This window comes from Stenotrophomonas sp. LARHCG68, from assembly GCF_052871705.1.
In genome coordinates, this window is sequence record NZ_JBIXJV010000001.1 from 1282479 (window position 1) to 1394502 (window position 112024).

At 67.6% G+C, this 112024-nt stretch carries 102 protein-coding genes, 5 tRNA genes and 1 other RNA gene (1 of these 108 running past the window's edge); 52 read left to right on the forward strand and 56 right to left on the reverse strand.

Annotated features, from left to right (window positions below; all coding sequences use genetic code 11):
• The 7 genes from der to ACIPR8_RS05630 all read left to right on the forward strand — a co-directional run.
• Positions 1-912: the 3' portion of a ribosome biogenesis GTPase Der gene (gene der, locus ACIPR8_RS05600; protein WP_132862839.1), read on the forward strand. 489 nt of this gene lie to the left of the window's left edge; the window shows 912 of its 1401 coding nt (coding positions 490-1401); its start codon lies beyond the left edge, outside the window; the stop codon is at positions 910-912.
• A 142-nt stretch (positions 913-1054) separates the two neighbouring features.
• Positions 1055-2194 carry a molybdopterin-synthase adenylyltransferase MoeB gene (moeB, locus tag ACIPR8_RS05605; protein ID WP_446540374.1) on the forward strand — a complete coding sequence of 380 codons (1140 nt, stop codon included), beginning with the start codon at positions 1055-1057 and terminating at the stop codon, positions 2192-2194.
• 90 nt (positions 2195-2284) lie between these two features.
• A complete protein-coding gene (locus tag ACIPR8_RS05610; protein WP_446540375.1) occupies positions 2285-4123 on the forward strand; it encodes a monovalent cation:proton antiporter-2 (CPA2) family protein in 1839 nt (612 codons plus the stop codon).
• Positions 4124-4204: 81 nt separating this feature from the next.
• Entirely contained in the window at positions 4205-5086 is an 882-nt protein-coding gene (folD, locus tag ACIPR8_RS05615; RefSeq protein WP_192288127.1) for a bifunctional methylenetetrahydrofolate dehydrogenase/methenyltetrahydrofolate cyclohydrolase FolD, read from the forward strand.
• Between the two features lie 271 nt (positions 5087-5357).
• Entirely contained in the window at positions 5358-6815 is a 1458-nt protein-coding gene (guaB, locus tag ACIPR8_RS05620; protein WP_132862843.1) for an IMP dehydrogenase, read from the forward strand.
• Between the two features lie 104 nt (positions 6816-6919).
• The gene (guaA, locus tag ACIPR8_RS05625) at positions 6920-8485 is read left to right on the forward strand and encodes a glutamine-hydrolyzing GMP synthase (protein ID WP_132862844.1); all 1566 of its coding nucleotides are present in this window, start codon (positions 6920-6922) and stop codon (positions 8483-8485) included.
• Between the two features lie 171 nt (positions 8486-8656).
• A complete protein-coding gene (locus tag ACIPR8_RS05630) occupies positions 8657-9385 on the forward strand; it encodes a hypothetical protein (RefSeq protein WP_446540376.1) in 729 nt (242 codons plus the stop codon).
• Positions 9386-9466: 81 nt separating this feature from the next.
• Here ACIPR8_RS05630 and ACIPR8_RS05635 read toward each other — a convergent pair whose 3' ends face one another.
• A complete protein-coding gene (locus tag ACIPR8_RS05635) occupies positions 9467-10360 on the reverse strand; it encodes a LysR family transcriptional regulator (protein WP_446540377.1) in 894 nt (297 codons plus the stop codon).
• Positions 10361-10490: 130 nt separating this feature from the next.
• Here ACIPR8_RS05635 and ACIPR8_RS05640 point away from each other — a divergent pair, with 130 nt between their 5' ends.
• Together ACIPR8_RS05640 and ACIPR8_RS05645 are read left to right on the forward strand one after the other, a co-directional pair.
• Positions 10491-11672, forward strand: coding sequence for a serine hydrolase domain-containing protein (locus ACIPR8_RS05640; protein ID WP_446540629.1), 1182 nt, complete (start codon positions 10491-10493; stop codon positions 11670-11672).
• Positions 11669-12838: an MFS transporter gene (locus ACIPR8_RS05645; RefSeq protein ID WP_446540378.1), complete on the forward strand. Its 1170-nt coding sequence runs from the start codon at positions 11669-11671 to the stop codon at positions 12836-12838. The genes ACIPR8_RS05640 and ACIPR8_RS05645 overlap by 4 nt, the downstream gene beginning before the upstream one ends.
• 71 nt (positions 12839-12909) lie before the next feature.
• Here the strand turns inward: ACIPR8_RS05645 and ACIPR8_RS05650 are convergent, their stop codons facing one another.
• Positions 12910-13803 (reverse strand): LysR substrate-binding domain-containing protein, encoded by an 894-nt coding sequence (locus tag ACIPR8_RS05650; protein ID WP_446540379.1) that lies wholly within the window; start codon positions 13801-13803, stop codon positions 12910-12912.
• A 70-nt stretch (positions 13804-13873) separates the two neighbouring features.
• Between ACIPR8_RS05650 and ACIPR8_RS05655 the strand changes: the two genes are divergently transcribed.
• On the forward strand, positions 13874-14293 hold the full coding sequence (locus tag ACIPR8_RS05655; RefSeq protein ID WP_446540380.1) for a CidA/LrgA family protein: 420 nt from the start codon (positions 13874-13876) through the stop codon (positions 14291-14293).
• Positions 14283-14996 (forward strand): LrgB family protein, encoded by a 714-nt coding sequence (locus ACIPR8_RS05660; RefSeq protein WP_446540381.1) that lies wholly within the window; start codon positions 14283-14285, stop codon positions 14994-14996. Before ACIPR8_RS05655 ends, ACIPR8_RS05660 begins: the two co-directional genes overlap by 11 nt.
• A gap of 3 nt (positions 14997-14999) precedes the next feature.
• Here ACIPR8_RS05660 and ACIPR8_RS05665 read toward each other — a convergent pair whose 3' ends face one another.
• The 14 genes from ACIPR8_RS05665 to ACIPR8_RS05730 all read right to left on the reverse strand — a co-directional run bounded on the left by ACIPR8_RS05665 (position 15000) and on the right by ACIPR8_RS05730 (position 29577).
• Positions 15000-15869, reverse strand: coding sequence for a DMT family transporter (locus ACIPR8_RS05665; RefSeq protein ID WP_446540630.1), 870 nt, complete (start codon positions 15867-15869; stop codon positions 15000-15002).
• Between the two features lie 53 nt (positions 15870-15922).
• The gene (gene murB / locus ACIPR8_RS05670; protein ID WP_446540382.1) at positions 15923-16969 is read right to left on the reverse strand and encodes a UDP-N-acetylmuramate dehydrogenase; all 1047 of its coding nucleotides are present in this window, start codon (positions 16967-16969) and stop codon (positions 15923-15925) included.
• A complete protein-coding gene (locus ACIPR8_RS05675; RefSeq protein WP_446540383.1) occupies positions 16966-18021 on the reverse strand; it encodes a quinone-dependent dihydroorotate dehydrogenase in 1056 nt (351 codons plus the stop codon). The genes murB and ACIPR8_RS05675 overlap by 4 nt, the downstream gene beginning before the upstream one ends.
• A gap of 4 nt (positions 18022-18025) precedes the next feature.
• A complete protein-coding gene (locus ACIPR8_RS05680) occupies positions 18026-18796 on the reverse strand; it encodes a class I SAM-dependent methyltransferase (protein WP_446540384.1) in 771 nt (256 codons plus the stop codon).
• Between the two features lie 7 nt (positions 18797-18803).
• Positions 18804-19091 (reverse strand): DUF4190 domain-containing protein, encoded by a 288-nt coding sequence (locus ACIPR8_RS05685; RefSeq protein WP_132862855.1) that lies wholly within the window; start codon positions 19089-19091, stop codon positions 18804-18806.
• A gap of 87 nt (positions 19092-19178) precedes the next feature.
• Positions 19179-20711 (reverse strand): L-piperidine-6-carboxylate dehydrogenase, encoded by a 1533-nt coding sequence (amaB, locus tag ACIPR8_RS05690; RefSeq protein ID WP_313251190.1) that lies wholly within the window; start codon positions 20709-20711, stop codon positions 19179-19181.
• A 144-nt stretch (positions 20712-20855) separates the two neighbouring features.
• Entirely contained in the window at positions 20856-21860 is a 1005-nt protein-coding gene (galE, locus tag ACIPR8_RS05695; RefSeq protein ID WP_446540385.1) for a UDP-glucose 4-epimerase GalE, read from the reverse strand.
• 70 nt (positions 21861-21930) lie between these two features.
• Complete coding sequence (locus ACIPR8_RS05700; protein ID WP_446540386.1) at positions 21931-23256, reverse strand: hypothetical protein; 1326 nt, start codon at positions 23254-23256, stop codon at positions 21931-21933.
• Entirely contained in the window at positions 23244-24362 is a 1119-nt protein-coding gene (locus tag ACIPR8_RS05705; RefSeq protein WP_446540387.1) for a glycosyltransferase, read from the reverse strand. The genes ACIPR8_RS05700 and ACIPR8_RS05705 overlap by 13 nt, the downstream gene beginning before the upstream one ends.
• Positions 24359-24892: a serine O-acetyltransferase gene (locus ACIPR8_RS05710; protein WP_446540388.1), complete on the reverse strand. Its 534-nt coding sequence runs from the start codon at positions 24890-24892 to the stop codon at positions 24359-24361. The genes ACIPR8_RS05705 and ACIPR8_RS05710 overlap by 4 nt, the downstream gene beginning before the upstream one ends.
• A complete protein-coding gene (locus ACIPR8_RS05715) occupies positions 24889-25710 on the reverse strand; it encodes a glycosyltransferase (RefSeq protein ID WP_446540389.1) in 822 nt (273 codons plus the stop codon). The genes ACIPR8_RS05710 and ACIPR8_RS05715 overlap by 4 nt, the downstream gene beginning before the upstream one ends.
• The gene (locus ACIPR8_RS05720; RefSeq protein ID WP_446540390.1) at positions 25707-26948 is read right to left on the reverse strand and encodes a lipopolysaccharide biosynthesis protein; all 1242 of its coding nucleotides are present in this window, start codon (positions 26946-26948) and stop codon (positions 25707-25709) included. The genes ACIPR8_RS05715 and ACIPR8_RS05720 overlap by 4 nt, the downstream gene beginning before the upstream one ends.
• Positions 26949-27015: 67 nt before the next feature.
• Entirely contained in the window at positions 27016-28182 is a 1167-nt protein-coding gene (locus ACIPR8_RS05725; RefSeq protein WP_446540631.1) for a nucleotide sugar dehydrogenase, read from the reverse strand.
• Between the two features lie 51 nt (positions 28183-28233).
• Positions 28234-29577, reverse strand: coding sequence for an undecaprenyl-phosphate glucose phosphotransferase (locus tag ACIPR8_RS05730; protein WP_446540391.1), 1344 nt, complete (start codon positions 29575-29577; stop codon positions 28234-28236).
• 265 nt (positions 29578-29842) lie between these two features.
• Between ACIPR8_RS05730 and ACIPR8_RS05735 the strand changes: the two genes are divergently transcribed.
• Entirely contained in the window at positions 29843-30289 is a 447-nt protein-coding gene (locus tag ACIPR8_RS05735; RefSeq protein ID WP_446540392.1) for a low molecular weight protein-tyrosine-phosphatase, read from the forward strand.
• Between the two features lie 22 nt (positions 30290-30311).
• On the forward strand, positions 30312-32534 hold the full coding sequence (locus ACIPR8_RS05740; RefSeq protein WP_446540393.1) for a polysaccharide biosynthesis tyrosine autokinase: 2223 nt from the start codon (positions 30312-30314) through the stop codon (positions 32532-32534).
• A gap of 77 nt (positions 32535-32611) precedes the next feature.
• Here the strand turns inward: ACIPR8_RS05740 and ACIPR8_RS05745 are convergent, their stop codons facing one another.
• The 5 genes from ACIPR8_RS05745 to ACIPR8_RS05765 all read right to left on the reverse strand — a co-directional run bounded on the left by ACIPR8_RS05745 (position 32612) and on the right by ACIPR8_RS05765 (position 37839).
• Positions 32612-34741 carry a YjbH domain-containing protein gene (locus ACIPR8_RS05745; protein WP_446540394.1) on the reverse strand — a complete coding sequence of 710 codons (2130 nt, stop codon included), beginning with the start codon at positions 34739-34741 and terminating at the stop codon, positions 32612-32614.
• Between the two features lies 1 nt (position 34742).
• Positions 34743-35516, reverse strand: coding sequence for a capsule biosynthesis GfcC family protein (locus ACIPR8_RS05750; RefSeq protein WP_446540395.1), 774 nt, complete (start codon positions 35514-35516; stop codon positions 34743-34745).
• On the reverse strand, positions 35513-36172 hold the full coding sequence (locus ACIPR8_RS05755) for a YjbF family lipoprotein (protein ID WP_446540396.1): 660 nt from the start codon (positions 36170-36172) through the stop codon (positions 35513-35515). Before ACIPR8_RS05755 ends, ACIPR8_RS05750 begins: the two co-directional genes overlap by 4 nt.
• A 42-nt stretch (positions 36173-36214) precedes the next feature.
• Positions 36215-37231 carry a polysaccharide biosynthesis/export family protein gene (locus tag ACIPR8_RS05760; protein WP_446540397.1) on the reverse strand — a complete coding sequence of 339 codons (1017 nt, stop codon included), beginning with the start codon at positions 37229-37231 and terminating at the stop codon, positions 36215-36217.
• Between the two features lie 161 nt (positions 37232-37392).
• Entirely contained in the window at positions 37393-37839 is a 447-nt protein-coding gene (locus ACIPR8_RS05765; protein ID WP_446540398.1) for a hypothetical protein, read from the reverse strand.
• Between the two features lie 256 nt (positions 37840-38095).
• Here ACIPR8_RS05765 and ACIPR8_RS05770 point away from each other — a divergent pair.
• The 6 genes from ACIPR8_RS05770 to thrC all read left to right on the forward strand — a co-directional run bounded on the left by ACIPR8_RS05770 (position 38096) and on the right by thrC (position 45327).
• Positions 38096-38172, forward strand: a tRNA-Arg gene (locus tag ACIPR8_RS05770).
• A gap of 160 nt (positions 38173-38332) precedes the next feature.
• Complete coding sequence (locus tag ACIPR8_RS05775; protein ID WP_446540399.1) at positions 38333-39058, forward strand: AraC family transcriptional regulator; 726 nt, start codon at positions 38333-38335, stop codon at positions 39056-39058.
• 44 nt (positions 39059-39102) lie between these two features.
• Positions 39103-40047, forward strand: a complete 945-nt coding sequence (locus tag ACIPR8_RS05780) for a DMT family transporter (RefSeq protein ID WP_313251186.1) — start codon at positions 39103-39105, stop codon at positions 40045-40047.
• Between the two features lie 491 nt (positions 40048-40538).
• On the forward strand, positions 40539-43043 hold the full coding sequence (gene thrA / locus ACIPR8_RS05785; protein ID WP_446540400.1) for a bifunctional aspartate kinase/homoserine dehydrogenase I: 2505 nt from the start codon (positions 40539-40541) through the stop codon (positions 43041-43043).
• Between the two features lie 5 nt (positions 43044-43048).
• A complete protein-coding gene (locus ACIPR8_RS05790; protein ID WP_446540401.1) occupies positions 43049-43984 on the forward strand; it encodes a homoserine kinase in 936 nt (311 codons plus the stop codon).
• A gap of 35 nt (positions 43985-44019) precedes the next feature.
• Positions 44020-45327 (forward strand): threonine synthase, encoded by a 1308-nt coding sequence (gene thrC, locus ACIPR8_RS05795; protein ID WP_446540402.1) that lies wholly within the window; start codon positions 44020-44022, stop codon positions 45325-45327.
• Positions 45328-45382: 55 nt separating this feature from the next.
• Here the strand turns inward: thrC and ACIPR8_RS05800 are convergent, their stop codons facing one another.
• Entirely contained in the window at positions 45383-46141 is a 759-nt protein-coding gene (locus ACIPR8_RS05800) for a Crp/Fnr family transcriptional regulator (protein WP_132862862.1), read from the reverse strand.
• Positions 46142-46250: 109 nt separating this feature from the next.
• On the opposite strand from ACIPR8_RS05800, the gene hisS reads away from it, so the two are divergent.
• The 12 genes from hisS (at position 46251) to ACIPR8_RS05860 (ending at position 57776) form a co-directional block, all read left to right on the forward strand.
• Complete coding sequence (hisS, locus tag ACIPR8_RS05805) at positions 46251-47657, forward strand: histidine--tRNA ligase (protein WP_313251177.1); 1407 nt, start codon at positions 46251-46253, stop codon at positions 47655-47657.
• A 138-nt stretch (positions 47658-47795) separates the two neighbouring features.
• On the forward strand, positions 47796-48122 hold the full coding sequence (locus tag ACIPR8_RS05810; RefSeq protein ID WP_132862864.1) for a YerC/YecD family TrpR-related protein: 327 nt from the start codon (positions 47796-47798) through the stop codon (positions 48120-48122).
• Between the two features lie 9 nt (positions 48123-48131).
• Positions 48132-49043: an ATP phosphoribosyltransferase gene (gene hisG, locus ACIPR8_RS05815; RefSeq protein ID WP_446540403.1), complete on the forward strand. Its 912-nt coding sequence runs from the start codon at positions 48132-48134 to the stop codon at positions 49041-49043.
• Complete coding sequence (hisD, locus tag ACIPR8_RS05820) at positions 49040-50335, forward strand: histidinol dehydrogenase (protein WP_446540404.1); 1296 nt, start codon at positions 49040-49042, stop codon at positions 50333-50335. Before hisG ends, hisD begins: the two co-directional genes overlap by 4 nt.
• Complete coding sequence (gene hisC, locus ACIPR8_RS05825) at positions 50332-51414, forward strand: histidinol-phosphate transaminase (RefSeq protein WP_446540405.1); 1083 nt, start codon at positions 50332-50334, stop codon at positions 51412-51414. The genes hisD and hisC overlap by 4 nt, the downstream gene beginning before the upstream one ends.
• Positions 51411-52484, forward strand: a complete 1074-nt coding sequence (hisB, locus tag ACIPR8_RS05830) for a bifunctional histidinol-phosphatase/imidazoleglycerol-phosphate dehydratase HisB (protein WP_446540406.1) — start codon at positions 51411-51413, stop codon at positions 52482-52484. Before hisC ends, hisB begins: the two co-directional genes overlap by 4 nt.
• A complete protein-coding gene (hisH, locus tag ACIPR8_RS05835; RefSeq protein WP_446540407.1) occupies positions 52481-53083 on the forward strand; it encodes an imidazole glycerol phosphate synthase subunit HisH in 603 nt (200 codons plus the stop codon). Before hisB ends, hisH begins: the two co-directional genes overlap by 4 nt.
• The gene (hisA, locus tag ACIPR8_RS05840) at positions 53080-53814 is read left to right on the forward strand and encodes a 1-(5-phosphoribosyl)-5-[(5-phosphoribosylamino)methylideneamino]imidazole-4-carboxamide isomerase (RefSeq protein ID WP_446540408.1); all 735 of its coding nucleotides are present in this window, start codon (positions 53080-53082) and stop codon (positions 53812-53814) included. The genes hisH and hisA overlap by 4 nt, the downstream gene beginning before the upstream one ends.
• On the forward strand, positions 53808-54584 hold the full coding sequence (hisF, locus tag ACIPR8_RS05845; protein WP_446540409.1) for an imidazole glycerol phosphate synthase subunit HisF: 777 nt from the start codon (positions 53808-53810) through the stop codon (positions 54582-54584). Before hisA ends, hisF begins: the two co-directional genes overlap by 7 nt.
• On the forward strand, positions 54574-55212 hold the full coding sequence (hisIE, locus tag ACIPR8_RS05850; protein ID WP_446540410.1) for a bifunctional phosphoribosyl-AMP cyclohydrolase/phosphoribosyl-ATP diphosphatase HisIE: 639 nt from the start codon (positions 54574-54576) through the stop codon (positions 55210-55212). Before hisF ends, hisIE begins: the two co-directional genes overlap by 11 nt.
• Positions 55213-55422: 210 nt before the next feature.
• Positions 55423-56943: a calcineurin-like phosphoesterase C-terminal domain-containing protein gene (locus ACIPR8_RS05855; protein ID WP_446540411.1), complete on the forward strand. Its 1521-nt coding sequence runs from the start codon at positions 55423-55425 to the stop codon at positions 56941-56943.
• A gap of 185 nt (positions 56944-57128) precedes the next feature.
• Positions 57129-57776 carry a hypothetical protein gene (locus tag ACIPR8_RS05860; RefSeq protein WP_446540412.1) on the forward strand — a complete coding sequence of 216 codons (648 nt, stop codon included), beginning with the start codon at positions 57129-57131 and terminating at the stop codon, positions 57774-57776.
• 107 nt (positions 57777-57883) lie between these two features.
• Here ACIPR8_RS05860 and ACIPR8_RS05865 read toward each other — a convergent pair whose 3' ends face one another.
• Positions 57884-58879 (reverse strand): C13 family peptidase, encoded by a 996-nt coding sequence (locus ACIPR8_RS05865; protein WP_446540413.1) that lies wholly within the window; start codon positions 58877-58879, stop codon positions 57884-57886.
• Between the two features lie 63 nt (positions 58880-58942).
• Positions 58943-59338 (reverse strand): hypothetical protein, encoded by a 396-nt coding sequence (locus ACIPR8_RS05870; RefSeq protein ID WP_446540414.1) that lies wholly within the window; start codon positions 59336-59338, stop codon positions 58943-58945.
• Positions 59339-59543: 205 nt separating this feature from the next.
• Between ACIPR8_RS05870 and ACIPR8_RS05875 the strand changes: the two genes are divergently transcribed.
• From ACIPR8_RS05875 to ACIPR8_RS05890, 4 genes are all read left to right on the forward strand, one after another.
• Positions 59544-59619: transfer RNA gene (locus ACIPR8_RS05875), tRNA-Ala, on the forward strand.
• Positions 59620-59673: 54 nt separating this feature from the next.
• Positions 59674-59749: transfer RNA gene (locus ACIPR8_RS05880), tRNA-Glu, on the forward strand.
• 138 nt (positions 59750-59887) lie between these two features.
• Positions 59888-59963: transfer RNA gene (locus ACIPR8_RS05885), tRNA-Ala, on the forward strand.
• 50 nt (positions 59964-60013) lie between these two features.
• A tRNA-Glu gene (locus ACIPR8_RS05890) sits at positions 60014-60089 on the forward strand.
• Positions 60090-60536: 447 nt separating this feature from the next.
• On the opposite strand, the gene ACIPR8_RS05895 is transcribed toward ACIPR8_RS05890, so the two are convergent.
• Both ACIPR8_RS05895 and ssrA read right to left on the reverse strand, forming a co-directional pair.
• Positions 60537-60827 carry a hypothetical protein gene (locus ACIPR8_RS05895; protein ID WP_446540415.1) on the reverse strand — a complete coding sequence of 97 codons (291 nt, stop codon included), beginning with the start codon at positions 60825-60827 and terminating at the stop codon, positions 60537-60539.
• A gap of 593 nt (positions 60828-61420) precedes the next feature.
• Positions 61421-61774: a transfer-messenger RNA gene (ssrA, locus tag ACIPR8_RS05900) on the reverse strand.
• Positions 61775-61974: 200 nt separating this feature from the next.
• Between ssrA and ACIPR8_RS05905 the strand changes: the two genes are divergently transcribed.
• Positions 61975-62580: a hypothetical protein gene (locus ACIPR8_RS05905; protein ID WP_192288162.1), complete on the forward strand. Its 606-nt coding sequence runs from the start codon at positions 61975-61977 to the stop codon at positions 62578-62580.
• On the opposite strand, the gene ACIPR8_RS05910 is transcribed toward ACIPR8_RS05905, so the two are convergent.
• Both ACIPR8_RS05910 and smpB read right to left on the reverse strand, forming a co-directional pair.
• On the reverse strand, positions 62553-62975 hold the full coding sequence (locus tag ACIPR8_RS05910; RefSeq protein ID WP_446540416.1) for a GNAT family N-acetyltransferase: 423 nt from the start codon (positions 62973-62975) through the stop codon (positions 62553-62555). The two genes, ACIPR8_RS05905 and ACIPR8_RS05910, sit on opposite strands and share 28 nt — an antisense overlap.
• Positions 62975-63478, reverse strand: coding sequence for an SsrA-binding protein SmpB (gene smpB, locus ACIPR8_RS05915; RefSeq protein ID WP_132864318.1), 504 nt, complete (start codon positions 63476-63478; stop codon positions 62975-62977). Before smpB ends, ACIPR8_RS05910 begins: the two co-directional genes overlap by 1 nt.
• Before the next feature lie 51 nt (positions 63479-63529).
• Here smpB and ACIPR8_RS05920 point away from each other — a divergent pair, with 51 nt between their 5' ends.
• Together ACIPR8_RS05920 and ACIPR8_RS05925 are read left to right on the forward strand one after the other, a co-directional pair.
• Positions 63530-63958 carry a type II toxin-antitoxin system RatA family toxin gene (locus ACIPR8_RS05920; RefSeq protein WP_313251122.1) on the forward strand — a complete coding sequence of 143 codons (429 nt, stop codon included), beginning with the start codon at positions 63530-63532 and terminating at the stop codon, positions 63956-63958.
• Positions 63959-63961: 3 nt separating this feature from the next.
• A complete protein-coding gene (locus ACIPR8_RS05925; protein ID WP_446540417.1) occupies positions 63962-64219 on the forward strand; it encodes an RnfH family protein in 258 nt (85 codons plus the stop codon).
• Positions 64220-64238: 19 nt separating this feature from the next.
• On the opposite strand, the gene ACIPR8_RS05930 is transcribed toward ACIPR8_RS05925, so the two are convergent.
• Positions 64239-64628 (reverse strand): outer membrane protein assembly factor BamE, encoded by a 390-nt coding sequence (locus ACIPR8_RS05930; protein ID WP_132864315.1) that lies wholly within the window; start codon positions 64626-64628, stop codon positions 64239-64241.
• Positions 64629-64732: 104 nt separating this feature from the next.
• Between ACIPR8_RS05930 and fur the strand changes: the two genes are divergently transcribed.
• Positions 64733-65140 (forward strand): ferric iron uptake transcriptional regulator, encoded by a 408-nt coding sequence (gene fur, locus ACIPR8_RS05935; RefSeq protein ID WP_165931239.1) that lies wholly within the window; start codon positions 64733-64735, stop codon positions 65138-65140.
• Positions 65141-65285: 145 nt separating this feature from the next.
• Here fur and recN read toward each other — a convergent pair whose 3' ends face one another.
• Complete coding sequence (gene recN / locus ACIPR8_RS05940; protein ID WP_446540418.1) at positions 65286-66953, reverse strand: DNA repair protein RecN; 1668 nt, start codon at positions 66951-66953, stop codon at positions 65286-65288.
• Between the two features lie 182 nt (positions 66954-67135).
• Here recN and grpE point away from each other — a divergent pair, with 182 nt between their 5' ends.
• The 5 genes from grpE to ACIPR8_RS05965 all read left to right on the forward strand — a co-directional run bounded on the left by grpE (position 67136) and on the right by ACIPR8_RS05965 (position 73204).
• Positions 67136-67645, forward strand: coding sequence for a nucleotide exchange factor GrpE (gene grpE / locus ACIPR8_RS05945; protein ID WP_132864312.1), 510 nt, complete (start codon positions 67136-67138; stop codon positions 67643-67645).
• Positions 67646-67784: 139 nt separating this feature from the next.
• Positions 67785-69707, forward strand: coding sequence for a molecular chaperone DnaK (gene dnaK, locus ACIPR8_RS05950; protein ID WP_192288167.1), 1923 nt, complete (start codon positions 67785-67787; stop codon positions 69705-69707).
• Positions 69708-69837: 130 nt separating this feature from the next.
• Entirely contained in the window at positions 69838-70962 is a 1125-nt protein-coding gene (gene dnaJ / locus ACIPR8_RS05955) for a molecular chaperone DnaJ (protein ID WP_132864310.1), read from the forward strand.
• Between the two features lie 209 nt (positions 70963-71171).
• Positions 71172-72080 (forward strand): pyridoxal kinase, encoded by a 909-nt coding sequence (gene pdxY / locus ACIPR8_RS05960; protein WP_446540419.1) that lies wholly within the window; start codon positions 71172-71174, stop codon positions 72078-72080.
• 17 nt (positions 72081-72097) lie between these two features.
• Complete coding sequence (locus ACIPR8_RS05965; RefSeq protein WP_446540632.1) at positions 72098-73204, forward strand: prephenate dehydrogenase; 1107 nt, start codon at positions 72098-72100, stop codon at positions 73202-73204.
• A 343-nt stretch (positions 73205-73547) separates the two neighbouring features.
• On the opposite strand, the gene ACIPR8_RS05970 is transcribed toward ACIPR8_RS05965, so the two are convergent.
• From ACIPR8_RS05970 to ACIPR8_RS05990, 5 genes are all read right to left on the reverse strand, one after another.
• Entirely contained in the window at positions 73548-73748 is a 201-nt protein-coding gene (locus ACIPR8_RS05970; RefSeq protein WP_132864308.1) for a hypothetical protein, read from the reverse strand.
• A 90-nt stretch (positions 73749-73838) separates the two neighbouring features.
• Complete coding sequence (locus ACIPR8_RS05975) at positions 73839-75611, reverse strand: ABC transporter transmembrane domain-containing protein (protein WP_446540420.1); 1773 nt, start codon at positions 75609-75611, stop codon at positions 73839-73841.
• Positions 75604-76200, reverse strand: a complete 597-nt coding sequence (locus ACIPR8_RS05980; protein WP_192288171.1) for an IMPACT family protein — start codon at positions 76198-76200, stop codon at positions 75604-75606. The genes ACIPR8_RS05975 and ACIPR8_RS05980 overlap by 8 nt, the downstream gene beginning before the upstream one ends.
• A 42-nt stretch (positions 76201-76242) precedes the next feature.
• The gene (locus ACIPR8_RS05985; RefSeq protein ID WP_446540421.1) at positions 76243-77208 is read right to left on the reverse strand and encodes a hypothetical protein; all 966 of its coding nucleotides are present in this window, start codon (positions 77206-77208) and stop codon (positions 76243-76245) included.
• On the reverse strand, positions 77205-77768 hold the full coding sequence (locus tag ACIPR8_RS05990; protein ID WP_446540422.1) for an RNA polymerase sigma factor: 564 nt from the start codon (positions 77766-77768) through the stop codon (positions 77205-77207). Before ACIPR8_RS05990 ends, ACIPR8_RS05985 begins: the two co-directional genes overlap by 4 nt.
• 169 nt (positions 77769-77937) lie before the next feature.
• Here ACIPR8_RS05990 and ACIPR8_RS05995 point away from each other — a divergent pair, with 169 nt between their 5' ends.
• The gene (locus ACIPR8_RS05995; protein WP_446540423.1) at positions 77938-80850 is read left to right on the forward strand and encodes a bifunctional diguanylate cyclase/phosphodiesterase; all 2913 of its coding nucleotides are present in this window, start codon (positions 77938-77940) and stop codon (positions 80848-80850) included.
• Positions 80851-80977: 127 nt separating this feature from the next.
• Here ACIPR8_RS05995 and ACIPR8_RS06000 read toward each other — a convergent pair whose 3' ends face one another.
• The 8 genes from ACIPR8_RS06000 to purB form a co-directional block, all read right to left on the reverse strand.
• Positions 80978-81571 (reverse strand): LOG family protein, encoded by a 594-nt coding sequence (locus ACIPR8_RS06000; protein WP_132864302.1) that lies wholly within the window; start codon positions 81569-81571, stop codon positions 80978-80980.
• A 123-nt stretch (positions 81572-81694) separates the two neighbouring features.
• A complete protein-coding gene (lpdA, locus tag ACIPR8_RS06005) occupies positions 81695-83119 on the reverse strand; it encodes a dihydrolipoyl dehydrogenase (protein WP_446540424.1) in 1425 nt (474 codons plus the stop codon).
• Positions 83120-83363: 244 nt separating this feature from the next.
• Entirely contained in the window at positions 83364-84512 is a 1149-nt protein-coding gene (gene sucB, locus ACIPR8_RS06010) for a dihydrolipoyllysine-residue succinyltransferase (RefSeq protein ID WP_446540425.1), read from the reverse strand.
• A gap of 42 nt (positions 84513-84554) precedes the next feature.
• Entirely contained in the window at positions 84555-87386 is a 2832-nt protein-coding gene (locus ACIPR8_RS06015) for a 2-oxoglutarate dehydrogenase E1 component (RefSeq protein WP_192288177.1), read from the reverse strand.
• 179 nt (positions 87387-87565) lie between these two features.
• The gene (locus ACIPR8_RS06020) at positions 87566-88471 is read right to left on the reverse strand and encodes a GNAT family N-acetyltransferase (RefSeq protein ID WP_446540426.1); all 906 of its coding nucleotides are present in this window, start codon (positions 88469-88471) and stop codon (positions 87566-87568) included.
• Entirely contained in the window at positions 88468-89931 is a 1464-nt protein-coding gene (locus tag ACIPR8_RS06025; RefSeq protein ID WP_446540427.1) for a ribosomal protein uL16 3-hydroxylase, read from the reverse strand. Before ACIPR8_RS06025 ends, ACIPR8_RS06020 begins: the two co-directional genes overlap by 4 nt.
• Before the next feature lie 207 nt (positions 89932-90138).
• Positions 90139-90669 (reverse strand): DUF3060 domain-containing protein, encoded by a 531-nt coding sequence (locus tag ACIPR8_RS06030; protein WP_446540428.1) that lies wholly within the window; start codon positions 90667-90669, stop codon positions 90139-90141.
• Between the two features lie 150 nt (positions 90670-90819).
• The gene (purB, locus tag ACIPR8_RS06035) at positions 90820-92202 is read right to left on the reverse strand and encodes an adenylosuccinate lyase (protein WP_446540429.1); all 1383 of its coding nucleotides are present in this window, start codon (positions 92200-92202) and stop codon (positions 90820-90822) included.
• 260 nt (positions 92203-92462) lie between these two features.
• Between purB and ACIPR8_RS06040 the strand changes: the two genes are divergently transcribed.
• Positions 92463-93860 (forward strand): class II fumarate hydratase, encoded by a 1398-nt coding sequence (locus ACIPR8_RS06040; protein WP_132864294.1) that lies wholly within the window; start codon positions 92463-92465, stop codon positions 93858-93860.
• Positions 93861-94010: 150 nt separating this feature from the next.
• On the opposite strand, the gene ACIPR8_RS06045 is transcribed toward ACIPR8_RS06040, so the two are convergent.
• From ACIPR8_RS06045 to ACIPR8_RS06070, 6 genes are all read right to left on the reverse strand, one after another.
• A complete protein-coding gene (locus ACIPR8_RS06045; RefSeq protein ID WP_132864293.1) occupies positions 94011-94445 on the reverse strand; it encodes a hypothetical protein in 435 nt (144 codons plus the stop codon).
• A gap of 109 nt (positions 94446-94554) precedes the next feature.
• On the reverse strand, positions 94555-95139 hold the full coding sequence (locus ACIPR8_RS06050) for a DUF2884 family protein (protein WP_192288184.1): 585 nt from the start codon (positions 95137-95139) through the stop codon (positions 94555-94557).
• 31 nt (positions 95140-95170) lie between these two features.
• Complete coding sequence (locus ACIPR8_RS06055; protein ID WP_192288185.1) at positions 95171-96001, reverse strand: DUF4097 family beta strand repeat-containing protein; 831 nt, start codon at positions 95999-96001, stop codon at positions 95171-95173.
• A 29-nt stretch (positions 96002-96030) separates the two neighbouring features.
• The gene (locus tag ACIPR8_RS06060) at positions 96031-97047 is read right to left on the reverse strand and encodes a hypothetical protein (protein WP_132864290.1); all 1017 of its coding nucleotides are present in this window, start codon (positions 97045-97047) and stop codon (positions 96031-96033) included.
• Entirely contained in the window at positions 97044-97916 is an 873-nt protein-coding gene (locus tag ACIPR8_RS06065; protein ID WP_132864289.1) for an ABC transporter ATP-binding protein, read from the reverse strand. Before ACIPR8_RS06065 ends, ACIPR8_RS06060 begins: the two co-directional genes overlap by 4 nt.
• The gene (locus tag ACIPR8_RS06070; protein ID WP_132864288.1) at positions 97913-98275 is read right to left on the reverse strand and encodes a GntR family transcriptional regulator; all 363 of its coding nucleotides are present in this window, start codon (positions 98273-98275) and stop codon (positions 97913-97915) included. Before ACIPR8_RS06070 ends, ACIPR8_RS06065 begins: the two co-directional genes overlap by 4 nt.
• Positions 98276-98656: 381 nt before the next feature.
• Between ACIPR8_RS06070 and ACIPR8_RS06075 the strand changes: the two genes are divergently transcribed.
• The 5 genes from ACIPR8_RS06075 (at position 98657) to ACIPR8_RS06095 (ending at position 102541) form a co-directional block, all read left to right on the forward strand.
• A complete protein-coding gene (locus tag ACIPR8_RS06075) occupies positions 98657-99223 on the forward strand; it encodes a glutathione peroxidase (RefSeq protein ID WP_446540430.1) in 567 nt (188 codons plus the stop codon).
• An 85-nt stretch (positions 99224-99308) separates the two neighbouring features.
• Complete coding sequence (locus ACIPR8_RS06080; protein ID WP_446540431.1) at positions 99309-100259, forward strand: FKBP-type peptidyl-prolyl cis-trans isomerase N-terminal domain-containing protein; 951 nt, start codon at positions 99309-99311, stop codon at positions 100257-100259.
• Between the two features lie 28 nt (positions 100260-100287).
• The gene (locus tag ACIPR8_RS06085) at positions 100288-101637 is read left to right on the forward strand and encodes a UDP-glucose dehydrogenase family protein (protein ID WP_446540432.1); all 1350 of its coding nucleotides are present in this window, start codon (positions 100288-100290) and stop codon (positions 101635-101637) included.
• On the forward strand, positions 101630-101869 hold the full coding sequence (locus tag ACIPR8_RS06090) for a SlyX family protein (RefSeq protein ID WP_132864283.1): 240 nt from the start codon (positions 101630-101632) through the stop codon (positions 101867-101869). The genes ACIPR8_RS06085 and ACIPR8_RS06090 overlap by 8 nt, the downstream gene beginning before the upstream one ends.
• 18 nt (positions 101870-101887) lie before the next feature.
• Positions 101888-102541, forward strand: a complete 654-nt coding sequence (locus tag ACIPR8_RS06095; RefSeq protein ID WP_446540433.1) for a DUF2058 domain-containing protein — start codon at positions 101888-101890, stop codon at positions 102539-102541.
• A 37-nt stretch (positions 102542-102578) separates the two neighbouring features.
• Here the strand turns inward: ACIPR8_RS06095 and ACIPR8_RS06100 are convergent, their stop codons facing one another.
• The 7 genes from ACIPR8_RS06100 to ACIPR8_RS06130 form a co-directional block, all read right to left on the reverse strand.
• The gene (locus ACIPR8_RS06100; RefSeq protein WP_446540434.1) at positions 102579-103151 is read right to left on the reverse strand and encodes an NMCC_0638 family (lipo)protein; all 573 of its coding nucleotides are present in this window, start codon (positions 103149-103151) and stop codon (positions 102579-102581) included.
• A 65-nt stretch (positions 103152-103216) separates the two neighbouring features.
• The gene (locus ACIPR8_RS06105) at positions 103217-104404 is read right to left on the reverse strand and encodes an MFS transporter (protein WP_446540435.1); all 1188 of its coding nucleotides are present in this window, start codon (positions 104402-104404) and stop codon (positions 103217-103219) included.
• Between the two features lie 4 nt (positions 104405-104408).
• Positions 104409-105092 (reverse strand): hypothetical protein, encoded by a 684-nt coding sequence (locus ACIPR8_RS06110; RefSeq protein WP_192288190.1) that lies wholly within the window; start codon positions 105090-105092, stop codon positions 104409-104411.
• Positions 105093-105098: 6 nt separating this feature from the next.
• The gene (metH, locus tag ACIPR8_RS06115) at positions 105099-107936 is read right to left on the reverse strand and encodes a methionine synthase (RefSeq protein ID WP_446540436.1); all 2838 of its coding nucleotides are present in this window, start codon (positions 107934-107936) and stop codon (positions 105099-105101) included.
• Entirely contained in the window at positions 107936-108541 is a 606-nt protein-coding gene (locus tag ACIPR8_RS06120; RefSeq protein WP_446540437.1) for a short chain dehydrogenase, read from the reverse strand. Before ACIPR8_RS06120 ends, metH begins: the two co-directional genes overlap by 1 nt.
• A 9-nt stretch (positions 108542-108550) precedes the next feature.
• Positions 108551-109627: a homocysteine S-methyltransferase family protein gene (locus ACIPR8_RS06125; RefSeq protein WP_132864276.1), complete on the reverse strand. Its 1077-nt coding sequence runs from the start codon at positions 109625-109627 to the stop codon at positions 108551-108553.
• 22 nt (positions 109628-109649) lie between these two features.
• Entirely contained in the window at positions 109650-110579 is a 930-nt protein-coding gene (locus ACIPR8_RS06130; protein ID WP_132864275.1) for an ArsR/SmtB family transcription factor, read from the reverse strand.
• Positions 110580-110706: 127 nt separating this feature from the next.
• On the opposite strand from ACIPR8_RS06130, the gene ACIPR8_RS06135 reads away from it, so the two are divergent.
• A complete protein-coding gene (locus ACIPR8_RS06135; protein ID WP_132864274.1) occupies positions 110707-111855 on the forward strand; it encodes an acyl-CoA dehydrogenase family protein in 1149 nt (382 codons plus the stop codon).
• The last annotated feature ends 169 nt before the right edge of the window (positions 111856-112024 follow it).

Sequence of the window (112024 nt, forward strand, 5' to 3'; positions counted from 1 at the left end):
CCCGAGGAAGGCACGACCGAGGTGCTGGACAACGACCCGAACCGCATCCGAATTGCCTTCTGCGGGCGCCCGAACGTGGGCAAGTCGACGTTGGTCAATCGCCTGCTGGGCGAGGAGCGCATGATTGCCTCCGAAGTGCCCGGCACCACCCGTGACTCGATCTCGGTGGACATGGAGCGCGACGGCCAGTTGTACCGCCTGATCGACACCGCCGGCCTGCGCCGCAAGGCGCGCGTGGAGGAAGTGGTCGAGAAGTTCAGCGTGGTCAAGACGCTGCGCGCCATCGAACAGGCCCAGGTCGCGGTGCTGATGCTCGATGCCAGCGAAGGCGTGACCGACCAGGACGCCAGCGTGCTGGGTGCGGTGCTCGATGCCGGCCGTGCGCTGGTGATCGCGATCAACAAGTGGGACGGGCTGACCGACTACCAGCGCGAGCAGGCCGAAACGCTGGTGTCGCTGAAGCTGGGCTTCGTGCCGTGGGCGGAAGTGGTCCGGATCTCGGCCAAGCACGGCTCGGGCCTGCGCGAGCTGTTCCGCGCGGTGCACCGCGCGCATGCCTCGGCCACGCACGAGTTCAGCACCAGCGAGGTCAACAAGGCGCTGGAAATCGCTTACGAGACCAATCCGCCGCCGAGCATCCGCGGCCATGTCTCCAAGCTGCGCTACGTGCACCCGGGTGGCACCAACCCGCCGACCTTCATCGTGCATGGCACGCGCCTGAAGGAGCTGCCGGATTCGTACAAGCGCTACCTGGAAAACTTCTTCCGCAAGCGCTTCAAGCTGGTGGGCACGCCGGTGACGTTCCTGTTCCGTGAAGGCGCCAACCCGTACGAAGGCAAGAAGAACGTACTGACCGAGCGGCAGATCAAGGCAAAGCGGCGCTTGATGAAGCACGTGAAAGGCAAGAAGTGATGCATCGGAAGGCGACCGCAAGGTCGCCTTCCGCGTTCAGGGCCCCCTAGGAGCATCCTTGGGGGCGAGGCAAGGATTCTCCCGCGTGCAGGTCTTGCGGCCCAGGCCGCTCCTGCGGGGGTTGTTGGCCGATAATCGGCGGATGAGCATTCGTGAATTGACCCCGGAACAGGCCCGTGAGCGGCAGCGGCAGGGCGCGTTGTTGATGGATGTGCGCCAGGCGCACGAGCGCGCCGGCGGGATGGCGGAGGGGGCCCTGGGCGTTGCCAAGGACGAGCTGTTGGCTGCGCCGGGCACCCGCCTGCCGGCGCTTGATCGCGAGATCGTGCTGATCTGCCAGAGCGGCAGGCGCTCGGCCGATGCGGCATCGGTGCTGGGGGCGCTCGGCTATACGGCCGTGGCCTCGGTCGCTGGCGGCACGGTGGCCTGGCGGACGGCCGGGCTGCCACTGGTACAGCCGCAGATGGACGCGGCGGACCGCGACTTCTACGACCGCTATTCACGTCACCTGCTGCTGCCGCAGGTAGGCGAGGCGGGCCAGCGGCGCCTGCAGCAGGCGCGGGTGCTGGTGCTGGGCGCCGGCGGGCTGGGAGCGCCGGCCAGCTTCTACCTGGCCGCGGCCGGGGTGGGGCACCTGCGCATCGTGGACCACGACGTGGTCGAGCGCAGCAACCTGCAGCGGCAGATCGTCCATGCCGAGACGGCGGTGGGCGTGGCCAAGGTGCTCTCCGCGCGCGAGCGGCTGCTGGCCCTGAATCCGCATGTCGACATCGAGGCCGTGCAGGCGCGGGTGAGCTCGGACAACGTCGATGCGCTGTTGCAGGACGTCGATGTGGTGCTGGATGGTTCGGACAATTTTCCGCTGCGCTACCTGCTCAACGATGCCTGCATCAAGCACGCCAAGCCGCTGGTGTATGCCGCCATCGAGCGTTTCGACGGGCAGGTGAGCGTGTTCGATGCCGGGCGCCAGCGCGGCGTGGCGCCGTGCTATCGCTGCCTGTTCCCGGAGCCGCCACCGCCGGAGTTCGCGCCGAACTGCTCCGAAGCCGGGGTGCTGGGCGTGCTGCCGGGGCTGGCCGGGGTGATGCAGGCCACCGAGGTGCTCAAGCTGCTGCTGGGCATGGGGGAGCCGCTGGTCGGGCGCCTGTTGCGCTTCGATGCGCTGCAGATGCGCTTCCGCGAGAGCCGCGTCAGCGCCGACCCGGATTGCCCGGTGTGCGCGCCCGGCGTGCCGTTCCCCGGCTACATCGACTACGCGGCCTTCTGCTCGCACCAAGGCTGACTATGCAGCGACCGCTAGGCGCGTGCGCCGCTGCATCCGGCTTGCACAGGGTGTGCTTTATCGTGTGCCCTCCAGATTGGGAGTAGCAACATGTCAGCCGAGTCCTCGACGGAACTTGTGAAGGTCGTCGCCCTGCTGGGTGCCGCCGTGGTGGTGGTCCCGCTGTTCCGGCGGCTGGGGCTGGGGTCGGTGCTCGGCTACTTCGTGGCCGGCCTGGCGATCGGCCCGTTCGGTTTCGGCTGGTTCTCCGACCCGCAATCGATCCTGCACGTGGCCGAACTGGGCGTGGTGATGTTCCTGTTCGTGATCGGGCTGGAGATGCGGCCCTCGCACCTGTGGAGCCTGCGCAAGGAGATCTTCGGCCTGGGCACGGCGCAGATCGTGGCCTGCGCGGCGGTGTTGACCGGCGTGGCCATGCTGTTCGGCTACCGGCCGCAGATCGCCTTCATCGCCGCGGCCGGCTTCGTGCTGACCTCGACGGCGGTGGTGATGCAGTTGCTGGCCGAACGCGGTGACCTGACCCTGCCCTCGGGGCAGAAGATCGTCTCGATCCTGCTGTTCGAGGACCTGCTGATCGTGCCGCTGCTGGCGCTGGTGGCCTGGATGGCGCCGACGCAGGCCGGCGCGCATGAAGGTTCGCGCTGGGTGGGGGTGGCCATCGGTGCCGGTGCCATCGTCGGGCTGGTAGTTGTGGGCCGCTACCTGCTCAATCCGTTGTTCCGCATCCTGGCCGAGGCCAAGGCGCGGGAAGTGATGACGGCCGCCGCGCTGCTGGTGGTGCTGGGGTCGGCCCTGCTGATGCAACTGGGCGGGCTGTCGATGGCGATGGGCGCCTTCCTGGCCGGCGTGCTGCTGTCCGAATCCACCTTCCGCCACCAGATCGAGGCCGACATCGAGCCGTTCCGCGGCATCCTGCTGGGCCTGTTCTTCCTCAGCGTGGGCATGGCCCTGGACCTGTCGGTGGTGGCGGCGAACTGGAAGCTGATCGCGCTGCTGGTGCCGGCGATGATGGCGGCCAAGGCGCTGTGCATCTATGCGGTGGCGCGGGTGATGGGCAGTGACCACCGGCAGGCGCTGGACCGTGGCGTACTGATGGCGCAGGGCGGTGAGTTCGCCTTCGTGCTGTTCGCCGCCGCTGCGAGCGCAGGCGTGATCGATGCGCCGATCAACGCCAACCTGACGGCGGTGGTGGTGCTGTCGATGGCCCTCACGCCGCTGTGCATGCTGGTGTATCGCCACCTGGTGAAGGAGGCGGAGGTGTCCACCGATGGCGTGGAGGCCGCCGACGGGCTGAGCGGTGCCGTGCTGGTGATCGGCTTCGGCCGCTTCGGGCAGGTGTCGAGCCAGTCGCTGCTGGCGCGCGACGTGGACGTGACCATCATCGACAACGACATCGAGATGATCCGCAGCGCCGCCGACTTCGGCTTCAAGGTTTACTACGGCGATGGCACCCGGCTGGACGTGCTGCGCGCGTCCGGCGCCGAGACCGCCGCGGCGATCGCGGTATGCGTGGACGACCGCGGCGCGGCCGACCGCATCGTCGAGCTGGCCACGCATGAGTTCCCCCAGGCCAAGCTGCTGGTGCGCTCGTATGACCGCGAGCACTCGCTGTCGCTGATCCACGCCGGCGTGGACTTCCAGATCCGCGAGACCTTCGAATCGGCGGTGGAGTTTGGCCGGGCGGCGCTGCTGCAGCTGGGCGTGGAGGAGTTCGAGGCGGACCTGGTGGCCCAGGAGATCCGCCGCCGCGATGCCGAGCGCTTCGAGCTGGAGATGGCCGGCGGCGTCGGGGCCGGCGTTGGCCTGCTGTACGGCAACATGGCCGGGCCCAAGCCCACGCCGTTCACGCCGCCGCGCCGGGAATCGCGCACGCTCAATCCCGACGCGGTGGCCGGGGCAGGGCAGGAGGAGGGCGATGCGGCCCGGTAATGGCGTGGATAGGCGCAGGCGAGGTGTCGCGCCTGCCGTAATCGGGGACAATACGCTTCCCCGCCATCGCCCCCACGCCCCATGACCGTTTCCGCCGCACCCGCGCAGACCTCCCGCATCCTTGATGGCCGTCGTATCGCCGAAGAACTGCTCGACGACCTGAAGGTCCGCGTGGATGCGCGCCTGGACGCCGGGCGTTCACGCCCGGGCCTGGCCGTGGTGCTGGTGGGGGGCGACCCGGCGTCGGCGGTGTACGTGCGCAACAAGCGCCGTGCCGCCGAGAAGGTGGGCATCGAGGCGTTCGATTACGACCTGCCCGAAGGCACCACCGAGGCACAGTTGCTGGACCTGATCGACCAGCTCAATGCCGATCCGAAGATCCACGGCATCCTGATCCAGCTGCCGCTGCCGGGTATCCCCGACGCCAGCCGGCTGATCCAGCGGATCGACCCGGGCAAGGACGTGGACGGTTTCCACCCGCAGAACGTCGGCCACCTGGTGCTGCGTGAGTTCGGCCTGCGCCCCTGCACCCCGCGTGGCATCACCACGCTGCTCGGCCACACCGACCAGCCGGTACGCGGCCGCAATGCCACCATCGTCGGTGTCAGCAACCACGTGGGCCGTCCGATGGGGCTGGAGCTGCTGATCGCCGGCTGCACGGTGACCAGCTGCCACAAGTTCACCCCGAAGGACGTGCTGGAACAGGCCGTGCGCAACGCCGACATTCTGGTGGTGGCGGTGGGTATCCCGCAGCTGATCCCCGGTGAGTGGGTGAAGCCGGGTGCGGTGGTGATCGACGTCGGCATCAACCGCCTGGAGGACGGCCGCCTGGTCGGTGACGTGGGCTTCGAGGCTGCCGCGCAGCGCGCCAGCTGGATCACCCCGGTGCCTGGTGGGGTGGGGCCGATGACCGTGGCGACCCTGATGCAGAACACCATCGAGGCCGCTGAAGCCGCGCGCTGATTTCGAGCGGGCGCTTGCCCCTCGCCAGCCCTCCCCTTCGCGCCCGCGGCGCTGGGGAGGGAGCCGGTGCCAGACGCTGCCGTGACCTGATCCATGGCAGGAACCACGCCTTCCCTTGGCCATGGGCGCAGGGACGAAGAGAGGGAAGGGCTTTCCCCCACGGACGCCTGAACAACCCCTCCCGGACGCGACACTGCGTCGCACCAGCCCCCTGACATCGGCCCCCGAATAGGGGTAAAATGTCGCGCTTCCCCACAAATCGGGCACGCCGATGCTGCGCATCCAGGCTGAAGCACTCACTTACGACGACGTCTCGCTCGTCCCCGCTCACTCCACGATCCTGCCCAAGGATGTCGACCTCGGCACGCGCCTGACGCGTGACCTGCGGTTGAAGTTGCCGATCGTCTCGGCCGCCATGGATACCGTCACCGAAGCCCGCCTGGCGATTGCCATGGCCCAGCTCGGCGGCATCGGCATCATCCACAAGAACCTGACCCTGGAGCAGCAGGCCGCCGAAGTGGCCAAGGTCAAGAAGTTCGAGTCCGGCGTGATCCGCGACCCGATCACCGTGGGCCCGGAAACCAGCATCCGCGACGTCCTGGCACTGACCCAGGCGCACAACATCTCCGGCGTGCCGGTGGTGGGCAGCGACGGCCTGCTGGCCGGCATCGTCACCCACCGCGACATGCGCTTCGAAACCGAGCTGGACGACCCGGTTCGCCACATCATGACCAAGAAGGATCGCCTGGTCACGGTGAAGGAAGGCGCGGCCTCCGATGAGGTGCTGCAGCTGCTGCACCGCAACCGCATCGAGAAGGTGCTGGTGGTCAACGATGCGTTCGAACTGCGCGGCCTGATCACCGTCAAGGACATCCAGAAGAAGAGCGACAACCCGAACGCCGCCAAGGACGCCGCCACGCGCCTGCTGGTCGGTGCCGCGGTGGGCGTCGGTGGCGACACCGAGCGTCGGGTCGAGGCGCTGGTCGCCGCCGGCGTGGACGTGCTGGTGGTGGACACCGCGCATGGCCATTCGCAGGGCGTGCTGGACCGCGTGCGTTGGGTGAAGAAGACCTTCCCGAACGTGCAGGTGGTCGGCGGCAACATCTGCACCGGCGAGGCAGCGCTGGCGCTGCTGGATTCCGGCGCCGATGCGGTCAAGGTCGGCATCGGCCCGGGCTCGATCTGCACCACCCGTGTGGTCGCCGGTGTCGGCGTGCCGCAGGTGACCGCCATCGACCTGGTCGCCGAAGCGCTGCAGGACCGCATCCCGCTGATCGCCGACGGTGGCATCCGCTACTCCGGTGACATCGGCAAGGCACTGGCCGCCGGCGCGTCGACGGTGATGATCGGTGGCCTGCTGGCCGGTACGGAGGAATCACCGGGCGAGACCGAACTGTTCCAGGGACGCTCCTACAAGAGCTACCGCGGCATGGGCTCGCTGGCCGCGATGGAGAAGGGGTCCAAGGACCGCTACTTCCAGGACGCCGCCACCGCCGACAAGCTGGTGCCGGAAGGCATCGAAGGCCGCGTGCCGTACCGTGGCCCGGTCGGCGGCATCATCCACCAGTTGATTGGTGGCCTGCGCGCGACCATGGGCTACGTCGGTTGCGCCACCATCGAGGACATGCGCACCCAGCCCAAGTTCGTGAAGATCAGCGGCGCCGGCCAGCGTGAGAGCCACGTCCACGACGTGCAGATCACCAAAGAGCCGCCGAACTACCGCGCCTGATGCGGCAAGCAGAAGAGGAACGAGGACGCTGTCCCGTTCCTCTTTCTCTATCCGCCATCCGTTTTGCATCGTCCCCCGTTTTCATTGATCACCTGCCGGGCTTTATGACCAACATCCATAACGACAAGATCCTCATCCTTGATTTCGGCGCCCAGTACACGCAGCTGATCGCGCGTCGCATCCGCGAGTTCGGCGTGTACTGCGAGATCTGGGCGTGGGACCACGATCCTGCCGAGATCGCCGCGTTCGGCGCCAAGGGCATCATCCTGTCCGGTGGCCCGGAAACCACCACGCTGCCGGGTGCGCCGGCCGCGCCGCAGGAAGTGTTCGACAGCGGCCTGCCGCTGCTGGGCATCTGCTACGGCCTGCAGACCATGGCCAAGCAGCTCGGCGGTGGCACCGAAGCCGCCGACCAGCGCGAGTTCGGCCATGCCGAAGTGAAGCTGCTGGGCAACGACGGCCTGCTCGGTGGCCTGTCCGACCACAACGGCGAGCCGCGCCTGGATGTGTGGATGAGCCACGGTGACCACGTCACCCACGTACCGCCGGGCTTCGCCATCACCGCCGTGACCGACCGTATTCCGGTGGCCGCGATGGCCAACGAGGACAAGCGCTGGTACGGCGTGCAGTTCCACCCGGAAGTGACCCACACCAAGCAGGGCTCGGCGTTGCTCAAGCGCTTCGTCACCGAGATCTGCGGTTGCGCCACGCTGTGGACCGCGGCCAACATCATCGACGACCAGATCGCCCGCGTGCGCGAGCAGGTCGGCAGCGATGAGGTGATCCTGGGCCTGTCCGGCGGCGTCGATTCGTCGGTGGTGGCCGCGCTGCTGCACAAGGCCATCGGCCAGCAGCTGACCTGCGTGTTCGTCGATACCGGCCTGCTGCGCTTCCAGGAAGGCGACCAGGTCATGCAGATGATGGCCGAGAACATGGGCGTGAAGGTCGTGCGCGTGAATGCCGCCGACCGCTACTTCAAGGCGCTGGAAGGCGTCAGCGACCCGGAAGCCAAGCGCAAGATCATCGGCAACCTGTTCGTGGAGATCTTCGACGAGGAGTCGAACAAGCTCAGCAACGCCAAGTGGCTGGCGCAGGGCACGATCTACCCGGACGTGATCGAGTCGGCCGGCAGCAAGACCGGCAAGGCGCACGTCATCAAGAGCCACCACAACGTGGGCGGCCTGCCGGAAGACATGAAGCTCAAGCTGGTCGAGCCGCTGCGCGAACTGTTCAAGGATGAAGTGCGTCGCCTCGGCGTCGAGCTCGGCCTGCCGCGCGCGATGGTCTACCGCCATCCGTTCCCGGGCCCGGGCCTGGGTGTGCGCATCCTGGGTGAAGTGAAGCGCGAGTACGCCGAGCTGCTCGGCAAGGCCGATGCGATCTTCATCGAGGAACTGCGCGCGGCCGACCTGTACGACAAGACCAGTCAGGCGTTCGCGGTGTTCCTGCCGGTGAAGTCGGTGGGCGTGGTCGGTGATGCGCGTGCTTACGAGTGGGTGATCGCATTGCGTGCGGTGGAAACCATCGACTTCATGACCGCACATTGGGCGCACCTGCCGTACGATTTCCTCGGCCGCGTGTCCAACCGCATCATCAACGAACTGCGTGGCGTCTCGCGCGTGGTCTACGACATCTCCGGCAAGCCGCCGGCGACGATCGAGTGGGAGTGAACCGCGCCAGGCCGCGTTGATCGGGGCATTGCCGGGATGAATCGGGCGGGCATTGGCGTGAAGTCGATGCCCGTTCCCGTTTGTGGGCCGTGATGCGGCATGGCAGTCCTGCGCCTCGGTCCGGACCGGCGGGGGTGTGCAGGCAACAGGGACACACACGAGGAAGGCGCGATGGACGAAGAACGGGACACGGGCGTGCAGCAAGACCGGCTGCGCATCTGGCAGCGCGGGCCGAAATGGCGACGTTGGCTGGTCATCGCAGGGATGTTCCTGGGCGGATGGACGCTGCTGTTCGGTGGCTGGATCGGTGTCGCGTTGCTGCGGGGGTCAACCGATCGTGATGCCGGGGCAGTTGCCTTCAACATCGTGCTGGTCATCTTCATGGCGACCGGCATGTTCCTCGTGCTGCATCGCGCGCTCTATCGCCAGTTCTGGCATCAGGACTGCAAGCGCACTGCCGACGGCATGAACCCCGTCGATACCGCGTTCCCGTCGAAGGCCGGGCGGACCCTGCCGCCGGTCGTGCGCTGGCCGTGGGGGTTGCGCCTGCGCCATGGCGTCCTGCGGGTCATCGGCATGGCGACCTTGCTTCATGTGTTCCTGCCCTTCGGGAACCAGGTGGCCATCAGCGGTTTCCTGGCGCAGCACAGCGCCGGATGGGCGTCGGCAGGGAGCCTTGCGACCCTGCTGTTCGCCTGGGTGCCGCTGGTCCTGCTTTCGCTGCTTTCCATGCTGCTGCTGTCGCGCCAGATGCGGCGGCGCGACGCCGGGCTGCTCGATGAAGAAGGCAAGCGGTTGCTCCAGGCCGAGACGAACTGGCTGTTTTCCTTCGCGGCCGCCTTTGCGATGACCGTGTTGTTGTGTCGCGTGTTTGGCGCGATGGTGGTCCGCTATCTCTGACGGCCATTGGCGTCGTGCGTCGGGCTGTCCCGGGTTGCCGGCAGCCGCGACGGTTGCAGTTGCCCGCTATTGCCGCGCTGGCTACGGGTTGTCCGGGAACACCCGCTCGCTCAGGAAATCGACCAGCGCCCGCAGCTTGGGCGAGGGGTGCTTGCTGGCCGGCCAGAGGATGTGGAACACGCCGGTGGCGCCGATGGCGTCTTCCAGCAACGGTAGCAGGCGTCCGTCGGCCAGCGGCTCGCGGATGGCGAAGTCGGGCAGGTAGGCGATGCCCAGCCCGCGCAGCGCGAAGCACAGCCGCGTCTCGATGTTGTTGCAGACCATGGTCCGTGGCAGTTGCAGTTCGCCTTCGGCGATGGGGTGGCGCAATACCCAGGTTTCCAGCTTGCCGGTGTTGGGGAAGCGGTAGTGCAGGCACTGGTGATGCAACAGGTCGGCCGGCGTGCGCGGCGTGCCATGGCGGGCGAGATAGGCCGGTGAAGCCACGACCTGCAGCCGGAAGGCGCCCAGGCGGCGTGCCGACAGCCGCGAGTCGGCCGGTGCGCCGGTGCGTATCACTGCATCGAAGCCCTCCTCGATCACGTCCACCATGCGGTCGGTGAAGTCCAGGTCCAGTTCGATGTCCGGGTAGGTGCGCATGAACTCGCCCAGTACCGGCAGCATCAACGGACTGACCAGGGGCAGGCTGATGCGCAGTCGCCCGCGCGGCGTGCCGCTGGCCTGGGACAGCTCCAGTTCGGCGGCTTCGATCTCGGCCAGGATGCGCCGGCTGCGCTCCAGGAACAGCGCGCCCTCGGCGGTGAGGGTGACGCTGCGCGTGCTGCGGTGGAACAGGCGTACCCCCAGCTTTTCCTCCAGGCGCGCGACGCTCTTGCCGATGGCCGAGGCGGAGACGCCCAGTTGCCGCCCGGCAGCCACGAAGCTGCGGGTCTCGGCGACCTGCACGAACACGACGAAGCCGTTGAGGCTGTCCATCCCTGCTCCCTGACATGGCGTGATTGCGGACGTTTGTATCCGCACAGCGCGGAAATGTAGCCCACTTTTTCCCGAATTGAAGGATTTCTATCGTCACACCTCCCCCAAGCAGTGAGGTGTTTCCATGACGATGACGTCGTCCTTGCCATCGCCAGCCCCCGACCGCTCGCCGCTCAGCGCCCCCGTGAAGGCTGTCGTTGACCAGGCCATCGCCGAGCATCGGCTGGTGGGTGCGGTGGTGCTGGTGCGCCGGGATGGGCGCTGGGTGCACCGCCAGGCGGCCGGGATGGCCGATCGCGAGGCCGCCCGGCCGATGCAGTTGGACACGATCTTCCGGCTTGCTTCGGTCAGCAAGCCCATCGTGTCGATGGCGGCGCTGCTGCTGGTTGCACGTGGGCAACTGGATCTGGACGTGGACATCCGTCGATGGCTGCCGTGGTTCCAGCCTCGGTTGGCCGACGGACAGCCGGCCGTCATCACGCCCCGGCACCTGCTCAGCCATATGGCCGGGCTCGGCTACCGCTTCTTCGAAGCAGACGCGCAGGGGCCTTATGCACGGGCCGGCGTGTCCGACGGCATGGATGCGGTCGGGTTCGACCTGGACGAGAACCTGCGCCGGATCGCCAGCGTGCCGCTGGCCTATGCACCGGGAGCCGGATGGGGGTACTCGTTGGCCACCGATGTCCTGGGGCGGCTGGTTGCACAGGTGCACGGACAACCGCTGGCGCAGGCGGTCCGCGCGTTGCTGACCGGCCCGTTGGAGATGCGTGATACCGGTTTCGTGGTGGACGATGCCGCGCGGCTGGCCGTGGCCTATGTGACTGACCAGCCGGTGCCGCATCGGCTGGGCGAGGGCGAGGTGATCGCTCCGTTTGCAGGAACGGTCGGCATCCCGTTCAGTCCATCACGCGTCCTGGACCCGATGGCATTCGCATCCGCGGGTGCCGGCATGGCGGGTACGGCCGGCGACTTCCTGCGCTTGCTCGAGGCGCTGCGCAGCGAAGCGCTGCTGCCGCCCGCGCTGCTGGACGAGGCCGGGCGCGACCAGGCCGGGGGAGCAGAGGTGGCCGGTGCCCCCGGGTTCGGCTTCGGGCTGGGCTTCTCGGTGCTGCGCGATCCGTTGCTGGCGGGCTCGCCGGAAAGCCCCGGGACCTGGCGCTGGGGCGGCGCCTACGGGCATTCGTGGTTCGTGGACAGGCAGCAGCGATTGAGCGTGGTCGCTTTCACCAACACCCTGTACGAGGGCATGTCCGGGCGCTTCGTCGCCGACGTGCGTGATGCGGTGTACGCCGGCATTGGCGGTGCCCGATGAAGACGGGGCCGCACGACCGCCTGCCGCTGGCGTCGCTGCTGGCGCTGGCCTTGGCAGGGTTCATCACCATCCTCACCGAGGCGCTGCCGGCCGGCCTGTTGCCGCAGATGGCGCAGGGGCTGGCGGTATCGGAGGCCTGGGTCGGCCAGACCATCACCGTCTACGCACTGGGCTCGATGATCGCCGCGATCCCGCTGACCACCGCCACCCAGGGCATGCGCCGACGGGCGTTGTTGCTGGCCGCGATCGCCGGCTTCGCGCTGACCAACGCGGTCACCACGTTCTCTTCGAACCTTGTGCTGACGATGCTGGCGCGCTTCGGCGCCGGCGTGTCGGCAGGGCTGCTGTGGGCGTTGTTGGCAGGCTATGCCACGCGCATGGTGCCGGCATCGCAGAAGGGCAAGGCGATCGCGATTGCGATGGTCGGCACGCCGTTGGCGCTGTCACTGGGAATCCCGGCGGGAACCCTGCTGGGCCAGGTGCTGGGCTGGCGGACCTGCTTCGGCATCATGAGCGTGCTGGCGGTGTTGTTGATGGCCTGGGTACGCCTGCGCCTGCCGGACTTCCCCGGCCAGGACAACGGTCGAAGGGCATCGCTGCGGCAGGTGTTCACCTTGCCGGGGGTGCGGCCGGTGCTGTTCGTGGTGTTGGCTTACGTGCTGGCGCACAACATCCTGTACACCTACATCGCGCCGTTCCTGGCACGTGCGGGCATGGCGGCGCGGACGGACCTGGTGTTGCTGGTGTTCGGCAGCGCATCGTTGTTCGGTATCGTCGGCGTGGGTCTCTGGATCGACCATCATCTGCGCCTGCTCACGCTCGCCAGCACGGGGCTGTTTGCCACCGCTGCGCTTGCACTGGGAGTCCTGGGCGACATGCCGGTGGTGGTCTACGCCGCGGTGGCGATCTGGGGGTTGGCGTTCGGAGGCGCGGCAACCCTGTTCCAGACCGCGCTGGCGACAGCCGCCGGGGCGGCGGCCGATGTGGCGCAATCGATGCTGGTCACCACCTGGAACTTGGCCATCGCCGGCGGCGGCCTGATCGGTGGCGTCCTGCTCACGCACGCCGGGGCGGGGGCGTTTCCACCGGCCGTGATGGTGCTGCTGGCAGTGACGGCTTGGCTGGCCTGGCGGCAACCGGCGGACGCCTGCGCACGCGTCGCCTGACCCGCGCGGGGTGCGTGGAATGCGTCGCGACAGCGTGGCAATCCATGCAGTGCCGACACCGCCTCGCCGCGTCAGGCGGGCCCGGCTTCCGGGGCGAATTCGGCGACCAGCTGCAACCAGGCCTGGGCGGCGGCGGACAGGTATCCGCCGCGGCGCCAGGTCAGTGCCATCTTCCAGTCCAGTTCGGGCGCGTCCAGCGGCACGACGGCCACGTCCGGACGTGGCCGGGCCACGGCGATCATGCGCGGCAGCAGGGCCACGCCCAGGCCGGCGGCGACCAGGGCGATGATGAAATCCGGTTGGCCGCTGCGGGTGGCCTCGCGTGGCGTGAAGCCGCGCGCCAGGCAGGCCTGGACGATGCGGCGGTTGAGCATGAAGCCCTTTTCGAACAGCACGAACGGCACCTGCGCCAGGTCCTGCAGCTGCAGCGACGGCCGCCGTGCCAGCGGGTGCGCCTGCGGCAGCAGCGCGACCAGCGGCTCGGTGCGCACGGCCTGCCATTCCAGGTCGTCGGCCACGGGCAGCAGGCTGGCGGCCAGTTCGATCTCACCGGCGCGCAGGCTCTCTTCCAAGGCCTCGCTGCCTCGCTGCTGCACGTGCAGTTCGATCCGCGGGTACTGCTGGCGGAAGCGTGCCAGCACCGGCGCGAACAACACGTCGCTGCCCAGCGAGGCCAGGCCCAGGTGAAGCGCGCCTCGCTGCAGGCCGCGCAGTTCTTCCAGTTCGCGCAGCATGTCCTCGCGCTCGCCGAGCAGGGCCAGGGCACGCCGGTAGACGATCTGTCCGGCGGGCGTCAGCCGCACGCCGTGGCGGGAGCGCTCCAGCAGGGTTTCACCCAGCTCCTCTTCCAGCTGGCGGATGGCCTTGCTGACCGTGGGCTGGGTGGCGAACAGGGTCTCGGCCGCGGCCGAGAAACCGTCCCGCCGGACCACTTCGACCAGCATCCGGAGTTGGCGGATATCCATTCTGAATTGGAATTTATTGGATTCAATCAATTCATTTTAATTATGCAATGGGCAGGCGTACACAGGAGGCATGGATACCTTCCTTGTTTCCCTGCGCCGCCACCGGGCGGGCCTGCGGCGTGGCTTCCGGCGCAGCCGCGTGCTGCAGATCCTGGCGCTGGTCGCGGTCTGGTTGCTGGCCGATGCCCTGATACGGCAGTGGGGCGTGCCGGTACCGGGCGGCATCGTTGGCTTGTGCGTGCTGTTGCTGGCCTTCGCACTGGGCTGGTTGTCACCGCGGGCCTTCAGCGGTGGCGCGCGATGGCTGCTGGCCGAGATGCTGCTGTTCTTCGTGCCGGCGGCGATGATCCTGCTCGACAACCGGCAGATGTTCGGCTGGCTGGGCCTGAAGCTGCTGGCGGTGGTGGTCGGCGGCACGCTGCTGGTGATGGCGGCCACGGCGATGACGGTGGAGCTGCTGTTGCGCAGGAGCCAGCGCGATGAACATTGACCCTGGGTTTGCGCATCTGGCGCAGTGGCTGTGGCCGGTGTTCTGGGCCGTGGCGACGATCGTGGCCTACCTTGGCGCCAAGCAGCTGTACCGGCGCAGTGGTCGGGCATGGGCATCACCGCTGATCGTCGCGCCGTTGGTGCTGCTGGCGCTGGCCTCGTTGCTGCATGCCAGTTACCACGACTACCTGCGCGGTACCCATTGGCTGATGGCGATGCTGGGTCCGGCGACGGTGGCCTTCGCGGTGCCCATCCACGCGCAGCGGGCCTTGATAGCACGGCACTGGAAAGTGCTCGGTGCCGGGGTGCTGGTGGGCAGTGGCATCGCCATCACGGCCGCATGGTGGATGGCCACGGCCCTGCACCTGTCGCCGGAACTGCGGCTGAGCCTGGCGCCGCGTTCGATCACCACGCCGTTCGCGATGGACGTGTCCGGCCGCATCGGCGGCATCCCCGAGTTGACCGCGGTGTTCGTGATGATCACCGGCATCTGCGGTTCCCTGTTCGGGCAACTGCTGCTCAAGGTGCTGCCGGTACGCAGCGCGATGGCGCGTGGTGCGCTGTTCGGCATGGGCGCGCACGGCATGGGCGTGTCCAAGGCACGCGAGCTGGGGGAGAGCGAAGGCGCCATCGCCGGGCTGGTGATGGTGATGGCCGGCCTGGTCAACGTCGCTGCGGCACCGCTGTTGGCAATGCTGCTGTAGGGCTCATTCGATGGGCTTGGCGGCGGCGCTGGGCGACTGGGTGGCGGCACGGCGCGCCAGCACCGCCTCGCGGTGGGCGATGTAGGCGTTGGAGCCGAGGATGATCAGTGCGCCGATCACGGTCCAGCGGTCCAGTGCCTGGTCGAACAGCAACCAGCCCAGCAGCGTGACCAGCGGCAGCTGGGTGAAGCTGATCGGGGTGAGTGCGGAGACTTCGCCGAGCTTCAGGGCGCGCGTCCACAACAGCTGGCCGGCGGTGCCGAGTACGCCGGTGGCGACCAGCCATGCCCAGGCGATGGCGCTGGGCCAGACCCAGACGAACAGGGCCGGCACCAGCGACAGCGGTACCCAGAACACGTAGGTGTAGAACACCACGGTATCCGGGCCGTCGACGCGGGTGAGTTGCTTGATCTGGATGGCCACCAGCGCGCTGAGCAGGGCTGCCAGCACCGCGATCAGGCTGCCGGCGGCGAAGCCGTTCGAGCCGGGGCGCACGATCACCAGCACGCCGATGAAGCCGGCGATCACCGCCGCCCAGCGCCGGAAGCGCACCTTCTCGCCCAGCCACAGCACCGCGGCCAGGGTCACGAACAGCGGCGTGGAATACGACAGCGAGATGGCCTGCGCCAGTGGCAGGTGGCCGATCGCCCAGAAGCCGCACAGCATCGAGGCCAGCCCGATCGCGCTGCGCACGAAGTAGCGAGGCAGCTGCTGGGTGCGCAACGGGGCATGGCCCGGCCGCAGCAGCATCGGCAACAGCGCCAGCAGGCCGAAGCCGTTGCGGAAGAACGCCACTTCCTGGGTGGGCACGTAGCGGGTGGCGTAGCGGATGGCGATGGCCATCAGGCCGAACGCCATCGCGCTGCCGAACATCAGCAGCGCGGCGCGGACGGGGACGGGCTGGGGGGCGATGGCCGCAATGCGGCTCACCAGCGTGCGCCGATGAGCCGTGGTTCCGGCTCGATGGGGACGCCGAAGGTCTCCAGCACCGAGGCCGAGACGCGCCGCGCGAAGGCCAGCAGCTGCGCGCCGCTGGCGGTGCCGTGGTTGACCAGCACCAGCGCGTGGTTCGGCGAGATGCCGGCATCGCCGTCGCGCTGGCCCTTCCAGCCGCAGGCCTCGATCATCCACGCGGCGGAGACCTTGCGGTTGCCCGGGTCATTGCCGGGAAACACCGGCAACTGCGGGTAGTGCTGCAGCAGCACGTCGACCTGTTCCAGCGGCAGGATCGGGTTCTTGAAGAAGCTGCCGGCGTTGCCGAGCACATCGGGGTCGGGCAGCTTGCGGCGACGGATCGCGATCACCGCATTGGCCACGTCGGCGGCGACCGGCAGGGCGATGCCCATCGCGTCCAGCTGCTCGCCGATGCCGGCATAGTCCAGCCGCAGTTCGTTGAGCAGCGGCAGGCGGAACTCGACGGCGGTGATCAGGTAACGGTCGGCGTCCTGCTTGAACACGCTGTCGCGGTAGCTGAAAAGGCAGGCGTCCTGGTCCAGGCGCACCCAGGCCTGTTCGCGGGTATCCCAGGCTTCGACGGTCTGGATGAACTCGCCGACCTGTGCGCCATAGGCGCCGATGTTCTGGATGGGCGCGGCACCGACGGTGCCGGGGATCAATGCCAGGTTTTCCAGTCCGGACAGGCCTTCGCCCAGCGACCACAGCACCAGTTCGTGCCAGATCACTCCAGCCCCGGCGCGAACGATGGCATGGTCGGCGCGGTGTTCGAGGATGGTGATGTCGCGGTTGTCGAACGCCAGGACCGTGCCTTCGGGGTCGGCGGCGATCAGCACGTTGCTGCCGCTGCCCAGCACCAGCAGCGGCGCCTCCCCGACGACGGTGGCCAGGGCTTCGGGCAGGGCCGCCGGGTCGGCGATGCGCAACAGGCGTGGCGCATGCGCGGTGACGTGGAAGGTGTTCAGGTGCTGCAGCGAGGCGTTTTCGGTGAGCGACCAGGGGGCAACAGCGGTCGTCATAGCGGTGCGACGGCGCCGCGCGACGGGGATTCACGGCGGCGGCGGATCGCGTCGACGCAATCGCCGATCAGGGCCGGGCCACGGTAGATCAGGCCGCTGTAGCACTGCACCAGCGCAGCGCCGGCGGCCATCTTGGCGACCGCGTCGGCACCGGAGCTGATGCCGCCCACGCCGATCAGTGGCACCGATTCGGGCAGGCGTGCGCGCAGGCGGCGCAGCACCAGCGTGGACTGGCCCAGCAGCGGTGCGCCGGACAGGCCGCCGATTTCCTTCGAAGTCGGGTCGGCGTCGACCAGCGGGCGGCCGATGGTGGTGTTGGTGGCGATCACGCCGTCGACGGCCAGTTCACCGAGCACCCGGGCCGCGGCGTCGATGTCGCGGTCGCTCAGGTCGGGGGCGACCTTGACCAGCATCGGCACGCGCCGGCCATGCTGGGCGGCCAGCCGTTCCTGCGCCTCGCGCAGGCCGGCGACCAGGTGCTTGAGCGCCTGTTCCTCCTGCAGTTCGCGCAGACCGGCGGTGTTGGGCGAGGAAATGTTGACGGTGATGTAGTCGGCCAGCGGGTAGACCTTCTCCATGCACGCCAGGTAATCGGACAGCGCGTCCTCGTTGGGCGTGTCCTTGTTCTTGCCGATGTTGATGCCCAGCGGGCCGGGGCGATGGCGGACCTTTTCCACGTTGGCCACGAGCGCATCCACGCCGAGGTTGTTGAACCCCATGCGGTTGATGATGGCGCCGTGGTTGGGCAGCCGGAACAGCCGCGGCTTGGGGCTGCCGGCCTGCGGGCGCGGGGTGATGGTGCCGATCTCGACGAAGCCGAAACCCAGCCCGAACAGGGCCTCGATGTGCTCGCCGTTCTTGTCCAGCCCGGCCGCCAGGCCTACCGGGTTGGGGAAGTCCAGGCCCCAGACCTTGGTGGGCAGCGGCTTGACGCGGCCGGCCAGCAGCGGCGTGGTGCCGGTGCGCCAGGCCAGGTCCAGCGCGGACAGGCCAAGGCCATGCGCGCGTTCGGCGTCGAGGGTGAACAGCAGGGGACGGGCAATCGAATACATAAGCTCAATTCAGCGTGCCGGCGAAGGCGCGGGTCTGGTACTCAAAGGCGACCTTGCCGTCGACGGCATGGTCGTTGAACAACTGTTGCAGGGCCCGCAGCATCGCCGCGTGGCGCGGATGGCCGGCCTGCGGCGCGTAGGAGGAGGACAGCAGGCGGCCACGCAGGCCATCCAGGTCCAGCCACTGCACGTTGGGGAAGGTGGCGATGCCGCGCGGCCCGGCGCCGAACCACTCGCGCATCCGGGCATCGCTCTGGTAGCGCTCGGCCACTTCGGTGTAGTCGGTGCCGTACTCGATCAACAGGCGTTCGTAGCCGACCAGGAACGGCGAGGCATCGAGCAGGCGTGAGTTCCAGAACACCAGCGCGATGCCGCCGGGTTGCAGGATGCGCGCCCATTCGCGGTGCACCGCGTCGGTGTCGAACCAATGGAAGGCCTGCGCCGCGGCGACCACGTCGACGCTGGCCTCGGCCAGCGTGGTGGCTTCGGCGGTGCCATCGACCAGGGTGAGCTGCGGATAGTCCGCGGCCAGCCAGTCACGGGCGGCCTCGCGCATGGGCGCATTGGGTTCCACCGCGATGACCGGATGGCCGGCCTCCAGGAACAGGTGCGAGGAAATGCCGGTGCCGGCGCCGATGTCGGCCACGCGGGCACTCGGGGGGATGCCGATGTCCCGGTGCAGCCATTCCAGCAACGCCGCCGGATACCCGGGCCGGTAGCGGACATAGTCCGCCACGCGGTTGCTGAAGCGTTGGGTGGAATCGGAATGCGCCATGACGGCCTCAGGAGTTCAGTGCGGCCAGCCAGGCCAGTCCGCCGAAGAACAGGACGAAGGCCAGGATGCCCACCACCCACATCGCCACCGACAGCCAGCCCAGCACCAGGCCGGTGACGGCCAGGCCATCGCCATCGAGCTGGCCATTGCTGCGGCGGATCTCGCCCCGGGCCATGTGGCCGAAGATGATCGCCGCCAGGCTGCCGAGGAACGGCAGCAGGGTCCAGCCGAGGATGCCGGCAACCAGGCTGACCACGGCAAGGCTGCTGGTCTGGCGCGGAGTGGGGATGCTCATGATGGAACTCCATTTCAGATGTGGAAAGCGGACGGGAAGCCCGTCCGCCATGCTGCGGGCTCCCGCCGTGGCGGGAGCCGTCTCACCTTACAGGTCGAACTTGATGCCCTGGGCCAGCGGCAGCGAGTCGGAGTAGTTGATGGTGTTGGTCTGGCGGCGCATGTAGACCTTCCAGGCGTCCGAACCGGACTCACGGCCACCGCCGGTGTCCTTCTCGCCACCGAACGCACCGCCGATTTCCGCACCGGAGGTGCCGATGTTGACGTTGGCGATGCCGCAGTCGCTGCCGGCCGCGGACAGGAACTTCTCGGCGGTCTTCAGGTTCTGGGTGAAGATCGAGGACGACAGGCCCTGCGGCACGCCGTTCTGCATGTCGATGGCTTCGTCCAGGTTGCTGTACTTCATCACGTACAGGATCGGGGCGAAGGTCTCGTGCTGGACGATCTCGTCGCTGTTCTTCAGGCCGGTGACGATCGCCGGCAGCACGAAGTTGCCCGGGCGGTCGATGGCGGTGCCGCCGGTTTCAACGGTGCCGCCGGCGGCCTTGGCCTTCTCGACCGAGGCCAGGAACTGCTGCACGGCTTCAGGGCTGTTCAGCGGGCCCATCAGGTTGGCCGCGTCGGTCGGGTCGCCGATCTTGCCTTCCACCTGCTTGTACGCCTTGACCAGCGTGGCCAGCACGTTGTCGTAGATGGATTCATGCACGATCAGGCGGCGGGTGGTGGTGCAGCGCTGGCCGGCGGTGCCGACGGCGCCGAACACGATGCCCGGCACGGCCAGCTTCTGGTCGGCGGTCTCGTCCAGGATGATGGCGTTGTTGCCGCCCAGTTCCAGCAGGCAGCGGCCCAGGCGCTGGGCGACCTTCTGGTTGACGGTGCGGCCGACCTGGGTCGAGCCGGTGAAGGAGATCAGCGGCACGCGACGGTCGTCGACCATCTTTTCCGACAGCGCGGTGCCGGCGTCGTTGATCAGGAAGAAGATGTCCGGAAAACCGCCGGCCTTGAGTGCGTCATTGCAGATCTTCATCGTGGCAATGGCGGTCAGCGGGGTCTTGTTGGACGGCTTCCAGATGCACACGTCGCCGCAGATGGCAGCCAGGAACGCGTTCCAGCTCCACACCGCGACCGGGAAGTTGAAGGCCGAGATGATGCCGACCAGGCCCAGCGGGTGGTACTGCTCGTACATGCGGTGGCCCGGGCGCTCGGAATGCATGGTGTAGCCGTACAGCATGCGGCTCTGGCCCAGCGCGAAGTCGGCGATGTCGATCATCTCCTGCACTTCGCCGTCGCCTTCCGGCTTGGACTTGCCCATTTCCAGCGCGACCAGCGAGCCCAGCGCGTCCTTGTTGGCGCGCAGTGCCTCACCGCACAGGCGCACGGCCTCGCCACGGCGCGGGGCCGGGGTGGTGCGCCATACCTTGTAGGCTTCCTGAGCACGGGCGATCACGGTCTCGTAATCGGCCTCAGTGGTGGCCTGGACCTCGGCGATCACTTCGCCGGTGGTCGGGTTCTGCGGCTTGAGGACGCCGGCGCCGGTGGCGGCGGACCATTCCCCCTGACCCAGGTAGGTGCCAGCGTTGGTGGCGTCCAGGCCCAAGGCCTTGAGCAGCTCGGAAGACATGCAAACTCCTGTTTCTGTGGCGTTGAATGCCCGCCGCCGGCGTGGGGGGAAACGGCGGGCGGAATACAGAATGGTACCAGAGGTGCATGTCCGGCCATGGCCCGGGCCGGGGCCATGGCCGGTCAAAGCGGGGGGCGGAGGGGCTCAGGCGGGCAGTGCGGGGAACCAGTGCGGGGGCGCCCGGTGCCAGCGCCACGCGCTGTCGATGATGGGGGCCAGTTCGGTCCAGCGCGGCTGCCAGCCCAGCAGTTCGCGGGCCTTGCCACTGGCGGCGACCAGGGTGGCCGGGTCGCCGGCGCGGCGCGGCGCCTGGTCGTAGGGGATGGGGCGGCCGGAGACCTGCCGGGCGCAGTCGATCACCTCGCGGACCGAGAACCCCTGGCCATTGCCGAGGTTGAAGGCGTGGGCACCGTCGGCCCGATCCATGTAATGCAGTGCCAGTCCATGGGCCTGGGCCAGGTCCTGCACGTGGACGTAGTCGCGGATGCAGGTGCCGTCACGGGTCGGGTAGTCGTCGCCGAAGACCTTCAGCGCCGGGCCTTGGCCGAGCGCGGCGCGCAGCACGTTGGGGATCAGGTGGGTCTCTGGGCGATGGGCTTCGCCGATGCCGTGTTCAGGCAGCGCGCCGGCGGCATTGAAGTAGCGCAGCGCCACCGAACGGATGCCATAGGCGTGCGCGGCGTCGCTGAGGATGCGCTCGGTCATCAGCTTGCTGGCGCCATAGGGGTTGATCGGTTGTTTGTCGTGCTCCTCGTCGATGCAGTCACTGCAGGGATTGCCGAACACGGCGGCGGTGGAGGAGAACACCAGCTTGCCGACCTGGTGCCGATGCATGGCATCGAGCAGGTTCAGGGTGCCGGCGACGTTGTTGGCGTAATAGGCATTGGGCTGGCTCACCGACTCGCCGACCAGCGAGCGGGCACAGAAGTGCATCACCGCATCGAAGCGACGGCCGCCGAAGGCCTGGTCCAGGGCGGCAGGGTCCAACAGGTCGGCGAGGATCAGCTCGCCCCAGCGCACCGCGTCGCGGTGTCCGGTGGAGAGGTTGTCCAGCACGGTGACCCGGTAGCCATGTTCGGCGAGCCAGTGCGCCATGTGGCTGCCGATGTAGCCGGCACCGCCGCACAACAGGATGGAACGGGTGGGCATGGGAGTCCTTTCGGGTGAAGTGTCCTGTGGGAGGCGCGACGGCCTGCGGGGCGGCAATCGCCCGTCGGCGTCAGCGGCGAACGGGCGAGGGGGAACGAAGGAGAAAGCTGCGCAATGCCCGGTACAGCAGCGCCGCCAGCACCAGCTGCAGCATCCAGGTGAGGTAGAAGAACGGCAGGCTGGAGGTCACGCCGAGCGGGATGAAGCGCGTGGCGACGATGAACATGACCATGAAGGCGAATGGATTGCTGGCGGCATCGCGGTACTTGTCGCGCGCCAGGCCGAGCACCATGCCGGTGGCCAGGCCGCCCAACGCGAAGCCGGGCCAGCCGAAGTTGATGTACCACTCGCCGGGGGGGCTGATCGGCCATCCGGTGCGGGAGGCTTCGAACAGGTTCTTGAACCAGATGTCGACGTACAGGGTGTCCGGTTTGCCCGGCCAGACCGCGCGTGGGAGCAGCGCGACGATGCCATTGAGGAAGTCTTCGCCCAGGCGCAGGTCCTGCTGGTCCCAGGTACGCATGGCCAGGGTGAGTTTGTCGAAGATGTCCATGTTCAGCCCGTCGGCCAACGAGCGGAACGCCGACTCGGGCCCGCTCGGGTGGTCTTCGAACCAGAGCGTGTTGCGCAGCGCCTTGAGCAGGACGAACAGGCCGGCCAATGGCGCGGCGAGCGGCAGCAGCGACAGGATGCCCTTGCCACGCAGTACCACGGTACGCATCGCAAAGGCGTACAGCAGCCAGAAGATGAGCAGGTCGCGGTCACCGAACAGCAGCGTCGACACTGCCAGCAGCAGCGCTGCCAGCATCCAGGCGCGTGCCTGCCACCGCGCCGATGTCGTCAGCTGCCGGCGCAGGCTGGCCGCCAGGGCCGTCAGGAAGTACGCGGTGAGGATGACCACGTACTTGATGTTGATCAGGTGGGCGAAGCGTGGGTCGAAGCGCAGCAGGTAGCTCGTGTTGACGAGGCCCTCGCCGGTGGCCATCACCAGGGTGCCCAGCAGCGCCGTCGTTGCCAGCAGCAGGACATAGGCAACACCGCGCAACGCGGAAAAGCTGGCCGGTTCGTGGGGGAATGAAGGCAGATAGGGCTTGGGCGCGCGTCGGTACGAAAAGGTGCTGGCAACCAGCACGCCTGCCAGCCAGAGGCTGATGCCGAGCCCGGCGAGCAGGCGCCACGGGCTGTTGTCCTGGATGAACAGGTACTCCGGGAACTCCACGTCGGCGCCGCTGACCAGCATCAGGTGGCGGCCGATCATCAGCACGGCAAACAGGCCGATGGCCAGGAAGAAGGGATTGGCCGCACGATTGCCGGCCGAGCGCATGATGGCCACGCACAAGCCGAGGTTGATCGCGATGGTGGCCAGTTCAAGCACCGGCACGCTCAGGCCCCGCATCCGGACGGTGGCGTGATTGCGTACATGGTCGCCAGTTCACGGGCGTAGCGATCCGGGCAGAAGCGGTCCTGCGCCAATGGCCGCGCCCGCATCGCCATTGCCCTGGCCGATGCCGGGTCCTGCACGCAGTCCAGCACGTGGGCAACGGCTTCCTCGCAGTGATCAAACGCCTGGCCGTTGATCCCGGCCTCGATGACATCCACATTGCCGGCGCAACGACGCGCGAGCACCGGCGTGCCGGCCAGCATGGCTTCAATGACCGCCACCGGCATGCCTTCCCAGCGGGCCGTGGACAGGTACAACAGCGCATTGCCCAGTTCCGCGGCGATGTCCGCGCGGTCCTTCCAGCCGGTGACGACGACGCCGGATTGGCGCAGAACCTGCACGCAAGCCGTATCGCCGTCGCCGATCCACACGAATTCGACGGACGGGTCACGCGCACGCACGCCGCGGCAGATGGCGGCGTACATGGCAGGGTCCTTTTGTGGACGTATCCCGCCGACGGTGACCACGCGCACCGTGCCGGGACTGGCCTTGGCAGCGGTGGTGGGCAGCGGGAGCAGCGCGGCGTCCACCGCGTTCTCCAGCAATCGTGCCTCAGCGCCCACCCAGCGGCGCACGGCCTGCCGCTCGCTCTCCGAGCAGGCCACGTAGGTGCAGGCTCGAACGCCTGCCAGGCGCTCCAGTGCGGCGAAGAGGTAGGCCTTGGCGCCGATGTCGCGCCGCATCACCGAGATGCAGTGCGGGCTGTAGAAGAACCGCGCCGAGGGAAGGTGGAAAGCGCCAGCCAAACGACCGAGGAACCCGGCGATGGACGAGTGCAGGTGCACGATGTCCGGCTGCAGCGCGTGTAACAGGCGGCGCAGGTGGACAACGGCCGACAGTGCGTGCGCGCCGGACATGGCCAGTTCGTGCAGCTGCACCCGTGGGTCGAAATGCCCGGACAGCCGTTGCGGGGTTTCCGGGCGCCGGGCATGGATGACGTGGACCTCGGCACCCATGGACGTGACGGCACAGTCCGCGGCCAGGCTGACCATGGACAGGGTGCCGGTGGCGGTGGCTTCGACGACATGCACGACGACACGGCGCCTGCGGGGGCTGTTCATCGCGCAATCTCCCGGATCAGGCGCGCCGGGACGCCACCAACCAGCGCACCCGGCGGTACGTCGGTGGTGACCACCGCGTTGGCCGCGACCGTGGCACCTTCGCCGATGCGATGCCCACCGACCACGCAGGCGCGGGTGTACAGGCAGGCGCCTGCGCCAATGATGGGATAGGCATCGGAGTATCGCGTCGCGCGGCCGAGGGTCACGCCCTGGAAGATGACCACGCCCGGGCCGATGCGCACGCCATCGCCGATGACGATGGCCGTTGCATGTGGCAGCACTACCCCGGGCTCGATGGTGGCCCAGGGGGAAAGATGACAGCCTGAAACGCGGATGTTGTGCTTCCACAGCAGCTTGGACAGCACGCGTCCTCCCCAGCGTGCCTGACGCAGGGCGCAGGACCAGCGCCATCGCTGCAACGTGGCATAGCTGGGGTCGGCCCAGTAGCGACGCAGGATGCCCAACCGCGTGCGGTGGCCGCCCAGCGCGGCCAGATCGGCGCGGGCCGCGGCGTAACAGGCGCGCATCATGGCGCGGCTCCGGCGCCGGCGTTGCCCAGGAACTGCTTCACGCGTCGCAGCAGCGGTTCCGGAATGCACATCAGCAGCGTTGTCTTGCCCAGCGCCAGCCAGCAGCGGGGCGCCGCGGGCTGGAAGTGCCTGCACTGGATGCGCAGGCGGGCCTGCAGCTGCCTGCGCCGCCGGCGCAGGGAAATGCCATTGGGAGAGACACGATAGTCGAGCAGCACTTCGCCCACATTGGCGAAGCGCAGGCCCTGCGCATTTGCCCGTGCCAGCAGTTCGTAGTCCTGGGCCACCGGGAACTGCTCGTCGTAACCGCCCAGCTTGGCGAAGGTCTCCGCCCGCAGCAGCCAGGCAGGATGCAGGACGCAGTTGGACGTGAGCAGGCGACGTGCGATATCGGCGGGCGCGGTTGGTGGGCGAAAGGGGAACAACACCTTGTCCGAGCCCGGGGCGAGGAAGTTCGCCCAGCAGCCCACGCCGGCCAGGTGCGGATGCTGTTCCAGCATGTCGAGTTGGCGTGCGATGCGCTCGGGATGACTGTGGTCATCAGCGTCCATGCGCGCGATGTAGTCGTACTGGCGCGGCAGGATATGGCTCAGGCCGATGTTGAGCGCGCGGGTCAGCCCGACATTGGTATCCAGGCGGATGACCGTCGCGGATATGGAGACCGGCAGGGTGAGCGCAGGTGAACTGCCGTCATCGACGATGAACAGGTCGACCGGACAGGTCCCCTGCAACAGGCTCCGGGCGGCGTCTGCCAGGTCGGTGCCATCGTTGTGGGTGGCCATCAGTACGGCGATGCGGCGGGCGGGAGGGTGGGTCATTGCATGGCTCGCGGATGGACAAGGCCACTGCGCAGGACCAGCGTCGCCGCGAACGCACAGGCCACGGCGGCAGCGGCGCCGACCAGCCCGGCGAGGGGAAGCAGTACGGCCGACGCGGCCAGGTAGAAGGTGACGGTGAACAGCGCGGTGTACAGGAACAGGCGATCAAGCCGTTGCGTGTAGAACACATAGCCCTGCATGTCCGATGCGGCACGCAGGATCGTTGCCAGCAACAGCACATGCAGCGTGGGCTCGTGCAGGGCGAGCTGCGGCTGGTCGAAGTGGGGAAGGGCGAGATGTACCGTGGCGGCCGCCATCAACGCGATACCCGCGCCCAGCAGAACGGTCCGGCGCAGGGCGCTTGCATGGACACGACGGAACTGCGCGCGCTGGGTGCCGGCGTGATGGGCGACCAGTTGCGGTCGTGCAACCTGCATGACCGCGGTGTTGACCAGCGTGTAGATGCCGGTCGCAACCGAGGAAAACAGTACGTACACCCCGGCGGCGACGTGGCCGAGCGCCAGGCCGACGACATAGCGGTCGACATGTACTGCCGACGCATTCGCCGCTTCACCCAGGTACAACGTCATGTTGCGCCGGAATCGTCCGCGCAGGTCGATGAGGCATCTTCCGGATGGGTGCCGCGCGTCGAGCGAACGGTAGCCGGGGCAGCTGACCAGGAACACGCCCCAGGCCAGGCACAGGCCACCCAACCAGAACACCATCAGGACGGGCGTGCTGCGTAGTGCCGGGAACAACACTGCCAGCGGCAGGTAAGCGGCGATCCAGCCCGCTGCCCGGACGAAGGTCTGCAGGTTCGCCAGCAGCGGCCGTTGCTGGCTGCCGATGATGAAATACGCATCGTTGTTCAGGTGCTCCAGCAACAGGATGGCGACGGCCAGCGCGAGGTGTGCGGGAGGTAGTTCAAAAGCACGGGACGGAAGCATCGCCAGCACCAATGCGGCAGCCAGATAGAGCGCGACCAGGCAGCGCCAGTAACAGCGCAGTGCCGGCGCAACGGCCGGCAGGCCGGACGTCACCAGTTGCCGCCCGAGGTCCTGGATCATGCCGAACCCGAATGCGATGGGCAGGATGGCTGCGGCAGCGGCGATGTAGCCGTAGTGGGCGACGCTGGCCATGCCCATGTAATGGGCAATGAAAACGGCAAGCCCGAGCTTGAGCAGCAGCCCGGTGCCCCGCAGTGACAGGATCACCAGGTCCGGGGGGAGTCTGGGCAAGGGAAGGTACGGCATGAGGTGGGCCGGCAAGGGACGACGAGGATGGGATGGGTGTACGCAGCCCGGCTCAGTCCGAGCCGAACAGGTCCTTGCTGTAGACCTTGTGAGATACGTCGGCCAGTTCGGCGCCATGGCGATTGGCGACGATCAGGTCGGCGCGCTGCTTGAAGGCCGGCAGGTCATTGACCACTTCGGAGTTGAAGAAGTGGTCTTCGACCAGTGTGGGTTCGTGGACGATGACCTCGATGCCGCGTGCCTTCAGGCGCTTCATCACGCCCTGGATGCTCGAAGCGCGGAAGTTGTCCGAGCCGCTCTTCATGGTGAGGCGATGGATGCCGACCACGCGCGGCCGGCGCCGGAGGATTTCCTCGGCGATGAAATCCTTGCGCGTGGTATTGGCATCGACGATGGCCTGGATCAGGTTCTGCGGCACATCGCGGTAGTTGGCCAGCAGTTGCCGGGTGTCCTTGGGCAGGCAGTAGCCGCCGTACCCGAAGGAAGGGTTGTTGTAGTGGGTGCCGATGCGCGGGTCCAGGCCAACCCCCTGGATGATCTGGCGTGTGTCCAGCCCATGCGTGGCGGCATAGGTATCCAGCTCATTGAAGTAGGCCACGCGCATGGCCAGGTAGGTGTTGGCGAAGAGCTTGATGGCCTCGGCTTCGGTCGCATCGGTGTGCAGCACCGGGACGTCCCTGCGTTCTGCACCCTGCAGCATCAGCCGGGCGAACAGGCGCGCAGGCTCGGTATGCGCGCCGACGATGATGCGGCTGGGGTGAAGGTTGTCGTGCAGGGCGCGGCCCTCGCGCAGGAATTCGGGCGAGAACAGCAGGTTGTCGTCGTTTTGCCGTTGTTGCAGCCGGCGCGTGTAGCCCACCGGGACCGTGGACTTGATCACCACGGTTGCCTGCGTGTTGATGCCGCGTGCCTGGGCGTGCACGGCCTCGATCGAGGACGTGTCGAAGGCGTTGGTCCGTGCGTCGTAGTTGGTGGGGGTGGCGATGATGATGAAGCTCGCCTCCCGGTAGGCCATGTCACTGTCCAGCGTGGCCCGCAGGCGACCATGCCTGGCATCCAGGAACGCCCGCATGTCCGCATCGTCGAACGGAATGCCGCCACGGTTGATCAGGTCCACGCGCGTGGCATCGACATCGAGCACGGTCACCTCGTGGTGGCGCGAGAGCAGGACGGCGTTGGCCAGGCCGACGTAACCGGCGCCCACGACGGTGATCTTCAGGCCGGTGGGAACCGGGCCCGGATCGGGGAATGCGGAAGTCATGGGGGAGCCTCAGTACGCGTTCTTGTGCACGAAGCCCTTGAACAGGGTCGCGACGATGATTTTCAGGTCGAACCACAACGACCAATGGGTGATGTAGTACAGGTCGCACTCGATGCGTTTGGCCAGGTCGGTGGAACCGCGCCAGCCGTTGACCTGCGCCCAGCCGGTGATGCCGGCCTTGACCATGTGCTTCTTCATGTAGGCCGGGATCTCGTGCTTGAAGCGTTCGACGAACACCGGCCGCTCGGGGCGGGGACCGACGATGGACATGTCGCCGCGCAGCACGTTGATGAACTGCGGCAGCTCGTCCAGGCTGGTACGGCGCAGGAAGCTGCCCACGCGCGTGGCACGGCTCTCGCCGGACCGCGCCCACACCGCGCCGGACGCCTGCTCGGCGTCGACCGGTATCGAGCGGAACTTGAGCATCCAGAACGTCTTGTTGTTCCAGCTCATGCGTTGTTGCCGGTAGAACACCGGGCCGGGTGAGCTGAGCTTCACCGCGGCGGCGATCAGCAGCATCAGCGGGCTGACCAGCAGCAGGATCGCGCTGGCCAGCAACCGATCTTCCAATGCCTTGAGCAGGCGGGAATCGCCCTGCAGCGGGGTCTGCTGGAGGTTGATCACCGCAAGCCCGGCCACCTGTTCCACGGATTGGTTCAAACGCGGGATGCTGAGCCGGTCGGGCACGAACTTGATGTCGGCGGTGGTGTGTTCCAGCTGCGCCACGGTGGCTTCGATCTGCGCCCTGGCATGCATGGGCAGGGCGATCCAGACCTGGTCCACCGCGTGGCCGTCCAGATAGCGCTGCAGCCCTTCCAGGCCGCCCAGCGCGGGTGCAGCATGGATCGCGCAGGTATCGACACTGGTACTGAACCAGCCGGACACGGTGATGCCAGCCCAGGTGTTCTGGCGCAGCGCTTCAATGACCTGGCTTGCCTCAGCGGTGCCGCCGATGACCACGGCGGTGCGCTGGTCCAGTCCCTGCCGGCGGACCCAGCGGGCGCCGTGACGGACCACGAGGCGCAGCATCAGCACCGCGGCCAGGCCCGTCGCCGCCCAGGCGATCAGCCAGCGTTGCAGTGCAGGGGTCATCGCACCGATCAACAGGGCGTAGACCGACAGGCAGGCGAAGACCAACAGCCATTTGGCGGTCAGTTGCGTGCATTCGGCGGTCAGGCGACGGCCGCGCCAGCTGGCATACAGCGAGGACGCCCCGAGGACCAGCAATGCCAGCAGCAAGGTCAGGGTGACATGCCGCCAATGCTCGACGGACAGCGCGTAGCTGCCGTGCAGCCAGCGATGCGCCAGCAGCGCGGACAGGACCAGGAGCAGGGGGTCACCTGCGCGCAGCACGAATCCGAGGCAGGTCGAGAGCCGGCCGGCGGGGGCATTCCACCGGTGGGAATGGGGATGAGGGGGGTTGAACCACATGAACTTCTTCCTTGAACCGGGCCTCGGCCGTCATGGCGGCTCGATTTGGCTCACAACAAAAATCACAATTACTCTCATATAATATCAATAAATCACGTCGCGTCCATCGCCGCGAAACCCCCGTTTCGCAGTTCGCCCGGTTATGCCCGGCGTGTCCCTTCGCCCGCCGGATGTCCCGAGGTCGTGCTTGTTCAATCGTGTGCTGCTGGTGTGCGTGGGAAACATCTGCCGAAGCCCGGTGGCTGAAGCGTTGTTGCGACAGCGCCTGGGGGCTGATGGCCCGGCGCGCGTGTCGTCGGCCGGGCTGCAGGCGCTGGAGGGGAGCGGCATGGACCCGACCGCCGCCTGCCTGCTGCGTGAAGCCGGTGTGGCGATGGCCGCGCACCGTGCTCGCCAGGCCACTCCCGCGCTGCTGCGCGCGGCCGACCTGGTCCTGGCGATGGAGCGGGCGCATGTCGAGGCGGTCGTCGCGCGGGTGCCGCAGATGCGTGGACGTGTCTTCCGCCTCGGCCACTGGGAGGGCGTGGATGTCCCCGACCCGTACCGGCAGCAACGCATCGCGTTCGAGCACGTGCATGCGTTGATCGAACGCAATCTCGAACACTGGCTGGCGCATCTCGGCGGGCAGCGATGAAACCCTTATGGAGCTGGATGGAATGAACAAGGAATCGGTTGGCCCCGCCGCTGCGGACGAGGAAATCAACCTGCGCGAGCTGCTGGGCCTGCTCGTCGATCGCCGCGGATGGATCGTGGCGATCACGCTGCTGTTCGCCCTGCTGGGTACCGGCTATGCACTGCTGTCCACGCCGCTGTACCAGGCCCAAGCGATGGCCCAGATCGAGTCGAAGATGCCGGTGGTGCCGGGCCTTGCGGACCTCGCATCGCTCGGCGGCGGCAGTGGCGTGGCAACCACCGGGGTCGCGCTGTTGACCTCGCGCAGCGTGGTGGGAGCCGCCGTGGACCAGTTGCATCTGGATATCGAGGTGCGGCCGCGTCGCTTCCCGTTGCTCGGCGCGCCGATGGCACGCGCCTTCCAGTTGCGCGAGCCGGAGGCACTGGCCGCGCCACGTGCCGGATTGGTGCGGTATGGCTGGGGCGGCGAGCAGGTGCAGGTCGATCAGCTGGAAGTGCCGGTGGCCACGTGGGATCGCCCGATGACCCTGGTCGCGGGAAGTGCCGGTGGATACACCTTGCTGGACGCCGATGGCACGCAGGTACTGGCCGGCGTCGTCGGCAGGGAAGCGGCGGGCAATGGCTACGTCGTGCGTGTGGCCTCGTTGCGCGCGCATGCGGGCGCGCGCTTCGATCTGGTCAAGCGGCGCCGGCTGGATGCGATCAATGCCGTGCAGCGTGCGCTCAAGGTGGCCGAACAGGGCAAGGACTCAGGCATCCTGCGCATGGTCTACACGGATGCGGAGCCGGTGCGCGCCGCGCAGGTGCTGCAGCACCTGGCCGAAGCTTATGTGCAGCAGAACATCGCGCGCAGCGCGGCCGAGGCGGCATCGCAGCTGGAGTTCGTGCGCGGGCAGCTGCCCACGGTGCGCCGCCAGGTGGAGGAAGCGCAGGCAGCGATGGCGCGCTATCAGTCGCGTGCGCACTCGGTGGACATCACGCTGCAGACCAAGGGGCTGCTGGAGCAGGAGGTGGCCGTGGAGGCGGGCATCCAGCAGCTGCGCCTGAAGCAGGTGGAGATGGAGCGCGGTTTCACCGCCGAACACCCGGCCTACCGCGCGTTGCTGAAGCAGATCGCCGGCTTGCAGGCGCGCAAGGAAGGGTTTCGTCGCGAAGTCGGCACGCTGCCGGACACGCAGCAGGAGCTGCTGCGCCTGAGCCGTGACCTGCAGGTCAGCAACCAGCTGTACACCGCGCTGCTCAATCAGGACCAGCAACTGGACGTGGCGCGCGCCGGTGCGGTCGGCAACGTCCGCATCGTCGATGCCGCCGAGGTGGACGAGGCTCGGCCGGTCAAGCCGAAGAAGCTGTTGATCGTGGTGGTATCGACGTTGCTGGGGCTGGTGGTGTCGGTGGCAGGGGTGCTGCTCTGGCGCATGCTCAACATCGGCCTTGAGGAACCAGCGCAGATCGAAGCGCTCGGGTTGCCGGTGTACGCCGCGGTTCCGCTGAGCGACGCCAGCGAGGGTTCGGCGTCGCCGCGTCGCCGATGGGGGCGCAAGGTCGCGCCCGACAACGCTACCGACGCCACCTTGCTGGCCATCCGCGCGCCGGCGGATCTGGCTATGGAGGCACTGCGCAGCCTGCGCACCAGCCTGCACTTCTCCCTGCACCAGGCGCGCAACAACATCGTGGCGATCTCGGGCCCCTGCCCAGGCGTGGGCAAGACGTTCGTCGCCGCCAACCTGGCCGCCGTCGCCGCACAGGCCGGGCTGCGGGTGCTGGTGCTGGACGCGGACCTGCGCAAGGGCACCCTGCACAAGGTGCTGGGCGTGGAACTGGCCACCGGCATGGCGGACGTGCTGGCCGGCACGCTTGCCGCCGCCGACGCGGTACGACGCTTGCCGGCGCTGGACAACCTGCACTACATGACCCGCGGCGGAATCCCGGTGGCCGCCGCCGAGCTGCTGATGCATCCGCGCTTCGCCGCGATGCTGGAGGGGCTGCGCGGCGACTACGACCTGTTGATCATCGACACCCCGCCGATCCTGGCGGTGACCGATGCTGCGCTGGCCGCGCGGCAGGCCGGCAGCACGCTGCTGGTCACCCGCTTCGGGATGAACTCGGCCAGGGAGATCCAGCTGTCGTTGTCGCGTTTCCAGCGCAATGGGATCCAGGTCGACGGTGCGGTGTTCAATGCCATCGAGCGGCGCGCGACCGGCTACTCCAGCTACGGCTACTACGACTATGGGCGAGCCGATGCCTGACAGGTGCCTGGCGGGTTGCGGCATTGCCGCGGCCCGTCATCGGCAGGCGATTCGTGCCGCGTGCGGCGGCTGCCCGCTCAGCGTGTGACGCCGGACAGGTCGCTGCCCGCGCTCCAAGCGTCCGCATCGGCGGTGATCCGGTAGAGATCGGTACTGCGCGCCAGGCGCGCGCCGCCGTCGCGGTACAGCGGGTTCCAGTGGAAGCGTGCCTCTGCGCGGGTCGAGCGGGGAAGCAGCAGATCGAACGGCAGGGCGACGAAGATGCCCTTGTCGAAGCTGCCTTCGCCGAACGCCTCGCTGCTGACGTCGGTGCGCGTGGCGTAGGCCCCCATCTTCACGCCATTGCGGAAGTTGCGTTGCAGCGACAGGGTGGCGCCCCAGTCGCGGGCAAGATAGCGGCCGGCATGGACGGAGGCCTGCACGTCCCGGTCGTTGCCCCAGGCGTAATGGACGTTCAGGTGGCCGGTGACGACCTGGTAGTCGCGCAGCGCCAACCGCTGTTCGAACCCGCGCTGGCGGACTGCATTGAGGTCGACGCCCCAGGCCCAGCGCTGGCCGTGGGGGCGGTGCAGGATCTCCGCGCCGACGCCGGCATACATGTACTCCAGCAGGCCCACATAGGCCATCACGTGCGTATCCCTGTGCAGCTGCCGCGCATGCGTGAGCTGGAGCTGCGGCAGGGTGAGGTCGCTTGCGGTCAGGTACTGGCGCACGTCGGTACGCACGCGCGGCAGTTGGCTGGGCGCGTCATAGCGGAAATGCTGGTAGTTGTTGTAAGCGTTGTAACGGACCGTGCCGCTCAGGCGCGTGGCGGGACCGAGCTGCAGGTTGCCGGTGTAGCTGCCGGCCACCTGGTACAGCAGGAACCGGTCCGGTCCGCCCATCGATTGCTGGTAGTCGATATCGAAGTTGCCGTCGAAGCGCACGCTCGGGGCCTGGTACAGGGTCTGCCGTGCAACGTCCTGCGCGGGCGTGACGATGAGGCCACGCTCCAATGCCGGTAGCCCGATGCGGTGGTCGCGATAGCGATTGAAGGCGCTGCGTTCGATGCTTGCTTCGGAAAGGGCCAACCCCTGGCGCGTGCCGCGCAGGGTGATCCAGTGGATGTCCGGGCCGGCGGCCCGGTCCAGGACGGCTGCCGTCCGCCCCAACGCCTGCGCCGGGTCGCGGTAGCGCTGCTGTTCGGCGGAGACGACGAGCTCGCTTCCACGCCTGGCGATGCGCTCGACGCGCAGGCCGGCACTGGATTGCAGCAGCGCGGCGGTACCCGGCCAATCCGGCGCGGGCGGGGGTGTCGCTGCGGGCACCTGCGCCGTATCGCGTGGCACCGGCGCGGGGTCCAGTGGCTTGTCCGCTGCTGGCGTGCGCGCGAGGTTGGAATGCAGCGTGAGGCCGAACATGGCCGTAGTACCGCGTTCCCAGCCCAGTTGCAGTTGCGTGTTGCTGCCCAGCGCGTAGTTGACGCCGACATTCATCGGCACCCGCTGTCGTTGCGCGGTACCAGAGGGTTCGTTGCGGTAGTCGTTGCCGTCGTACTCCAGCTTGAGCTGCAGCGCACGCCAGCGTGTCTGATACGCGATGCCACCGAAGACGCCGATCGGCCCGCGGAACATCATGCGGGCGTCGAGCTCGCCGGCAGTGCGGTCGCCACGTGGGCGGGAGCCAAAGCGGTCATCGACCAGCCGCAGCGGGTTGGCGATTTCACCCCGGCTGCCCAGGTAGCCGGTAGCCAGGCCCAGGCTGGCATCGACGCTGCCCATGCGCTTGCCCAGCACGAGGTATTCACTGGAGAACAAGCCGGTTCCGCCCAGATCGCGCACGCCGATGGCGACTTCCGGCCGCCATCGGCTTTCCGTCAGCAGACGGACCTTCGCATGGATGGACTTGTCCTTGTAATGCTGCTGGCCGCTGAGCGCGGCATGGCCGTAGTCCAGGTCATTGATGTTGCTGTACCGGAACGCCGCCTCCAGCCATGGCCATGGCTGGAGGCGGAAGTTGTAGCGGCTGTAGGGCGAAACATGGCTGGCGGTGAAGGCAAGCTCACCCTCCTGGCGCATCCGTGCGCTGGGCGTCTGCAGCAGTCCGATGCCGCCCCAGTCGTCGGCGGTGGGCGCCGGGCCGGACTGCGCGTACAAGGCCGCACTCATGCCGCTGCATACCAGCGAGGACAGCAGGCGGACGGGGGTGAGGGCGCGGCGAGGAGACATGTCAGGGTTCGGGTACGGTCAGGGGTTGGGTGGCGAGGAAGCGGGCGAACGCTTCATCCATGCCCGGGGCGAGTGATCGGGTCACGTGGGCCGGCAGCGGGATGAAGACGGTGGCACCCGGTGCGATGCCGCCTTCGTCGCTGCGGTTCCAGAGCGCGATGCCGCGCCGTTCGACCGCGCCGTCCGGTTGGATGACGAATGCCTCGTCCCTGCTCGCCGCTTCCAGCAAGGGACAGGCACGCAGGTACGCGTTGAGCCGCTGACCTGGTTGATGGGGCAGGGTGCAGGCAGCGCGGACCGCGCCGACGATGCGCACGGTGGTCGGGCGACGGGGAAAGCACAGCTGATCGCCGGGGTTCACCGGGAGGTCCTCACGGGGCCTGGCAGCCAGAGCATGGGCTTCCAGGCGCTGCATGGCGCGACCCGTGACAGGCAGGACCTGCAGTTGGCGTGCGAGCTGGCGCGCTGCGTTCCTGGCCGCGGGCGGGGTTGCGCGGGAGGTGGACAGCGTTGCAAGGTCGAACAGCACCCCGGCCTTCCAGCGGGCCTGTTCGGCACGATGCGTGTGCCGTAACAGTGCGGTACCCAGCAGATAGGCGTCCGGTTCCGGCTGCAGCGCCTGTATCGCGGCACTCAGGCGCGTGTCCGCGGGCAGGGCATGGATGCCGGGCTGACGGACCGCCCCACAGGCAGTCACGTCAAGGCGGTGCTGTGCATGGGCGCGCGGCAAGGGCGCGAGCGCTGCCAGCAGCAGGACGGCCAGGCGCCGGGTCATCGGCTTCCCCGCACAGGCCGATAGGGCTTGAGGTGCACGATATCCAGGTGTGCATCGGTGGCGATGGCCTGCCGGCTCTTCCAGATGAAGCCGTCCGCTGGATCCACCCAGTAGTGGTTCCGTTGTCGCCACTGCGGGCCCTGCAGCGTTTCGCGTACATGCAGCAGCATGCGCGTGCGGCCCAACAGGGAGATGGCTTCCAGGCCCACCGGCTCGAGGGTGCCGACGACCTCCTGGCCATAGTGGTATCCGGGCATCACGTCATAGCGACGCAGTACGCGGGTCCCCGCAGGGGTGCGGTGCAACGCGTGGAAGGGGTCCGCGCCCAGGATCGCCATGCCATCCAGCTGTGGTGTGCCGCCGTGCGTGCCCGTGACCAACCCGTTGCGAAGGAACACGATGCCACCGGCCTGGTCGTACCAGGCCTGCAGGCCGTCATCGTCGTCGGCAAGGACCAGCACGGCGCTGCCTTCACGGTGGGTCACCAGCATCTGCGGGAACGGATTGGCCGCGACGTCCGCCGCGCTCGGCATCAGCTCGGGACGTCCGTGCAGCGCCAGTTGCAGGGCCTTCAGCGATCCCGCGCCCACCGCGCTGCAGCCGGTGGCCAACAGCACGGCAACGACGGCGGGCAGTACTGGCCAGCCCCGGGTCATCAGCGTTGGTTTCCATCGGCCATGCGCTGGCAACGCGGGCCGTCAGGGGCTGCCAAGGTCATTGTGGGCGCTGGCGGCGTTGCTGATGATCGACGTGAAGGGCAGCAACTGGTTGACGAAGCGGCTCCAGCGGGTGACGCCAGCGGCCCCGACGAACACCACGTCGCCGGGGCGCAGCTCGAACTGGCTTGCCAGCGCGAATGCAGAAGGGGATCGCGCGTGCAGCTGGAACACCTGCGAAGGTGCGCCTTGCAGGTCCGGTGCGCCGCGGATCACATACACCGCGTCGGCGTTGGCGGTGGCCTGGGTGATGCCACGCGCCCGGCCGATCGCCTGGCTCAGCGGCAGGCGTGCGGTCTTGAAGGGGATGGCGCCGGGCTGGACGACTTCGCCGAGCACGAACACTTCCTTGCGTTCCAGGTAGGGCACATGGATGTGGTCGTCGGCCTGCAGGTACACCTGGGCGTGCGGTGCGGTACGCGTCGATCGCGGTTCCAGGTCGAGGGTGAACGTCTGGCCGGCGCGGGTGAGGCGGATGCCGGAGAGATCCGCCTGCGCCGGATCGATGCCGGCCTGGCTGATGGCATCGGCCAAGGTCAGCGGCACCAGGGTCAGCGGCAGGACGGCGGGCTGCCGGATCGCACCGGTGACCCGGACGCGCTGGCTGGCGTGGGTGAGGATGGAGACGTCCACCTGCGGCGCTTCGATGAAGCGGGCCAGGCGCCGGGTGATTTCCTCGCGCAACGCATCCGGGGTCAGGCCGGCAGCCTGCACCTTGCCGATGTAGGGGTAGAACAGCATGCCGTCGGCCTGCACCGGCCGTCCGGCGGCGTTGAGTTGTTGCTGCGGGCCGGCCGGCACGGTCAGCTCGGGATGGTCCCAGACGGTGATGTACAACACATCGCCGACGCCGATCCGGTACGGCGCTGGGGGGGCGGCGATCAGTGCGGGCGGCAAGGCCTCGGTTTCGCGCGCGGCCGCCTCCATCGCGAGCCAGCGGGCATTGATCGTGATCCACTGGATCTGGTCGCGGTCAACGGTATCGGCGGGGGGGCGCAAGCTGCGGACCTGTTGGCCAGGTGCCCAGGCACAACCGGAGAGCACCAGGACCGCCAGCAAGGCGAGGAGGGGGCGGAGGTGATGCATGGGAATCCCGGGCGTATACGGCACGACGCAGCACCCGGCGGGTCGCCGGGTTGCGTTCGTTCTGTCTTCAGGGGTCAGCGTGTGCCGGTGGTGCCGCCGGGGGCACTGCCGTCATCGGAGCTGTTGGATACCGCGGTGTAGACGACGGTGGCCGCTGCCACTCCCAACCCGGTGATGACGCCGGCGCTGAGCTTGCCCATGGCCGCGGCGCGGGCCAGTTGCTGGCCGGCCAGCTGATTGCTGTAGAGCGTATCCAGTGCGCTTTCGGCGGCGGAGCCGACGTCGCCGGGCAGGGCGTCGTAGGGCACATGCTCACCGAACGTGGGGGCGGTCGGCTCCGTGGCCGAGGCCAGGTCTGACACCGCCTGTTCGGTGGAGGGCGGGCTGTCAGGCACGGTGTCCTGGGCGACCGCCGGCGGCGCTTCGGCCGGGGCAGGCGGGGTATCGGTTGCAGGGGTGGCATTGGCCTGCGCAGAGGAGGCCAGTCCCACCAGCAGCAAGCCACCGATCAGTTTTTTCATTGGGAATTCCTGTTCCGTTGTTCCATAAAGTTTCACATTGTTTCCAATGATCGCATTTTGTGTCAATCGGACGGGGCCGCAAAAACGGACGGCCCGGGAGGTGCCGTCGGGCTTGCGCGGGGCCGTCATTTCGGGCGTTCCACATAAGGTCAGGACGGTTGCCTGGAGGGGCTTGGTTGCAGTGCCTGACACTGTCGCGATGGCAGTGGTGCTGGTCGTTGATCGAGCTTGCCTGTACTCTTGGCACCCAATTTCAGGCCCCGTAGCTCAGCTGGATAGAGCGGTCCCCTCCTAAGGGACAGGTCGCACGTTCGAATCGTGTCGGGGCCGCCAGCGTTCCCCTGCTGGCCATGCATGGCGCAGCCATTGCCTCCCCTTACTGCCTCGGCTGCCTCGTGATGCCATGGACGCAGGGCGTCTCGCGTCGTGGGCTGCGCGCGCGTGCGACGGAAGGCGGATTGCCGCAGGCAAGGCCGCGATGCAGACTGCGGCGATGTCCGCCACGTCCCGCCACTTGCGCCGTTATCCGGTTCCGACCGGACAGGAGTGCCATGACTTCTCGCAGTGGGTGCTGCCCGTACGGGGTGACCTGCAGTTCGAGGTCTCTGGCCACGGCGGTCGACTCGATCCGCTGCAGGGCGCCTTCGTCGCGGCAGGCGAAATCCATGCATTGGAAGGGCGGGGCGAGAACTGCTGCCTGATCATCGATTGCCCGCCCGGTTCATTGGACGATGACACGCTCGAGCACCTGCGCTGCGTCCCCTGGCTGGCCCTGCCCGGGCATGCGCGCCATCTGCTACAGCATGTCCAGGACCCGCGCCACACCGCCGGGCATGACCCATTGCCACTGCTGCTGCGCTGGTTCGCGCCAGCCGGCAGCGGTGCACGCCTGCAGGCCCTGTGCGCGCGGGTTCGCCAGACACCTGGGGCGGACTGGACGGTGGCACGGATGGCGGCCGAAGTCGGGGTCAGTGGCAGTCGCCTGCATGCGGTGTTCGCCCGCGAGTTCGACCTTTCGCCGTTGGCCTGGGTGGGGGCAACGCGCTTGCGCTGGGCCAAGCAGCAGTTGCAGGGCAGCAACGCCAGCATCAGTGATATCGCGCTGCGGGCCGGGTACTCCGAGCACAGCGCGTTGACCCGTGCGCTGCGCCGGGAAACCGGATTGGGCCCGCGCCAGTGGCGGGCCCAGGCCAGTAGTTTCGGTCAAGACACGCCCTGACCGCGGGCCTACACTGCGCGGCCCGAAGGATGGCGTGGTGCGAGATGAATCGATCGATGGGCGTGGGCATTGCCAACGGCGTGGCCTCGGGCGCGTTGTGGGGTGTGGTGTTCCTCGCGCCAGCGATGCTGTCCGGCTTCTCGCCGCTGCAACTGGCCGCCGCCCGTTATCTGGTCTACGGATTGATCGCCATCGTGCTGCTGGTGCCGCGTTGGCCGACGCTGCGCGCCAGCATCGGTCGGATCGAATGGACCGCACTGACCTGGCTGAGCCTGCTCGGCAATCTCATCTATTTCGTGCTGCTGTCCATCTCGGTGCAATGGAGCGGCGGTGCCGCCGCGGCGCTGATCGTGGGCATGGTGCCGGTACTGGTCGCGGTCGTCGGCTCGCGGGAGCCTGGCGCGGTGCCGCTGTCGCGGCTGGCGCCGGCACTGGCGCTGTGCGTGGCCGGGGTGGTGCTGATGGGTTACGAGGCGGTCGGCTCGACCCATGTGCACGGCAGCACGCTGCAGCGTGTGGTCGGCCTGTTGTGCGGTGTCGGCGCGTTGGTGTCATGGACGGCGTACTCGGTCTGGAACACCCGCTGGCTTGCCAGGGTGCCGCAGCTGTCCGGGCACGACTGGTCACTGCTGACCGGCGTGGCGACCGGGGCGCTGGCGCTGCTGCTGGCACCGGTGGCATTCCTCGGTGACAGCCGCACGCACAGCGGCAACGAATGGGTCGGCTTCTGGGCGGTCGCGGCGGCGGTGGCCTTGTTCGCCTCGATCCTGGGCAACGCCTGCTGGAACCGGGCCAGCCGGGCGCTGCCGCTGACCCTGGGGGGGCAGATGATCGTGTTCGAAACCCTGTTCGGCCTGCTGTACGGCTTCCTGTGGCAACAGCGTTGGCCGTTGCCGATCGAACTGGTCGCGGCCGCCTGCCTGTTGGCCGGCGTGGTATGGAGTGCCGCCGCGCATCGTCCGACCGGGCCGGTGGCTGAATCGGCGTAGGTCATTCCGCGCAGTTCGGTACGCTCGATGCGAACACGCGCAACGCCAGTGGCGGCGGCGTGAATGCGGTGCCGGAGCGCCGGTTGCGATGGCAACCAATGCGCGGGTGAAGGGATCGCGGTTCTTCATTGAAAGATGCGCGAAGTTGATGCTTCGTGACATTTGCAACTTTTGACGGCAGCTTCGCCGACGATGCCTTCAAGCCGGCTTTTGCGATGCAGCACTTGACAGTGGCCCGACGGTCGGTGTTTTCTTGAACGCATGTTCGCCGCCTTGACCACCGCCCAGCCGCTGCCACCCCACCGGGGTGTGTCGTGCCGCGCGCAGGGCCCGGCGACCTCGATTACCACCACCACTATTACCGTCACCACTTGCCCGGTGCGGCCCGTCGTCTTCGCGTAATTTCCGAAAACCACGGCCCCGCACCCGGATCAGGATGCGGGGGAACTCCATCCAGATGCGTGTCGGGGCCTCCCAACGAGGTTGATCCGATGTCGTCAGTTGCCGCTTCACTCGCCGATCCCGCCGCGGACGCCGCTGTCCGTACCGTCGTCCATAAATTCGGCGGCACCTCCGTGGCCGATGCCGAGCGCTATCGCCATGTCGCCCAGTTGCTGCTGGCGCGCCAGGAGCAGGTGCAGGTCACCGTGGTCTCGGCGATGAAGGGCGTGACCGACGCGCTGATCGAACTGGCGCGGCTGGCCGGCGCGGGTGATGCGAACTGGGAAGAACGTTGGCATGAACTGCGGGCGCGTCACCGCGCTGCCGCCGCCGCGCTGCTGGGTGAGCACTCCGGCGCGACCGTCGAATGGCTGGATGCGCGTTTCGCGCGCCTGCATGACGTGTTGGCTGCATTGGCGGTGATCGGCGAACTGCCGCAGGAAGTGCTCGACCGGGTGCAGGGCCTGGGCGAAGTGTTCTCCGCGCACCTGCTCGGCCATCACCTGCAGGCGCTGGGCGAGGACTGCGATGTGCTCGATGCGCGCGAGGTGCTGGTGGTCAACCACGGCGAACTCGGCGTGGACGTGGACTGGAAGTCCAGCGCGGCCAAGCTGGAGCTGTGGCGGCAGTCGCATCCGGCACGCCGCCTGGTGGTGACCGGGTTCGTGGCCCGTGACCGCAAGGGCCACATCACCACGTTGGGCCGCAATGGCAGCGACTTCTCCGGTGCGATCTTCGCCGCGCTGTTCGAAGCGGACGAACTGCACATCTGGACCGACGTGGACGGGGTGCTCTCGGCCGACCCGCGGGTGGTGCCCGAAGCGGTGCAGCTGGATGCCTTGAGCTACGACGAGGCCTGCGAGCTGGCGTACTTCGGGGCCAAGGTGGTGCACCCGCAGACGATGTCGCCGGCCATCGAACGGGGCCTGCCGATCATCATCCGCAATACCTTCCAGCCCGATCACCCGGGGACCCGCATCACCGGTGAAAGCTCCAGCGCCGGCCCGATCAAGGGCCTGACCCTGAGCCCGGACCTGGCCGTGCTCAACGTCGAGGGCACCGGCCTGATCGGCGTGCCGGGCACGGCCGAGCGGGTGTTCTCGGCGCTGCGCAACGCGCATGTGTCGGTGGTGATGATCTCGCAGGGTTCGTCCGAGCATTCGATCTGCTGCGTGGTCAAGCAGGGCGAGGCAGAGCAGGCGCGTGAGGCGCTGGTGCAGGCGTTCTCGCATGAACTGGCCGCCGGCCAGGTGCAGCGTGTCCAGTTGACCACCGGCGTGAGCGTGCTGGCGGCGGTGGGTGATGGCATGGCCGGCCAACCGGGCGTGGCGGCGCGCCTGTTCGAAGCGCTGGGCCGGGCGCACGTCAACATCCTGGCCATCGCGCAGGGCTCGTCCGAGCGCAATATCTCGGTGGCCATCGACGCGCGTGACGCGACCAAGGCACTGCGCGCCGCGCATGCCGGCTTCTGGCTGTCGCCGCAGACGTTCTCGGTGGGCGTGATCGGGCCGGGCAACGTCGGCGCGGCCTTGCTGGACCAGCTCAATACCGCTCAGCCGCAGTTGCTGGCCAAGGCCAAGCTCGACCTGCGCCTGCGCGCGGTCACCTCGCGCACGCGCATGCTGCTGGACCAGCGTGGCCTGCACGGTGAGTGGAAACAGGCGTTCGAGGCATCCAGGTCGCCGGCCGACCTGGACCTGTTCACCGAGCACCTGCTCTCCGCACGCCTGCCGCACACGCTGATCGTGGACTGCAGTGGCAGCCCGGAAGTGGCCGAGCGCTACGCCGGCTGGCTGGCCGCTGGCATCCACGTGGTCACCCCGAACAAACAGGCCGGTGCCGGCCCGCTGGTGCGCTACCACGCCATCCGCGCGGCGGCCGAGGCCAGCGGGGCGCGCTTCCGCTACGAGGCCACGGTCGGTGCGGGCCTGCCGGTCATCACCACGCTGCGTGACCTGGTCGATACCGGCGATGAAGTCACGGCGATCGCCGGCATCTTCTCCGGCACGCTGGCATGGCTGTTCAACAAGTACGACGGCAGCGTGCCGTTCTCCGAGCTGGTCACCCAGGCGCGTGGCATGGGCTACACCGAGCCGGACCCGCGTGACGACCTGTCCGGCATCGACGTGGCGCGCAAGCTGGTCATCCTTGCCCGCGAGGCTGGCCACGACCTGAGCCTGGAGGACGTGGCGGTGGAAAGCCTGGTGCCGGCATCGCTGCAGCAGGCCAGCGTCGAGGATTTCATGGCGGCGTTGCCGGAGGTGGATGCCACCTTCGCCCAGCGCCTGGCCGATGCACGTTCGCGCGGCTGCGTGCTGCGCTACGTGGCCCAGTTCAAGCCGGGCCAGGCCCCGAGCGTGGGATTGGTGGAACTGCCGGCCGACCATGCCTTCGCCAACCTGCGCCTGACCGACAACGTGGTGCAGTTCACCACCGGCCGCTACTGCAACAACCCGTTGGTGGTGCAGGGTCCGGGCGCGGGCCCGGAAGTCACCGCGGCCGGTGTGTTTGCCGACGTGCTGCGGGTCGCCGCGGGCGAGGGGGCGCGCCTGTGAGTGCGGTGCTGAAGGGTTCCGGCCGAGGCGAGGCGCGTGCCTTCGCACCGGCCTCGGTCGCCAACGTGGCGGTCGGGTTCGATCTGTTGGGGTATGCCGTGCCCGGCGTTGGCGACACCGTGACGGTGCGTCGCATCGATGCGCCCGAAGTGCGGATCAGCGCGATCCGTGGCACGGCGGTGGCGTTGCCAACCGATGCACCCCGCAACACTGCGGGCGCGGCCTTGATCGCGTTGCGCGACGCACTGTCGTTGCCGTTCGGTTTCGAGATCGAGATCGACAAGGGCATCCCGCTCAGTTCCGGCATGGGCGGGTCGGCGGCCTCGTGCGTGGCCGCGCTGGTAGCGGCCAACGCGCTGCTCGACGCGCCGTTGTCGCGCGAGCAGTTGTACCTGTACGCATTGGATGGCGAGGCGGTGGCCAGCGGCAGCCGCCACGGCGACAACCTTGGGCCGATGTTCCTGGGCGGGCTGGTGATGTCGACGCTGGAGCGATTGGTGCCGGTGGCGGTGCCCGATGCCTGGCACAGCCTGCTGGTCCATCCCGACGCGCAGTTGGAAACCCGTCGTGCCCGCGCCGCCCTGCAGGGCGCGTACCAGCTGAAGGAGTTCGTCGCGCAGAGCACCAACCTGGCCCTGGTGCTGGCCGGTTGCCATGCCGGCGATGCCGGGCTGGTCCGTGCAGGCCTGGCCGACGTGCTGGTGGAGCCGCGCCGCGCACCGTTGATCGTCGGCTTCGATGCGGCCAAGCAGGCCGCGCTGGACGCCGGTGCAATGGGTGCCAGCATCTCCGGTGCGGGCCCCAGCGTGTTTGCATGGTTTGAAACACGCCTGGCTGCCGAAGCCGCTGCCGCCGACGTGCAGGCGGCCTTTGCCGCGGCGGGTTTCGGCAGCCAGGCCTGGGTTACCCCCTTGAACAGTCCCGGTGCCGCGTTGCTCTGAACGCGCACCCGAACAGACACTTTCCGGAAACCGCAATGAACTTCATCTCCACCCGTAATGCCTCTCCGCCGGCCACGCTCAGCCAGGCGATTGCCGCCGGCCTCGCGCCGGACGGTGGCCTGTACGTTCCGCAGCAGATGCCGGCCGCACGCACGCTACGCGCAGGCGACAGCCTGGCGGCGACCGCCACCGAACTGCTGCAGCCGTTCTTCGCCGGCGATGGCCTGGAAGCGGCGCTGCCCTCCATCTGCGCGCAGGCGTTTGATTTCCCCGCGCCGCTGCAGCCGCTGGCTACCGGCAACGATCACGTGCTGGAGCTGTTCCATGGGCCGACCGCCGCATTCAAGGACTTCGGCGCACGCTTTCTCGCCGCCAGCCTGTCACGGCTGCGCGCCGGGCAGGAGCGCCCGCTGACCATCATCGTGGCGACCTCCGGTGATACCGGCGCCGCGGTGGCTGCCGCCTTCCACAACCAGCCCCACCTGCAGGTGGTGGTGCTGTACCCGGACGGCCGCGTATCGCCGCGCCAGGCGCACCAGCTGGGCTGCCTGGGCGGCAACATCCGCGCGCTGCGCGTGGCAGGCTCGTTCGATGATTGCCAGGCCATGGCCAAGCAGGCACTCAACGATGCCGAGCTGCAGGCGCAGGTGCCACTGAGTTCGGCCAACAGCATCAGTCTCGGTCGCCTGCTGCCGCAGATGAGCTACTACGCGCATGCCGCGCTCAGCCATCAGGCCGCATACGGAACGCCGCTGAACTTTGTCATTCCCACCGGCAACCTGGGCAATGCGATGGCGGCAGTGATCGCCCGCGCGCTGGGCGTGCCGTTGGGGCGCATCGTGCTGGCGACCAACGCCAACCGGGTGCTGCCGGACTATTTCAACGGCGGCGCGTACGCACCGACGGCGAGCGTGGCGACCTTGGCCAATGCGATGGACGTGGGCGCGCCGAGCAACTTCGAGCGCCTGCGTTGGCTGTATGCCGGCGACGACACGGCGCTGCGTGCGGCCTTCGTGTCGCGCTCGGTGGACGATGCGACCATCCGCGACACCATTGCCCGTCGCTTCCGTGATCACGGTGAGGTGTTCTGCCCGCATACCGCCACCGCCGTGCAGGTGCTGGAGCAGTTGCGCGCCAGCGGTGAAGCCGCGGCCGACACGCATTGGGCAGTCGCCGCGACCGCGCACCCGGCCAAGTTCGAATCGGTGGTCGAGCCGTTGATCGGTCGCGAGGTGCCGGTGCCGCCAGCCTTGGCCGAACTGCTCAAGCGCCCGGCCCATGCGGACCCGTGCCCGCCGGACTATGCCGCCCTGCGCGAAATGTTGCTGGCCGGCGCGGGCTGATCGCATCGGGGCCGTCCCCGCATCGCGCCCAGGCGACGCTGCTGTGCGGGGGCGCTCAGGCGCCGTCGTTGGCCAGCTTCTGCAGCTCGGCGAAATCCAGGATCTCCACCACGTTCAGGTGGGGCAGGGCGATCAGGCCCTGCTGGCGCAGCTTGGTGAAGGTGCGGCTGACCGTTTCCATGGTCAGGCCCAGGTGGTCGGCGATGTCGCCGCGGCCCATCGGCAGCGACACCCGGTTGCTGCTGTGGCCGGCGAGGGTTGCCTCGCGGGCGGCCAGACGCAGCAGGAAATCGGCCAGCCGCTCCGGCGGCTGCAGGCGGGCCAACGCCAGGGCGTTGTCCTGGGCCGCGTCCAGCTCCTGGCAGGCGCGCTGCAGCAGCTTGCGCTCCAGGTGCGGGTGGTGCTGGCGCAGGTCGCGCATCTGCGTGGTCGGCACCCGGCAGACCCGGCTGTCGGCGATGGCCTCGATGTCGTAACGGTGCAGGTCGCTGCCGCTCAGGCCCAGGTAGTCGCCCGGCAGCACGAACCCATTCACCTGGCGCCGGCCGTCGGCCAGCGTCCGCACCAGGCGCAGCGCGCCCTCGGTCACTGTATAGACATAAGTGCGCGGCTCCCCGGAGCGGGCCAGGGTGGCCCCCATCGGCACCGGCAGGGACACGGTGATCCGCTCCAGCGCATGCACTTCATCGCAGGACAGCGCCGAGCAGACCGACAGGTGCCGGACCGAACAATGCAGGCATTCACGCGCGCCGCTGCTTTCCTGGGCAGCGGACGAAACGGGGGAAAGCTCGGAGCCTGGGGCAGACCGGGACATGGCACGGGTGAGGGGAAGATGGGGTAAATGATACTTCATGCGGCCAGCGGGGCGGGCTGGCGCTAGAATTGGCGGTCGTCCACCCCACTGAGTTGCAGGAGTTTCGCCCGTGATCAAGCCCCGTACCCCGCCCGGCATCATGGAATTGCTGCCGCGCGAGCAGATCGCGTTCCAGCGCATGCTGGACGTCATCCGCCGCAACTACGAGCGCTTCGGGTTCCTGCCGGTGGAGACCCCGGTGTTCGAGCTGTCCGACGTGCTGCTGACCAAGTCCGGCGGTGAAACCGAGCGACAGGTGTACTTCGTGCAGTCCACCGGCGCGCTGGCCAATGCGGCCGAGTCCGGCGAGAAGGGCCTGCCCGAAATGGCGCTGCGCTTCGACCTGACCGTGCCGCTGGCCCGCTACGTGGCCGAGCACGAGCACGACCTGACGTTCCCGTTCCGTCGCTACCAGATGCAGCGCGTCTACCGTGGCGAGCGCGCCCAGCGGGGCCGTTTCCGCGAGTTCTACCAGTGCGACGTGGACGTGATCGGCAAGGACACGCTGAGCATCCGCTATGACGCCGAAGTGCTGGCGGTCATCAATGCGGTGTTCTCCGAGCTGCGCATCGGCAAGTTCGCCGTGCAGCTGAACAACCGCAAGTTCATGCGCGGCTTCTTCGAGGCCCAGGGCGTGGCTGACCCGCAGCAGCAGGCACTGGTGCTGCGCGAGGTCGACAAGCTCGACAAGCGCGGTGCCGATTACGTGCGTGAAACCCTGCTGGGCCCGGATTTCGGCCTGCCGGTGGATGCCGTTGAGCGCATCCTGGCGTTCGTGGAAGTACGTTCGGAATCGCATGCCGATGCGCTGGCCAAGCTGGACGCGGTGCTGGCCGATGCCGGCGAGTCGGCCAGCGAATCGCTGCGTACCGGTGCCGCCGAGCTGCGCGAGGTGCTGGAGCTGGTCAAGGGCCTGGGCGTGCCGGAACCGGCGTACTGCCTGAATTTCTCCATTGCCCGTGGCCTGGACTACTACACCGGCACCGTGTACGAGACCACGTTGCTCGACCACCCGCAGATCGGTTCGATCTGCTCGGGCGGCCGCTATGAGGACCTGGCCAGCCATTACACCAAGTCCAAGCTGCCGGGCGTGGGCATCTCGATCGGCCTGACCCGCCTGTTCTGGCAGCTGCGCGAGGCCAACCTGATCGACGGCATCGCCGAAAGCAGCGTGCAGGCGATGGTCGCGTTGATGGACGAGGCCGCCATGCCGCAGTCGCTGGACATCGCCCGTCGCCTGCGCGCCGGTGGTATCAACACCGAAGTGCAGATGGAGCCGAAGAAGATCGGCAAGCAGTTCCAGTACGCCGCCAAGGCGGGTATCCGCTTCGTGGTGCTGGCCGGTGAGGATGAGCTGGCGCGCGGCGTGGTCGCGGTCAAGGACCTGCTGCGCGAACAGCAGTTCGAGGTCGCCCGTGACGAGCTGGCCACCACCTTGCAGGTGGAGCTGGAGCAGGCCCGCGCGATGGCGCGCTGAGTGGGCAGGGCCTTCGGGCCCGGACAACCCTGGATCCTGCTGAACAAAGGCCCCGCATCGCGGGGCCTTTTTCGTTGCGGGTTTGACCGGTGCACCCGCTTGGACTAATGTATTAGCACGCTAATACATTGATACGTCATGAAGCCACGTCCCGATACCGAGAAAGAGAAGGCCTCCGATGCCCCGTTGAAGGCGCTGGCGCGTGTGCTGGCCGCGCTGGACAAGCCGCAGGACGTCCAGGCCTTCCTGCGCGACCTGTGCACCCCCGCCGAGCTGGAGGCCATGGCCGACCGCTGGCGGGTGGTGCCGTTGCTGCGCAAGGGCGTGCCATACCGCGAGATCTATGACCTGACCGGGGTGAGCGTGACCACCATCGGCCGGGTGGCGCGCTCGCTCGAGCACGGCGCCGGGGGCTACCTCACCGCCATCGAGCGCCTGGCTGCGCGCAAGACCGAATCCAACTGAGACCCGAACATGAGTGCTTCCACCTCCGCACCGGCGCGTGACCGGTTGCGTATCGCCATCCAGAAGAGCGGCCGGCTGGCCGACCCTGCGCGCAGCCTGCTGGCGGCCTGCGGGCTGAGCTGGCGGCAAAGCCGCGACAAGCTGTTCTGCTTCGGCGAGTCGCTGCCGGTGGACCTGCTGCTGGTACGCGATGACGACATCCCGGGCCTGATCGCCGACGGTGTCTGCGACCTGGGCGTGGTGGGTCTCAACGAGCTGGACGAACAGGCCAAGGCGCGCCGCCAGATCGGCTTGCCCGATGCCTACCAACCGTTGCGCGGGCTGGGCTTCGGCCAGTGCCGGCTGATGATCGCGGTGCCGGAAGAGTGGGATTGGCAGGGCGTGCAGATGCTGCAGGGCAAGCGGATCGCCACCAGCTATCCGGCTGTCCTCAGCGCGTGGTTGAAGGAAAAGGGCGTGGATGCGCAGGTGGTCGAGCTGTCCGGCTCGGTGGAGATCGCGCCGAAGCTGGGGACCGCCGAGCTGATCTGCGATCTGGTATCCAGCGGCGCGACCCTGGCGGCCAACCAGCTCAAGCCGGTGGAGACCCTGCTCGAAAGCGAAGCGGTGCTGGCTGGCCCGGTCAATGAACTCGATGACGCCCGCGCCGGCCTGATGGCGATGCTGCTGCGCCGCCTGGATGGCCTGACCAAGGTGCAGGACCAGAAGCTGCTGATGTTCAGCGCCGCCGAGGAGCGCGTGGACGCGCTGGCGCGCCTGCTGCCCGACGCCGAACCGTTGCTGCGCCTGCCGGGCGATGGCAGCGCGGTGCGGCTGCAGACCATGTGCAACGGGGCACTGAGCTGGCAACGGCTGGAGGAGCTGGAGCGCGCCGGCGCACAGGGCTTGATGGTGCTGGCCGTGGAGAAGTCGCTGGTATGAACATCCTCGACTGGAATGCGCTGGACGCCGACGGCCAGGCCCGCGCCTTGACCCGCCCGGTGCAGGCGGTGGCCGAGCAGACCCGGGCGTCGGTCACCGCGCTGATCACACAGGTGCGCGAGGACGGCGACGTGGCCCTGCGCGAGATCAGTGCCCGTTTCGACGGGGTGGCACCGGAGCGCTTTGAGGTTGGTGAATCCGAGTTTGCGGCCGCCGAGCTGGCGGTGCCGGCCGAGCTGCGCATCGCCATGCAGCAGGCGGCCGATCGCATCGATACCTATCACCGCGCCGGCATGGCTCGCCCCTACGCGGTGGAAACCGCACCGGGCGTGGTCTGCGAGAAGATGATCCGCCCGATCGGTCGCGTCGGCCTGTACGTGCCGGCCGGCAGCGCGCCGCTGCCATCGACCGCGTTGATGCTCGGGGTGCCGGCGCGCCTGGCCGGCTGCCGCGAAGTGGTGCTGTGCACGCCGCCGCGCAAGGACGGCAGTGCCGACCCGGCGGTGCTGGTGGCCGCTCGCCTGACCGGTGTGCACCGGGTCTACAAGATCGGCGGAGCGCAGGCGATCGCGGCGATGGCATACGGCACCGATACCGTACCGTCCTGCGACAAGTTGTTCGGCCCGGGCAACAGCTACGTCACCGAGGCCAAGCAGCAGGTCGCGCAGGCCGGTGCGGCGGCCATCGACATGCCGGCCGGGCCATCCGAAGTGCTGGTGATCGCCGATGCCGGCGCCAATCCCGCCTTCGTCGCGGCCGACCTGCTGTCGCAGGCCGAACATGGCCCGGATTCGCAGGTGCTGCTGCTCAGCGACGACGCTGCGCTGATCGCCGCCGTGCAGGACGAGGTGGAGGCCCAGGTGGCGCAGCTGGCGCGCGAGGGCATTGCCCGGCAGGCGCTGGCGGCTTCGCTGCTGATCAAGGTCGATTCGATCGCCCAGGCGTTCGCCATCTCCAACCGCTACGCACCGGAGCACCTGATCCTGGCCCTGCGCGAAGCGCGCCGCTGGTTGGAACAGGTCGAGGCCGCCGGTTCGGTGTTCATGGGGGACTACACGCCGGAGGCGTTGGGTGACTATTGCTCCGGCACCAACCACGTCCTGCCGACCGCCGGCGCCGCGCGCGCCTACAGCGGCGTCAGCGTCGCCAGCTTCCAGAACCAGATCAGCGTGCAGGCGGCCAGTGCCGAGGGCATCGCCAACATCGGTCCATGCGCCTTGACGCTGGCGCGGGCAGAAGGGTTGGGTGCGCACGCCAACGCCGTCGCCCTGCGGCTGGGAGTGACGCCGTGAGCAGCGTGCTCGACCTTGTACGCGATGACCTGCGTGGCTTCACCGGCTATTCCTCGGCGCGCAGCGCCAAGCTCGACGGCGAGATCTGGCTCAACGCCAATGAATCGGCGTGGGCCAACCCGGGCGACCCCCTGGCCAGTTGTCGGCGCTATCCGGACCCGCAACCGCAGGCGCTGCGCGAACGGCTGGCGACGTTGTACGACTGTGCGCCGGAACAACTGCTGATCGGGCGTGGCAGCGACGAGGTCATCGACCTGCTGGTACGTGCGCTGTGCGTGCCGGGCCGCGATGCGGTGCTGTATACCCCGCCGGTGTTCGGCATGTATGCGGTCAGTGCCCGCCTGCAGAACGCGCCCGCATTGGAGGTGCCGTTGCAGGACACTGCGGCGGGCTTCGTGCCGGACATCGACGCCATCATCACCACCGCCAGGCAAGGCGGCGCCAAGCTGGTGTTCCTGTGCTCGCCGTCCAACCCGGCCGGGTTGAGCATCCCGCTGGCGCAGGTGGAGCGGGTGGCCGAGGCTCTGCGCGGCCAGGCGCTGGTGGTGGTTGACGAGGCGTATGCCGAGTTCGCCGACACGCCCTCGGCGACGCGCCTGCTGGCGGGCCATGACAACGTCGCGGTACTGCGGACCCTGTCCAAGGCCCACGCTCTGGCGGCGGCGCGGATTGGCTGCGTCATCGCCGATCCCGGCCTGATCGCGGTGTTGCGCCGCTGCCAGGCGCCGTATCCCGTTCCGACCCCATGCTCGGCGCTGGCGTTGGCGGGGTTGGGTGAGCAGGCGCTGCAGCAGACCCGCGCGCGCATTGCCACCGTACGCAGCGAGCGCGACCGTCTGCGCATGGCGCTGTCGCTGCAGGGGCATGTGCGCAAGGTGTATGCCTCCGACGCGAACTTCCTGCTGGTGCGCTTCATCGACGCCGAAGCCGCCTTCCAGGCGCTGCTGCGCGCCGGGGTGGTGGTGCGCGACCAGCGCGCCGCGCCGCAACTGCACGATGCGCTGCGCATCACCGTGGGAACGCCCGAACAGAATGACCGCGTCCTCGACGCCCTCGCCACGCTGGAGCCCGTTACATGACCCCCATCCTGTTCGTCGATCGTGACGGCACCCTGATCGAAGAGCCGGCCGATTTCCAGATCGACGCCTACGACAAGCTGCGTCTGGTGAAGAACGTCATCCCGGCGATGCTCAAGCTGCGCGATGCCGGCTACCAGTTCGTCATCGTCTCCAACCAGGATGGGCTGGGCAGCGAAGGCTACCCGCAGGAAAGCTTCGATGGCCCGAACAACCTGATGCTGCAGATCTTCGCCAGCCAGGGCATCGTCTTCCGCGACGTGCTGATCGACCCGAGCTGGCCGCACGACAACAGCCCCAACCGCAAGCCGGGCATCGGCATGATGCTGCCGTACCTGCAGGACCGGGGCATCGACTGGGCGCGCTCGGGCATGGTGGGCGACCGTCCCACCGACATCCAGTTCGCCGACAACCTGAAGGTCCGCGGCTTCCAGCTGCGCACCGGGCAGTTCGGCGGCGAGTGGGATTGGGACGGCATCGCCCACGAGTTGGCCGATGCGCCGCGCCGCGCCACCGTGCAGCGCGACACCAAGGAAACCCGGATCCGCGTGTTCGTGGACCTGGACACCGTGGCCACGGCGAAGATCAGCACGGGTCTGCCGTTCTTCGACCACATGCTCGACCAGATCGGGCGTCACGGCGGCTTCGCGCTGGAGGTCGAGGCCAAGGGGGACCTGCACATCGACGAGCACCACACCATCGAGGACACCGGCCTGGCATTGGGCCAAGCCTTGCGTGAGGCGCTCGGCGACAAGCGCGGTATCGGCCGCTATGGGTTCACCCTGCCGATGGATGAGACCCTGGCCAGCGCAGCGCTGGACTTCAGCGGCCGCCCCTACTTCGTGTTCGAGGGTGACTTCAAGCGCGAGCGGGTAGGGGACATGCCCACCGAGCTGGTGCCGCACTTCTTCCGCTCCCTGTGCGATGCGGCCGGGCTGAACCTCAACCTCAAGGTGGAAGGCGACAACGACCACCACAAGGTCGAAGCCTGCTTCAAGGCATTGGCCCGTGCCCTGCGCCAGGCCATCCGCCGCGAAGGCACCGAGCTGCCCTCGACCAAGGGGGCGTTGTGAGCACGATCGGCCTGGTCGATGCCGGCGGTGCCAACCTCGGTTCGGTGCGCTATGCGCTGGAGCGACTGGGGCAGGAGGTGCGCATGGTACGCACCGCCGATGACCTAGAAGGACTGCCGCGGGTGATCCTGCCCGGCGTTGGTGCAGCGGCCGAAGGCATGCGCCGGCTGCACGCGCAGGGCCTGGTCGAGCCGCTGCGTGCCCTGCAGGTGCCGCTGATGGGCATCTGCCTGGGCATGCAACTGCTGTTCGAGGCTTCCGAGGAAGGCAAGGTCGATGGCCTGGGGTTGTTGCCCGGCGTGGTCCGTCGCCTGCATCCGGGGGTAGGCGTGCGCGTGCCGCACATGGGATGGAACAAATTGCTGGCGCTGCGCGAGTCGCCTTTGCTGGACGGCGTCCCCGTCGGTGCCAGTGCCTACTTCGTGCACAGCTACGCCGCGCCGGTGACATCGGACACGGTCGCGGCCTGCCACCACGGCGGGCTGTTCACCGCGGTGGTGCAGCGCGGTCGCCTGTGCGGCGCGCAGTTCCACCCGGAGCGCTCCGCCGGCCCCGGCGCCCGCCTCCTGCGCAACTTCATCGAGACCGATTTCCCATGAGCTTTACCGTCTATCCCGCGCTGGACATCCGCAACGGCTGCGTCGTGCGCCTGCTGCAGGGCGATTACGCCCAGCAGACCACCTATGGCGATGACCCGCTGCCGCGCGCGCAGGCCTTCGCCACCGCCGGTGCGCGCTGGATGCACCTGGTCGACCTGGACGCGGCCAAGGCTGGCGGTTACACGCTGGCGCCCTTGCTCGCGCAGATTGCCTCGACCACCCCGTTGGAAGTGCAGACCGGCGGTGGCGTGCGTGGCCGCGATGACGTGGCGCGCATCCTGGATGCTGGCGCCAGTCGCGTGGTGATTGGTTCGCTGGCCGTACGCGAGCCGGACAACGTGCTGGCTTGGTTGTCAGAGTTCGGCGCCGAGCACTTGACCATCGCCCTGGATACCCGCCAGGGCGAGGACGGCGTTTGGCGCCTGCCGGTACATGGTTGGACCGAAACCGCCGACGTCACCCTGGATGAACTGGCCCAGCGCTATGCCCGCGCCGGCATGAAACACCTGCTGTGCACGGATATCTCCCGTGACGGCATGCTGACCGGCCCCAACATCGACCTGTACGCGCACCTGGTGCAGTTGCTGCCCGACGTGGCCGTGCAGGCCTCCGGCGGCGTGCGTGATGTCGGCGACGTGCGCGCGGCCAAGGTGGCCGGTTGCGGTGGCGCCGTGCTGGGCAAGGCCTTGCTGGAAGGCCGGCTGCAACTCGACGAGGCCCTGGCATGTTGAGCCGCCGCATCATTCCCTGCCTGGACGTGCGCGAAGGCCGTGTGGTCAAGGGCGTCAGGTTCCGTGACCATATCGACATGGGCGACATCACCGAGCTGGCATTGCGCTACCGCGACGCCGGCGCCGACGAGCTGGTGTTCTACGACATCTCCGCCAGCCCGGAAGGGCGCTCGGTAGACCGGGCCTGGATCGAACGCGTCGCCCGTCTGATCGACATCCCCTTCTGCGTGGCCGGAGGCATCCGAGACGTCGAGACCGCCCGCGCGGTGCTGCATGCCGGCGCGGACAAGATCTCCATCAACACCCCGGCGCTGGAGCACCCGGCGCTGATCGAGGCGCTGGCCGAAGCTTTCGGCGAGCAATGCGTGGTGGTCGGCATCGACTCCATCCGCGAGCCCGACGGCCAATGGCGGGTGCGTTCCTACACCGGCGACCCGGAAAAGACCCGCGCCGAGGCACGGCTGACGCTGGACTGGGTGCGTGAAGTACAGCAGCGCGGCGCAGGTGAAATCGTGCTGAACTGCATGGACAGCGACGGCGTGCGCAGGGGCTACGATATTGCCCAGTTGCGCCAGGCCCGGGCGGTGAGCACGGTGCCGTTGATCGCCTCCGGCGGTGCCGGGACGCCACAGCACTTTGCCGACGTGTTCGAACAGGCTGACGTGGACGGGGCCCTGGCCGCCAGTGTCTTCCACTCTGGCGCCATCGCCATTCCGGAACTGAAACAGTTCCTGCGCGAACAACAGATCGAGGTAAGGGATGTCTACTGATTTCACGCCGGTCGATCCGGCCACGCTGGATTGGGCCAAGGTTGACGGGCTGATGCCGGCCATCATCCAGGATGCGGCGACGCTGCGCGTGCTGATGCTGGGCTACATGGACCGCGATGCCCTGGACAAGACCCGGGCGAGCGGCAGGGTCACGTTCTTCAGTCGCAGCAAGCAGCGGCTGTGGACGAAGGGGGAAACCTCGGGGAACCATCTGGAGCTGGTCGAGATCCGCACCGATTGCGACGCCGACACACTGCTGGTCAGCGTGCGCCCGCACGGGCCGACCTGCCATACCGGTGCCACCAGCTGCTTCGGCGCCACGCCCGGCAATTTCCTCGGCGCGCTGGACGCACTGGTCAAGCAGCGCGAGCAGGACCGCCCGCTCAACAGCTACACCACCCAGCTGTTCGAGAAGGGCCCGCGCCATATCGCGCAGAAAGTGGGCGAGGAGGGCGTGGAAACGGCGCTGGCCGGTGTCGTGCAGCGTGACGAGGACCTGCTCGGCGAGTCGGCCGACCTGCTGTTCCACCTGATCGTGCTATTGCGCTCGCGCGGCCTGTCGCTGGAGGATGCGGTGGCCGTGCTGGAGACGCGCCACGCCAAGGCCGTGGAGAAGGCGGCCGGCTGAAGCAATGATGCAGGTCCTCCCGCCGGTACGGCCGGGGGAGGGCCCGGCAAACGCGGGCGGGGATGAAGCCCGGCCAGGTTCTCCCCACGCCTGGCCCGCACTTCCTGCGGCAACGGCCTCCTCCCGTCGGCCGCCAGTTTCCGCCATGCCGCTGTCGCAACGCCGGGGCGATAATGGAGGTCCGTACATTATCCGCCCACCGAGGACTCCATGCGTCATTCCCTGTTGACCGGCCTGTTGCTGGCCGGTGCGCCGTTCGTGGCGGCCGCCTCCTGCAGCAGCGGCAGTGTCTTCGTCGATGCGAACGGCAACGGCAGGCAGGATGCGGGCGAAGCGCCGCTGGCCGGCATCAGGATTTCCGATGGCGAGCACATCGCCTTGACCGACACGGCTGGCCGTTACCAGCTCCCGGCCTCCACGCAACCGAACATCTTCGTCATCAAGCCTGCCGGCTACGCCGCGGCCGCGCGTGCTGATGGGTTGCCGGACATCTGGCGTCCGCGTGATGGGCAGGGAGGGCAGTGCCGGCCGTTTGCACTGGTGCCGCAGCCGGACGCGCCGGACCGCTTCCAGGCGCTGGTCATGGCCGATAGCCAGACCGGCAGTGCGCTGGACGTGGGCTATTTCGAGCGCGACATCATCGAGCCACTGCGTGGCAAGCATCAGGCACGGCTCGGGATGACGCTGGGGGATGTCACCAATGACGATCCCTCGCTGTATCCGGCGCTCACCCGTGCGGTGACGTCGCTCGGCGTGCCGTGGCTGCATGTTCCCGGCAATCACGACATGGACATCGGCGCGAGCAGTGATGCGACATCGCTGGCCAGTTACCACCGTTACCTCGGGCCGGACACTTACGCCTGGGAAGATGCGTCGATGGTGTTCATCGGGCTGGACGACATCCTCGCCCAGCCCGGGCAGAAGCCGGCCTACATCGGCGGCCTGCGCGAGGACCAGTTCGCCTTCCTGGAGCGCTACCTGCCGACGGTTGGCCGCGACAAGCTGGTCGTGCTTGGCCTCCATATCCCGCTGTTCGACCACGTCTTCCGTGAGCAGGACCGCGCCCGCCTGTTCGCCCTGCTGGAGAAGGTGGAGCACCCGCTGATCCTCAGCGGACACACCCACAACCAGAGCCAGGTGTTCTGGTCGGCCGCGCAGGGGTGGAAGGGGGCGCGTCCGTTGCACGAGTACAACGTCGGCGCCGCCTGCGGCGCGTTCTGGTCAGGCGTGAAGGATGCGCAGGGCATCCCCGATACGACCATGGCCGACGGCACGCCCAACGGCTACGGCCTGCTCAACGTGCAGCCGCATGGGCAGTACAGCGTCGAGTACCGGGTCGCGCGTGCGCCGGCGGACCATCAGATCGCGCTTCATGCGCCCAAGGTGCTGCGCCAGGGTGCTTATCCGGCCTGGGGTGTGTACGCCAACGTGTTCATGGGCCATGACGGGCTGCCGGTGGAGTTCCGTGTCGACGGTGGCCAGTGGCAGGCGATGAAGCAGGTCCGCCAGCCCGACCCGCGGCTGCTGGTGGAGAACATCGCCGACGACCTGGCCGAAACGCTGCGCGGCTACGATCGCTCCCCCGAAGCCGTGCCCTCCACGCACCTGTGGCGCGCCGCGCTGCCGACCGGGCTGGCCGAGGGTGAGCACACCGTCGAAGTGCGCACCACCTTGAATGGCAAGTCTTATACCGCCACCACCGGTTACCGCCTGCAGTCCGCCAGTCCCTGACAACGAACATGCCGATGGGCGGGGCCGCTGGGCAGGAACCGCCCCGGCCGCGACGCACGCACGGCCTGCTCCGCGCGGCTGCTGCCTTCCCGGGGATTTCCGCGGCGCCCTCAACGGGGAGGGCGCGCCCGGCCAATTCCCTTACCCTTCACCGTTCCAGCACCCGCACCGCAAGAGACCAATACATGCGCAACAAGGAAGTGAAGGGCGTCGCCCTGATGGCATGGATACTGGCCTGCAGCGCCTGTTCGTTGCCTGCGACCGAGACGGTGGTCGAACCCATCGATCCGGCACGCAAGCTGATCGGCACGGTGCAGGGCGCCGGAGCCATCAGCCCGCTGCTGGATAGCGATGTGCTCGTCGAGGGCGTGGTCGTGCGCAACCTGATGGGTGACAGCGACGACGTCGGCCAGGAAATGAAGGAAACCCTGGGTGAGGGAGCGGGCAGCGCCGCGCCGCCGATAGGCTGGTTCATCCAGGACGAAGGCGATGGCAATCCTGCCACGTCCGACGGGGTGTTCGTGCTCGACCAGGGTTACGACACGTCGATCAACATGCCGGCCGACACCGAGTACACGATGCGACTGGGTTCGCGGGTACGGACCGGCGACCGGGTGACCGTGCGCGGGCGGGTGGTCGAGTTGCCCCAGGCGCAGGTTGCCGACCAGCCGCGCAGTACGGGGCATCCGGTGTCGCGTGGTGACGCCGATGGCAGCGTCACCGCGATTGCGGCGATGTCGGTGACGTTGGTGGCTCCCGCGGAGCGGGCCGGCCCGATCACCGTACTGCCGGTCCCAGCCGTCAGCGAGGCTACCGAAGCCATGCGTCGCTGAAGCCGCGGTAGCAGCGACTTCGATCGCGAACCCGATTGCAGTGCTTCGCCGGCAGTGCCAAAACTCTGCATGCTGCGGCCCTGTGCGTCTGGACGCCTGCCGGCCGCCTACAAGCCCTTCTTGTTGACGCGGCCGTCAGCCGGTGCCTTGGTGCGCAGCGCGCCCGTCGGTGCCCGCGGCACATGCACGTACGGGTAGGGCACCGTGGCCGTCTCTGGCAGGCCCAGCCGCCATTTGCCGAGCACGCTGCTGACGCGCTTGCCGGCATCGAACTGGGGTTCGGATGGCAACTCGCCTTCTTCCTTTTCACGCTCACGCACGGTGGCGCTGGCACGCGAGAAGGCATCGGCGAAATCGCTGGTGGCGTTCATCGCTTCCACCAGGAAGGCGCGCCCGAACCAGGTGGCACTGTCGGTGTTGCCGCAGCCGAAGGAGGGACGGTCGTGGCGCGCCGCGGTGATGATCATCCGGTTGGGGGCTTTCAGGGCGGGGATGAAGCCGCCGGAGTAGCAGGCGGAGACCACGATCACCGCGTTTCCGATCCCCGCTTCGTTCAATGATTCGGCCAGGTCCCCGGGCGTGAGGTAGTCCTCCTGGCCCGGTCCGGTATGCAGGTAGAAGCTGCTGTCGTCCAGGCCATGGCTGCTCAGATAGACCAGCAGCACGTCCTCCTTGGGGTCCAGTCGCTGGCCGAGCGCATCAAGCGCGTAGCCAATGCTCTGGTAGGTCGCCAGCGGTTGTGCCTGCGCGTCGGCGCGCGTATCGGGGTGATTGACCAGGCTGAGCATGCGGCCTTCGGCGTCCCAGCGTTGTGCCGACAGTTGGCGCAGGTACAGCACTTCGTTGCGGAAGACGTCTTCATCGACATCCCCGGCCACGCCCAGCACGTACAGGTCGGTGACGCCCGGTCGCTGCGCGGCCAGGGCATTGATCTGGCCGTCCAGCAATGCCTTCTGTGCGCGCCCGAACGCGGGCGTGGTGGGTTGCCAGTCCGGGGCTTCCGGTGTGCGCGCCAGCGCAGGCCAGATGCCGAACAGCAGGACAGCGGACAAGGCCAGAGGACGCAGGCGCGACAGCAGGCAGCGGAGCGGGGATCTGGCCATGGCCACAGGTCGCGGAGGAGTTGCCTGGATTCTATCGACTCCGCGTCCTTCAGCGTCCAGCCCCTACCAGCAGGCGGCATGGACCTGGTTGTCCCAATGGCTGGAGAGCGCGAAGTCCCGTTTCAGCCCGGCCTTGGCATAGGCCAGGCTGCGACCGCGCCGCGCCAGCTCACAGGCACCTGCTGCGGGTGTGGGCGGTCGGCCGGAACGCCGTGTTCGCTGTGCCGGAACGGCATTGGCACGCTTGAGTTCACGCTCGATGGCCTGCAGGCGCGCCTGCGCGTGCCGGTCGAACGGTTCGGGTGCCGCCGTCCATTGCTTCAACGGCGGGCCGTCGCAGGGCAGGGACTGATAGGCGATCCCATCGTCGGTGCGGCACTTGAACACCTGTTGTGCATGGGCCGGTCCGCAGCCCAGGTTGATGAAGATGAAAGCCAGCACGATGACCACGACCGGCATGCGATGCTCCTCGCAGGGATGGAGCCGATACGTTGCCGCGTGCTTCCTGCCGGGGCAGCCGGGAAGCCCATCCCATGTGCGTAGGAGTTCAGCCAGTCGGCCCTGGGCGCGATGACCTGTTCGCTGGCGAGATGTGAAGAAATTTTTTCACAAATGTCTTGCGGGCCTAAAAAAGCCGGGCTATTATTTCTTTCTCGGCGACGTCGGGGCCATAGCTCAGCTGGGAGAGCGCCTGCATGGCATGCAGGAGGTCAGCGGTTCGATCCCGCTTGGCTCCACCAAATCCGGACATTAGGCCGTTCGGATCGTCGAAAACAACTTGATGAGTATAACGCGTCCCCATCGTCTAGAGGCCTAGGACATCACCCTTTCACGGTGGCGACCGGGGTTCGAATCCCCGTGGGGACGCCATTCATCACTGTAGTACGGTCCTGGTCATGTGCCGGGATCCTGTTGAAAAGATCATCCTCCCAGGATGGTCCGAAAGGAAAAAAGAGTTTCCTTTCCAACAGAAAGTCTGCCATAATGGCGGGCTCGCGGTAACAACGTGGGGCTATAGCTCAGCTGGGAGAGCGCCTGCATGGCATGCAGGAGGTCAGCGGTTCGATCCCGCTTAGCTCCACCAATTCGGACATTAGGCCGTCCGGATGGACAACTCGAATTTGAAGAATACGCGTCCCCATCGTCTAGAGGCCTAGGACATCACCCTTTCACGGTGGCGACCGGGGTTCGAATCCCCGTGGGGACGCCATTTGCAAAAAAGCTCCGGGAAACCGGGGCTTTTTCTTTGCCTGGAATTTGGCGCCGGGGGCATGCTGGGTTCGCTGGATTCCAGTTGCGGTTTGCATCAACAGTTCCTTGTCGCGGATGCGCCTGCAGATGCCGGGAGGGCACTGTTGTCGGTGATGGCGAATGCTCGGGCCGAAGGATGGCATTGCCAATGCATGCAGGACGCTTCCCGCCAGACCTCCAAAGATCGAAGGCTTGCGAAAGAAGTGTCTGGCGAGCCGAGCATCCCGTTGATGATCGGATGGCTCGCTTCCAACCAATGTGCTCAGATCAGCGCATGTCGTTCATGGCACGAGGCGGCGTATCGACGGCAGTCCCTTTTCCCTTGGTCGATCGAGCCGAAGCGCGTTGATCGGCAGGGGGTATGGGAGCGCTGCGACATACATGGGCGCGGCGACGCACGTGGAAGTTAGTCGAGAAGGCAGAAGGGCCCATTCGCCTTCAGGTACAGCCTTTCGCTCCTTGCAGTTTCATGCATCTGTTTCCCGATCCTGAAGCCTGGGATCGGATGGCCCGCGGTGGTATGCACTTTTGCCGGTAGGGTCACTTGCTTGAACGTTTTCCAGATCGTGTTGAGCAACGCCGTGAGGGGCGCATCATCCCCGTCCAGCGTGTTCCACCGAATCGCCATGCGTCCATAGTTGATTACATCAATCTCAGGGTCGTAGGCATGCCCTGTCGCGTCCTTCATGTCCGTCATGTGCGTGCGGTAGGAGCGGAGGAATTGCAGTTCCGACCGGCCCAAGGGTGCAAATGCCTGACTGACGATTGCACTTGCCTCGCAATCGAGCGCAGCCTAGAGCGTGTCGAAGTGGTGAATCAGAAGACGGTCAGCGCCCGTATGCGAGCAGCGCCAACGCATATCCGGGAGCGCCTCATGCAGTGCGTCGCTGAACTCGGCGACATCCTCGCGGGACAGCCAAAAGTAAAGCAGCTTCGTCTTCTGTCCTTTTTCCGGCATGGGAAGCACATCTCCAGGTTTGGAAGGCCTCGAAGGCAGGGGGTCTTCCTTTTGCAAGAATTGATCGTAGGTTCCTCGATGCCATCGGGCAATTCCCAGGTGGTGACCGTCGGAAGGCTCTTTAAGCTTGCGCGGTGAGATTGGCCTTGCGGAGGGCCATGTCGGTCAGTAGGGGGTATCTGGATGGTCGATGGGGGCAGATGCCCCCAAATATGCCCACGGCCTGACGGTTTGCGACGGAAGCGGGCGCACGGAGGCGGAAACGAAAAAGGCCGGAAGCCCTTGATTATTCGGGGATTCCGGCCTGCTTCGGGCCTTGTCGGCCACTGCATTGGTGGAGGTGGGCGGAATTGAACCGCCGTCCGAAGGCACTCCATCCCTGGCACTACATGCTTAGTTCACCGTTGGGTCTCGTCCTGTGGCAGCACGGTGAGCGAAGCGCACCCAAGGACCAGCCTGTTTTGGTTAAGCCGTGACTGACAGGCAGCCGTCACAGCCGGTTCCGTGATAATGACCCTACATCCACGAGCACGGGCACAAGTGGGTTCGGGGCTTACGCCTTAAGCGGCGAGAGCGTAGTTGTCGTCGTTGGCAACTAGAGTTTTGCAGCTGGATTTACGAGGAAAGCTACCCCCTCGGCATGCGCCAAGCGACTTCATAACCCCCGTCGAAACCAGTGCACCCCCGGTTGGACGTTGAGCGATGAGGGTTCCGGCTACCTGAGCGACCAAGTGGACCGAAACCTCGCTGACGGTGTGGATGCTACGGCAAACAAGCTGAATCGTCACGTGCCGGTATCCGTCTGGCGTGGGTTAACGCCCCGCCGACCTTTCTGCGACAGGCGCCCGTCAACGATGTGTCGGTTGAAATCGGGTGGAGACCGTTGGTGCAAGAGCAGCAGGCGCGCAGTTTGAAGGGGCTCGCGGCAGGCGTGGGGCGGGATTTCCTGCGGCGTGCCTTGCCGGCTCTGCCTGCCTATGTGTTGCTGCTGTTGTTGACGACGGCGGCGCTGTGGGGTGACTCGGGCTGGCAGCTCGGCGCGGCCGTGGCCACGTTGCTGGTCAGCGCGGGCATGGTCGGGGCCATGGCGCGGCGGCGGTATCGCTGGGCGGGCTGGCAGGTTGCGGCGGCCCTGTTGCTGCTGGCGTTGCGGCCGGCATGGTCGGGTCTTGAGCTGGCGGCGGTGGATCGCCTGGTCACGCTGGTGGCAGTGGTGGCGGTGCTGCAGGTGGCATGGAGTTCGTTGCGCCTGTTCGGCTTCTCGCAGCGCTTGCAGCGGGTGGCCGACGCGATCCCGGAGGAGCGCGTGCTGGAGCTGTTGCCGCCGGAAGCGGCGGACAGGGTCCGGGCATGGCTGGCAGGAGACGCCGCCGCTGCGACTGAAATCAAGGTGGTCGTGCGCCTGGCACTGCTGTGCGTTGCGCTTCAGGAGGCCGGTACCCGTGGTGAGCTGCGCCGGTGGGCTTACGCCAGCAGGGATTTGCGCAGGTAGATCCGCTGATGGCCCGGCGGGTAGTCAGCGAGCCGGGCAAACACGTCGTAGCCGTGACGGGTATAGAAGCCCTCGGCTTGCCAGTCGAAGGTGTCCAGCAGGGCGGCGTGGGCGCCGTGCTGGCGTGCGGTCTGTTCGGCCTCGGCCAGCAACGCACTGGCCACCCCGCGCCCGCGGTGGGCGGGGTCAACCCACAGGACATGAACCGTGAGCCAGCCGGCGCAGATGTCGGCGAGCAGGCCGGCGTAGAGGGTGCCGTCGTGATCGTGGCAGGCCAGGCGGACGGGAAGCTCTTCCAGTGGATTGCCACAGGCCTGCTGGTTGAAGGCCAGCAGGCGCTGGCAAAGCTGCTCGCTGTCGTGCGCGCTGGCCGGCCGTGGCGTGCAGGGGGGCATCAGGCGTTGCGGTTGTGGGCGCGCATGGCGCGCTGCTTCTCGCGGGCCCAGTCGCGTTCCTTGGCGGTGTCGCGCTTGTCGTGGTTCTGCTTGCCCTTGGCCAGCGCGATCTCGAGCTTGATCTTGTTCTTGCTCCAGTACATCGCGGTGGGGACCAGGGTGTAGCCGTCGCGTTCGACGCGGCCGATCAGCTTGTCGATCTCCCGGCGGTGCAGCAGCAGCTTCCGCTGGCGGCGGTCCTCGGGGATGGTGTGGGTCGAGGCCTGGATCAGCGGGGTGATCTGGGCGCCGATCAGGAAGATCTCGCCGTCCTTCACGTAGGCGTAGGCGTCGGTCATGTTGCCGCGGCCGGCGCGGATGGCCTTGATTTCCCAGCCCTGCAGGACTAGGCCGGCCTCGAAACGTTCTTCCAGGTGGTATTCGTGACGGGCACGCTTGTTCAACGCGATGGTTTTGTCGGCCGTCGCGTTCTTTGCTTTATCCTTGCCGGTGTTCTTGCTCATTTACGTATTGTCTCCGATTCGGAGGCATTCCGGATATCCATCGTATTCCCCATGCCTACCATCCGCCGAAGCGCCCTGGTCGAACACTCCGCCGAGCGCATGTTTGATCTGGTCAATGACGTCTCCGCCTATCCGCGCCGGTTCCGCTGGTGCGACAAGGCCGAGATCCTGGAGCAGGGCGGGGACCGGCTGGTGGCGCGGCTGGACCTCGGGCTGGGCTCGTTCCGCACCTGGTTCATGACCGAAAACGCGCTGGTGCGCCCGCGCAGCATCGACATGCAGCTGCGCGACGGGCCGTTCAAGCGCCTGCATGGGCGCTGGGACTTCCAGCCGCTGGCCGCCGATGCCTGCAAGGTCAGCCTGGAGCTGGAGTTCGAGCCGACCTCGCGGCTGCTGGGGCCGGCGCTGGCGCTGGGTTTTCAGGGGCTGGCCGATCGCATGGTCAACGACTTCGTGCGCGTCGCCGACCAGGAGGAATGAGGCATGCGGGTGGAGGTGGTGCTGGCCTGGCCGGAACGTTACCTGCAGCGGACGCTGGCGCTGCCCGAGGGCTGCACCGTCGCCGAGGCGGTGGACGAGGCCGGGCTGGATACCGCCGGCGTCACGGTGGCGTTGGCTGTGCATGGCGTGCTGGCGCGCCCGCAGCAGTTGCTGCACGAGGGGGACCGCATCGAGCTGCTGCGCCCGCTGTTGGCCGACCCCAAAGAAAATCGCCGCCGGCGGGCGCGCGGCGGCGATTGATCCCAAGCGGCGCTGGCGATCAGCGGCCCTTCTTCTTGTCCTTGGCCAGGTTGCGGCCGAACTGGCGCACGCTCTTGCGGGCAAGCTCGGCATCCTGGTTCGGGAAGTAGTCGCCTTCCCAGCGGGTGACCATGTCGTTCTCGAAGAACACCGTGAAGTTCTTGGTCTCGGTGGTGCCGAGGCGGTTCACGCGCTGGCTGGCGGTGTAATCCCAACGCTGGGCGTGGAACGGGTCGGCGATGGACGGGGTGCCCAGCAGCGCGTTGACCTGCTGCTTGCTCTGGCCGACCTGCAGCTGCGAGACGGCCTGTTCACGGATCAGGTTGCCCTGGTAGATGGGCTGCTTGTAGATGATGCCGCAGCCGGTGGTGGACAGGGCGACTACAGCAATCAACAGAAGGTTGCGCATTGGGTAGGGCGATTGGGGATATCAGGGCGATGATACACTCCCCGGCACCCAGCGCGATCTGACCGGAGGCAACTGGCGCTAAACCGCCAATGAACACGATGGCCATGGAATCCAACGACCTGCGCAAAGTCGGTCTGAAGGTGACGCATCCGCGGATGCGCATCCTCGCCCTGCTCGAGCAGAACACCCCCCATCACCACCTGACCGCCGAAGACATCTATCGGCAGTTGCTCGATTGCGGCGACGAAATCGGCCTGGCCACGGTTTACCGTGTCCTGACCCAGTTCGAAGCGGCCGGGCTGGTGCTCAAGCACAACTTCGAGGGCGGCCAGGCGGTTTATGAGCTGGACCGCGGCGGCCACCACGACCATATGGTGGACGTGGACACCGGCAAGATCATCGAGTTCGAAAGCCACGAGATCGAGCAGCTGCAGCGCAAGATCGCGGCTGATCATGGCTACGAGCTGGAAGAGCATTCGCTGGTGCTGTACGTGCGCAAGAAGCGTCGCTGAACGCCCGCGCCAGCGGTGGCCCGCCACGGGTCACCGGCCAGCAGGATGAAACGCACAACGCCGGCCCTTGGGCCGGCGTTGTTGTTTGGGGCCTGTCCCGCGTCCATGGGGGAACAGGCCGGGGACACCTTGGTCCTCGACCGGCTCAGGCCTCGGTGAGCAGCCTGCGGGCGGCGGCGCGGGCTTCCTTGCTGACCTCGGCCCCGCCGAGCATGCGCGCCAGCTCTTCCTCGCGGCCCTTGGCGTCGAGCAGTTCCACTGCGCTCTGGGTCATGCCGTCGACCGGGGCCTTGCTGACGCGGTAGTGGGCATGGCCCTTGGAGGCGACCTGCGGCAGGTGGGTCACGCACAGCACCTGGCGGCGTTCGCCCAGGGCACGCAGCTTCTTGCCGACGATGTCGGCCACCGCGCCACCGATGCCCGAGTCCACTTCGTCGAAGACCATGGTGGGGACGGCATCCAGGCCCAGCGCGGCGACCTCGATGGCCAGCGAGATGCGCGAGAGCTCGCCACCGGAGGCGACCTTGCGCAGGGCACGCGGTGGCTGGCCGGCGTTGGCGGCGACCAGGAACTCGACCCGCTCGGCGCCGTTCGGGTCCGGGCGGGCGGCCGGCTGCGGTTCCAGTTCGATCAGGAACTGGCCGCCGCCCATGCCCAGTTCGCCGATCAGGGTGGTGGTGGTGTCAGACAGTGCCTTGGCCGCGTTGCTGCGGCTGGCGGTGAGGATGGCCGCTTCGGCCTGCCAGCGGGCAGCGGCCTTGTCGATCTCGCCCGCTAGGCGGGCCAGGCGTTCGTCGGCGCCACGCAACTGTTCCAGCTCGGCCTCGATGCGCTGCTGGGTGGCCAGCAGCTCCTCCATCGGTACCCGGTGCTTGCGCGCCAGGTCGTGCAGGCGGCCGAGCCGGCGTTCGATTTCCTCGAAGGCATCCGGGTCGCTGTCCAGGTCGTCCTGGACGCGGTCGAGCTGGGCCAGCGCCTCGTGCAGTTGGATGCCGGCCGCGTCGAGCATGCCATCGACCTCGCCCAGGCGCGGTTCGTGCTGGCTGACCCGGCCCAGTTCATGGCGGACCTGCTGCAGCAGTGAAAGCAGGGACGGGGCATCGTCGTCCCCGTTGAGGATACCGCCGGCACGTTGGCAGGCTTCGATCAGGGCGGTGGAATGGGCCTGGCGACGGTGGCTGGCGCCCAGCGCGGTGATCGCCGCCGGTTCCAGTTCCTCGCGCTGCAGTTCACCGAGCTGGTGCTCCAGGAAGCCGATGCGGTCGGAGACGTCGCCCTGCTGGGAGAGGGCATCGCGCTCATCGAGCAGGGCCTGCCAGGTGCCGGTGGCGGCACGCACGGCGGCGCGCTCGGTGTCGTTGCGGGCATAGGCATCAAGCAGGGCCAACTGGCTGGGCCGCGACAGCAATGCCTGCTGGTCGTGCTGGCCATGGATCTCGACCAGGAAGCCGGCCAGCTCGGTCAGCTGCGAAACCGGGACCGGGCGGCCATTGATGAAGGCCCGGGAGCCGCCGTCGGCGCGGATCACGCGGCGCAGTTGGCACTGCTCCTCGTCGTCCAGTTCGTTGTCCAGCAGCCACTGCCGGGCCGGGCTGTCGGCCTCCAGGCTGAATTCGGCCGAAAGCTCGGCCCGGCTGGCGCCGTGGCGGACCACGCCGGAGTCGGCGCGCAGCCCGGACAGGAAGCCCAGGGCGTCCACCATCAACGACTTGCCGGCGCCGGTTTCGCCGGAAACCACGGTCATGCCAGGCCCGAATTCGAGCTCGGTGGCGCGGGCAACGGCGAAATCCTTGATTGAAAGATGTCTGAGCATGGTGGGCAGATGAGTAGGCCGCGCAAAGCTAGCACGCACGCCGGACAGGTCAATGCATGCAGGGGCGCCGGGGCAGAGTAGGCGCCCGGCGTCTCAAAGGATGAGTCCAAGCCTTGAAACGGCAGGCATTGCCCACATACGAGGCCGGGTAGGCGGGCAGAACCTCCGCCAGGGAACCGGAAATGAACCAAGACCACCCCGAAACCGATCATCAGAACGACGCCGTCGCCGACCAGCACGAAGCCCAGGTCCAGGCGCTGCTTGGCGAGCTGGAGCAGGTCAAGGCCGACGCGCTGCGCGAGCGTGCCGACCTGGAGAACCAGCGCAAGCGCGTGGCCCGGGACATCGAACAGGCGCGCAAGTTCGCCAACGAGAAGCTGCTGGGCGAGCTGCTGCCGGTCTTTGACAGCCTGGACGCCGGCCTGGCCGCCGCCGGCACCGAACCGAGCCCGCTGCGCGAGGGGCTGGAGCTGACCTACAAGCAGTTGCTCAAGGTGGCCGCCGACAACGGGCTGACCCTGCTGAACCCGGCCGGGGAGGCCTTCAACCCGGAACACCACCAGGCCATCAGCCAGGTCGACGCGCCGGCTGGCGTGGCGCCGGGCGCCGTGGTGACCGTGTTCCAGAAGGGCTACCTGCTCAACGAGCGCCTGCTGCGGCCGGCGCTGGTGGTGGTGGCCAAGGCCGACTGACCGGCCGGCTGGCCCCTGGTTAAACGGGGCCGGCCAACAGCAAACAGTGTTCCGGGGATGACTTGAATGTCATCGGGTCGTCCCCCACATCCCATTCATCCCCGGCAGCGGCCGGCACACGAATTCTCAGGAGTCCCCCATGGGCAAGATCATTGGTATCGACCTCGGCACCACCAACTCGTGCGTGGCGATCATGGACGGCGGCAAGGCCCGCGTCATCGAAAACTCGGAAGGCGACCGCACCACGCCCTCCATCGTCGCCTACACCAAGGACGGCGAAGTGCTGGTGGGTGCCTCGGCCAAGCGCCAGGCCGTCACCAACCCGAAGAACACCTTCTACGCGGTGAAGCGCCTGATCGGCCGCAAGTTCACCGACGCCGAAGTGCAGAAGGACATCGCGCACGTCCCGTACACCATCCTGGCCCATGACAATGGCGACGCCTGGGTGCAGACCAGCGACGCCAAGAAGATGGCGCCGCAGGAAATCTCCGCCCGCGTGCTGGAGAAGATGCGCAAGACCGCCGAGGATTTCCTGGGCGAGAAGGTCACCGAAGCGGTGATCACCGTGCCGGCGTACTTCAACGACAGCCAGCGCCAGGCAACCAAGGACGCCGGCCGCATCGCCGGCCTGGACGTCAAGCGCATCATCAACGAGCCGACCGCGGCCGCGCTGGCCTATGGCCTGGACAAGGGTGACAACAAGGACCGCAAGATCGTCGTCTATGACCTGGGCGGCGGCACCTTCGACGTGTCGATCATCGAGATCGCCAACGTCGACGGCGAGAAGCAGTTCGAGGTGCTGGCCACCAATGGCGACACCTTCCTGGGCGGCGAAGACTTCGACAACCGCGTCATCGAGTACCTGGTGGAAGAGTTCCAGAAGGACCAGGGCATCGACCTGCGCAAGGATCCGCTGGCCCTGCAGCGCCTGAAGGACGCCGCCGAGCGCGCCAAGATCGAGCTGTCCAGCGCCCAGCAGACCGAAGTGAACCTGCCGTACGTCACCGCTGACGCGTCGGGCCCGAAGCACCTGAACATCAAGCTGACCCGTGCCAAGCTCGAAGCGCTGGTGGAAGACCTGATCAAGAAGTCGATCGAGCCGTGCCGCACTGCGTTGAACGATGCCGGCCTGCGTTCGAGCGACATCAGCGAAGTGATCCTGGTCGGTGGCCAGACCCGCATGCCGAAGGTGCAGCAGGCCGTCACCGAGTTCTTCGGCAAGGAGCCGCGCAAGGACGTCAACCCGGACGAAGCCGTGGCACTGGGTGCCGCGATCCAGGGCGGCGTGCTGGGCGGCGACGTCAAGGACGTGCTGCTGCTGGACGTGACCCCGCTGTCGCTGGGCATCGAGACCCTGGGTGGCGTGTTCACCAAGATCATCGAGAAGAACACCACCATCCCGACCAAGGCCTCGCAGACCTTCTCCACCGCCGAGGACAACCAGTCGGCCGTGACCGTGCACGTGCTGCAGGGTGAGCGCGAGCAGGCCCGCTTCAACAAGTCGCTGGCCAAGTTCGACCTGTCCGGCATCGAGCCGGCCCCGCGCGGCATGCCGCAGGTGGAAGTGTCCTTCGACATCGACGCCAACGGCATCCTGCACGTGTCGGCCAAGGACAAGAAGACCAACAAGGAACAGAAGGTCGAGATCAAGGCCGGTTCGGGCCTGTCGGAAGACGAAATCAACCGCATGGTTGCCGACGCCGAAGCCAACCGCGAGGAAGACAAGAAGTTCCAGGAACTGGTCCAGGCCCGCAACCAGGCCGACGGCCTGATCCACGCCACCCGCACCGCCATCACCGAGCATGGCAGCAAGGTCGGTGGTGACGTGATCGGCAAGGTCGAGGCCGCGCTGGCCGACCTGGAGACGGCGATGAAGGGCGACGACAAGGCCCAGATCGAAGCCAGGTCCAAGGCGCTGGAAGAAGCCGGCCAGTCGCTGTACGCCGCCGCTTCGGCCGGCGAGCAGGCCGGCCCGGCACCGGGTGCCGGCGCCGCCGGCCCGTCCAACGACGACGTGGTGGACGCCGAGTTCACCGAAGTCAAGGACGACAAGAAGTCCTGATGTACCGCTGGCCCTTCCCCGCGTGGGAAGGGCCGGGACCAGGGTCCGGGTTTGCGCAGGCGGCCCCGGACCCTTGTCTTGTCGATGAACCGCCACCTTGCCCTCCCCGGAGGGGGAGGGAGAGAAGAGCATGAGCAAGCGCGATTACTACGAAGTACTGGGCGTGGCCCGCAACGCCAGCGACGAGGAACTGAAGAAGTCCTACCGTCGCTGCGCGATGAAGTTCCACCCGGACCGCAACCCCGGTGACGCGGCGGCCGAGGCCTCCTTCAAGGAGTGCAAGGAAGCCTACGAAGTGCTGTCCGACGGCAACAAGCGGCGCATGTACGACGCCCACGGCCACGCCGCGTTCGAGCACGGCATGGGCGGTGGCGGCGGTGCCGGCGGCCCGGACATGAACGACATCTTCGGGGACATCTTCGGCAACATCTTCGGTGGCGGCGGTGGCCCGCGCCAGCCGCGTCGCGGTGCCGACATCGGCTACGTGATGGAGCTGGACCTGGAGGAAGCGGTGGCCGGCGTGGAGCGCCGCATCGAGATCCCGACCCTGGCCGAGTGCGGTGACTGTGATGGCAGCGGCTCGGAAGACGGCAAGGTGGAAACCTGCAACGTCTGCGGTGGTCGCGGCCAGGTCCGCGTGCAGCGCGGCATCTTCGCCATGCAGCAGGCCTGCCACAACTGCGGCGGCCGCGGCCAGATCATCGCCAAGCCGTGCAAGACCTGCCACGGCAACGGCCGTGTCGAGGAAGACAAGGTGTTGTCGGTGAAGGTGCCCGCGGGCGTGGACACCGGCGACCGCATCCGCCTGCAGGGCGAGGGCGAGGCCGGTCCGCCGGGCACCCCGCCGGGCGACCTGTACGTGGAAGTGCGCGTGCGCGACCACGCCATCTTTACCCGCGACGGCGACGACCTGCACTGCGAAGTGCCGATCCGCATCTCGCAGGCGGCGCTGGGCGACACCGTGCGCGTGGCCACGCTGGGTGGCGAGGCGGAGATCCGCATCCCGTCCGAGACCCAGACCGGCAAGTTGTTCCGTTTGCGCGGCAAGGGCGTCAAGTCGGTGCGCAGCCGCACCGAGGGCGATCTGTACTGCCGCATCGTGGTCGAGACGCCGGTGAACCTGACCAACGAGCAGCGCAAGCTGCTGGAGCAGTTCGAGGCCACCTTCGTCGGCGAGGAAGCACGCAAGCACTCGCCGAAATCGGCCACCTTCATGGATGGCGTGAAGGGCTTCTGGGAACGCATGAAGTCCTGAGGCGACAGTGCGGCGCCACACCCCACCGGACGTTTCCGGTGGAGCCGCCGCCGGACAGGGCCCGGCGCTACGGCGGGGCATTCGTCTTTGTGCTGGATTCGACACGAAAGCCGCAGCTTGCTGCGGCTTTCCGCGTTCCAGGCGGTTGCGTTGGTTGCGCACGCAAGCGTCCTGGGCCGCGCGGTGGCAGGCGGACGTAGAATGTTGCAATGAACAATCCCGACCACAGCCACCTCGTGCATGGTCGCCGGCAGCGCCCCGATGGGCCGTCGCCGGTGGACGTGATTTCCGTTCAATCCCAACTGGTCTACGGCCATGCCGGCAACAGTGCGGCGGTGCCGCCGTTGCGCGCGCTGGGCCTGCGCGTGGCGGAGATCCCGACCACGCTGCTCAGCAATGCGCCGTTCTATGCGACCCTGCGTGGTCGCGTGCTGCCGGCCGACTGGTTCGCCGAGCTGTTGCAGGGCACGAGCGAGCGCGGCTTGCCGCAGCGGGCGAAGATGCTGGTGTCCGGCTACTTCGGCAGCGTCGACAACGGCGCGGCGTTTGCCGACTGGCTCGACGAAGTGCTGCCACAGTCGCCCAACCTGCGTTACTGCCTGGACCCGGTGATCGGCGACACCCATACCGGCCCCTACGTGGAGCCGGGATTGGAACGCGTGTTCGCCGAGCGGCTGTTGCCGCATGCCTGGCTGGTGACGCCCAATGCCTTCGAACTGGGACGCCTGACCGGCATGCCGGCGCTGGAGCAGGACGATGCCATCGCCGCCTCGCGCAAGCTGCTTGAGCGCGGGCCGGAATGGGTGATCGCGCATTCGGTGTCCGGCGATCCGGGCGAGCTGGTGACGCTGGCCATCGGCCGCGATGAAGTGTGGCGCTGGACCTCGCCGCACCTGCCGGTGGACGTGGCCGGCACCGGTGACGTGCTGATGTCGCTGCTGGTGGCCTTCCTGATCAAGGGCCATGCCTTCGAGGACGCCGTTGGGCGTGCGATCGCGGGCGTGCACGCCGCGCTGGAAGCCACCTTGGCCGAGGGCGTGGAGGAGTTCGACGTGCTGGCCGCGGCGCCAGCCGCGCTGGGCACGCCGTACCGCTTCCGCGCCGAGCGCCTGGCGTGACGCAGGACGCGACGGCGATGCCGGTGATCGGCATCGTCGGGAGTGGTGGCGCCTATGGTCGTTGGCTGCGCACGTTCTTCCAGACCCGGATGGGCCTGGAAGTCATCGGGCACGATCCGGTGGATGCCTCGTCGCAGACGCCGGAGCAGTTGCTGGAGCGCGCCGACGTGCTGCTGTTCTCCGCGCCGATCCGGCAGACCCCGGCGCTGATCCGCCAGTACGTGCAGCAATCGGCCGGACGCGAACGTGGCCGGCTGTGGCTGGACGTCACCTCGATCAAAGCCGGGCCGGTCGCGGCGATGCTGGAGTCGCAGGCCTCGGTGGCCGGTCTGCATCCGATGACGGCACCCCCCAAGGCACCCACCCTGAAGGGCAGGGTGATGGTGGTCTGCGAGGCGCGGCTGGATGCACGCTGGCAGGCCTGGCTGGATGCGCTGTGCATGGCGCTGCAGGCCGAATGCGTACGTGGCACGGCCGAACACCATGACCGGGTAATGGCGCTGGTGCAGGCGATGGTGCATGCCACCCACCTGGCGCAGGCTGGTGTGCTGCGCGAGTACGCGCCGATGCTGGGCTCATTGCAGGAATTGATGCCGTACCGCTCGGCTGCGTTCGAGCTGGATGCGACGGTGATCTCGCGGATCCTGTCGTTGAACCCGGCGATCTATGAAGACATCCAGTTTGGCAACCCGCATGCCGGCGAGGTGCTGGATCACCTGCTGCAGCAGCTGCAGCAGCTGCGCGGCCTGCTGGCCGAAGGTAGCGAACAGGCGCGTGCCGCGTTCCGGAAGCAGTTCCTGGACGTCAACCGCGAAGCGGTCGGCGAGCAGACGTTGCGTGATGGCAACTACAGCTTCGAACGGCTCGGCTACCTGCTGGCGGATCTGACCGACCAGCGGGCGATGAGCGTGCACCTGCCGGAGGATCGCGCCGGTTCATTGCGCGAACTGCTGCACGTGTTCGAGCGGCACGGGATCAGCCTGGCCTCGATCCACTCCTCGCGTACGCCGGCAGGCGAGGTGCACTTCCGGATGGGGTTCGTGCAGGCCTATGCGCCCGAGGTGCTGGCCGCGGCGTCGGCGGAGATCGACAGCAGCGGCATTGGCCGGGTGCTGGGGCGCTAGGCGGACGAGGATGCCTGGGCGGGGATGCCATCCCCGCGCCGGGCCCTGCATGGATGTCGAAGCGTTGTTCCTCTCCGGCCGTCCCATCGACTGGCGCCAAGGGGTGAGGGCGTGCCTTGGACGGAGGGGTTTGCGTGCGTCAAGCACTCCCTGCTTCGTGGCCGAGGCGGCTCCTACAGTGGTCGCAGGCGGTGAGACGGTTCTGTACTAATCCACAGGGGGTGTGGATGAAATGTTCACAACCATGTGGATAATCGCCGGCAGCCCTTGGGGCACAAGGCTGTCAAGACAGTTGCCTAAATATTGACCAGTTCAAGGCGATATCGGCAAAGCGCATTCAGGCTCAGGCGCGATACGACTGATTCAAGGACAGTCGGACCTCGCCGTCGGAGGTGAAAAGGCGGCTGCCCTCGCGTATCAGCGGGCGCCCATCGGACAGCTCGTAGCGGATGGAATGCGCCGCGCCGCCGTCTTCGTCCTTGAACTCGATCACGACCCAGCTTTCGCCCTCTTCACTGGTTGCAGGGAACTGTCGGAACGCCATGGCTCGCCTCCTGTCCGCACGATGCGGTGCACGTGCACTGCCGGGGCAGCTTGCCCCTTGCAGCGTTATGCAGGCGTTACCCGGACGTGGTCAATCGATGAACTGCAGCCGGGCCAGCTCGGCGTACAGCCCATCCTGGGCCAGCAGCTCGGCATGCGTGCCTTGGGCGACGATGCGGCCGTGGTCCATCACCACGATGCGGTCGGCCTTGAGCACGGTGGCCAGGCGGTGCGCGATGACCAGCGTGGTGCGGCCGGCCATCAGCCGCTCCAGCGCCTGCTGCACCGCGCGCTCGCTTTGGGCATCCAATGCGCTGGTGGCTTCGTCCAGCAGCAGCACCGGGGCGTCCTTGAGCAGGGCACGGGCAATGGCGATGCGTTGCTGCTGGCCGCCGGACAGGCGCGCGCCACGCTCGCCCAGGTCACTGTCATAGCCCTGCGGCAACTGGCTGAGGAAGTCGTCGGCCTCGGCCGAACGGGCGGCGGCGCGCAGTTCCTCGTCGGTGGCATCCAAACGGCCGTAGCGGATGTTGTCGGCGGCGCTGGCGGCGAACAGGGCCGGCTGCTGCGGCACCAGTGCGATGCTCTGGCGCAGTTGGGCCGGGTCGAGCTGGCGCAGGTCGATGTCATCCAGGTACACCGCGCCGGCGTCCGGGTCGTGGAATCGCAGCAGCAACGACAGCACGGTGCTCTTGCCGGCCCCGGAAGGGCCGACCAGGGCCACCGTCTCGCCGGGGGCAACGGTCAGGGTGAAGTTGTCCAGAGCCGGCTGGTCAGGTCGCTGCGGGTAGTGGAAGGCGACCTGCTCGAAGCGGATCTGGCCACGGACCGGCGCAGGCAGTGGCACGGGTTGCGCCGGGGCAGTGATGCGCGGGGTTTCCACCAGCAGCTCGCCAATGCGGCCCATGCCACCGGCGGCACGCTGCAGCTCATTCCAGACCTCGGCCAGCGCGCCGACCGAGCCGCCGCCGATCAGGGCATACAGCACGAACTGCCCCAGCGTGCCGGCACTCATCTGGCCATCGACCACATCGTGCGCGCCGGACCACAGCACCGCCACGATGGCGCCGAACACCAGCATGATCGCGATGGCCGTGACGAAGGATTGGGTGCCGATGCGACGCCGCGCGGTGGCCACCGATACCTTCAGTGCGTCTTCAAAACGGCCACGTTCGTACGGTTCGCGTGCATGCGCCTGTACCGTTCGCACCGCGCCGAGTGTCTCGGCGGCCAGCGTGTTGGCGTCGGCCACGCGGTCCTGGCTGGCGCGTGAGATCTTCTGCAACTGGCGCGCGCCGAGCACGATCGGCAGCACCGCCAGCGGAATGCCGATCAGCGAGTACAGCGCCAAATGCGGGCTGGTCACGAACAGCATGACCATGCTGCCGACCACGGTGACGGTGCTGCGTAGCGCCACCGACATGGTCGAGCCGATCACGCTGCGCAGCAGCTCGCTGTCGGCGGACAGGCGCGAGACCAGCTCGCCGCTGCGGGTGCGGTCATGGAAACCGGCGTCCAGCCCGATCAGGTGCGCGTACAGCTGTCCACGCAGGTCGGCCACCACCTTCTCGCCCAGCAGGGAAACGAAGAAGAAGCGCGCTGCGGTGGCCAGGGCGAGCACGATCGCCACGATCAAGAGCAGGCCGAAGGCACGGTTGATCTCGCTGCCGCCGCCGGAGAAACCGGTGTCGATCATCTGCTTGACCGCCATCGGCAGGCTCAGCGTGGCCGCAGAGGAGACGGCCAGCGCCAGCAGCCATGCGCTGAACAGCGCGCCATGCCGACGCACGAATGGCCACAGGGTTTTCAGGCTGCCGAGTTTCTTCAGGCGCGGCTCGCGCGGCGACGGGGGGGCTTCAGTCATGGTGTGCAGGCTCGCTCAGGCGCAGGCGATCACGGGTGGCATCGCGCAGGCGGATGGCCAGGGCATCGATGCGGTCGGCCGGCAGGCGCACGTGCAGGCGCAGCCCCTCGGCCAGGAATTGTTCGTCCAGCTTCTCGGCACCGGCGCTGCCCAGCAGGGTGTGCACGATGCCCATGTCCTCGAAGCCACATTGCAGGATGCGCTCGGTCATCGGCACCAACGGGCTGCGCGTGGCCAGCCGCAGGCATTCGGCGGCGGTGCCCCCGTACGCACGCACCAGCCCGCCAGCCCCCAGCTTGATGCCGCCGTACCAGCGGGTGACGACCACTGCGACGCGGTCGTAGCCCTGGCCGTCGATGGCGGCCAGGATCGGCCGCCCGGCGGTGCCGGCGGGTTCGCCATCGTCACTGGAGCGGTACTCGTTGCCGTAGCGGTAGGCCCAGCAGTTGTGCGTGGCATCCGGCGTGGAAACAGCATCGAAGAACACCAGCGCCTCGGCGGCGCTGTTGATCGGGCAGGCCTGGGCGAGGAAACGGCTGTGCTTGATTTCCAGCGCGTGGCTGGCCGGTGCGGCAAGGGTGTCGAGCATTGCCGCCATTCTAGTGGCTGTCGCAGCAGCCGTGCGTTGTGCTCACGGTTCCAGCAACGGGCGCAGGTCACGCGGCACGCGCGCCTCGGGGTAGTCCTGGACGAACTGGCGCAGGCTGGCGCGGGCGCCGTCGAGGTCACCGTTGTCGCGGCGTTCGCGGATGCGCTTGAGCCACTGGTGCCGCGACAGGCCACCGTCAGCCTCGATGTCGGCCGCCTGCGCCTGTTCCCTGCGGGCCTCGACTGCCTTGGCGGTGGCCTTGGCACCGGCATGTGGGATGGGGGCAGACATGACGGGACGTGGCGTTTGCGGCCGTTGCGGGACGGACGCGCGGTCAGCGCCAGCGTCGGCGGCCGGGAACGCGTCGGCCTGTTGTTCGACCGGGGCGCTGATGGCTGCCGGCGCGGGCGCCGGAGGCGCTGGCGGAGCGGGCGGGAGGATGGCGGTGCTGTAGGCCGCCGGTGGGGCGATGACTTCCGCGGCGGCCGGCTCAGCGACGGGAGCGGCCGCGGCAGGCGCAGCCTGGACCCGGGCCCGGGCAGGAGCCGGCGGGGGCACAGGCTCGGTTTCGGCCATGCCTGTGGCGGGCAGCGTCGCCTGGTTGGCGGCGGCATCGGCCGACTGCTGCAGCGGGGGAGCCTCGGCGGTGGGGGCATCAGCCGGCGCCGCCTGGGATTCCGTGGCGGCGGGCAGGGCCATGCCGGGTTGGGGCGGAAGCGGGCGCAACTGCCAGGCAAGGCCAACCACCAGGACCAGCGAGGCGACCGCCGCCAGCGAGGACACGACGCGGCGACGTCGTCCCCAGCCCGTGGTCCGGGGACGGACAGGCAGCGGGGCGGCGACCGGTGCCGCCGCCGGCGGGGTCTCTGCGACCGGGGCTGCCGGTGCACGCGCCATCGCCAGGACGGCGGCGTCCAGGCCTGGGCCGGGGCCAGCGGCTGGGCCCGGACGACCGAGCAGCCGGGCCAGTTCGCGCTCTTCAGCGCTGAGCAGGTCAGACGTGTTCATTGGCTCAACCTCGCGCGCAGCTTGTCCATCGCATAGCGCAGCCGCGACTTGACGGTTTCCCGGCCCACGCCGGTGATCTGCCCGATCTCCTCCAGGCTCAATTCCTGCTCCAGGCGCAGGATCACGACCTCCTGTTGCTCCGGTGGCAGTTCGGCCAAGGCCTGGCGCAGTTCGAGCCGCTGGGCCTGTTCGTCCGCCAGCAGTTCAGGGGTGCAGGTGTCGGCCAGGCGCGCGGTGCGCTCATCGGCGTCGTCCGGGGCCACCGGGCGGTGGCGTGCAGCGCGCCAGTGGTCGTTCAAGCGGTTGTGCGCGATGCGGAACAGCCAGGTGGCGAAGGCCGCGTCGGGCCGCCAGCCGTTGCGGGCATGGATCATCTTCTGCCACACGTCCTGGAACAGCTCCTCGGCCAGCGAGCGGTCGCGCAACTGTCCGAGCAGGTAATGGAACAGCCGCGCCCGGTGGCGCGCATACAGTTCGGCGAATGCGTCGCCGTCGCCGTCGCCGTCGGCGTAGGCGAGCATCAGCGTTTCGTCGGAAGGGGATTGAACGGCGGTATCCACGCGGGAAGCGTAAGTGTTGCGGTGGAGCATGCCTAGTCGGCAAGGCCGGTGGATCGCGGCCTGTTCACGATTGTGAAGCGAAATATTTGCAGGTTTGAACCCGGCCGGGACGGTATGCTGGTTGATGGGGGGAGCTTCGGGGGAACCGGGGCCCAGAGAGACGGAATACATGACGTACAGCGAGTTGGAAACGCGTACCGAATCGACACAGGCCACCAGCCAGACGCCGCTGGAAAAGGTCGTGGCGACGCTGCAGGGACTGCTGCCTGCCGGGACTGCCGTTGCGGTGGCCTGGCGCGACGACGTGCTCGGCGAAGGGAGCTGCGTGCTGCCCGTGGATGCAACGGTGGCGCTGCAGCGGGCCCGGCGTGCCCTTGCCGATGCGCCAGCCGGCGACGATGGCCCCGCGCAGCGCTGCTTCGCCTGGGAGCATGCCAGCGGAGTGCGGCTGGCGGCGGTGATCGATGCGGCCGGCGCCCTGGCGCCGCACCAGTGCCAGGCATGGCAGGGTACGGCGCGGGTGTTGATCGGCTGCGCCATCGATTCGATGCGCCAGCACGTGGAGATCAAGCAGCTGCAGCGGGCGCGCCAGTTGCAGCGGGCGCTGTTCGAGATCGCCGATCTGGCCGGCGCGGACCTGGCGATGTCGGAGATGCTGGGCTATTTCCACCGCATCCTGTGTTCGCTGATGTACGCGGAGAACTGCTACATCGTCGAGTGCGACGAGCGCCAGGAGAGCCTGAAGTTCCTGTTCTACGTCGATACGCAGGACGACTTCGTGCCCGAGGCGGGGCGCAGCTACCACCATGACGAGATGCCCGGCAGCCTGACCTTCGCGGTGCTGCGCCATGGCCGGGTGATGAGCGGGCCGTCGCGGGAGCTGCACCGCTTCCTGGAGTATCCGCCGGATACCAGCGAGGGCGCGGAGAGCCTGGACTGGCTGGGCGTGCCGATGTGGCGCGACAACCGCGTCTGCGGCGCGATCGTGGTGCAGAGCTATGTGGGCGAGGACAGCTACGGCGAGGAGGAACGCGCGCTGCTGGACTTCGTGGCCAAGCAGATCCTGACCACGATGGACCGCCACCAGACGCACATGCAGCTGGAGGAGCGCGTGCAGCAGCGCACCCAGGAGCTGGAGCGCATCAACGTCCACCTGCAGGAGGAGATCGTTGAGCGCCGGCGCGCGGAGCAGTTGCAGGCCGCGCTGTTCAATATTTCCGAACTGGCGATGGGCGGGCTTTGCCAGGACGCGTTCCTTGCGCAGGTGCACGCGATCATCAGCGGGCTGCTGGACGCCAGCAATTTCTACGTGGCGATGGTCAGTGCCAGCGGTGACGGCATCGAGTTCGTCTACTCGGTCGACCGTTTCAACCGCGAACGCCCGTCACGGCCGTTCAGTGCCGGCCTGACCGAGTACACGCTGCGCCGAAGGGCGCCGGTGTTGGCCATGCGTGCGGATATCGATGCGTTGCTCGCCGCCGGTGCGGTAAGCGAATTCGGTGCCAAGTCGTACTGCTGGCTGGGGGTTCCCTTGTTCAGCGACGACGAGGCGGTGGGTGTCATCGCCGTGCAGAGCTATGACCCGGAGACGGTGTTCACGCTGGATGACCAGCGCCTGCTGGTGTTCGTGGCGCGCACCATCGGTGCCGGCCTGACGCGGCAGCGCGACCAGCAGCGCCTGATGCAGGCGCATGCGGACCTGGAACGACGGGTGATGGAACGCACCCGTGAACTGGGGGAGGTCAACCAGAAGTTGCTTGGCCAGATCGGCGAGCGCATGCGCGCCGAGCAGCGCTTGACCCACCTGGCCATGCACGACGTGCTGACCGGGCTGCCCAATCGCCTGCACCTGCAGGACCGCCTGGAACGCGCCATCGAGAATGCCGAGCTGGGCATCGCCCAGCATTTCGCGTTGCTGTTCCTGGACCTGGACCGTTTCAAGTGGGTGAACGACAGCATCGGGCATGCCGCCGGCGACCAGATGCTGGTCGAGGTGGCGCGGCGGCTGGTTGGACTGGTACGGGGCGAGGACGTGGTGGCGCGGCTGGGAGGCGACGAGTTCGCGTTGCTGGTCAGCTGCGAGCGCGGCGCCGATGCGGCGATGCAGTTGGGCCGCCGGCTGCTCAAGGCGCTGGAAGCGCCGATGTGGGTCGATGGGCGCGAGCTGTTCCCGTCCGGCAGCATCGGCATCGCTTTGTGGAACCCACGCTATACCTCGGGTGCGGACCTGCTGCGTGACGCTGATGCCGCGATGTACCGGGCCAAGCTGCGGGGCCAGGACCGCTGCGTGATGTTCGACGGTGCCATGCACGAGGAGGCGGTGCGCAGCCTGGAGCTGGAAGCCGACCTGCGGCGGGCGATCAAGAACCAGCATTTCATCCCGTACTACCAGCCGATCGTCTCCCTGCGGAGCGGCCAGGTGGTGGGTTTCGAGGCGCTGCTGCGATGGCGGCACGAGCGCCGTGGCCTGCTCACGCCCGGGGACTTCCTGGAGCTGGGGGAGGAGAGCGGGCTGATCGAGCAGGTGGACTGGCAGATCTACGAGCGCGTGATCGGCGACCTGGCCAACAGCGCGGCCGGCTATATCTCGGTGAACGTGTCGCCGCGGCACTTCCGTTCGGTCGAGTTCGCCTCGCGACTGCTGGGCCTGTTGGATGCCGCGGGTGCGGACCCGGAGCGACTGCGGGTGGAGATCACCGAGATGGCCCTGCTCGACGACGCGCCGCGTACCCTGCAGACCCTGCACCAGCTGCGCGAGCGTGGCGTGGTGGTGCAGCTGGACGACTTCGGCACGGGGTATTCGGCGTTGTCGTACCTGCACCGGTTCCCGATCAGTGCGCTGAAGGTGGACCGCAGTTTCGTCGCCGGCCTGCATGCGGAGACCGGCAAGAGCACGATGGCGCTGGTCGAGGGGGTGCTGTCGCTGGCCCGCACGCTGGGCATCGAGACCATCGGCGAAGGCGTGGAGAACGACCGGCAGCTGCAGACCCTGCTGGAGCTGGGCTGCAGCTTCGGACAGGGGTATCTGCTGGGCTATCCGTCGCCGGGCGAAGCGGTGTTGCCGCGCGCTGCGGCGGGCTAGGGCAGAGGGGGCGGATCGGGCGCGAAGCCGTTGGTGCCAGGGCTTCGCGGTCCGGGTGGAATGTCAGCTTCGCGGCCAAGGCCGCTCCTACGGCAGGCGCGCGGTAGGAGTGCCTCCAGACACTGCTTCAGCGCAGGGCGCTGCGCTTCTTCTCATCGAACCACTTGTCCGCCTGCGCCGGCGAATACGCGCGCATCCATTCCAGCATCTGCACGGCGTCGTCGCCGTACCACAGGTCCTCGCGCTGCTCCGGGTGCAGGAAGCGCTCGCTGACCATGGTGTCGATCATGTGGATCAGCGGCTTGTAGAAGCCGTCGATGTCGAGGAACGCGCAGGGCTTCTTGCCGATGCCGAGCTGGCGCCAGGTCAGCATCTCGAAGATTTCCTCGGCGGTGCCGAAGCCGCCGGGCAGGGCGACGAAGGCGTCGGACAGGTCGAACATGCGCGACTTGCGCTCGTGCATCGAGCCGACGATCTCCAGCGTGGTCACGCCCTTGTGCGCCACTTCCATGTCCACCAGGTGCTGCGGGATCACCCCGGTGACTTCTCCGCCGGCCGCCAGCACGCCATCGGCCACCGCGCCCATCAGGCCGGTGCGGCCACCGCCATACACCAGGCGCAGTCCTTCGGCGGCGATGCGCTTGCCCAGCGCGGTGGCCTGTTCGACGTAGACGGGTTTGGCGCCGGGGTTGGAGCCGCAATAGACGCAGATGGACTTCATGGAAGATTCCTGGGAAACGAGAGGTGTTCCGTCCGGCACCGATGAACAGGCGCAGGACGCGGAAGATGCAAAAGCAAGAAGGCCCCGCCGGGGCGGAGCCTTCTTGTCACAGGCCAGTGATGCTTAGTTGGCCTTGTGGATGGCGCGCTTGGTGACCGCCATCGCCGCGTCGTGCACTGCCTCGGACAGCGACGGGTGGGCGTGGCAGATGCGGGCCAGGTCGTCGGACGAGCCGCTGAACTCCATGGTCAGCACGCCTTCGTGGACCAGTTCGGAGACGTTGGCGCCCACCAGGTGCATGCCCAGCACGCGGTCGGTCTCGGCGTGTGCCAGCACCTTGACGAAGCCGGCCGGCTCGACCATCGCAACCGCACGGCCGTTGGCGGCGAACGGGAAGCTGCCGGCCTTGTACGGGATGCCCTCGGCCTTGAGCTGGGCTTCGGTCTTGCCGACCCATGCCAGTTCCGGCTCGGTGTAGATGACCCACGGGATGGTGTCGAAGTTGACGTGGCCCGGCAGGCCGGCGATCAGTTCGGCAACCGCGATGCCTTCCTCGAAGCCCTTGTGCGCCAGCATCGGGCCGCGCACGCAGTCGCCCACCGCCCAGACGCCATCGACGCCGGTGTGGCAGTGGTCGTCGACCACGATCTGGCCGCGCTCGTTGACCTGCACGCCGGTGCCATCGGCCAGCAGGCCGTTGGTGGCGGCGCGACGGCCGACGGCCACCAGCAGCTTGTCGACGGTCAGCGTCTTCTCGCCTTCGGCGTCGGTGTAGGTGACGATGACTTCCTCGCCCTTGATCTCGGTCTTGGAGACCTTGGCGTTGAGGCGGATGTCCAGGCCCTGCTTCTTGAATTCCTTGGCGGCGACCTTGGCCACTTCGGCATCGGCGGCGGCCAGAAACTCCGGCAGTGCTTCCAGGATCACCACTTCCGAACCCAGGCGCTTCCACACGCTGCCCAGTTCCAGGCCGATCACGCCGGCGCCGATCACGGCCAGGCGCTTGGGCACTTCGGTGAAGTCCAGTGCGCCGACGTTGTCGACGATGTGCTTGCCGTCGAACTTGGCGAACGGCAGTTCGATCGAATCCGAACCGGCGGCGATGATGACGTTGGTGCCCTTGAGCTCGACTTCGCTGCCGTCATGCTGCTTGACGGTGACCAGGTTGCCGGCCTTGAGCTGGCCGAAGCCGTAGTAGGTGGCGACCTTGTTGGCCTTGAACAGCTGTGCGATGCCGCCGGTGAACTGCTTCACGATGGCGTCCTTGCGGCCGACCATCTTGTTCACGTCGATCTTGGCGTCGTTGAAGCTGATGCCGTGCTGGTCGAAGATGTGGCCCATGTTCCAGTACTGGCGCGAGGAGTCCAGCAGCGCCTTGGACGGGATGCAGCCCACGCGCAGGCAGGTGCCGCCCAGTGCCGGCTTGCCGTCCTTGCCCAGCGCTGCGTCGATGCAGGCGGTCTTCAGGCCCAGCTGTGCGGCGCGGATGGCGGCGTGGTAGCCGGCCGGGCCGGCACCGATGACGACGACGTCGAATTGTTCAGCCATTAGAGATTCCTTGTTTCCTATCCCTTCTCCCGCCGGGAGAAGGTGGCGCGAAGCGCCGGATGAGGGTGCCGCAGTCGTTCAATCAAAGAGTCGTGATTCGAAACGGGCCGCCGCGAGTAGAGCAGGTGAACAGCGGGTGCTTTGCCTTGGCGGCTCGCGGCGGCTCGTTGATCTTCAATGAGCCGCAGACGGGCTGCTTGGCGCCCCCAACCCCTCTCCCGGAGGGAGAGGGGCTACAGGCCTGTTACAGGCCGAACAGCATGCGGCCCGGGTTTTCCAGCTGGTTCTTGATGTCCACCAGGAACTGCACCGAGTCCTTGCCGTCGATGATGCGGTGGTCATAGGACATGGCCAGGTACATCATCGGCGCGATCACGACCTGGCCGTTCTCGGCGATCGGACGGTCCTTGATGGCGTGCATGCCCAGGATGGCGCTCTGCGGCGGGTTGACGATCGGGGTCGACATCAGCGAGCCGAAGGTGCCGCCGTTGGTGACGGTGAAGGTGCCGCCCTGCAGTTCTTCCAGCGACAGCTTGCCGTCGCGGGCCTTCTTGGCGTAGTCGGCGATCGCCTTCTCGATGTCGGCGAAGGACATGCGCTCGACGTTGCGCAGCACCGGGGTCACCAGGCCCTTGTCGGTCGACACGGCGATGGAGATGTCCGAGTAGCCGTGATAGATGATGTCGTCACCATCGATGGAAGCATTGACCAGCGGGAAGCGCTGCAGCGCGTTGGCGGCGGCCTTCACGAAGAAGCTCATGAAGCCCAGCTTGATGCCGTGGGCCTTGACGAACTCTTCCTGCAGTTCCTTGCGCGCGGCCGACACCTTGGACAGGTTGACCTCGTTGAAGGTGGTCAGCATGGCGGTCGAGTTCTTCGACTGCATCAGGCGCTCGGCGATGCGCTTGCGCATGCGGGTCATCGGCACGCGTTCTTCCGGACGTGCGCCGCCGGCCTTGCCGACGCCGCCGTTGCGGGCGAAGTTGACGATGTCTTCCTTGGTCACGGCGCCGTGGCGGCCGGTGCCGGACACGTCAGCCGGGTTCACGCCTTCGGTGATGGCCGAGAAGCGGGCGCCCGGGGGCAGGCCGTCGGCGGCCGACTTGGCAGCCGGTGCCGGGGCGGCGGCCGCGGCCGGAGCAGCGGCGGCAACCGCGCCTTCCTCGATGATGGCCAGGATCTGGTTCGAGGTGACGGTGTCGCCTTCCTTGAACTTGATTTCCTTCAGCACGCCATCAACCGGTGCCGGCACTTCCAGCACGACCTTGTCGGTTTCCAGGTCGAGCAGGTTCTCATCACGCTTGACCGCTTCACCCGCCTTCTTGTGCCAGCTGGCGATGGTGGCGTCGGAGACGGATTCGGGCAGTACCGGTACTTTGACTTCGGTGGCCATGTGGCTGTTTTCCTGGTTTCGTTTTCTTGTGGAAAAAGGGGCTTATTCGGCGTAGTTGTCGTTGAAGGTGTTGACCAGTGCGTCGGCCAGCAACTGCGACAGTTCGCGCAGGTGGTCGGACATGTGGCCCACAGCCGGCGACGGCGAACGCGGACGGCCTGCGTAATGCAGCGACTGGCCATCGGCCAGGCATGCCTGCAGGTGGTGCTTGATCTGGTACCAGGCACCCTGGTTCATCGGCTCTTCCTGGCACCACACCACGTCGGCCTTGCCGTACTTCTTCAGCTCGGCGACCAGCGCCGGGCGCGGGAACGGGTAGAGCTGCTCCACGCGGACCAGGGCGACGTCTTCCTGACCACGCTTGGTCACGTCCTCCAGCAGGTCGTAGTAGACCTTGCCCGAGCACAGCACCACGCGCTTGACCTTGTTGATGTCCTTGGCGGTGGTGTCGCTGATCAGGTGCTGGAACTCGCCGTTGGCCAGTTCGTCCAGGGTCGAGACGGCCAGCTTGTGGCGCAGCAGCGACTTGGGCGACATGACGATCAGCGGCTTGCGGGTGTCCATGCGCATCTGGCGACGCAGCATGTGGAACGCCTGGGCCGGGGTGGACGGCACGCAGACCAGCATGTTCTCCAGCGCGCACAGCTGCAGGAAGCGCTCCAGGCGCGCCGAGCTGTGTTCCGGGCCCTGGCCTTCGTAGCCGTGCGGCAGCAGCAGGGTCAGGCCGGAGATGCGGCCCCACTTGGCTTCACCGGAGGCGATGAACTGGTCGATCACGACCTGCGCCCCGTTGGCGAAGTCACCGAACTGGCCTTCCCAGATGCACAGGGTGTTGGGGTCGGTGGTGGAGAAGCCGTACTCGAACGCCATCACGGCTTCTTCGCTGAGCAGCGAGTCGATGATGGTGGCCTGCTCCGGCGACTGGACCAGCTGGCGCAGCGGCAGGTAGTAGTTGTCGGTCTTCTGGTCGTGCAGGATCGCGTGGCGGTGGGTGAAGGTGCCGCGGCCCACGTCCTGGCCGACCAGGCGCAGGCTGTTGCCTTCGTCCAGCAGGGTGGCGTAGGCGAGGTTCTCGGCAAAGCCCCAGTCGCCCGGGATCTCGCCGGCGGCCATCTTGCGACGGTCGTCGTACACCTTGGCCACGCGCGAGTGCAGCTCCACGCCGTCCGGGACGGTGTTGATCATCGTGGCCAGCTGGGTCAGCTTGCCCATCTCGACCTGGGTGCTGACCGGGTCGGACAGCTTGCCGGACAGGTAGCGCGGCCAATCCACGTACATCTTGCTGGTGGTCGGGGTCTTCTCGACCACGGCCAGCTCGGTGGTGACTTCGCCCGAATCCAGCTTGTTGCGGTAGGCGTCGACCATTTCCTTGCCGGCACCGGCGGCGATCACGCCGGCGGCTTCCAGCTGCTCGGCGTAGAGCTCGCGGGTGGTCTTGTGCTTGCGGATCACCTGGTACATCAGCGGCTGGGTGATCGCCGGCTCGTCGGCCTCGTTGTGGCCCCAGCGGCGGTAGCAGACCAGGTCGATCACGACGTCCTTGTGGAACTGCTGGCGGAAGTCATAGGCCAGCTTGGCGGCGAACACCACCGCTTCCGGGTCGTCGCCGTTCACGTGCAGGACCGGGGCAGCGACCATCTTGGCGATGTCGGTGCAGTACAGGGTCGAGCGCGAGTCGTCGCGGTTGGATGTGGTGAAACCCACCTGGTTGTTGATGACGATGTGCACGGTGCCGCCGACGGTGAAACCGCGGGCCTGCGACATCTGGAACAGCTCCATCACCACGCCCTGGCCGGCGAATGCGGCGTCGCCGTGGATCAGGATCGGCATCACCTGCTTGCGCGCGGTGTCGTTGCGGCGTTCCTGGCGCGAACGCACCGAACCGGCGACCACCGGGTCGGCGATCTCCAGGTGCGACGGGTTGAAGGCCAGGGCCAGGTGGACCGGGCCGCCATCGCTGGCGACGTCGGCCGAGAAGCCCATGTGGTACTTCACGTCACCGGCGACGGCACGGTCGTCGTGCTCGAACTTGCCTTCGAATTCGTCGAACAGCTTGCGCGGGTTCTTGCCGAGGGTGTTGACCAGCACGTTGAGGCGGCCGCGGTGGGCCATGCCGATCACCACGTCCTTGACGCCTTCCTTGCCGGCGTCGCGGATGATGGTGTCCATCATCGGGATCAGCGAGTCGCCGCCTTCCAGCGAGAAGCGCTTCTGGCCGACGTACTTGGTGTGCAGGTAGCGTTCCAGGCCCTCGGCGGCGGTCAGGCGTTCGAGCGTGCGGCGCTTGGTGTCGGCATCGAGGTTGTAGTTGCCGCCGGCCTGCTCCAGGCGCTTGTACAGCCACTGGCGCTGCTCGACTTCGGCGATGTACATGAACTCGGCGCCGATGGAGCCGGTGTAGGTCGCCTTCAGGCGTGCCAGCAGGTCACGCAGCTTCATGCGCGGCTGGCCGCCCACGCCACCGGTGCTGAACTCGTCGTTGAGGTCGGCATCGCTGAGGTTGTGGAACGGCAGGCTGAGGTCCGGCGGGTTGGTCGGCGGGGTCAGGCCCAGCGGATCAAGGTTGGCGCCGAGGTGGCCGCGCGAACGGTAGGCGGTGATCAGGCGGCCGACGTTGCGCTCGCGCTCGTCGCCTTCGCCAGCGGAGAAGCCTGCGTTGAACGCGTTCTTGGCGGCTTCGGTGATGTGGGCGATGGCGGCAGAGTGCGGGACATCACCAGCTTCGCGGCCCTTGAAGCCGTCGAAGTAGGACTTCCACTTGGGGTCCACACTGTCCGGGGAGACGAGGTACTGCTCGTACAGGTCCTCGACATAGGAGGCGTTGCCGCCGGCGAGTTGCGATGACTGCGCAAACTGCTTCAGTAGATTGTCCACGATGGAGGGTCGGATTCGCTTGTGGGGTAATTCTGGGGAAACCGGCGGAGCCTGGCTGCAGCGCTCCGCGCGGGCGTGTTCTAACCGCTGAATTATACCCCTCACGGGACAGGAAGGGGCATGCACACTGTCCCGGGGATTAATACCTGGTCAGTGCTTGTCCCGTTGTGCGGATATCGTCAAATCCCAAGTACGCGAAGTGCGTTGCAGTCGCGTGAACGCTGCCAGATGCGCTGGAACTGCTCGTCCGGCGCGCGGATCCGGGGATGGGCCGCCAGCGTGAGTTCGCCCTCCAGAAGGACGCCCATTGGACGAAAGTAGCAGTCGCCGATGTCGTTGCCGAGACGGCCGCTGGCCACTTGGACGTCGGTGGGGTCCACCGGGGTACGCACGACGAACACGCTGGGCAGGCGCTGGAACAGGCCGAGCACCGCGGCGGGCAGGGCGACCAGGTCGGCCTCCTCGGCCAGGACCTGCATCTGCTTGTCATGCCGGGCGGCGGCGAAGCGGCGCAGGGCACCGAGCACGAGCGGCTCGCCGAACAGGTCGTCGGCACAGCGCAGGTGCAGGTACAGGCCGCGACGGGCGCGGTGGATCACCGTGGCGATGGCGGCGAGGGCTTGCTCACGGTCGCTCACGCGCAGGGCGCCGTCCAGACGCTGGCGCATGGTCTGGTGTTCGATGCCGGCTTCCTGGAAGGTCGGGCCTTCGGGCAGGAAACCATTGCGGGCATAGAAATCGCGGGCCGGCAGCTGGGCGTGCAGGCTGACCTCGCCCCAGCCCAGCGCCCTGGCCTGGCCGATCAAGGCGGCCAGCAGGGCGTCACCCACCCCCTGGCTGCGCCAGCCGGGCAGGACCGCCATGCGGCCGATGCGGCGTTCCGGGGTCAGGCGGCCGGCACCGATGGCCCGGCCGTCGGCATCCAGTGCCAGCACGTGGTGGCTGAGCGGGTCCAGCGCATCGACTTCCAGTTCCGCCGGCACCCGCTGTTCGTTGACGAACACGGCATGGCGGACGCCGTGCAGCTGGTCGCGCTGCACGGCGTAGTCGGCGGGCTGGACGCTGAAGCCGCTGCCCGGGGTCATGCCTGCGGGGCGTCCTCGTCGTCGTAGATCACCACGACCTCCACCCCCTCGTCGTTGACCTGGACGGTGCCGATGTTGGCCGAGGCCGGCTCACCTTCGCCGGCTTCGGTGTACTCGAACACCTCGATCTCGACTTCCGGGGCGTCGCCATCGGCGTCGTCCTCGTCCTCGTCCACTTCCCCGGCGATGGCCAGGGCCTCATCCTCGAAGCCTTCTTCCTGCGCATCCCACGCGGCCTCGGCGGCCAGGGTCTGGGCATCGAGCAGCTGGAAGAAGCCGCCGGCGATCAGTTCCAGCACGGTGGTGCGGCCCTTGACCGACAGCTTGCGCCAGACGGTGGCATCCAGGCGCTCGGTGCCGGCCAGCACCTGGGCATCCTTGACCGGCAGGGCGCAGGCCTGGCCGGAGATGTACAGGGTGGCGCCCTTGGTGGCGCGTCGCCACGCGGTGCGGGCCCAGGGATGGCGCTCCAGCACGCCGCCATTGGCCAGTTCGGCGTCCACTTCCCCGGCCGAGCTGGGGGCCTGGGAGGGCAGGATGTCGCCGGCCGAGCGGTAGGTGGTGATGAAGCGGCCAAACCAGTTGCCCAGGCGGTCCGGGTCGTTCATGCGCAGGGCATTGAGGGCGGTGACGACGCGGCGCATGGCGGCCTCGTCGATCTCGTTCGGGTCTTCGGGCAGCTTCAGGTCCGGGTCCTGCAGGCGGATGGACTCATCGGCGCCGGCGACCAGGTCGTCCAGGTAGTCGCTGATGAGTTCGGCCGAGGACGGCGCGCGCATGCCGAAGGAGAAGGTCAGGCAGGGGTCTTCGGCCACGCCGTTGTGCGGCACGTTCGGCGGCAGGTACAGCATGTCGCCCGGGCCGAGCACCCAGTCGTGGGTCTTCTTGAACTTCTTGAGCAGCTTCAGTTCGACGTCGGGGCGGAAGTCCAGCGGCGGACGCTTGCCCTTGATGGACTCGCTGGCGTCGATCTGCCAGCGGCGGTGGCCGTAGGCCTGCAGCAGGAACACGTCGTACTGGTCGACGTGGGCGCCGACCGAGCCGCCGGTGGCGGCGAAGCTGATCATCACGTCGTCCATGCGCCAGCGCGGCAGGAAATCGAAGTAACCGATCAGGGCGCGGACATCCGGGTCCCACTTGTCCACGTCCTGCACCAGCAGGGTCCAGTCGTGGTCGGGCATGCCGGGGAAATCTTCTTCCTGGAACGGGCCGGTGCGCACGGTCCAGCCATCGGTGGCACGGTCGTGGTTGATCATGCGGGCCAGCGCGCCTTCCTCGCAGGCCAGGCCGGCCAGGTCTTCGGGCATCACCGGGGTTTCAAAGTCGGGGAACGCGGCGCGGATCAGCAGCGGACGCTTCTGCCAGTAGTCGCGCAGGAAGGTGGCCGGGGCCATGCCCAGCGGCAGGCCGGGCTTGGCCTGGACTTCGATCGGATAGGTCTTTTGCTTGCGTGCAGCCATGGGGGAGATCCTTGCAGCGGAAAACGGGAATCAGGCGCCTGCGGCGCGTATCGCGGCTATTGTCCCCTTGTTGGCGGCAAACCGCACGATGGGCGGCTGATCTGGATCAATCGCCACGGGGATGACAGTGGTGCCGGGCCACGCTTGGCGGCGTGGCCGGCAAGGCCCCGGCGGAGCATGGCGCCGCGCTACGGGGACGGGGGCAGGTCAGATGACCCGGTTGCCGCTGCCGCGGTCGTCCACCTGCGGCTGGGCGTCGGTGTTGAGCGTGTTGGTATTGCCGCTGAACTGGATTTGGGCCGTTTCGCGGGACAGGATCATGTTGTTGTTGCCACTGACCTCGATGCGGCGGGCATTGGTCAGGTTGAGCGTGTTGTCGCTGCCCACCACCCGCACCGTGTCCACGTCGGTGTTGAGCACCGTGTAATGGCTGCCTTCGACGACGATGGTCCGGGCCTTGTCGAAGTTGAGGCTGCCGCCGGAGGCGGTGATGGTGACCTCGCCGCATTCGCCATTGATGACCAGCGTGGCGTTGTCGCGGCTGATGCGCAGGTTCTTGCCGGCGCAGTCGGCACCGCTGCCCGGGTCGTTGAGGGTGTCGGAAACGGCCGTCGCAGGGGTCGGCGATGGTGCCGCTGCCGCTGCCGCCGGCGCGGCGGTGCCGGCTTCCGGGGGGGCGGGGGTGCAGGCGCTGAGCGCGGCCAGGGTCGGGGCGAGCAGGAAGGGGCTGATCCGCATGGGGACTCCACTGTCATCGGGTTGCCCGATGCTGGCAGAGGCCGTGCGAAGATTTTATTACGCGGTGCCTGCGGCCCGTCCATAAGGAAACGGCGGAGCTTTCGCTCCGCCGTCGCCGCAGGCCGGATGAGGGACGCGCAGGGGCGCCGATCAGATCGCCTTGGCCAGGTCCGCGGCCAGGCCAACATAGCCGCCCGGGGTCAGTGCGTGCAGGCGCTGCTTGTCTTCGGCCGGCAGTTCCAGCGTCTGGATGAACTCGCGCATCGAATCGGCGGTGATGCCGTGGCCGCGGGTCAGGGCCTTGAGCTGCTCGTACGGGTTCGGCAGGCCGTGGCGGCGCATCACCGTCTGCACGGCTTCGGCCAGCACTTCCCAGGCCGCGTCCAGGTCGGCATCCAGGCGCTCCGGGTTCACGGTCAGCTTGCCCAGGCCCTTGGCCAGCGACTCCAGTGCCACCTGGCTGTGGCCGAAGGCGGTGCCCAGCGCGCGCAGCACGGTGGAGTCGGTGAGGTCGCGCTGCCAGCGGCTGATCGGCAGCTTGGCGCTGAAGTGCTCGAACAGCGCGTTGGCGATGCCGAAGTTGCCTTCGGCGTTCTCGAAGTCGATCGGGTTGACCTTGTGCGGCATGGTCGAGGAGCCGACTTCGCCTTCCTTGAGCTTCTGCTTGAAGTAGCCCAGCGAGATGTAGCCCCAGATGTCGCGGGCCAGGTCGATCAGGATGGTGTTGGCGCGGCGCGCGGCATCGCCGATCTCGGCCACGTTGTCGTGCGGCTCGATCTGGGTGGTGTACGGGTTGAACACCAGGCCCAGCGAGGTGACGAAGCGCTCGGCGAAGGCCGGCCAGTCCACCGCCGGGTAGGACACGACGTGGGCGTTGTAGTTGCCGACCGCGCCGTTGATCTTGCCGGTCAGCTCGACCGCGCCGATCTGGCGGATCTGGCGCTCCAGTCGGGCCACGACGTTGGCGATTTCCTTGCCCAGCGTGGTCGGCGAGGCGGTCTGGCCGTGGGTGCGCGAGAGCATCGGCTGTCCGGCCTGCGCGTGGGCCAGCGTGCGCAGGCTGGCGGCGACCCCGGTCAGGGTCGGCAGCAGCACGGTGCGGCGGGCCTCTTCCAGCATCACGCCGTAGGACAGGTTGTTGATGTCCTCGCTGGTGCAGGCGAAATGCACGAACTCCAGCGCCGGGGCCAGCTCGGCGTCGTCCTTGAGCTGCTCCTTGATGAAGTACTCCACCGCCTTGACGTCATGGTTGGTGGTGCGCTCGATCTCCTTGACGCGGGCGGCGTTGGCGACCGAGAAGCCGTCGGCCAGGGCGCGCAGGCGCGTCTTGGCGGCGGCACTGAAGTCGGCCAGTTCGCCGATGCCCGGCTCGGCGGCCAGTGCCAGCAGCCATTCGATCTCCACCTTCACGCGGGCCTTGATCAGGCCGTACTCGGAGAAGATCGGACGCAGGGCGTCGACCTTGCTGGCGTAACGGCCGTCCAGGGGGGACAGGGCGAGCAGGGCGGCTTCGGGGCGGGACGTATCCGTCATGTCGGCGGGCAGTTGGGGCAGTGGCGGGGGCGCACATTCTACCCGTCTGGCGGGCGCCACGGCGGGGCCGGTGTTCGCGGTGACGCGGCCCGGCCGCGGGCCGAAGGCCGTGATCGGGCAGGACAGGGTCTGCCGACCGGCGGGCGGGCATGCCGTACCCAGCGCGTCGGCGTATCGTGTAGCGGCATTGCCAGCCAAGCGCGCCGCGCCATCAGCAAGCTGCGACTTCCTTCCATGAACACGCAACGCGGAGTTGAACGATGAGCAAGGGTTTCAGGGTTGAACACGACAGCATGGGTGAACTGCAGGTGCCCGCCGAGGCCTTGTGGGGCGCCCAGACGCAGCGGGCGGTGCAGAATTTCCCGGTCTCCGGGCAGCGCATGCCGCGCGAATTCATCCGCGCGCTGGGGCTGATCAAGGGGGCCGCGGCCGAGGTCAACACCGGGCTGGGGCTGTTGCCCAAGGGCGTGGGCAAGGCGATCCAGGCGGCCGCGCAGGACGTGGCCGCCGGCGCGCATGACGCGCATTTCCCGATCGATGTGTACCAGACCGGCTCGGGAACCTCGTCGAACATGAACGCCAACGAGGTCATCGCCACCCTGGCCAACCAGGGCGGGAAGGCCGGCAAGACCGCGGTACACCCCAATGACCACGTCAACCTGGGGCAGAGTTCCAATGACGTGATTCCCACCGCGATCCGTGTTTCGGCACAGCTGGCCACGGTGGAGACCCTGCTGCCGGCGTTGCGGCACCTGCGCAAGACCATCGACAAGCGCGGCCGTGGGCTGGGCAAGGTGGTCAAGACCGGTCGCACGCACCTGATGGACGCCATGCCGTTGACCTTCGCCCAGGAGTTCGGCGCCTGGTCGGCGCAGCTGACGTCGGCGCAGGGCCGCATCGAGGACGCCCTGAAGCGGCTGCGCCGGCTGCCGCTGGGCGGCACCGCCATCGGCACCGGCATCAATGCGGACCCGCGCTTCGGTGGCAAGGTGGCCAAGGTGCTGAGTACCGGCACCGGGGTGAAGTTCGACAGCGCGGACAACAAGTTCGAAGGCCTGGCCGCCCAGGATGATGCGGTCGAGCTGTCCGGCCAGTTCAACGCGCTGGCCGTGGCCCTGATCAAGATCGCCAACGACCTGCGCTGGATGAACTCCGGTCCGCTGGCAGGGCTGGGCGAGGTGGAGCTGCCGGCGCTGCAGCCGGGCAGTTCGATCATGCCGGGCAAGGTCAATCCGGTGATCCCGGAAGCGACGGTGATGGCCGCCGCGCAGGTGATCGGCCACCACACCGCGATCACCGTGGCCGGGCAGACCGGCAACTTCCAGTTGAACGTGACCCTGCCGTTGATCGCGGCCAACCTGCTCGATTCGATCCAGTTGCTGTCCAGCGTGATGAACCTGCTGGCCGACAAGGTGTTCGCCGGGTTGGTGGTCAAGCAGGAGCGGGTGCGCGAGGCGCTGGCGCGCAATCCCATCCTGGTGACGGCCTTGAACCCGATCATCGGTTACGAGAAGGCCGCGGCGATCGCCAAGCGCGCCTACAAGGAGCAGCGGCCGGTGCTGGAGGTGGCGGTGGAGGACAGCGGCCTGTCCGAGGCCGAGCTCAAGCGCCTGCTGGACCCGGCGGCGCTGACGCTGGGTGGCATCCACGACCATTGAGGTCGGCGTGCTCCGGGGGCGCTTCTACCCGTTGGGACCCGGGTAGAAGCGGCCTCGGCCGCCAAGCCGAGGGTGCCGCCGGCTGCGGCTGCCGGCACTGACGGGAGGATTGCCGGCTTCGCGCCTGGAGGCGCGCCGGCGGGCATCGGCTCAGCGAACCGCCTGGGTGTTGGCCAGGGCCTCGGCGTAGCCCTTGAACTCGGGAACGCGTTCGGCGAGATCGGCCGGGAACACCGGCTGGTTGGCGGGTACATCGATCCGGACCGTGCGCGAAGTGGGCGCGGCGCCGTTGCTGGCGGCGTCGGTCAGGGTGTTCTGGCGCAGGATCTGCAGCTTCACGAAGCTGGTCTGCAGCAGTTCGCGCTGCTCGGGCTTGAGCGGGATCTCGATGTCGTCCACGCGCAGCTGGCCATCGGGAAGGATGTCCAGGTTCGGGAACGGGGCGCGACGGATCGCGATGCGGTCGGTGGTGACCTCGGTCTTGGGCTTGCTGCGCTCGGACCGATGGGCAGCGTACTTTTCGCGGTCGCAGCCGGTGGCGAGCACGGCGAAGGCAACCAGGGCGAGCAGCAGCAGTTTCTTCATGACAGCAGCAGATACGTGAACGGCGGAAGCGGCATTCTACCGCTCCCGCCGTCCGCGCTGTCCCGGTGGCGACCTGGGGCGCGGCCCGCAGGCGCGCCCGACACCGGGATCAGGGCAGTTCGACGTGCCCGTCGCGACAGTCGTCGATGTCGCTCTGGTCCATCTTGGCGTAGGGCCGGAACTCCGGCACCGCTGCCGCCAGCTGCTGCTGCGTGGCCAGCAACGCCGGCATCTGGTCGCAGATCTTCGCCGCATTGGCCTTGAGCTTCTCGGCTTCGGCGTTGACGCGTTCCTCGATCTTGTCGGTGTCACCGCTGAAGATGCCCTTCAGGGCTTCGCCGGCCGCGCGCGCGCCCAAGTTGGCGCCCTGCACACCGATCTCGATGCCGGCCTCGGCGATGGCGATGGTCCGTTCGCGATACTGCAGGGTCAGCGCGCGCTGGCTGTCGTTCAGCGCGACGGCCGTGCCGTTGATCAGCAGGTCGCCGGCGGGCGAGATCTCGACCTTGGCGCCGTCGCTGCCAATGCTGATGTTGCCCTGGGCCAGTTCCTTGCGTGCCTCGTTGGTGGCTTCGCGGACCTTCTGGCCGAGCGTGGTGTCGGTCTGAGGCGCATTGGCCTGCGGGCGCTCGCCACAGGCGGCCAGCGGCAGGACGAGCATCAGGGCGAGCAGGGGGGCATTGACGAGTTTCATGGTGGGCTTCCGTTGCGGACGGGAATGGGGATCAGCGCTTCTTGGGCAGGTCGACCGTGCCGGCGATGCCGGAGTGGTTGACCGAGCCACTGCCGGTACGACGCACCTGCAGGCTGGCGGCGTTGCGGACTTCGACATCGCCCGAGCCGAGCGAACCGACGCTGACGGCACCGCGCACGTCGCGCACGTCGACGTCGCCGGAGCCGACGCTGTCGATGCTCACCGCACCCTGCACGTTGCGCAGTTCCAGGTCGCCGGAGCCGATGCTGCCGACCCGGGCGTCGCCACGCACGCCGTCGACCTTGACGTCGCCCGAGCCGATGGAGACGACGTGGAGTGCGCTGATGGTGCTCAGCTCGATGTCACCGGAGCCCACCGCGGCGGTGGCCAGGCCCTTGATGTCGCGGGCGACCACGTCGCCGGAACCGACATCGGCGCTCATCGAATGCGCACCGGTCAGCGAGGCGTCGCCCGAGCCGACCTTCAGCTGCACCAGGATCGTGTCCGGCAGGGTGCCGGACAGGTCCAGGTAAGCGTAGGTGCTGCCGCTGAAGTTGAAGTTCAGGCCCTGGCTCTGGCGTTCCAGGCGGACCACCAGCTTGTCGCCGACCTTCTGCTGGCTGACCGACAACTGGCGCAGCAGGTCCTGGGTGGAGGCGCAGGCGCGGCCGGAAACCGCCGCCCTGGCACCAGGGCTTGCGACCAGGCGCAGGTCGTGGCTGTTGACCTCGAACACCACGGCCTTGGCGTCGCCGAGTTCCAGTTCCAGCGCCTTGGGCTCGGAGAACTTGCAGTGTTCCTCGGCCGCGAAGGCGCCGGCCGGCAGCAGGGCGAGGGCGAACAGGAAGGGCTTGATATTCATCTGTTTTCCTTGCGATTGCGGATGAGGGCTCAGATTTCGTCGCGGCGCTGGCGCAGCCAGATGGCGGCGGCGATGAAGACGATGCCCACCGCGGCGCCAATCCACAACTCCGGCGTGGCCAGGGCGGCGAACTGGGTGGCCGGGGAGAAGCCATCCAGCAACGAATGCAGCGACTCACGCGGGGCACGGGCATCGGCGGTGTAGGCCAGGTCCACGCCGGGGACGGTACCCAGCAGCAGGCGACCAACCACGTGCGCCCAGAACCAGCTGCCGTCGCTGCCGAACAGGCGCATCAGGCCGAACCAGCTCACCACCACGCCGGAGAACACCGGCAGCATCACCGCCCACAGGAACGGCTTGCTCTTGGCCCAGGCCGAGCACATCAGCAGCCAGCCGGCGGTCGGCAACGCCCACAACGCGTAGACCGGGATGCGGCACAGGAACGATGCGGCGATCGTCAGCGGCTCGGCGGGGCCCCAGATCAGCGTCATCGGGCTGCCACCATGGGCGAGCACGACCAGGCTGATGATGGCCAGGAAGCCGAACATGGCGACGATGGCGGCCACGGTGGCCAGCAGCGGAGCCAGCACGACACCGGCGATCAGCTTGGACAGCACGGTCTGGGTGTCCGACAGCGGCATCGACTTCCAGAACAGGATGCTGCGATCGCGGCGATCGTCGTACAGCGCGCCCAGGAAGTAGAAGAACACCACGAACATCAGCACGATGAACGGCCAGCCGGCGCTGAGCAGCAGGGTGAAGTTGATGCCGTTGGCCAGGTCCTGGGCATCACCGGCCGACATCTGGCTGGTCAGCAGGCTCAGGTCCAGGCCGTTGACGTTCACCCCATTGATATGGAGGTCGCCGGTGCTTGCCGCACGGCTGGCTGCCCACAGGCCGGCGATGATCGCCATCGAGGACAGCAGCAGCGACACGCCGCCGGCCACGACCGGTGCCCAGAAGAAACCGCCCTTGTTTTCCCAGTATTCGCGCTTGAGCAGCCACTTCAGCTTGCCCAGCGGGGTGATGTGGTGTGCGGCGTTCATGCGTAGGTTCCCTTCATGGTGGCCACGAACAGGTCGGCCAGGCCGGGGTTGCGGGTTTCACCGAGGGCGGCGATGCGGCTGCGCTCGACGCCGTCGTAGAGCAGGACGGTCTTGCCGAACGGCAGGCTGCGCTCGTCGATCGGGCCCAGCGCGCGTGCTGCTTCCAGCGTGTCCGCCGAGGCCAGCAACTCGGTGTAGCGGTCGGCCAGGGTTTCCATGTCGGTGGACAGGACGATCCTGCCGTCGCGGATGAACAGCACGTCGGTGAGGATGTGCTCGATCTCCTCCACCTGGTGGGTGGTGACGATGATGGTCTTCTGCTCGTCGAAGTAGTCTTCCAGCAGGCGCTGGTAGAACTCCTTGCGGTACAGGATGTCCAGGCCCAGGGTCGGCTCGTCGAGCACCAGTACCTTGGCGTCGATGGCCATCACCAGGGCCAGGTGCAGCTGCACCACCATGCCCTTGGACAGCTCGCGCACGCGCTGCTTCGGGTTGAGCTTGGTATTGGCCAGGAAGCGCTCGCAGCGGGCGCGGTCGAAGCGCGGGTGGACGCCGGCGACGAAGTCGATGGCCTCCTTGACCCGGATCCAGCGCGGCAGCACCGCCACGTCGGCGATGAAGCACACGTCGTTCATCAGCGCGTTGCGACGGGTACGCGGGTCCATGCCCAGCACCCGCAGCTCGCCCTCGACCGCGGTCAGGCCGAGCAGGGCCTTCAGCGCGGTGGTCTTGCCGGCGCCGTTGGGGCCGATCAGGCCGACGATGCGGCCCGGTTCAATGGTGAAGCTGGTGTTGTCCAGCGCCGGCTTCTGCTTGTAGGCCTTGCGCAGGCCCTTGGCGGAAACGACGGCTTCGACGGCGGCGTTCATAGAGTGGTCCCCGGTGGCAGCAGATCTTTCAAGGTCAGGCCCAGGCGCTGGATGCGCTCCAGTACGCTGGGCCATTCATCGTTGAGAAAACGGTCGCGCTCGTTGCCGCGCAGTTTCAGCGCGGCTTCCTCGGTCATGAACATGCCAAGGCCACGGCGCTTCTCGACCAGGTTCTCGTCGGCCAACTCCTGGTAGGCCCGCGAGACGGTGATCGGATTGAGCTGGTACTCGGCCGCCACCTGGCGCACCGAGGGCAGGGCATCACCCGGCTTGAGGACACCGTCCAGCATCATCGCGATCACGCGATCCTTCAGCTGGCGGTAGATGGGAGCGCCATCGCTCCACTGGATATCGGTCATGGGTCAGCTCCGCGGATTCAGCGACTGTGCGAAGGAGAAGTAGGGCAGTGACAGACTGGTACGCATCCGTCGGGCCGGTCGTTTCGCATGGGTTGGGGCGGTAGCATCCTGCTGTTCACCAGCTGCCTGCGCTGCATAATTCCCGCGGTCGGTTTGACCGCTCTGCAGTGCAGCCGAGCAGCCAAGCAGCAACAGTGCGCCGCTGACGGTCAGGGCCGGTAGGACGTGTCTGCTGTGCTTGCTGGCCATCTCGGACTCCCTGTGTAGGGTGGCTGGTGTTGTATGCAACTATAACACCGACACGGCGGCATGCAACTCCCTGCATGCCCAACTGATGGCCTATGCCGCCCGATGGCGGCCCAGGTCACCCGGAGAGTGCTCATGAAGCTTCGTAACGCATTGATTGGATTGGTGGTTGGAGTTGGCCTCGGCGCCATTGCCGGGGTGTCGGCCGGCCCCTTGCTGGACCAGAACTACCGTTCGTTGGCCGGCAAGGAGGAGATCAACCTGAACCGCACTTACGGTGGCAAGGTGTTGCTGGTGGTCAACACCGCCTCCAAATGTGGCTTCACGCCCCAGTACGAAGGGCTGGAGGCATTGCAACAGCAACTGTCCGCGCGTGGTTTTGCCGTATTGGGCTTTCCGTCCAATGATTTCAAAGGCCAGGAGCCCGGCAGCGAGGAGCAGATCCAGGAGTTCTGCACGCTGACTTATGGCGTGCGCTTCCCGATGTTCCAGAAAGTGCATGTGATCGGCCCGGAAACCACGCCGCTGTACCGCGAATTGACGCGTGCCACCGGCGTGGCACCGGCCTGGAACTTCCACAAGTACCTGATCTCCCGCGACGGGCGGGTGGTGGCGCAGTTCCCGAGCCGGGTGCGCCCGGATGACCCGGAGCTGCGCGCGGCGATCGATCGCGAGCTGGCGGCCCCGGTTCCGGCGCGTTGACCTGCCTCGACATATCCGGTGCGCATGCGACAATGTCGCCCCTCGCGCCACCGGTGGCGTTTGTTCACTTCCAGGAAAGCAGCGAATGAAGATGGGAAAGCGTGGCGCAGTTGCGTCGCTTCTGATTCTGGCGATGGCGGCCCCCGGGGTCGCGTTTTCGCAACAACCTGCCGCTCCGGCGGCTACCAAGGAGAAGTCCGTTTTGACCTCGGAACGTGAAACGATCAGTTATGCCATCGGTATTGATGTCGCCAGCTCGTTTGAGCCCATCGCTGGCGAAGTGGACGTGGCCGAACTGCGCCGTGCCGTCGAGAATGCGTTCGCCGGCGGCCAGCCGCTGCTCTCGCAGGAAGAAGCCCAGCAGACCGATGCCGCGCTGCGCACCGTGATGATGGCCCGCGCCGGCCAGCAGGTGCCGGGCCTGGCGCCGGGCAGCCAGCCGACCGTCGACCGCAAGAAGGTCGGCCTGATGCTCGGCAGCTACGCCGTGGGCCCGTCGCTGGCCGCGATCAAGGACGACATCGACCTGAACTCGGTGTTCAAGGCGGTCAACGACGTGTTCTCCAAGGGCAACCCGCTGATGACCCATGAGCAGGCCAAGGCCACGCTGCAGGCATTCAGCACCGCCAAGCAGTCCGCCGTCGCCGGCAAGAACCGTGAGCAGGGCAATGCATTCCTGGCCAAGAACAAGACCCAGCCGGGCGTGGTGACCACCGCCTCGGGCCTGCAGTACCAGGTGCTGCGCGCCGGCAGCGGCGAGCGTCCGATGGCCACCAGCCGCGTGCGCGTCAACTACGAAGGCAAGCTGCTGGACGGCACCGTGTTCGACAGCAGCTACGAGCGTGGCCAGCCGGTCGATTTCGGCCTGAACCAGGTCATCAAGGGCTGGACCGAGGGCGTGTCGCTGATGCCGGTCGGCGCCAAGTATCGCTTCTGGATCCCCGCCGAGCTGGCCTATGGCAGCAATGGCAGCGGCCCGATCGGCCCGGAGTCTACGCTGACCTTCGACGTCGAGTTGCTGGGCGTCCTGCAGTAATCCGCATCAGAACGGAGCCGTCGCAGCCATGCGCGTAGCGATTTTCGGTACCGGTTACGTGGGTCTCGTCACCGGGACCTGCCTGGCCGAAGTCGGCCACGACGTGGTCTGCGTCGATATCGACCAGGCAAAGGTCGATGGCCTCGGGCAGGGGATCATCCCGATCTACGAGCCCGGCCTGGAGCTGATGGTGAAGGCCAACCACGCCGCAGGGCGGCTGGCCTTCACCACCGAGGCGGCCAGCGCGATCGCGCATGGCCAGGTCGTCTTCATCGCGGTCGGCACGCCGCCGGATGAAGACGGCAGCGCCGACCTGCAGTACGTGCTGGCGGTGGCCCGCACCATCGGCCGCCATCTGGCGCAGCCGGCGGTGGTGGTCAACAAGTCGACCGTGCCGGTGGGCACGGCCGACAAGGTCCGTGCCGCGATTGCCGGGGAACTGGCCGCGCGCGGCGTGGAGATCGCCTTCGACGTGGTTTCCAATCCCGAATTCCTCAAGGAAGGCGATGCGGTGGCCGACTGCATGCGCCCGGACCGCATCGTCATCGGTGCCGACAATCCGGACGCGGTGGCGGTGCTGCGCCGCCTGTATGCGCCGTTCAACCGCAACCGCGACCGCGTCGTCGAGATGGACGTGCGCTCGGCCGAGCTGACCAAGTACGCCGCCAATGCGATGCTGGCGACCAAGATCAGCTTCATGAACGAGATCGCCAACATCGCCGAGCGCGTGGGGGCCGACATCGAGCAGGTGCGCCAGGGCATTGGTTCTGACCCGCGCATCGGCTGGCACTTCATCTATCCCGGCGCCGGCTATGGCGGCTCCTGCTTCCCCAAGGACGTGCAGGCGCTGGCGCGCACCGCGGCCCAGCATGGCCACCAGGCGCAGCTGCTCAACGCGGTGGAGGCGGTCAACGATGGCCAGAAGGGCCATCTGTTCGAGCTGATCCAGCGCCACTACGACCGTGGCGAGGACGAGGGCGTGCGCGGCAAGACCTTCGCCGTGTGGGGCCTGGCCTTCAAGCCCAACACCGATGACATGCGCGCGGCCCCGAGCCGGCGCCTGCTCGCGCAGTTGTGGGAGGCCGGTGCCACGGTGCGGGTGTTCGACCCGGAAGCCATGCACGAAGCCCGTCGGGTCTTCGGCGAGCGGGCGGACCTGGTGTTCTGCGAGACCGCATACGAAGCGCTGGAAGGTGCCGACGCGCTGGCCGTGATCACCGAATGGAAGCAGTTCCGCAGCCCGGATTTCGCGCGGCTGCGCCAGACGCTGGGTGATGCGGTGGTGTTCGATGGCCGCAACATCTATGAACCCCAGGAGATCGAGGCCGCCGGCCTCGCCTATTACGGCATTGGCCGGGGACGTTCCCTGCATGCATGACCCAATCCCCAGCGAGCGCGAACAGGCGCTGGAATCACGCCTGATCGAGCTGGAGATGCGTGTTTCCTTCCAGGAACAGGCCCTGGCCGAACTGAGCGAGGCCCTGGCCGAAGCCCGGATGGAAGGCACCCGCAACACCAACCTGCTGCGCAACCTGCTCGATGACCTCGGCAAGGTGCGTACGGCGCTGTACGCCGACCCGGCCACCGAGCCGCCGCCCCCGCACTACTGATACAGAAGCACTGCAAGCATGAGTGACACTCTTCGCGACCAGCTCCTCGGGCTGGGTTTCAAGGCCGCGCCCAAGCCGGAGCGCAAACCCGAAGCGCGCCGTGACGGGCGTGCACCGAACCGCCAGGGCCAGCCGCCGGGCAAGCCCGGTGGTGGCAAGCCGCAGGCACACGCCGGCAAGCCGGGGCAGGCCAGGCCGGCGCAGGGCAAGCCGCAGCGGCAGGGCCCGCACAAGCCGCGTTCGCAGGAAGACATCGACCTGGCCAAGGCCTATGCGATCCGTGCGCAGCGGGAGAAGGACGAACGCATCGAGGCCGAGCGGCTGAAGCAGGAAGAAGCCCGCCTGCGCCGCGAAGCGCGCGCCAAGCTGGACGAGCTGATCAAGGACAAGGGGCTCAATGTCCCCGATGCCGACATCGCCCGCCACTTCCCCTATGGCGGCAAGATCAAGCGCATCTACGTCACCGCCGAGCAGCTCAAGGCGCTCAACGCCGGTGAGCTGGGCGTGCTGCAGCAGAATGGCCGCTACCTGCTGGTCACCGCGGCGTTGCTGGCCGAGGCCGAAGCCGTGTTCGCGCCGAGCGTGGCGTTGAAGGTCGACCCGAACACGCCGATCGAGGACGACCCCTACGCGGACCCGAAGTTCCAGGTGCCGGACGATCTGGTCTGGTAGGTGCACCGCTCACCGCGATGGACACGGAAAAGACAGGTCAGTGGCCTGTCTTTTTTGTTGTGCGGGCAGGGCGATCGGGATCGGTGCTGCGGACCCGGGCAACGCTGATGATGGCGCGTCGATCGGCCACTGGTGCCGTGTTGACGGCCATGTGGACGTAGATGTCGGTGGGGTTGCCCGGGTCGAACACGGTCAGGCCGTGGTAGTCCCATCCGTCTTCGCGGGTGACCGGCTCCTGGGCGATCCGGTAACTGTTCTCGGCCAGTTCGCTGAAAAGGACGAAATCCTGGGCGATGGTCTCCGGGTCACCGCTGGCGGCGGTCATCGTGCAGGTGCCCTGGTCGGTCAGTACGAAGCCGTAGACACTGTCTTCGACCGTCATCAGCCAGGCCTTGCCGGCCCTTCCGTTGAGGTGTTGGTGCGCCGTCTCGCCCTGCAGGCGCTGGGCCACCCGGTCCAGCGTCTCGGTCAGCTTCTGCGGTTCGCCCAGGTACTGGAAGCAGGAGGAGACGAAGGCGCCGAAGGTCTGGTCTTCCTCGGCCCGGGCCAGCCCGGGTGCGGCGAGCAGCAGTGCAGCCACTGCAATGCAGGGCCAACGGTGCAGTTTCATGACAACTCCCCCTGAGTCGTGAACGCTGCGCCGTTATAGCAGGACCGGGCAGGGGAAGGGTGTGCTCAGCCTGCGGCTTGGCGGGCCTGGCGCGATGGCGGCAGCCAGTACAGGGCGATCAGCGAGCCGAGCAGGGCGAAGCCGCCGCCCACCAGGAAGGCGGCCTTGCCGTCGCCGAACCGCCACAGCTGGCCGGCGATCAGTGCGCCGAGCACGCCGCCCAGGCCGGATGAGAAGCCGTAGAACAGGCCCTGGCCGTGGCCGTTGAGGTTGCCGGGAAAGTAGCGCGCCAGCAGTTGCATGGCCGACGCGAAGAACGCCGCGAAGCCCAGGCAATGGGTGGTCTGCGCGACCAGCATCACCGGGAGGTTCTCCGGGTACAGCGCGGTCACCCACCAGCGCAGCGCGGCGCTGGCCATGGAAATGATCAGCAGCCAGCTGGCATCCCAGCGCTTGAAGAAGCCGGCGATCAGGAAGAACACCGCGACCTCGAAGACCACGCCCACCGTCCACATCACGCCCAGCAGCGAGGTGCTGTAGCCATGCTGGTCCATGTAGAGCGAGAAGAACGTGTAGTACGGGCCGAACGACAACTGCTCCAGGAAAGCGGCGATGAAGAAGGCGATGACGTGCTTCTGCCGGACGATGGCCCAGAAGCCGCCGTCGTGGTGGCTGTGGCTGCCGATGCCGCGCGCGTAGCGGTTGGCGAACGCCGAGCCGATCATCAGCACGAACAGCGGCAGCATCAGCCACGGCAGCTTGCCGGCGCCGTGGTGCTCGATCAGCCAGCCGAACAGGGTGACCACGATGATGAAGCCGAACGAGCCCCACACCCGGATCATCCCGTAACGGTGGCTGTCGCTGCCCAGGTGGGTGAGGGTGATCGACTCGAACTGCGGCATCACCGCGTTGTAGAAGAAGCAGAAGGCGATCATCACCCCGTACAGCGTCCACTGCGGCGCCGGCAGCAGGAAGCCGCAGAAGCTGAGCAGGGTCAGCACGCAGCCGATGCGCAGCCAGCGGATCGGCCTGGGCGAAACCGCCGCCAGCGACGTCCAGGTGCTGGGTGCGACCACGCGGGTGGCATACCAAAGGCTCATCATCACGCTGATCGCGGTGACGGTCATGCCGCGCGACTGCAGGTACAGGCTCCAGTACGGGGTGAACGCGCCGAGCGCGGCGTAGTAGAAGAAGTAGAAGCTCGACAGCCGCGCGGTGGGCACGGCTGCGGGGAGGGGGCTTGCGGCGGTCATGGGGTCAGAACAGGTCTTCGACCGGGGTGTTCAACAGTTCCACGGTGCCGTGCTTGAGCCGGCGCAGGCTGGAGATGCCGAGGTCGCGGATGAGCGAGTGGGTGGTGTGGGGCAGGTCCGAATCGTACAGGTCCTGCGGGGCGACATTCTTGCCGTGCACCCCCGGCATCAGGTCGATGCCGGCGGCGGTGTAGCAATGCTGCACCATCGCCGAGCAGTACAGCGCGCCTTCCCTGGACAGCAGGTTGCCGCGCCGCCGCAGGCGGGTGCTGTGCATCGCGAACAGCGTGCCCACCAGCTCGCTCAGCGAGTAGCTGGACAGCCCGGCCAGCAGGTCCAGCGCGGCGACCTGGACGTTGCGGGTCTGGGCGGCGTCCAGGTTGAAGTCGAGGATGGCCAGGTTGGGGAAGGCCGCATCGTCGAAGTAGCGGTCGGCGCGGTTCTCCTGCGCGCCGAGCCGCAACTGGCGGTTGCGCAGGTCCAGGTCCGATTCGAGCACCCACCAATGGCCGTCCAGGCGTTGTTCGCTGAACAGGAAGGCGTGCGACCACAGGCTGCGGTGCCCATCCTCGGTGAGCGGCGCCTGGGCCTTGCGGATGGCCTTGCCGATCCAGTCAGAGGTGCCGCACAGGCCGATGCAGCCCGGCCGGGCGTACTTGCGGATCAGTTCGGCGTTGCGGCTTTCCATGGCGGCTTACTCGGGGTCGTAGTCCAGGTTGGAGGCCAGCCAGCGTTCAACCTGGGCGCGCTCCACGCCCTTGCGGCGGGCGTAGTCGCTGACCTGTTCGCGCGAGACCCGGCCCACCACGAAGTACTGGCTTTGCGGATGGCTGAAGTAATAGCCCGAGACCGCCGCGGTCGGCAACATCGCGAAGCTCTCGGTCAACGACATGCCGATGTCGCCGGCGCCCAGCATCGCGAACAGGGTCTGCTTCTCGCTGTGCTCCGGGCAGGCCGGGTAGCCGGGGGCCGGGCGGATGCCGCTGTACTTCTCGGCGATCAGCGCCTCGTTGTCGAGCTGCTCGTCGGCGGCGTAGCCCCAGAACTCGGTGCGCACGCGCTGGTGCAGGCGCTCGGCCATGGCCTCGGCCAGGCGGTCGGCAAGGGCCTTGAGCAGGATGGCGTTGTAGTCGTCGTAGGCGGCTTCGAAGCGGGCCACGTGCGGCTCGATGCCGATGCCGGCGGTGACCGCGAAGGCACCGATCCAGTCCTGCTTGCCGCTGGCTTCCGGGGCGATGAAGTCGGCCAGGCAGAAATCCGGGCGCTCGGCGGGCTTGTCGACCTGCTGGCGCAGGAAGTGCAGGGTGTGGTGCGAATCAAGCTGGGCAAGCCCCTCTCCCGCGCGCGGGAGAGGGGTTGGGGTGAGGGCGCTCTTAAGGCCCATGGAGCCAGAGCCGCCCCCATCTGCCCTGCGGGCACCTTCCCCCGTGAACGGGGCAAGGGAGGTGAATGCTGTGCCTGCAAGGTTCACCACCACATCGTCGCCCTTGCTGTTCGCCGGCCAGATCCCGAACACGGCCCGGGCGGTCAGCCATTTCTCATCAACGATCCGCTTCAGCATCGCCTGCGCATCCTTGAACAGGTCACTGGCCTGCGGCCCGACGATCTCGTCGGTGAGGATCGCCGGGAACTTGCCGGCCAGCTCCCAGGCCTGGAAGAACGGCGTCCAGTCGATCACCGGCAGCAGGTCTTCCAGCGGATAGTCGTCGAACACGTGCAGGCCGGGCGAGGCGGGTGCCGGCGGGGTGTACTGCGCCCAGTCACAGGTGAAGCGCTGGCCGCGCGCATGCTCCAGCGATACCAGCCGCTTGGCATCACCGCGGTTCCTGTGGCGGTTGCGGATGTCGGCGTAGTCGGCGTCGTTGGCGGCGACGAAGGCGTCGCGCAGGTCGCTGGAAATCAGCGACTGGGCCACGCCGACCGCACGCGAGGCGTCCTTCACCCACACCGTCGGCGCGCTGTAGAACGGGTCGATCTTCAGCGCGGTATGCGCGCGCGAGGTGGTGGCGCCGCCGATCATCAGCGGCATGCTGAAGCCCTGCCGCTGCATCTCCCTGGCGACGTGGCTCATCTCTTCCAGCGACGGGGTGATCAACCCGGACAGGCCGATGATGTCGGCGTTCTCGGCGCGGGCGGCGTCCAGGATCTTCTGCGCCGGCACCATCACGCCCAGGTCCACGACCTCGAAGTTGTTGCAGGCCAGGACCACGCCGACGATGTTCTTGCCGATGTCATGCACGTCGCCCTTGACCGTGGCCATGATGATCTTGCCGTTGGACTTGCCCACGTCACCGGTGCGCGCCTTCTCCTCCTCGATGAAGGGCAGCAGGTAGGCCACGGCCTTCTTCATCACGCGCGCGGACTTGACCACCTGCGGCAGGAACATCTTGCCGGCGCCGAACAGGTCGCCGACCACGTTCATGCCGTCCATCAACGGGCCTTCGATCACGTCCAGCGGCCGGCTGGCCTGCTGGCGGGCCTCCTCGGTGTCCTCCTCGACCCAGGCATCCAGGCCATGCACCAGCGCATGTGCCAGGCGCTCGCGCACCGGACGCGTGCGCCATTCCAGGTCCTCGACCTTCTTCTCGCCTTTCTTGCCTTTGTAGCGCTCGGCGATTTCCAGCAGGCGCTCGGTGCCGTCGCGGCGGCGGTTGAGGATCACATCCTCGACCGCTTCGCGCAGTTCCGGGTCGAGCTGGTCGTAGATCGGCATCGCGCCGGCATTGACGATGCCCATGTCCATGCCGGCCTGGATGGCGTGGTACAGGAACACAGAGTGGATCGCCTGACGCACGGTCTCGTTGCCACGGAACGAGAACGACACGTTCGACACGCCGCCGGACACGTGGCAGCCGGGCAGCGTGCGCTTGATGATGCGGGTGGCCTCGATGAAGTCCACCGCGTAGTTGTCGTGCTCCTCGATGCCGGTGGCCACGGCAAAGATGTTCGGGTCGAAGATGATGTCTTCCGGCGGGAAGCCGACCTGCTCGGTGAGGATGCGGTAGGCGCGGGTGCAGATTTCCACCTTGCGCTCGCAGGTATCGGCCTGGCCCACTTCGTCGAAGGCCATCACCACCGCAGCGGCGCCGTAACGGCGCACCAGCCGCGCGTGTTCCAGGAAAGCTGCTTCGCCTTCCTTGAGCGAGATCGAATTGACTACGCTCTTGCCCTGCAGGCACTTCAGGCCGGCCTCGATCACGCTCCACTTGGATGAATCGACCATCACCGGGATGCGCGCGATATCCGGCTCGGACATGATCAGGTTGAGAAAGCGCACCATCGCCTTCTCGGAATCGATCAGGCCCTCGTCCATGTTCACGTCGAGGATCTGCGCGCCGCTGGCCACCTGCTGGCGAGCCACGTCGACTGCTTCCTCGTAGCGTTCTTCCTTGACCAGTTTGCGGAACTGGGCACTGCCGGTGACGTTGGTGCGTTCGCCCACGTTGATGAACAGCAGGTCCGGGGTGATGACCAGCGGTTCCAGGCCGGACAGGCGGGTGTAATGCACGGCGGGGGAGGAGTCGTTGCCCATTACCAGACCTTGAAAACCTGTCCGTTGGCGATGCCGTCGATGCTGCGCTGGTAGGCCAGGGCGGCACGTGCGGCGCTGACCGGTTCGAAGCCCGGGAAGAAGTCGCCATAGGCATCGAGCGCTTCGACCAGCACGCTGGGGCTGACCACGTTGATGCGCAGGCCACGCGGCAGCTCCAGCGCGGCGGCGCGGACGAAGCCCTCCACCGCTGCGTTGACCGCGGTGGCATTGGCGCCCTGGGCGATCGGCTGTTCGGTGAGGATGCCGGTGGTCAGGGTGATCGAGCCACCCTCGTTGAGGTGATGCTGGCCGAGCAGTGCCAGTCGCACCTGGCCCAGCAGCTTGTCCTGCAGTCCCTGGTTGAACTGGGCGGCGGTCATCTGCGTCAACGGGCCGAAATGAACGTTGCCGGTGGTGGAGACGATGGCATCCAACGGACCCACCGCCTGCAACAGCGCCGATACGCTCTGCTCGTCACCGAGGTCGACCGGATGCGCGGCGTCCGAACGCGAGGCGCTGATCACCTCATGCCGTTGGCGCAGGTGTGCGGCGACGGCCTTGCCCAGGGTGCCACTGGCACCCACCAGCAGGATCTTCTTCTTCATGGCGTTTCCTCAGGCAGCCTTGGTGAGCGGGGCAAGGGCGCGCGGTGGCAGCCCGGCGACCGCTTCGGCGATGGCACGGATGTGGTCGGGCGAGGTGCCGCAGCAGCCGCCGACCAGGTTGAGCAGGCCGGATTCGGCGAACTCCTTCAGGGTGGCGGCCATTTCCTCGGGGGTCTCGTCGTACTCGCCGAAGGCATTGGGCAGGCCGGCGTTGGGGTGCGCGCTGACGTAGCCGCTGGACACCTGCGCCAGCGTTTCCACGTGCGGGCGCATGTCGGTGGCGCCGAGCGCGCAGTTGAAGCCCACCGACAGCGGGTTGCCATGCGCGACCGAGGCATAGAACGCCTCGGCGGTCTGGCCGGACAGGGTACGGCCGGAGGCATCGGTGATGGTGCCGGAGATCATCACCGGCAGCCGCCCGCCGCGCTGGTCGAAGACTTCCTCGATGGCGAACAACGCCGCCTTGGCATTGAGCGTGTCGAAGATGGTTTCCACCATCAGCGTGTCGGCGCCGCCGTCGATCAGCCCGTCGATGGCCTCGCGGTAGGTCTGCCGCAGCGCGTCGAAGCTGGTGTTGCGGAAACCGGGGTCGTTGACGTCCGGGCTGATCGAGGCGGTGCGGCTGGTCGGGCCGAGCACGCCGATCACGAAGCGCGGCTTGTCCGGGGTACGGGCTTCCACTGCGTCACAGCACTGGCGGGCGACCTGGGCACCGGCCTTGTTGAGTTCGTACACCAGGTGTTCCAGGTGGTAATCGGCCTGGCTGATCGAGGTCGCGTTGAAGGTGTTGGTCTCCACCAGGTCCGCACCGGCCTCCAGGTAGGCGGTATGGATGCCGGCGATCACGTCCGGGCGGGTCAGCAGCAGCAGGTCGTTGTTGCCCTTGAGGTCGTGCTCGCAACCGGGTCCGTGCACGTGCTGGCTGTCGAACCCGCCCACGAAGCGCTCGCCCCGGTAGTCGCCTTCCTCCAGGCGATGGCGCTGGATCATCGTGCCCATGGCGCCGTCGATGATCAGGATGCGTTGTTCAAGCGCGGCCAGCAGCTTGGCGACGCGTTCGGGGTGGAGCCAGGGGAGGGCTTGCATAGGGCGGGCCGGGTTCGATGCTTCAGGGACGATGGGCGATCAGCGCGATCACTTCGAAATGCGGCGGGCGCTTCTCGCGGGTCACGGTTTCCAGGCTGGACACTTCCAGCCCGCTCTTCTCGACGAACTTGCGCAGTTCCTTGCCGGTGAAGCCCAGGTTGACGTGGCCGTAGGCCTCGACCGCCACCTTGTGCTCATGCCGGGCCAGGCTGCACAGCATCAGCCGGCCGCCGGGCCGCAGTACCCGGGCGCACTCGGCCACGGCCTTGGCCGGGTGGCTGGAGTAGGTCAGGGCGTGCATCAGCACCACCAGGTCGAAGCTGCCATCGGCGAAGGGCAGCTTGTGCATGTCGCCTTCCAGCACCTCCACGTTGGGCAGCTTGCGCAGGCGTTCGCTGGCGGCGGCCACCACGCGGGCGCTGGTGTCGATGCAGACGTAGCGCTGTGCGTGCGGGGCCAGCAGTTCGGCCAGCACGCCATCACCGGAGGCGATGTCGAGCACGTCGCCGGTTTCCAGCAGCGGCAGCGCGCTGCGCGCCATCGCCTCCCAGGTGCGGCCCGGGGAGTAGTGGCGTTCCATGTCGCCGGCCACGCTGTCGGCCCAGTTCTGGTCGGCGGCGCGCATCGCCAGCACCGCCGGCACGCGCTCGGCGTCCTGGCGCAGCAGCGGATCGTCGCTGCCGGTGCTCAGGGCATGCCACAATGCGCGCTGGGCCGGGTCCAGCGAGGCCTCGTCGAAGCGGTAGTACGCGGACACGCCGGCACGGCGGTCGCGGACCAGCCCGGCTTCCTTCAGGCGCGCCAGGTGGGTGGACACGCGCGGCTGGGCCAGCGTGGTGATGGCCGACAACTCGGCCACGGTGAGTTCTTCCTGTTCAAGCAGCGTCAGCAGGCGTACCCGCGTTGCATCGGCGAACACTTTCAGACGGGTCGACCAGTCTTCCAGATCCATAAATATCTACCTATCGCGATATAGAGATATTTTCGCGCTGCCGCCACGCCGGGTCAAGGCGAGGCATAGGCTGAACCCGGTCGCGATGGTTACAATCGCAACTTGATTCAGCCCTGGGAGGGGTGTTGTGGACTTCAGTTTTTCCGACGAGCAGCTGATGCTGCAGGACGTCGCCCGTCGTATCGCCAAGGAAAAGATCGCCCCGAGCGCCGAGCACTTCGACGCTACCGGTGAGTACCCGCTGGACAACATCCGCCTGCTGGGGGAGAACGGCCTGATGGGCATCGAGGTGCCGGTCGAGTACGGCGGCTCGGGCATGGACCCGGTTTCCAGCGTGCTGGCCATCGTCGAGGTCTCCGCCGCCGACGCGGCGCACGCGACCATTATGTCGGTCAACAATTCGCTGTTCTGCAATGCGCTGCTGAGCTACGGCAGCGAGGCACAGAAGCAGACCTACGTGCGCGCCATTGCCGAGGGCAGCGCGATCGGCGCGTTCGCGCTGACCGAGTCGCAGTCCGGCTCCGATGCCACGGCGATGCGCTGCCGCGCGGTCAAGCAGGCCGACGGTTCTTTCCTGGTCAACGGCCAGAAGAGCTGGATCACCTCCGGCCCGGTGGCGCGCTACATCGTGCTGTTCGCGATGACCGACCCGGAGAAGGGCGCGCGCGGCATCACCGCCTTCATGATCGACACCACCAAGCCGGGCTTTGGCCGCGGCAAGACCGAGCCCAAGCTGGGCGTGCGTGCGTCGGCGACCTGCGAGATCGAGTTCCAGGACTACGTGGCCAGTGCCGAGGATGTGATCGGTGAGGAAGGGCAGGGCTTCAAGATCGCGATGAGCCTGCTGGATTCGGGCCGCATCGGCATCGCGTCGCAGGCGGTGGGCATCGCCCGCGCCGCTTACGAGGCTTCGGTGGACTACGTGAAGGAGCGCAAGTCGTTCGGCGCGCCGATCGGCACCTTCCAGATGATCCAGGCCAAGGTCGCTGACATGAAGTGCAAGCTGGATGCGGCGATGCTGCTGACCTTGCGCGCAGCCTGGCTGAAGTCGCAGGGCAGGAAGTTCTCCACCGAGGCGGCGGTCGCCAAGCTGACCGCGTCGGAGGCAGCGATGTGGATCGCCCACCAGGCGGTGCAGATCCATGGCGGCATGGGCTATTCGAAGGAAATGCCGCTGGAGCGTTACTTCCGCGATGCCAAGATCACCGAGATCTATGAAGGTACTTCGGAGATCCAGCGCATGGTGATTGCGCGCAACGAGACCGGATTGCGTTGAGTCGCAGCCAAGCGTGAACCAGAGATCCGATGCCGGGCAACCGGCATCGGTTTCTTTTTTTGTGCGGAGTCTGGTGCGGCGCAGGCGAGGCAACCGCGTTGTAGGAGCGACCTCGGTCGCGAAGCTGATCTAGGCGGAAGCTGCGGAAGTCGTCTGCAATTGCAATCAA

Excerpts from the sequence above, each read along its gene's own strand:
- ACIPR8_RS05995 (WP_446540423.1), top strand. The coding sequence starts at position 77,938 with ATGACGTACAGCGAGTTGGAAACGCGTACCGAATCGACACAGGCCACC.
- ACIPR8_RS05750 (WP_446540395.1), bottom strand. The coding sequence starts at position 35,516 with ATGACCCGGCGCCTGGCCGTCCTGCTGCTGGCAGCGCTCGCGCCCTTG.
- ACIPR8_RS06020 (WP_446540426.1), bottom strand. The coding sequence starts at position 88,471 with ATGACCCCGGGCAGCGGCTTCAGCGTCCAGCCCGCCGACTACGCCGTG.
- ACIPR8_RS05740 (WP_446540393.1), top strand. The coding sequence starts at position 30,312 with ATGAACAAGGAATCGGTTGGCCCCGCCGCTGCGGACGAGGAAATCAAC.
- ACIPR8_RS06080 (WP_446540431.1), top strand. The coding sequence starts at position 99,309 with ATGAAGATGGGAAAGCGTGGCGCAGTTGCGTCGCTTCTGATTCTGGCG.
- guaB (WP_132862843.1), top strand. The coding sequence starts at position 5,358 with ATGCTGCGCATCCAGGCTGAAGCACTCACTTACGACGACGTCTCGCTC.
- hisD (WP_446540404.1), top strand. The coding sequence starts at position 49,040 with ATGAACATCCTCGACTGGAATGCGCTGGACGCCGACGGCCAGGCCCGC.
- sucB (WP_446540425.1), bottom strand. The coding sequence starts at position 84,512 with ATGGCCACCGAAGTCAAAGTACCGGTACTGCCCGAATCCGTCTCCGAC.
- ACIPR8_RS06040 (WP_132864294.1), top strand. The coding sequence starts at position 92,463 with ATGAGCAAGGGTTTCAGGGTTGAACACGACAGCATGGGTGAACTGCAG.
- ACIPR8_RS05645 (WP_446540378.1), top strand. The coding sequence starts at position 11,669 with ATGAAGACGGGGCCGCACGACCGCCTGCCGCTGGCGTCGCTGCTGGCG.
- galE (WP_446540385.1), bottom strand. The coding sequence starts at position 21,860 with ATGCCCACCCGTTCCATCCTGTTGTGCGGCGGTGCCGGCTACATCGGC.
- ACIPR8_RS05655 (WP_446540380.1), top strand. The coding sequence starts at position 13,874 with ATGGATACCTTCCTTGTTTCCCTGCGCCGCCACCGGGCGGGCCTGCGG.
- hisA (WP_446540408.1), top strand. The coding sequence starts at position 53,080 with ATGAGCTTTACCGTCTATCCCGCGCTGGACATCCGCAACGGCTGCGTC.
- hisG (WP_446540403.1), top strand. The coding sequence starts at position 48,132 with ATGAGTGCTTCCACCTCCGCACCGGCGCGTGACCGGTTGCGTATCGCC.
- amaB (WP_313251190.1), bottom strand. The coding sequence starts at position 20,711 with ATGTCTTCCGAGCTGCTCAAGGCCTTGGGCCTGGACGCCACCAACGCT.
- ACIPR8_RS05710 (WP_446540388.1), bottom strand. The coding sequence starts at position 24,892 with ATGATGCGCGCCTGTTACGCCGCGGCCCGCGCCGATCTGGCCGCGCTG.
- ACIPR8_RS05715 (WP_446540389.1), bottom strand. The coding sequence starts at position 25,710 with ATGACCCACCCTCCCGCCCGCCGCATCGCCGTACTGATGGCCACCCAC.
- ACIPR8_RS05860 (WP_446540412.1), top strand. The coding sequence starts at position 57,129 with ATGCGCAACAAGGAAGTGAAGGGCGTCGCCCTGATGGCATGGATACTG.
- ACIPR8_RS05965 (WP_446540632.1), top strand. The coding sequence starts at position 72,098 with ATGCCGGTGATCGGCATCGTCGGGAGTGGTGGCGCCTATGGTCGTTGG.
- ACIPR8_RS05650 (WP_446540379.1), bottom strand. The coding sequence starts at position 13,803 with ATGGATATCCGCCAACTCCGGATGCTGGTCGAAGTGGTCCGGCGGGAC.
- ACIPR8_RS06045 (WP_132864293.1), bottom strand. The coding sequence starts at position 94,445 with ATGAAGAAACTGCTGCTGCTCGCCCTGGTTGCCTTCGCCGTGCTCGCC.
- fur (WP_165931239.1), top strand. The coding sequence starts at position 64,733 with ATGGAATCCAACGACCTGCGCAAAGTCGGTCTGAAGGTGACGCATCCG.
- ACIPR8_RS06085 (WP_446540432.1), top strand. The coding sequence starts at position 100,288 with ATGCGCGTAGCGATTTTCGGTACCGGTTACGTGGGTCTCGTCACCGGG.
- ACIPR8_RS06095 (WP_446540433.1), top strand. The coding sequence starts at position 101,888 with ATGAGTGACACTCTTCGCGACCAGCTCCTCGGGCTGGGTTTCAAGGCC.
- ACIPR8_RS05700 (WP_446540386.1), bottom strand. The coding sequence starts at position 23,256 with ATGCGGGGCCTGAGCGTGCCGGTGCTTGAACTGGCCACCATCGCGATC.
- ACIPR8_RS05630 (WP_446540376.1), top strand. The coding sequence starts at position 8,657 with ATGGACGAAGAACGGGACACGGGCGTGCAGCAAGACCGGCTGCGCATC.
- ACIPR8_RS06075 (WP_446540430.1), top strand. The coding sequence starts at position 98,657 with ATGAAGCTTCGTAACGCATTGATTGGATTGGTGGTTGGAGTTGGCCTC.
- ACIPR8_RS06065 (WP_132864289.1), bottom strand. The coding sequence starts at position 97,916 with ATGAACGCCGCCGTCGAAGCCGTCGTTTCCGCCAAGGGCCTGCGCAAG.
- ACIPR8_RS05635 (WP_446540377.1), bottom strand. The coding sequence starts at position 10,360 with ATGGACAGCCTCAACGGCTTCGTCGTGTTCGTGCAGGTCGCCGAGACC.
- ACIPR8_RS05780 (WP_313251186.1), top strand. The coding sequence starts at position 39,103 with ATGAATCGATCGATGGGCGTGGGCATTGCCAACGGCGTGGCCTCGGGC.
- ACIPR8_RS05685 (WP_132862855.1), bottom strand. The coding sequence starts at position 19,091 with ATGAGCATCCCCACTCCGCGCCAGACCAGCAGCCTTGCCGTGGTCAGC.
- ACIPR8_RS06120 (WP_446540437.1), bottom strand. The coding sequence starts at position 108,541 with ATGAAGAAGAAGATCCTGCTGGTGGGTGCCAGTGGCACCCTGGGCAAG.
- ACIPR8_RS05680 (WP_446540384.1), bottom strand. The coding sequence starts at position 18,796 with ATGGCGCATTCCGATTCCACCCAACGCTTCAGCAACCGCGTGGCGGAC.
- ACIPR8_RS05865 (WP_446540413.1), bottom strand. The coding sequence starts at position 58,879 with ATGGCCAGATCCCCGCTCCGCTGCCTGCTGTCGCGCCTGCGTCCTCTG.
- metH (WP_446540436.1), bottom strand. The coding sequence starts at position 107,936 with ATGGGCAACGACTCCTCCCCCGCCGTGCATTACACCCGCCTGTCCGGC.
- ACIPR8_RS05970 (WP_132864308.1), bottom strand. The coding sequence starts at position 73,748 with ATGGCGTTCCGACAGTTCCCTGCAACCAGTGAAGAGGGCGAAAGCTGG.
- ACIPR8_RS06060 (WP_132864290.1), bottom strand. The coding sequence starts at position 97,047 with ATGAACGCCGCACACCACATCACCCCGCTGGGCAAGCTGAAGTGGCTG.
- ACIPR8_RS05855 (WP_446540411.1), top strand. The coding sequence starts at position 55,423 with ATGCGTCATTCCCTGTTGACCGGCCTGTTGCTGGCCGGTGCGCCGTTC.
- ACIPR8_RS05755 (WP_446540396.1), bottom strand. The coding sequence starts at position 36,172 with ATGACCCGGGGCTGGCCAGTACTGCCCGCCGTCGTTGCCGTGCTGTTG.
- smpB (WP_132864318.1), bottom strand. The coding sequence starts at position 63,478 with ATGAGCAAGAACACCGGCAAGGATAAAGCAAAGAACGCGACGGCCGAC.
- thrC (WP_446540402.1), top strand. The coding sequence starts at position 44,020 with ATGAACTTCATCTCCACCCGTAATGCCTCTCCGCCGGCCACGCTCAGC.
- ACIPR8_RS06000 (WP_132864302.1), bottom strand. The coding sequence starts at position 81,571 with ATGAAGTCCATCTGCGTCTATTGCGGCTCCAACCCCGGCGCCAAACCC.
- ACIPR8_RS05925 (WP_446540417.1), top strand. The coding sequence starts at position 63,962 with ATGCGGGTGGAGGTGGTGCTGGCCTGGCCGGAACGTTACCTGCAGCGG.
- murB (WP_446540382.1), bottom strand. The coding sequence starts at position 16,969 with ATGACGACCGCTGTTGCCCCCTGGTCGCTCACCGAAAACGCCTCGCTG.
- ACIPR8_RS05665 (WP_446540630.1), bottom strand. The coding sequence starts at position 15,869 with ATGTTCGGCAGCGCGATGGCGTTCGGCCTGATGGCCATCGCCATCCGC.
- ACIPR8_RS06025 (WP_446540427.1), bottom strand. The coding sequence starts at position 89,931 with ATGGCTGCACGCAAGCAAAAGACCTATCCGATCGAAGTCCAGGCCAAG.
- ACIPR8_RS06100 (WP_446540434.1), bottom strand. The coding sequence starts at position 103,151 with ATGAAACTGCACCGTTGGCCCTGCATTGCAGTGGCTGCACTGCTGCTC.
- ACIPR8_RS05675 (WP_446540383.1), bottom strand. The coding sequence starts at position 18,021 with ATGTATTCGATTGCCCGTCCCCTGCTGTTCACCCTCGACGCCGAACGC.
- ACIPR8_RS06110 (WP_192288190.1), bottom strand. The coding sequence starts at position 105,092 with ATGGAAAGCCGCAACGCCGAACTGATCCGCAAGTACGCCCGGCCGGGC.
- ACIPR8_RS05895 (WP_446540415.1), bottom strand. The coding sequence starts at position 60,827 with ATGACGGACATGAAGGACGCGACAGGGCATGCCTACGACCCTGAGATT.
- ACIPR8_RS05975 (WP_446540420.1), bottom strand. The coding sequence starts at position 75,611 with ATGACTGAAGCCCCCCCGTCGCCGCGCGAGCCGCGCCTGAAGAAACTC.
- ACIPR8_RS05765 (WP_446540398.1), bottom strand. The coding sequence starts at position 37,839 with ATGAAAAAACTGATCGGTGGCTTGCTGCTGGTGGGACTGGCCTCCTCT.
- ACIPR8_RS05775 (WP_446540399.1), top strand. The coding sequence starts at position 38,333 with ATGTCCGCCACGTCCCGCCACTTGCGCCGTTATCCGGTTCCGACCGGA.
- ACIPR8_RS05745 (WP_446540394.1), bottom strand. The coding sequence starts at position 34,741 with ATGTCTCCTCGCCGCGCCCTCACCCCCGTCCGCCTGCTGTCCTCGCTG.
- ACIPR8_RS06070 (WP_132864288.1), bottom strand. The coding sequence starts at position 98,275 with ATGACCGATATCCAGTGGAGCGATGGCGCTCCCATCTACCGCCAGCTG.
- moeB (WP_446540374.1), top strand. The coding sequence starts at position 1,055 with ATGAGCATTCGTGAATTGACCCCGGAACAGGCCCGTGAGCGGCAGCGG.
- ACIPR8_RS06050 (WP_192288184.1), bottom strand. The coding sequence starts at position 95,139 with ATGAAACTCGTCAATGCCCCCCTGCTCGCCCTGATGCTCGTCCTGCCG.
- recN (WP_446540418.1), bottom strand. The coding sequence starts at position 66,953 with ATGCTCAGACATCTTTCAATCAAGGATTTCGCCGTTGCCCGCGCCACC.
- ACIPR8_RS05610 (WP_446540375.1), top strand. The coding sequence starts at position 2,285 with ATGTCAGCCGAGTCCTCGACGGAACTTGTGAAGGTCGTCGCCCTGCTG.
- ACIPR8_RS05800 (WP_132862862.1), bottom strand. The coding sequence starts at position 46,141 with ATGTCCCGGTCTGCCCCAGGCTCCGAGCTTTCCCCCGTTTCGTCCGCT.
- pdxY (WP_446540419.1), top strand. The coding sequence starts at position 71,172 with ATGAACAATCCCGACCACAGCCACCTCGTGCATGGTCGCCGGCAGCGC.
- guaA (WP_132862844.1), top strand. The coding sequence starts at position 6,920 with ATGACCAACATCCATAACGACAAGATCCTCATCCTTGATTTCGGCGCC.
- thrA (WP_446540400.1), top strand. The coding sequence starts at position 40,539 with ATGTCGTCAGTTGCCGCTTCACTCGCCGATCCCGCCGCGGACGCCGCT.
- grpE (WP_132864312.1), top strand. The coding sequence starts at position 67,136 with ATGAACCAAGACCACCCCGAAACCGATCATCAGAACGACGCCGTCGCC.
- dnaK (WP_192288167.1), top strand. The coding sequence starts at position 67,785 with ATGGGCAAGATCATTGGTATCGACCTCGGCACCACCAACTCGTGCGTG.
- hisF (WP_446540409.1), top strand. The coding sequence starts at position 53,808 with ATGTTGAGCCGCCGCATCATTCCCTGCCTGGACGTGCGCGAAGGCCGT.
- ACIPR8_RS05640 (WP_446540629.1), top strand. The coding sequence starts at position 10,491 with ATGACGTCGTCCTTGCCATCGCCAGCCCCCGACCGCTCGCCGCTCAGC.
- lpdA (WP_446540424.1), bottom strand. The coding sequence starts at position 83,119 with ATGGCTGAACAATTCGACGTCGTCGTCATCGGTGCCGGCCCGGCCGGC.
- hisB (WP_446540406.1), top strand. The coding sequence starts at position 51,411 with ATGACCCCCATCCTGTTCGTCGATCGTGACGGCACCCTGATCGAAGAG.
- ACIPR8_RS05910 (WP_446540416.1), bottom strand. The coding sequence starts at position 62,975 with ATGCCCCCCTGCACGCCACGGCCGGCCAGCGCGCACGACAGCGAGCAG.
- ACIPR8_RS06105 (WP_446540435.1), bottom strand. The coding sequence starts at position 104,404 with ATGACCGCCGCAAGCCCCCTCCCCGCAGCCGTGCCCACCGCGCGGCTG.
- ACIPR8_RS05920 (WP_313251122.1), top strand. The coding sequence starts at position 63,530 with ATGCCTACCATCCGCCGAAGCGCCCTGGTCGAACACTCCGCCGAGCGC.
- ACIPR8_RS05660 (WP_446540381.1), top strand. The coding sequence starts at position 14,283 with ATGAACATTGACCCTGGGTTTGCGCATCTGGCGCAGTGGCTGTGGCCG.
- ACIPR8_RS06130 (WP_132864275.1), bottom strand. The coding sequence starts at position 110,579 with ATGGATCTGGAAGACTGGTCGACCCGTCTGAAAGTGTTCGCCGATGCA.
- ACIPR8_RS06125 (WP_132864276.1), bottom strand. The coding sequence starts at position 109,627 with ATGCAAGCCCTCCCCTGGCTCCACCCCGAACGCGTCGCCAAGCTGCTG.
- ACIPR8_RS05980 (WP_192288171.1), bottom strand. The coding sequence starts at position 76,200 with ATGCTCGACACCCTTGCCGCACCGGCCAGCCACGCGCTGGAAATCAAG.
- ACIPR8_RS06030 (WP_446540428.1), bottom strand. The coding sequence starts at position 90,669 with ATGCGGATCAGCCCCTTCCTGCTCGCCCCGACCCTGGCCGCGCTCAGC.
- purB (WP_446540429.1), bottom strand. The coding sequence starts at position 92,202 with ATGACGGATACGTCCCGCCCCGAAGCCGCCCTGCTCGCCCTGTCCCCC.
- ACIPR8_RS06090 (WP_132864283.1), top strand. The coding sequence starts at position 101,630 with ATGCATGACCCAATCCCCAGCGAGCGCGAACAGGCGCTGGAATCACGC.
- folD (WP_192288127.1), top strand. The coding sequence starts at position 4,205 with ATGACCGTTTCCGCCGCACCCGCGCAGACCTCCCGCATCCTTGATGGC.
- ACIPR8_RS05705 (WP_446540387.1), bottom strand. The coding sequence starts at position 24,362 with ATGAACAGCCCCCGCAGGCGCCGTGTCGTCGTGCATGTCGTCGAAGCC.
- dnaJ (WP_132864310.1), top strand. The coding sequence starts at position 69,838 with ATGAGCAAGCGCGATTACTACGAAGTACTGGGCGTGGCCCGCAACGCC.
- ACIPR8_RS05870 (WP_446540414.1), bottom strand. The coding sequence starts at position 59,338 with ATGCCGGTCGTGGTCATCGTGCTGGCTTTCATCTTCATCAACCTGGGC.
- hisIE (WP_446540410.1), top strand. The coding sequence starts at position 54,574 with ATGTCTACTGATTTCACGCCGGTCGATCCGGCCACGCTGGATTGGGCC.
- ACIPR8_RS05810 (WP_132862864.1), top strand. The coding sequence starts at position 47,796 with ATGAAGCCACGTCCCGATACCGAGAAAGAGAAGGCCTCCGATGCCCCG.
- ACIPR8_RS05985 (WP_446540421.1), bottom strand. The coding sequence starts at position 77,208 with ATGAACACGTCTGACCTGCTCAGCGCTGAAGAGCGCGAACTGGCCCGG.
- ACIPR8_RS05930 (WP_132864315.1), bottom strand. The coding sequence starts at position 64,628 with ATGCGCAACCTTCTGTTGATTGCTGTAGTCGCCCTGTCCACCACCGGC.
- ACIPR8_RS06055 (WP_192288185.1), bottom strand. The coding sequence starts at position 96,001 with ATGAATATCAAGCCCTTCCTGTTCGCCCTCGCCCTGCTGCCGGCCGGC.